Origin of the sequence: Paraburkholderia sp. NPDC080076 (assembly GCF_050281145.1) — a bacterium.
Lineage (GTDB): Bacteria > Pseudomonadota > Gammaproteobacteria > Burkholderiales > Burkholderiaceae > Paraburkholderia.
Window position 1 is genome coordinate 170,160 of the sequence record NZ_JBNNWQ010000003.1, and the last position, 114,953, is coordinate 285,112.

96 protein-coding genes and 1 pseudogene (1 of these 97 only partly in view) are annotated in these 114,953 nt (G+C 63.5%); 44 read left to right on the forward strand and 53 right to left on the reverse strand.

The window, feature by feature from the left end:
* Positions 1-45 precede the first annotated feature (45 nt).
* The 5 genes from ACQKRQ_RS13070 to tssH form a co-directional block, all read right to left on the reverse strand.
* A complete protein-coding gene (locus tag ACQKRQ_RS13070; RefSeq protein ID WP_427477365.1) occupies positions 46-531 on the reverse strand; it encodes a DUF3828 domain-containing protein in 486 nt (161 codons plus the stop codon).
* Positions 531-932, reverse strand: a complete 402-nt coding sequence (locus tag ACQKRQ_RS13075) for a hypothetical protein (protein WP_132374335.1) — start codon at positions 930-932, stop codon at positions 531-533. The genes ACQKRQ_RS13070 and ACQKRQ_RS13075 overlap by 1 nt, the downstream gene beginning before the upstream one ends.
* Before the next feature lie 131 nt (positions 933-1,063).
* On the reverse strand, positions 1,064-2,557 hold the full coding sequence (gene tssC / locus ACQKRQ_RS13080; protein ID WP_427477367.1) for a type VI secretion system contractile sheath large subunit: 1,494 nt from the start codon (positions 2,555-2,557) through the stop codon (positions 1,064-1,066).
* A gap of 33 nt (positions 2,558-2,590) precedes the next feature.
* On the reverse strand, positions 2,591-3,139 hold the full coding sequence (tssB, locus tag ACQKRQ_RS13085; RefSeq protein ID WP_427477369.1) for a type VI secretion system contractile sheath small subunit: 549 nt from the start codon (positions 3,137-3,139) through the stop codon (positions 2,591-2,593).
* Between the two features lie 38 nt (positions 3,140-3,177).
* On the reverse strand, positions 3,178-5,925 hold the full coding sequence (tssH, locus tag ACQKRQ_RS13090) for a type VI secretion system ATPase TssH (protein ID WP_427477371.1): 2,748 nt from the start codon (positions 5,923-5,925) through the stop codon (positions 3,178-3,180).
* A 564-nt stretch (positions 5,926-6,489) separates the two neighbouring features.
* Between tssH and ACQKRQ_RS13095 the strand changes: the two genes are divergently transcribed.
* The 7 genes from ACQKRQ_RS13095 (at position 6,490) to ACQKRQ_RS13125 (ending at position 13,346) form a co-directional block, all read left to right on the forward strand.
* On the forward strand, positions 6,490-7,149 hold the full coding sequence (locus ACQKRQ_RS13095; RefSeq protein ID WP_427477373.1) for a TagK domain-containing protein: 660 nt from the start codon (positions 6,490-6,492) through the stop codon (positions 7,147-7,149).
* Complete coding sequence (locus ACQKRQ_RS13100; protein ID WP_427477375.1) at positions 7,146-8,018, forward strand: type VI secretion system accessory protein TagJ; 873 nt, start codon at positions 7,146-7,148, stop codon at positions 8,016-8,018. The genes ACQKRQ_RS13095 and ACQKRQ_RS13100 overlap by 4 nt, the downstream gene beginning before the upstream one ends.
* Before the next feature lie 16 nt (positions 8,019-8,034).
* Complete coding sequence (tssE, locus tag ACQKRQ_RS13105; RefSeq protein WP_427478316.1) at positions 8,035-8,580, forward strand: type VI secretion system baseplate subunit TssE; 546 nt, start codon at positions 8,035-8,037, stop codon at positions 8,578-8,580.
* A 52-nt stretch (positions 8,581-8,632) separates the two neighbouring features.
* A complete protein-coding gene (gene tssF, locus ACQKRQ_RS13110) occupies positions 8,633-10,522 on the forward strand; it encodes a type VI secretion system baseplate subunit TssF (RefSeq protein WP_427477377.1) in 1,890 nt (629 codons plus the stop codon).
* On the forward strand, positions 10,522-11,598 hold the full coding sequence (gene tssG, locus ACQKRQ_RS13115) for a type VI secretion system baseplate subunit TssG (protein ID WP_427477379.1): 1,077 nt from the start codon (positions 10,522-10,524) through the stop codon (positions 11,596-11,598). Before tssF ends, tssG begins: the two co-directional genes overlap by 1 nt.
* 12 nt (positions 11,599-11,610) lie before the next feature.
* A complete protein-coding gene (locus ACQKRQ_RS13120; protein ID WP_427477381.1) occupies positions 11,611-12,705 on the forward strand; it encodes an ImpA family type VI secretion system protein in 1,095 nt (364 codons plus the stop codon).
* A 383-nt stretch (positions 12,706-13,088) separates the two neighbouring features.
* A complete protein-coding gene (locus ACQKRQ_RS13125; RefSeq protein ID WP_427477382.1) occupies positions 13,089-13,346 on the forward strand; it encodes a helix-turn-helix domain-containing protein in 258 nt (85 codons plus the stop codon).
* A 25-nt stretch (positions 13,347-13,371) separates the two neighbouring features.
* Here the strand turns inward: ACQKRQ_RS13125 and hpaC are convergent, their stop codons facing one another.
* The gene (gene hpaC / locus ACQKRQ_RS13130; RefSeq protein WP_427477384.1) at positions 13,372-13,911 is read right to left on the reverse strand and encodes a 4-hydroxyphenylacetate 3-monooxygenase, reductase component; all 540 of its coding nucleotides are present in this window, start codon (positions 13,909-13,911) and stop codon (positions 13,372-13,374) included.
* Positions 13,912-14,169: 258 nt separating this feature from the next.
* On the opposite strand from hpaC, the gene ACQKRQ_RS13135 reads away from it, so the two are divergent.
* Positions 14,170-14,832, forward strand: coding sequence for a response regulator transcription factor (locus ACQKRQ_RS13135; RefSeq protein ID WP_132374345.1), 663 nt, complete (start codon positions 14,170-14,172; stop codon positions 14,830-14,832).
* 32 nt (positions 14,833-14,864) lie between these two features.
* Here the strand turns inward: ACQKRQ_RS13135 and ACQKRQ_RS13140 are convergent, their stop codons facing one another.
* The 5 genes from ACQKRQ_RS13140 to ACQKRQ_RS13160 form a co-directional block, all read right to left on the reverse strand.
* Positions 14,865-15,608, reverse strand: a complete 744-nt coding sequence (locus ACQKRQ_RS13140) for an SDR family NAD(P)-dependent oxidoreductase (RefSeq protein WP_132374346.1) — start codon at positions 15,606-15,608, stop codon at positions 14,865-14,867.
* Positions 15,609-15,682: 74 nt separating this feature from the next.
* A complete protein-coding gene (locus ACQKRQ_RS13145) occupies positions 15,683-16,807 on the reverse strand; it encodes an amidase (protein ID WP_427477387.1) in 1,125 nt (374 codons plus the stop codon).
* On the reverse strand, positions 16,804-17,319 hold the full coding sequence (locus ACQKRQ_RS13150; RefSeq protein ID WP_427477389.1) for a nuclear transport factor 2 family protein: 516 nt from the start codon (positions 17,317-17,319) through the stop codon (positions 16,804-16,806). Before ACQKRQ_RS13150 ends, ACQKRQ_RS13145 begins: the two co-directional genes overlap by 4 nt.
* A gap of 10 nt (positions 17,320-17,329) precedes the next feature.
* Positions 17,330-17,707: a hypothetical protein gene (locus ACQKRQ_RS13155; RefSeq protein ID WP_132374349.1), complete on the reverse strand. Its 378-nt coding sequence runs from the start codon at positions 17,705-17,707 to the stop codon at positions 17,330-17,332.
* Positions 17,708-17,767: 60 nt separating this feature from the next.
* The gene (locus tag ACQKRQ_RS13160; protein WP_427477391.1) at positions 17,768-18,940 is read right to left on the reverse strand and encodes an acyl-CoA dehydrogenase family protein; all 1,173 of its coding nucleotides are present in this window, start codon (positions 18,938-18,940) and stop codon (positions 17,768-17,770) included.
* 239 nt (positions 18,941-19,179) lie between these two features.
* On the opposite strand from ACQKRQ_RS13160, the gene ACQKRQ_RS13165 reads away from it, so the two are divergent.
* Entirely contained in the window at positions 19,180-20,676 is a 1,497-nt protein-coding gene (locus tag ACQKRQ_RS13165; RefSeq protein WP_427477393.1) for a PAS domain-containing sensor histidine kinase, read from the forward strand.
* Between the two features lie 7 nt (positions 20,677-20,683).
* Here the strand turns inward: ACQKRQ_RS13165 and ACQKRQ_RS13170 are convergent, their stop codons facing one another.
* Genes ACQKRQ_RS13170 through ACQKRQ_RS13185 form a run of 4 tightly spaced genes read right to left on the reverse strand, consistent with a single transcriptional unit; the run spans position 20,684 to position 24,235 of the window.
* Positions 20,684-22,000, reverse strand: a complete 1,317-nt coding sequence (locus ACQKRQ_RS13170) for an MFS transporter (RefSeq protein WP_408176586.1) — start codon at positions 21,998-22,000, stop codon at positions 20,684-20,686.
* Positions 22,001-22,039: 39 nt separating this feature from the next.
* Entirely contained in the window at positions 22,040-22,423 is a 384-nt protein-coding gene (locus tag ACQKRQ_RS13175) for a tautomerase family protein (protein ID WP_132374353.1), read from the reverse strand.
* Positions 22,424-22,454: 31 nt separating this feature from the next.
* Positions 22,455-22,955, reverse strand: coding sequence for an aromatic-ring-hydroxylating dioxygenase subunit beta (locus ACQKRQ_RS13180; protein ID WP_132374354.1), 501 nt, complete (start codon positions 22,953-22,955; stop codon positions 22,455-22,457).
* Positions 22,952-24,235: an aromatic ring-hydroxylating oxygenase subunit alpha gene (locus ACQKRQ_RS13185; RefSeq protein WP_132374355.1), complete on the reverse strand. Its 1,284-nt coding sequence runs from the start codon at positions 24,233-24,235 to the stop codon at positions 22,952-22,954. Before ACQKRQ_RS13185 ends, ACQKRQ_RS13180 begins: the two co-directional genes overlap by 4 nt.
* Positions 24,236-24,339: 104 nt before the next feature.
* Between ACQKRQ_RS13185 and ACQKRQ_RS13190 the strand changes: the two genes are divergently transcribed.
* The gene (locus ACQKRQ_RS13190) at positions 24,340-25,260 is read left to right on the forward strand and encodes a LysR family transcriptional regulator (RefSeq protein WP_132374356.1); all 921 of its coding nucleotides are present in this window, start codon (positions 24,340-24,342) and stop codon (positions 25,258-25,260) included.
* Between the two features lie 13 nt (positions 25,261-25,273).
* Here ACQKRQ_RS13190 and ACQKRQ_RS13195 read toward each other — a convergent pair whose 3' ends face one another.
* Positions 25,274-26,161 (reverse strand): LysR family transcriptional regulator, encoded by an 888-nt coding sequence (locus tag ACQKRQ_RS13195; RefSeq protein WP_132374357.1) that lies wholly within the window; start codon positions 26,159-26,161, stop codon positions 25,274-25,276.
* 103 nt (positions 26,162-26,264) lie between these two features.
* On the opposite strand from ACQKRQ_RS13195, the gene ACQKRQ_RS13200 reads away from it, so the two are divergent.
* The 3 genes from ACQKRQ_RS13200 to catC all read left to right on the forward strand — a co-directional run bounded on the left by ACQKRQ_RS13200 (position 26,265) and on the right by catC (position 28,817).
* Positions 26,265-27,422 carry a muconate/chloromuconate family cycloisomerase gene (locus tag ACQKRQ_RS13200; RefSeq protein WP_427477396.1) on the forward strand — a complete coding sequence of 386 codons (1,158 nt, stop codon included), beginning with the start codon at positions 26,265-26,267 and terminating at the stop codon, positions 27,420-27,422.
* A 55-nt stretch (positions 27,423-27,477) separates the two neighbouring features.
* The gene (catA, locus tag ACQKRQ_RS13205; RefSeq protein ID WP_427477398.1) at positions 27,478-28,386 is read left to right on the forward strand and encodes a catechol 1,2-dioxygenase; all 909 of its coding nucleotides are present in this window, start codon (positions 27,478-27,480) and stop codon (positions 28,384-28,386) included.
* A 140-nt stretch (positions 28,387-28,526) separates the two neighbouring features.
* Positions 28,527-28,817 (forward strand): muconolactone Delta-isomerase, encoded by a 291-nt coding sequence (gene catC / locus ACQKRQ_RS13210; RefSeq protein WP_012433151.1) that lies wholly within the window; start codon positions 28,527-28,529, stop codon positions 28,815-28,817.
* Positions 28,818-28,866: 49 nt separating this feature from the next.
* On the opposite strand, the gene ACQKRQ_RS13215 is transcribed toward catC, so the two are convergent.
* Positions 28,867-29,844 carry a PDR/VanB family oxidoreductase gene (locus ACQKRQ_RS13215; protein ID WP_427477400.1) on the reverse strand — a complete coding sequence of 326 codons (978 nt, stop codon included), beginning with the start codon at positions 29,842-29,844 and terminating at the stop codon, positions 28,867-28,869.
* Positions 29,845-30,006: 162 nt separating this feature from the next.
* Positions 30,007-30,891, reverse strand: coding sequence for a LysR family transcriptional regulator (locus tag ACQKRQ_RS13220; RefSeq protein WP_427477402.1), 885 nt, complete (start codon positions 30,889-30,891; stop codon positions 30,007-30,009).
* A gap of 150 nt (positions 30,892-31,041) precedes the next feature.
* On the opposite strand from ACQKRQ_RS13220, the gene ACQKRQ_RS13225 reads away from it, so the two are divergent.
* A complete protein-coding gene (locus ACQKRQ_RS13225; RefSeq protein ID WP_427477404.1) occupies positions 31,042-31,791 on the forward strand; it encodes a sulfite exporter TauE/SafE family protein in 750 nt (249 codons plus the stop codon).
* A gap of 196 nt (positions 31,792-31,987) precedes the next feature.
* Here the strand turns inward: ACQKRQ_RS13225 and cynS are convergent, their stop codons facing one another.
* Together cynS and ACQKRQ_RS13235 are read right to left on the reverse strand one after the other, a co-directional pair.
* Complete coding sequence (gene cynS, locus ACQKRQ_RS13230) at positions 31,988-32,458, reverse strand: cyanase (protein ID WP_132374363.1); 471 nt, start codon at positions 32,456-32,458, stop codon at positions 31,988-31,990.
* Between the two features lie 27 nt (positions 32,459-32,485).
* Positions 32,486-33,145: a carbonic anhydrase gene (locus tag ACQKRQ_RS13235; protein WP_427477405.1), complete on the reverse strand. Its 660-nt coding sequence runs from the start codon at positions 33,143-33,145 to the stop codon at positions 32,486-32,488.
* Between the two features lie 123 nt (positions 33,146-33,268).
* Between ACQKRQ_RS13235 and cynR the strand changes: the two genes are divergently transcribed.
* Both cynR and ACQKRQ_RS13245 read left to right on the forward strand, forming a co-directional pair.
* Positions 33,269-34,183, forward strand: a complete 915-nt coding sequence (gene cynR / locus ACQKRQ_RS13240) for a transcriptional regulator CynR (RefSeq protein ID WP_408176599.1) — start codon at positions 33,269-33,271, stop codon at positions 34,181-34,183.
* A 308-nt stretch (positions 34,184-34,491) separates the two neighbouring features.
* Complete coding sequence (locus ACQKRQ_RS13245; protein WP_132374366.1) at positions 34,492-35,238, forward strand: glucose 1-dehydrogenase; 747 nt, start codon at positions 34,492-34,494, stop codon at positions 35,236-35,238.
* A 61-nt stretch (positions 35,239-35,299) separates the two neighbouring features.
* Here the strand turns inward: ACQKRQ_RS13245 and ACQKRQ_RS13250 are convergent, their stop codons facing one another.
* Positions 35,300-36,184: a LysR substrate-binding domain-containing protein gene (locus ACQKRQ_RS13250; RefSeq protein ID WP_132374367.1), complete on the reverse strand. Its 885-nt coding sequence runs from the start codon at positions 36,182-36,184 to the stop codon at positions 35,300-35,302.
* A gap of 119 nt (positions 36,185-36,303) precedes the next feature.
* On the opposite strand from ACQKRQ_RS13250, the gene ACQKRQ_RS13255 reads away from it, so the two are divergent.
* Together ACQKRQ_RS13255 and phnX are read left to right on the forward strand one after the other, a co-directional pair.
* On the forward strand, positions 36,304-37,536 hold the full coding sequence (locus ACQKRQ_RS13255; RefSeq protein WP_427477408.1) for a 2-aminoethylphosphonate--pyruvate transaminase: 1,233 nt from the start codon (positions 36,304-36,306) through the stop codon (positions 37,534-37,536).
* Positions 37,537-37,548: 12 nt separating this feature from the next.
* Positions 37,549-38,352: a phosphonoacetaldehyde hydrolase gene (phnX, locus tag ACQKRQ_RS13260; RefSeq protein WP_132374369.1), complete on the forward strand. Its 804-nt coding sequence runs from the start codon at positions 37,549-37,551 to the stop codon at positions 38,350-38,352.
* A gap of 36 nt (positions 38,353-38,388) precedes the next feature.
* On the opposite strand, the gene ACQKRQ_RS13265 is transcribed toward phnX, so the two are convergent.
* On the reverse strand, positions 38,389-39,285 hold the full coding sequence (locus ACQKRQ_RS13265; protein WP_427477410.1) for a LysR substrate-binding domain-containing protein: 897 nt from the start codon (positions 39,283-39,285) through the stop codon (positions 38,389-38,391).
* Between the two features lie 64 nt (positions 39,286-39,349).
* Positions 39,350-40,573: an amidohydrolase family protein gene (locus tag ACQKRQ_RS13270; RefSeq protein WP_427477411.1), complete on the reverse strand. Its 1,224-nt coding sequence runs from the start codon at positions 40,571-40,573 to the stop codon at positions 39,350-39,352.
* 255 nt (positions 40,574-40,828) lie between these two features.
* On the opposite strand from ACQKRQ_RS13270, the gene ACQKRQ_RS13275 reads away from it, so the two are divergent.
* A complete protein-coding gene (locus tag ACQKRQ_RS13275; protein WP_427477413.1) occupies positions 40,829-41,860 on the forward strand; it encodes a sensor domain-containing diguanylate cyclase in 1,032 nt (343 codons plus the stop codon).
* Positions 41,861-41,873: 13 nt separating this feature from the next.
* On the opposite strand, the gene ACQKRQ_RS13280 is transcribed toward ACQKRQ_RS13275, so the two are convergent.
* Positions 41,874-42,782: a LysR family transcriptional regulator gene (locus tag ACQKRQ_RS13280; protein WP_132374372.1), complete on the reverse strand. Its 909-nt coding sequence runs from the start codon at positions 42,780-42,782 to the stop codon at positions 41,874-41,876.
* A 128-nt stretch (positions 42,783-42,910) separates the two neighbouring features.
* Between ACQKRQ_RS13280 and ACQKRQ_RS13285 the strand changes: the two genes are divergently transcribed.
* Positions 42,911-43,693, forward strand: a complete 783-nt coding sequence (locus tag ACQKRQ_RS13285; protein ID WP_427477415.1) for a glucose 1-dehydrogenase — start codon at positions 42,911-42,913, stop codon at positions 43,691-43,693.
* A gap of 214 nt (positions 43,694-43,907) precedes the next feature.
* Positions 43,908-44,288, forward strand: a complete 381-nt coding sequence (locus ACQKRQ_RS13290) for a hypothetical protein (protein WP_427477417.1) — start codon at positions 43,908-43,910, stop codon at positions 44,286-44,288.
* Here ACQKRQ_RS13290 and ACQKRQ_RS13295 read toward each other — a convergent pair.
* The 4 genes from ACQKRQ_RS13295 to ACQKRQ_RS13310 form a co-directional block, all read right to left on the reverse strand.
* Positions 44,285-47,128, reverse strand: coding sequence for an Hsp70 family protein (locus ACQKRQ_RS13295; protein WP_427477419.1), 2,844 nt, complete (start codon positions 47,126-47,128; stop codon positions 44,285-44,287). The two genes, ACQKRQ_RS13290 and ACQKRQ_RS13295, sit on opposite strands and share 4 nt — an antisense overlap.
* Positions 47,125-48,984 carry an Hsp70 family protein gene (locus ACQKRQ_RS13300; protein WP_408176612.1) on the reverse strand — a complete coding sequence of 620 codons (1,860 nt, stop codon included), beginning with the start codon at positions 48,982-48,984 and terminating at the stop codon, positions 47,125-47,127. The genes ACQKRQ_RS13295 and ACQKRQ_RS13300 overlap by 4 nt, the downstream gene beginning before the upstream one ends.
* A complete protein-coding gene (locus tag ACQKRQ_RS13305; protein WP_132374375.1) occupies positions 48,981-49,553 on the reverse strand; it encodes a DUF2760 domain-containing protein in 573 nt (190 codons plus the stop codon). Before ACQKRQ_RS13305 ends, ACQKRQ_RS13300 begins: the two co-directional genes overlap by 4 nt.
* A gap of 307 nt (positions 49,554-49,860) precedes the next feature.
* Entirely contained in the window at positions 49,861-50,757 is an 897-nt protein-coding gene (locus ACQKRQ_RS13310) for a LysR family transcriptional regulator (RefSeq protein WP_408282139.1), read from the reverse strand.
* 133 nt (positions 50,758-50,890) lie between these two features.
* On the opposite strand from ACQKRQ_RS13310, the gene ACQKRQ_RS13315 reads away from it, so the two are divergent.
* Positions 50,891-51,550, forward strand: coding sequence for an NADPH-dependent F420 reductase (locus ACQKRQ_RS13315; RefSeq protein ID WP_427477421.1), 660 nt, complete (start codon positions 50,891-50,893; stop codon positions 51,548-51,550).
* 430 nt (positions 51,551-51,980) lie between these two features.
* Positions 51,981-53,435, forward strand: coding sequence for a sensor histidine kinase (locus ACQKRQ_RS13320; protein ID WP_427477423.1), 1,455 nt, complete (start codon positions 51,981-51,983; stop codon positions 53,433-53,435).
* Between the two features lie 152 nt (positions 53,436-53,587).
* Here ACQKRQ_RS13320 and ACQKRQ_RS13325 read toward each other — a convergent pair whose 3' ends face one another.
* Together ACQKRQ_RS13325 and ACQKRQ_RS13330 are read right to left on the reverse strand one after the other, a co-directional pair.
* On the reverse strand, positions 53,588-53,968 hold the full coding sequence (locus ACQKRQ_RS13325; protein WP_408176617.1) for a response regulator transcription factor: 381 nt from the start codon (positions 53,966-53,968) through the stop codon (positions 53,588-53,590).
* A gap of 405 nt (positions 53,969-54,373) precedes the next feature.
* Positions 54,374-56,602: an SLC26A/SulP transporter family protein gene (locus ACQKRQ_RS13330; RefSeq protein WP_427477426.1), complete on the reverse strand. Its 2,229-nt coding sequence runs from the start codon at positions 56,600-56,602 to the stop codon at positions 54,374-54,376.
* 266 nt (positions 56,603-56,868) lie between these two features.
* On the opposite strand from ACQKRQ_RS13330, the gene ACQKRQ_RS13335 reads away from it, so the two are divergent.
* Positions 56,869-60,162: an adenylate/guanylate cyclase domain-containing protein gene (locus ACQKRQ_RS13335; protein ID WP_427477428.1), complete on the forward strand. Its 3,294-nt coding sequence runs from the start codon at positions 56,869-56,871 to the stop codon at positions 60,160-60,162.
* A 258-nt stretch (positions 60,163-60,420) separates the two neighbouring features.
* Here the strand turns inward: ACQKRQ_RS13335 and ACQKRQ_RS13340 are convergent, their stop codons facing one another.
* From ACQKRQ_RS13340 to ACQKRQ_RS13350, 3 genes are all read right to left on the reverse strand, one after another.
* A complete protein-coding gene (locus ACQKRQ_RS13340) occupies positions 60,421-61,932 on the reverse strand; it encodes a transglycosylase SLT domain-containing protein (protein WP_427477430.1) in 1,512 nt (503 codons plus the stop codon).
* Positions 61,933-62,188: 256 nt separating this feature from the next.
* Positions 62,189-62,764, reverse strand: a complete 576-nt coding sequence (gfa, locus tag ACQKRQ_RS13345) for an S-(hydroxymethyl)glutathione synthase (protein WP_427477432.1) — start codon at positions 62,762-62,764, stop codon at positions 62,189-62,191.
* Between the two features lie 73 nt (positions 62,765-62,837).
* Entirely contained in the window at positions 62,838-63,947 is a 1,110-nt protein-coding gene (locus ACQKRQ_RS13350) for an S-(hydroxymethyl)glutathione dehydrogenase/class III alcohol dehydrogenase (protein WP_427477434.1), read from the reverse strand.
* Positions 63,948-64,242: 295 nt separating this feature from the next.
* On the opposite strand from ACQKRQ_RS13350, the gene ACQKRQ_RS13355 reads away from it, so the two are divergent.
* The 3 genes from ACQKRQ_RS13355 to ACQKRQ_RS13365 all read left to right on the forward strand — a co-directional run bounded on the left by ACQKRQ_RS13355 (position 64,243) and on the right by ACQKRQ_RS13365 (position 67,181).
* On the forward strand, positions 64,243-65,280 hold the full coding sequence (locus tag ACQKRQ_RS13355) for a Rieske 2Fe-2S domain-containing protein (protein ID WP_427477436.1): 1,038 nt from the start codon (positions 64,243-64,245) through the stop codon (positions 65,278-65,280).
* 19 nt (positions 65,281-65,299) lie between these two features.
* A complete protein-coding gene (locus ACQKRQ_RS13360) occupies positions 65,300-66,274 on the forward strand; it encodes a PDR/VanB family oxidoreductase (protein WP_427477437.1) in 975 nt (324 codons plus the stop codon).
* Positions 66,275-66,374: 100 nt separating this feature from the next.
* The gene (locus tag ACQKRQ_RS13365) at positions 66,375-67,181 is read left to right on the forward strand and encodes a transporter substrate-binding domain-containing protein (protein ID WP_427478319.1); all 807 of its coding nucleotides are present in this window, start codon (positions 66,375-66,377) and stop codon (positions 67,179-67,181) included.
* A 98-nt stretch (positions 67,182-67,279) separates the two neighbouring features.
* Here ACQKRQ_RS13365 and hutH read toward each other — a convergent pair whose 3' ends face one another.
* The 3 genes from hutH to ACQKRQ_RS13380 all read right to left on the reverse strand — a co-directional run bounded on the left by hutH (position 67,280) and on the right by ACQKRQ_RS13380 (position 71,193).
* Positions 67,280-68,854: a histidine ammonia-lyase gene (hutH, locus tag ACQKRQ_RS13370; RefSeq protein WP_427477439.1), complete on the reverse strand. Its 1,575-nt coding sequence runs from the start codon at positions 68,852-68,854 to the stop codon at positions 67,280-67,282.
* Between the two features lie 197 nt (positions 68,855-69,051).
* Complete coding sequence (locus tag ACQKRQ_RS13375; RefSeq protein ID WP_427477441.1) at positions 69,052-69,981, reverse strand: LysR substrate-binding domain-containing protein; 930 nt, start codon at positions 69,979-69,981, stop codon at positions 69,052-69,054.
* Positions 69,982-70,296: 315 nt separating this feature from the next.
* The gene (locus ACQKRQ_RS13380) at positions 70,297-71,193 is read right to left on the reverse strand and encodes a fructose bisphosphate aldolase (protein WP_427477443.1); all 897 of its coding nucleotides are present in this window, start codon (positions 71,191-71,193) and stop codon (positions 70,297-70,299) included.
* A gap of 338 nt (positions 71,194-71,531) precedes the next feature.
* Here ACQKRQ_RS13380 and ACQKRQ_RS13385 point away from each other — a divergent pair, with 338 nt between their 5' ends.
* Positions 71,532-71,930 (forward strand): RcnB family protein, encoded by a 399-nt coding sequence (locus ACQKRQ_RS13385; protein ID WP_427477444.1) that lies wholly within the window; start codon positions 71,532-71,534, stop codon positions 71,928-71,930.
* 190 nt (positions 71,931-72,120) lie between these two features.
* Positions 72,121-72,705 (forward strand): TMEM175 family protein, encoded by a 585-nt coding sequence (locus ACQKRQ_RS13390; RefSeq protein ID WP_408176632.1) that lies wholly within the window; start codon positions 72,121-72,123, stop codon positions 72,703-72,705.
* 65 nt (positions 72,706-72,770) lie between these two features.
* On the opposite strand, the gene ACQKRQ_RS13395 is transcribed toward ACQKRQ_RS13390, so the two are convergent.
* The 5 genes from ACQKRQ_RS13395 to ACQKRQ_RS13415 form a co-directional block, all read right to left on the reverse strand.
* Positions 72,771-74,534 carry an MOSC domain-containing protein gene (locus ACQKRQ_RS13395; protein WP_427477446.1) on the reverse strand — a complete coding sequence of 588 codons (1,764 nt, stop codon included), beginning with the start codon at positions 74,532-74,534 and terminating at the stop codon, positions 72,771-72,773.
* 79 nt (positions 74,535-74,613) lie between these two features.
* A complete protein-coding gene (locus ACQKRQ_RS13400) occupies positions 74,614-76,152 on the reverse strand; it encodes an efflux transporter outer membrane subunit (protein ID WP_427477448.1) in 1,539 nt (512 codons plus the stop codon).
* Positions 76,149-77,228, reverse strand: a complete 1,080-nt coding sequence (locus ACQKRQ_RS13405; protein ID WP_408176636.1) for an HlyD family secretion protein — start codon at positions 77,226-77,228, stop codon at positions 76,149-76,151. The genes ACQKRQ_RS13400 and ACQKRQ_RS13405 overlap by 4 nt, the downstream gene beginning before the upstream one ends.
* Before the next feature lie 12 nt (positions 77,229-77,240).
* Positions 77,241-78,866, reverse strand: coding sequence for an MFS transporter (locus ACQKRQ_RS13410; protein WP_427477449.1), 1,626 nt, complete (start codon positions 78,864-78,866; stop codon positions 77,241-77,243).
* 404 nt (positions 78,867-79,270) lie between these two features.
* Positions 79,271-79,945, reverse strand: a complete 675-nt coding sequence (locus tag ACQKRQ_RS13415) for an antibiotic biosynthesis monooxygenase family protein (RefSeq protein ID WP_427477451.1) — start codon at positions 79,943-79,945, stop codon at positions 79,271-79,273.
* Positions 79,946-80,074: 129 nt separating this feature from the next.
* Between ACQKRQ_RS13415 and ACQKRQ_RS13420 the strand changes: the two genes are divergently transcribed.
* Together ACQKRQ_RS13420 and ACQKRQ_RS13425 are read left to right on the forward strand one after the other, a co-directional pair.
* The gene (locus tag ACQKRQ_RS13420) at positions 80,075-80,461 is read left to right on the forward strand and encodes a hypothetical protein (RefSeq protein WP_427477453.1); all 387 of its coding nucleotides are present in this window, start codon (positions 80,075-80,077) and stop codon (positions 80,459-80,461) included.
* Positions 80,428-81,384 (forward strand): LysR family transcriptional regulator, encoded by a 957-nt coding sequence (locus tag ACQKRQ_RS13425; RefSeq protein WP_427477455.1) that lies wholly within the window; start codon positions 80,428-80,430, stop codon positions 81,382-81,384. Before ACQKRQ_RS13420 ends, ACQKRQ_RS13425 begins: the two co-directional genes overlap by 34 nt.
* 60 nt (positions 81,385-81,444) lie before the next feature.
* Here the strand turns inward: ACQKRQ_RS13425 and mug are convergent, their stop codons facing one another.
* Together mug and ACQKRQ_RS13435 are read right to left on the reverse strand one after the other, a co-directional pair.
* Complete coding sequence (mug, locus tag ACQKRQ_RS13430; protein ID WP_132374401.1) at positions 81,445-81,981, reverse strand: G/U mismatch-specific DNA glycosylase; 537 nt, start codon at positions 81,979-81,981, stop codon at positions 81,445-81,447.
* Positions 81,982-82,162: 181 nt separating this feature from the next.
* The gene (locus ACQKRQ_RS13435) at positions 82,163-83,191 is read right to left on the reverse strand and encodes a GlxA family transcriptional regulator (RefSeq protein WP_427477457.1); all 1,029 of its coding nucleotides are present in this window, start codon (positions 83,189-83,191) and stop codon (positions 82,163-82,165) included.
* Between the two features lie 515 nt (positions 83,192-83,706).
* Here ACQKRQ_RS13435 and ACQKRQ_RS13440 point away from each other — a divergent pair.
* The 7 genes from ACQKRQ_RS13440 to ACQKRQ_RS13470 all read left to right on the forward strand — a co-directional run bounded on the left by ACQKRQ_RS13440 (position 83,707) and on the right by ACQKRQ_RS13470 (position 95,799).
* Entirely contained in the window at positions 83,707-86,538 is a 2,832-nt protein-coding gene (locus ACQKRQ_RS13440) for a 2-oxoglutarate dehydrogenase E1 component (protein ID WP_427477459.1), read from the forward strand.
* 398 nt (positions 86,539-86,936) lie between these two features.
* Positions 86,937-88,802: a biosynthetic-type acetolactate synthase large subunit gene (gene ilvB, locus ACQKRQ_RS13445; RefSeq protein WP_427477461.1), complete on the forward strand. Its 1,866-nt coding sequence runs from the start codon at positions 86,937-86,939 to the stop codon at positions 88,800-88,802.
* 83 nt (positions 88,803-88,885) lie between these two features.
* Entirely contained in the window at positions 88,886-89,251 is a 366-nt protein-coding gene (locus ACQKRQ_RS13450; RefSeq protein ID WP_427477462.1) for a hypothetical protein, read from the forward strand.
* 112 nt (positions 89,252-89,363) lie between these two features.
* On the forward strand, positions 89,364-90,665 hold the full coding sequence (locus tag ACQKRQ_RS13455; RefSeq protein WP_427477464.1) for a TolC family protein: 1,302 nt from the start codon (positions 89,364-89,366) through the stop codon (positions 90,663-90,665).
* A gap of 12 nt (positions 90,666-90,677) precedes the next feature.
* On the forward strand, positions 90,678-92,234 hold the full coding sequence (locus tag ACQKRQ_RS13460) for an efflux RND transporter periplasmic adaptor subunit (RefSeq protein ID WP_427477466.1): 1,557 nt from the start codon (positions 90,678-90,680) through the stop codon (positions 92,232-92,234).
* Positions 92,231-95,449, forward strand: coding sequence for an efflux RND transporter permease subunit (locus tag ACQKRQ_RS13465; RefSeq protein ID WP_427477467.1), 3,219 nt, complete (start codon positions 92,231-92,233; stop codon positions 95,447-95,449). The genes ACQKRQ_RS13460 and ACQKRQ_RS13465 overlap by 4 nt, the downstream gene beginning before the upstream one ends.
* The gene (locus tag ACQKRQ_RS13470) at positions 95,446-95,799 is read left to right on the forward strand and encodes a copper-binding protein (protein ID WP_427477468.1); all 354 of its coding nucleotides are present in this window, start codon (positions 95,446-95,448) and stop codon (positions 95,797-95,799) included. The genes ACQKRQ_RS13465 and ACQKRQ_RS13470 overlap by 4 nt, the downstream gene beginning before the upstream one ends.
* Positions 95,800-95,908: 109 nt before the next feature.
* On the opposite strand, the pseudogene ACQKRQ_RS13475 reads toward ACQKRQ_RS13470, so the two are convergent.
* The 7 genes and pseudogenes from ACQKRQ_RS13475 to ACQKRQ_RS13505 all read right to left on the reverse strand — a co-directional run.
* Positions 95,909-96,277, reverse strand: a pseudogene (locus ACQKRQ_RS13475) (mammalian cell entry protein); the annotation flags it as partial.
* Positions 96,278-96,384: 107 nt separating this feature from the next.
* On the reverse strand, positions 96,385-97,350 hold the full coding sequence (locus tag ACQKRQ_RS13480) for a DUF2950 domain-containing protein (protein WP_427477470.1): 966 nt from the start codon (positions 97,348-97,350) through the stop codon (positions 96,385-96,387).
* Between the two features lie 22 nt (positions 97,351-97,372).
* Positions 97,373-98,755, reverse strand: a complete 1,383-nt coding sequence (locus ACQKRQ_RS13485) for a DUF3300 domain-containing protein (protein ID WP_427477471.1) — start codon at positions 98,753-98,755, stop codon at positions 97,373-97,375.
* A gap of 141 nt (positions 98,756-98,896) precedes the next feature.
* A complete protein-coding gene (locus ACQKRQ_RS13490; protein WP_427478321.1) occupies positions 98,897-101,380 on the reverse strand; it encodes a fused MFS/spermidine synthase in 2,484 nt (827 codons plus the stop codon).
* A 249-nt stretch (positions 101,381-101,629) separates the two neighbouring features.
* Complete coding sequence (locus ACQKRQ_RS13495; RefSeq protein ID WP_427477473.1) at positions 101,630-103,312, reverse strand: arylsulfatase; 1,683 nt, start codon at positions 103,310-103,312, stop codon at positions 101,630-101,632.
* Positions 103,313-103,439: 127 nt separating this feature from the next.
* A complete protein-coding gene (locus ACQKRQ_RS13500; protein WP_427477475.1) occupies positions 103,440-104,498 on the reverse strand; it encodes an HAD family hydrolase in 1,059 nt (352 codons plus the stop codon).
* Positions 104,499-104,685: 187 nt separating this feature from the next.
* The gene (locus ACQKRQ_RS13505; RefSeq protein ID WP_427477477.1) at positions 104,686-105,852 is read right to left on the reverse strand and encodes a formylglycine-generating enzyme family protein; all 1,167 of its coding nucleotides are present in this window, start codon (positions 105,850-105,852) and stop codon (positions 104,686-104,688) included.
* Positions 105,853-106,215: 363 nt separating this feature from the next.
* Between ACQKRQ_RS13505 and ACQKRQ_RS13510 the strand changes: the two genes are divergently transcribed.
* From ACQKRQ_RS13510 to ACQKRQ_RS13535, 6 genes are read left to right on the forward strand one after another with little or no spacing between them, the layout of a single operon-like run.
* Positions 106,216-107,175, forward strand: a complete 960-nt coding sequence (locus ACQKRQ_RS13510) for an AAA family ATPase (protein ID WP_427477479.1) — start codon at positions 106,216-106,218, stop codon at positions 107,173-107,175.
* A 16-nt stretch (positions 107,176-107,191) separates the two neighbouring features.
* A complete protein-coding gene (locus tag ACQKRQ_RS13515; protein WP_427477481.1) occupies positions 107,192-108,169 on the forward strand; it encodes a DUF58 domain-containing protein in 978 nt (325 codons plus the stop codon).
* On the forward strand, positions 108,166-108,705 hold the full coding sequence (locus tag ACQKRQ_RS13520; protein WP_427477483.1) for a DUF4381 domain-containing protein: 540 nt from the start codon (positions 108,166-108,168) through the stop codon (positions 108,703-108,705). The genes ACQKRQ_RS13515 and ACQKRQ_RS13520 overlap by 4 nt, the downstream gene beginning before the upstream one ends.
* Positions 108,692-109,738 (forward strand): vWA domain-containing protein, encoded by a 1,047-nt coding sequence (locus ACQKRQ_RS13525; protein WP_427477485.1) that lies wholly within the window; start codon positions 108,692-108,694, stop codon positions 109,736-109,738. The genes ACQKRQ_RS13520 and ACQKRQ_RS13525 overlap by 14 nt, the downstream gene beginning before the upstream one ends.
* Positions 109,728-111,320: a vWA domain-containing protein gene (locus tag ACQKRQ_RS13530; RefSeq protein WP_427477487.1), complete on the forward strand. Its 1,593-nt coding sequence runs from the start codon at positions 109,728-109,730 to the stop codon at positions 111,318-111,320. The genes ACQKRQ_RS13525 and ACQKRQ_RS13530 overlap by 11 nt, the downstream gene beginning before the upstream one ends.
* Positions 111,317-112,657, forward strand: coding sequence for a hypothetical protein (locus tag ACQKRQ_RS13535; RefSeq protein WP_427477489.1), 1,341 nt, complete (start codon positions 111,317-111,319; stop codon positions 112,655-112,657). The genes ACQKRQ_RS13530 and ACQKRQ_RS13535 overlap by 4 nt, the downstream gene beginning before the upstream one ends.
* A gap of 257 nt (positions 112,658-112,914) precedes the next feature.
* Here the strand turns inward: ACQKRQ_RS13535 and ACQKRQ_RS13540 are convergent, their stop codons facing one another.
* The 3 genes in view from ACQKRQ_RS13540 to ACQKRQ_RS13550 are tightly spaced (at most 39 nt apart) and all read right to left on the reverse strand, a layout consistent with a single transcriptional unit that may run on beyond the window.
* Entirely contained in the window at positions 112,915-113,868 is a 954-nt protein-coding gene (locus ACQKRQ_RS13540) for an isocitrate lyase/PEP mutase family protein (protein ID WP_132374409.1), read from the reverse strand.
* A 39-nt stretch (positions 113,869-113,907) separates the two neighbouring features.
* Positions 113,908-114,798 (reverse strand): amidohydrolase family protein, encoded by an 891-nt coding sequence (locus ACQKRQ_RS13545; protein ID WP_427477491.1) that lies wholly within the window; start codon positions 114,796-114,798, stop codon positions 113,908-113,910.
* Positions 114,799-114,823: 25 nt separating this feature from the next.
* Positions 114,824-114,953 carry the end of an isocitrate lyase/PEP mutase family protein gene (locus tag ACQKRQ_RS13550; protein ID WP_342960538.1) on the reverse strand. The gene runs 806 nt beyond the window's last position, so the window shows 130 of its 936 coding nt (coding positions 807-936); its start codon lies beyond the right edge, outside the window; it ends in the stop codon at positions 114,824-114,826.

A 114,953-nucleotide genomic window follows, 5' to 3' on the forward strand; every position in this document is an offset into this window, starting at 1 on the left:
TAAAGCTCCTTGGTGTTAAACATCTACAACCTGGTTTCACAACAACTACCTGACCAAATCAGCAATCTCTGCCTGTAGTGCGTCACGGAGGCTGCGCCGATCATCACTGCCCCTGATATCGTCGATAAGCCATTTGCCACGAACCCACACCAGATCGAGCTCCACCTTGTTCGGTTTCCTGAAGTTCGTAAATGAAACGACGGCCTTTGCTTTTTGGCGCTTCGCCACCGTGACTTCAATGCCGGTCGTCTTCACGTCGAAGTCCTGACAACGGCAAATCGGATCCATGTCCAGATAGCCGGCCTCGCCCTTCAATGCCCGCTGATCTTTCCTGATCAACTGCAGGAGCGATGGCGAGGCAATGGCGTGAGAGCCCGCCGCCTCAATGCGGGGAGGATCGCCGTTGAACGTGTAGGCGCTGTAGACGGTTTGCAGAAACCGCTGCGCTGACGCGGCGCTTTGTGCAAATGCCGGCTGCATGCTCAGAACAGCCCATGCGATCAGCGCCAATACGCAGGCTCGCAATCGCATCACTGTTCTCCCTGCCACCGGTACACCTTGTACGCGGGCTTGTTCTGGCGATAGCCGGGACCGCTCCACATGTCGTTCTGGCGGAAATCGGAAACCCACCGCTGACCGTTGTACATGGTGATATGGCCGGCGATATTGCCGCCTGGGTAAGACTGAATGACGGCGATATCCCCTTTGCGCGGCGTAATGAGGTCACTTGCCGACACCTCGACAAAACCGCGCGTGCGCAGAACGGGGCCGTAGTTCTTCGCCAACTCGACCGCCGGCCCTCGAGGAATGACGATTCCGCCGGCCGCAATCGCTTGCCTGACGTAGGACGCGCATCGGCCAAGGGAGTCCGCATGTGCGTGAGCATTGAGATGCGCTACGGCTGCATCGACATCGTAATTTTCATCGGCCATATCAACGCCTTGAATCGGAAAAAAACGGTAAAGAATCACGAACGACGAGCTGGTCCGTGCCTGGACGCACGGCTGGTTTCGGACAGCAGACATGCCGTGCATTCAGGGGGACCTACTCGCAAACGTATCGATTAAGCCGCTTCCTTGATGGACGGCAGTTTCGCGACGAGACGCAAGGACACCGTCAGGCCTTCGAGCTGGAAGTGCGGGCGCAGGAAGAATTTCGCCTGGTAATAACCGGGGTTGCCTTCCACTTCTTCCACGACGACTTCGGCCGCGGCAAGCGGGCGTCGCGCCTTGGTTTCCTGCGATGAGTTGGCAGGATCCGCGTCGACGTAGTGCATGACCCACTCGTTCAGCCAGCGCTGCATTTCCTCGCGCTCCTTGAACGCGCCGATCTTGTCGCGCACGATGCACTTGAGGTAATGCGCGAAGCGCGAGCAGGCGAACAGATACGGCAGGCGCGCGGACAAATTCGCATTCGCGGTGGCGTCCGCGTCGTGGTATTCGGCCGGTTTCTGCAAGGACTGCGCACCGATGAAAGTGGCGTGATCGGTATTCTTGCGGTGGATCAGCGGGATGAAACCGTTCTTCGACAACTCGGCTTCGCGCCGGTCCGAGATGGCGATCTCGGTCGGGCACTTCATGTCGACGCCGCCGTCGTCGGTGGGGAATGAATGACACGGCAGATTGTCGACCGTACCTCCGGATTCGACGCCGCGGATCAGCGAGCACCAGCCATACAGCTTGAACGAACGATTGATGTTCACACCCATCGCATAGGCCGCGTTGGCCCACGCGTAACGGCGGTGGTCGGAGCCGTTGGTGTCTTCTTCGAAGTCGAATTCGTCAACGGGATTGGTCTTCGCGCCATAGGGCAGGCGGGCGAGGAAACGGGGCATCGCGAGACCGACATAGCGCGCGTCTTCGCTATTGCGCAGCGAGTTCCACGGCGCGTACTCGAGATTCTGAGTGAAGATCTTGGTCAGGTCGCGCGGGTTGGCGAGTTCTTGCCACGATTCCATCTGCAGCACCGAGGGCGACGCGCCGGAGATGAACGGCGTGTGCGCCGCCGCGGCGACTTTGGCGATCGAGCCGAGCAGATCGACGTCAGGCGGCGTATGGTCGAAATAGTAGTCGGCCACCAGGCAGCCATAAGGCTCGCCACCAAGCTGGCCGTACTCTTCTTCATAGATCTGCTTGAAGAGCGGGCTCTGATCCCAGGCGATGCCTTTATAGCGTTTCATCGTGCGGCGCAATTCGTCTTTCGACACGTCCATGAAACGGATCTTCAGACGCTCGTCGGTTTCCGTGTTCGAAACCAGATGGTGTACGCCGCGCCAGGCGGACTCCAGTTTCTGGAAGTCGTCATGATGCAGAATCAGGTTGATCTGCTCGGAAAGCTTGTGATCGATCTGAGCGATGATCGCCTCGATGCTCTTGTAGGCGTCGTCGCTGATCGTGGCCGCTTGCAGCAGCGCCTGTTCGGCGAGCGTCTGCACGGCGTGTTCGACGGCCTCGCGGGCCTGTTCGGTTTTTGGCCTGAATTCCTGGTTGAGCAGTTGGGTAAAGTCGGACTGCGTGTGTACTTCCGCGGTGGCCGCGTGCATTGGTTGTTTTGCCATGTTTTGTCCTCTGAATCTGTTCTGTCCCGTCGATCAGCGGGGCGCGTCCGCGGCATCCGCCACTTCGGTGGCGGCGTTCGAAAGCTGGGGTTTCGGTGTGGCCGCAAGCGATTTCAGCAGCGCCGGATCCTGCAGCAGCCTGTTGACGAGTGATTCCGCGCCGGACTTGCCGTCCATGTACGTTTGCAGATTCGCGAGCTGCGTGCGGGCTTCGAGCAGTTGCCGCAGGGAATCGACCTTGCGGGCGACGGCCGCCGGCGAGAAGTCCTCAATGCTCTCGAAGGTCATATCGACCATCAACTGCCCCTCGCCTGACAGCGTGTTCGGCACCGCGAATGCGACGCGCGGCTTGATCGCCTTCATCCGTTCATCGAAGTTGTCGATATCGATATCGAGGAAACTGCGGTCGGCAACCGGCGGCAGCGGTTCGACGGGCTTGCCGGAGAGGTCCGAAAGCACGCCCATGACAAACGGCAGTTCGACCTTCTTCTCGGAGCCGTAGACTTCGACGTCGTACTCGATCTGCACACGTGGCGCCCGATTGCGCGCGATGAATTTCTGCGAACTACTGGGAACAGACATTGAGGTCTCCGTGGACGGTGGTGATGAGTCGGCAGCGTTTAGTCAACCTGCTCGACGGAAAGGGAAGGTGACATTGCGGCTGCTGATGGCTCGACCAGGGCATGCGCATACGTGCATTGAAAAGTGAGCGCGACGATGGGTGGTGCGCTCGCGTCGACGACGTCGATTTCAATGCGCGTGATGGGCCATTTCGACGAAAATGCGTCGAGCCACAACGCGGACAGACGAGGCAGCACGTGTTGTTCGATGAAGCCGATCAGTACACGAGCCCCGGTTTCGTCGACAAGACATCTGCCGACGATGTAGTCGACCACTTGCTGGTTGTAGGCAAGCGCAATGTCATGGACGCGGGCCATGCGCATGACCACGCGGTCCAGATGCAAGCGCACGATGCGCGCAAGCGATTCACCGGCAAGCGGCCGGTACGGCACCACGGTGACGCGGCCGAGAAATGCCGCGGGAAATGCCTTGAGCAACTCGTGTGTGAGGGCTTCGCGCAGCCCGTCGGCGTCGGGCGAGAGCGGTGCATCGGCACACAGGCTTGTCGTCAGTTCCGAGCCGGCGTTGCTGGTGAGCAGAATCGTCGTGTTGCGGAAATCGATGTAGCGGCCGTCACCATCCTCCATGTAGCCTTTGTCGAAGACCTGGAAGAACATTTCGTGCACGTCGCGATGGGCCTTCTCGATTTCGTCGAGCAAAACCACCGAATAGGGGCGGCGCCGAACGGCCTCAGTGAGCACGCCTCCCTCGCCGTAACCGACATATCCAGGCGGAGCGCCTTTCAGTCCGGAAACGGTATGAGCCTCCTGATACTCGCTCATATTGACGGTGATCAGGTTCTGCTCGCCGCCGTAGAGCGCTTCGGCCAGTGCGAGCGCCGTCTCGGTTTTGCCCACGCCGGACGGCCCCGCGAGCAGGAATACGCCCAGCGGCTTCTTCGGATCCGTTAGCCCGGCGCGTGCGGTTTGCACCCGCTCGCCGATCTGATGCAGTGCATCGCGCTGGCCGATCACTCGCGCCTCGAGCGTGGCCGGCAGCGACTGCACGGCGGCCACTTCGTCGGTGAGCATGCGGCCGACCGGGATGCCTGTCCAATCCGACACAACCTCGGCGACGATCGCTTCGCTCACCTCCGGAAACACCAGCGGTCCATCGCCCTGCAATTCCGTGAGCGCGCGTTCCAGTTCCTTGAGCGGATGAAGCGGTCTGCGCGTATCCATGCCCGTGTCGGGTTGCGACGCACGGGTATCGGCACCGAGCGCATCACGGGCGGCGAGCAAAGCCTGCGCCGCGAGGAGCTGTGCTTTCCAGCGCGCTTCGACGCTCTGCTCGGCGGCGACGAGTTCATCGATGCGACTCTGGGCCGCCTCCAAGGCGCGGCCGGCATCGAGGCCGATACGCGATTCCGCGGCGAGCAACTCGCTTTCGACGCGCGCTGCCCGCACGCGTTGACGCACGTCCTGCAGCTCTCGCGGGGGCGCATGCTGGGAAAGTGCGACACGCGCGCAGGCGGTGTCGAGGAGACTGATTGCCTTGTCCGGCAACTGACGGGAGGGGATATAGCGATGCGACAGGGTCACGGCCGCGCGGATCGCCTGGTCACGCACGACCACGCCGTGATGCCGCGAGAACGTTTCCGCAAGTCCGCGCACCATGTCGATCGCCGCCAGTTCTTCCGGCTCCGGCACTTGCAGAACCTGGAAACGCCGCGTGAGCGCGGGATCCTTTTCAATGTGCCGTTTGTACTCCGCCCAGGTCGTCGCGCCGATCGTGCGAATCGCGCCGCGCGCGAGCGCGGGCTTGAGCAGATTGGCGGCGTCGCCGGTGCCGGCCTGGCCGCCCGCACCGATCAGCGTGTGGATTTCGTCGACGAACAGGATCACGGGGACCGTTGATTTCAGCGCCGCCTCCAGCACGCCTCGCAGACGCGCTTCGAATTCCCCCTTCATGCTTGCGCCTGCGAGCAGTGCGCCCACGTCGAGATTCAGCAAGCGCACGCCCACCAGCTTGGGCGGCACGTCGCCCGCGGCGATGGCGCACGCCAACCCCTCGACAACGGCGGTCTTGCCGACGCCCGCCTCGCCGGTCAGCAAGGGATTGTTTTGCCGGCGGCGCAGCAGCACGTCGATCATGGTGCGAATTTCCAGCTCGCGCCCGACGACCGGGTCGATTTCACCGTTGTGTGCGCGCGCTGTCAGGTCCGTGCAGAACTGTTCGAGCGGCGAGCCCTTTGATACCGCGGAAAGGGCATGCGAGGCTTCACCGGGCACCGCTGGCGAGAAATCGCTGTTGTCGTAAGGTGCGTCAGCGGCTTCGGGCGACCCGTCGATGTATGCAAGAACAGCGTCGTCCAGACCTTCGACAGGTATCTTGCCGAACGCCGGCGAGATGGACAGCAGCACACGCCGCAGCTCAGGCGTCTGTACGAGTGCGGCGACGAGCCACGCGCTACGGATACTTCGGTCGTCGAAACTAAGTGTTGCAAGCACCCACGCGCGTTCGATTGCCAATTCGACGTAATGCGAGAAGTCACTGATCGAACTGGCACCCGCGGGCAGTGCGGCCAGCGCACGCGCCAGATCGCGATCTAGCGTTGCGTGATCGATGCCACAGTGCCGCGCGATCCGATGCAGGTCCGAATCAGGCTGCTGCAGCAGTTGATGGAGCCAATGCACAAGCTCGATATACGGATTGCCGCGCAGCTTGCAGAAGGCCGAGGCGGACTCGATGCTTCTGTACAGCGTGGTTCCAAGCTTGCCGAAAAGCGCCTGACGCGAAATCGCCATGTGGTTTCTCTGAATCGTTGTTCTTGGTTTTGTGCTTTCGACTATTGCCGGACAACGTAATTTCTAATCAGCCTAACGACTATTCAATTTAGTCTGGTCGAATCAAGGTTGTATTCCGAATTTCCCGATATTCTTTGGAATAAGCAAATCGTCTTGACTGTATTAAACACATGGCTTGGATGATTCGTCAATTGACTATTGCCTATAAAACTTGCAACTTATCTAGATTGGGAAATTTCTATTCAATGTTCGGAAAGTTCTTCGTGGTGGATATGTTGTCATTGGTGTTGTGTCTGCATGTCTTTGTTTTTATGGAATAAAAATATATCTCTATATTGCATTTAAATGTTGGTGAGTGTTGTGAGGTCGGGAGCTGTCTAACCTCGATCAAGGTTTTTCGGCGAATGGTGTTTGTCTCAAAAATAAGATCGGTTATCGGAATAAAATTTCATTCGATGGGTAATGGACTAATGCCCGCGAGTTGTGGTTAAAATGCGATCTCTCGCCACTGAGGAAAGGCAGGGGAATCGCATGTGGATAAACAGGCTTATCAGGCGCGACGCCATGGCGCCGACGCGCATTGAACCGGGCGCGGCCGAAACGGAATGCGGACTGCGGGAAGACATGCGCCTCGCCCGCGAGGCCGTCGACGATCCACTGCGTGCCTGTGAAGACGATGCCGAGGACCGCATCGACGAAGACTTGCGTGGCAGTAACGCCATATTCGGACTGATCGGCGGCGCCCTGGCCTCTGAAAATGGCGAATCGCGGCGCGAACGAGACGAGGCAGGTAATGGCGCCGACGATCTGATCGAGACGCTGCATGAGCAGTATCGTCGCGTGCTTGTTGATCCGCAGGCATCGCTTACCGAAGGGTGGGGAGCACAGCCGGCGTTATCGGCGGCACTGCACCCGGCTTTGCCCTACGAGTCGTCAGTGGTTGCCCAGGCGCCGCACAGCGGGTCGATCGAGGCACTCCTGTCCGGCGCGCGCTTCATGGAAGACGTCTTCGGCCCGCTGGCGGCGGCCCATGAAGCTGACCTGGCGGCATCGGAGCCGGTCCCGGAAATCCTGGGTCTTTTTGCGCCGGAGGAATACCTCGCCGCGGCAGCGCGGCGCGCCCGCGCGTTGCCACCTGCGCTTGCGCGGCGCGAGCACCATACGTTGGGTCTTGACAGCCCATTGCCGGCCTCCCATTCATTGACACACGAAGACGCTCGATGACCGCGCAGCTATCCCGCAGCAACCCGACGACCGATCACGGCATGCCGCTCGATGAGCGCATCGCGGCTGCTGAAATGCAGATTCGCACGCGCCCCGCAGCAGCCGAATTTCGCTGGGCGCTGTTCCAGTTGTTATGCGTGACCGGTCATTGGGAGCGCGCAATCGGTCAGCTCCAGGTGTTCGCGCAACTTTGTCCCGAGCAGACTCAGGCCGTTCAGGTGTATCGCGATCTGATTCGCGCCGAGCTCTGGCGCGCGAAAGTCATCGCGGGTCGCGAGCGTCCCGGGTTCGTCTTCCACGCGCCGTCATGGGTCGAGGGGCTCATCGAGGCGTTGCGTCTGAGCGCTGCCGGTCAGATCGACGCCGCCGACCAGGCGCGCTACGCGGCGCTCGATCGCGCGCCGCTCGTCGCCGGTCAAGCGTCGCATTTCGCGTTCGACTGGATCGGCGACAGCGATTCGCGCTTCGGACCAGTCTGCGAAGTGGTGACGGCAGGACGTTACCGGTGGTTGCCGTTTTCAGATCTTGCCGCGTGGAAGGTCGAGCGTCCCGCCACGCTCCTTGATCTCGTCTGGGCACCGTGCACGTGGACGCTGCTCGACGGCACCACGGTGTGCGGCTTCGCGCCGGCGCGTTACCCCGGCGCGGAAGATGTGCACGGGGACAGCGGCGAGCGTGATGCCATCCGACTAGGACGCAAGACGGTGTGGCGGGAATCGGGGGCGACCGGCGTGATCGCCCATGGCCGGAAAACGTGGACAACCAGTGCCGGCGACTTGAGTGTCTTCGAGCTTGCTGGTTGCGAATTCAGTAACGGCGCGAGCAAGCGCGGATCGAATCAGCAGGGCGGCTCAAATGAACAGGCTTAAGCCGGCGTCGAAGCCGATGCGCGGCGACGCGCGGTCGGTTCGTGATGGCGGCACCACGCCTCGGCGTGCGAATGCGCACCTGCTGCCGACCTTGCTCGACCGCCTGCGTGACGATGCCCCGCAGAGGCAGACAGAAGGGCCCAATGAATACGCGGTGACCCGTGCACAGATGCGCGACATCGTGCAGCGCGACCTGGCGTTCCTGCTCAACACGACCAGCATCGAGGACCTGATCGATCGCAAGCGACATCCGCACGCGGCTTCGTCGACTGTGAATTTCGGTGTGCCGGCGCTGGCGGGCGCCTTCACGGCAACGCGCAAGTGGGAAGACATCGAGAAGATCATCCGGACCGCGATTAGCGAATTCGAGCCGCGGCTGATCTCCGATTCGCTCAGCATTGCGCCGCTCGCGGGAGTCGATGCCGACGTTCACTACAACGTGCTGGCATTCGAGATCCGCTGCATGATCCGAATGGATCCTTATCCGCTCGAATTCATGGTGCAGAGTTCGCTCGATCTGGAAACGAGCCAGTTGAACGTCACCGGCATGCGCGCGGGCTGAGCACAGCCCTCCGTTGCGCAAGAGAAGCTTAAAGAACAACGAGAAAACACCGATGGATCCGCGACTGCTCGACTACTACAACCAGGAATTGATCTACATGCGCGAGCTCGCCGGCGAGTTCGCGCAGGCTCATCCGAAGATTGCGCGGCGGCTCGGCATGCAGGCGGGTGAGGTGGCGGACCCATATGTCGAACGTCTGATCGAGTCGTTCTGCTTCATGGCGGCACGCATGCAGATCAAGCTGGATGCCGAGTTTCCGCGTTTCACCGGGCGGCTGCTCGAAGTCATCTACCCGAACTACGTTGCTCCCACGCCTTCGATGGCCGTCGCGCGCCTGTACCCGAGCCCCGTCGAAGGCAATCTTGCCGAAGGTTTCCGCGTTGCACGCGGCACCGCCTTCAAGTCGCGCGTACCTGATGGAGAGCAGACGCCCTGTCAGTTCCGCAGCAGCCAGGACGTGATGCTCTATCCGCTGGAGATTATCGACGCAAGGTTGACCGGCATTCCGCCCGACATTGCCTCGCTCGGCCGCTACGTGCCACCGAACGTGCAGGTACGCGGCGCGCTGCGCCTGAAGTTGCGTACGACTAATGCAGCATCCATGGCCGATCTGCGAGGGCTGGACAGATTGCCTGTGTATCTGGCGGGTGACGAACAGGTTGCTTCACACCTGTTCGAACTGATCCACGCGGCGGGCGTCGCAACGATAACCGGCGTGCCCGGTCAGTTCGGCTTAGCCGGCCGGCCGCTGTCCGTGGTGAGCTCCGACGCGGTGGTTCACGAGGGGCTGGGGCACGACGAGGGCCTGCTGCCGCTCACGTGGTCGAAATTTCACGGGCACAACCTGTTGCATGAATACTTCGCGTGCCCGAGTCGCTTCTATTTCTTTACGCTAACCGGTCTCAAGGAGGGCCTGCGCCGCGTCAACGGCCCGGAAGCGGAAATTGTCCTGCTACTCGACCAGTCACCCGAGCGGCTCGCGAGCCTCGTCGACGCGTCGCGCTTTGCGCTGTTCTGCACGCCGGTCATCAACCTGTTCCGTAAGCACACCGACCAGATCGAACTGTCGGAAGGCGACACCGAGTTCCGCATCGTGCCGGCGCGGCTTCATCCACTCGACTATGAGGTGTTTGCCGTTGAAAAGCTGTCCGGGCAGGTCACGACGACGTCCGCCGAGCGCGAATTCCGGCCGCTATTTCAAACGTTGAACAACGACGAAGGAAATTACGGACGGTATTTCTCGACGCGCCGCGAGCGCCGGCTGATTTCGGACTCGGCGCGCCGCTACGGTACACGAACACCGTACATCGGCACGGAGATGTTTGTGTCGCTGGTCGATCAGCATGAGGCGCCCTACAGCGAGGAAATCCGCTACCTGTCGGTCGATGCGTGGGTTACCAACCGCGATCTGCCAAACCTTGTGCCGCGTGACGGCGTCAACGATCTTGCGGTAGCCGACGCCGATGCGGTGGCGAGCACCGGCTTGATTCGCGCCCCCAGTGTGCCGAGAGCGCCCTACGCGGAGCGCGAGATGGCCTGGCGGCTGATCCGTCAACTGAATTTCAACTATTTGCCCCTTGACGATCTCGATCACCGCGAGGGCGGGCAGGGCCTGCGTGACCTGTTGCGTCTGTTCCTGGCAGCCGACGACACCGAGCACCGACGTCAGGTCGAAAGCCTCGTCGGCGTGAAGACACGGCCGGTGGCGAGGAAACTTCCGGGCGGTGGCCCGCTGGTGTTCGGACGTGGCATCGAGTGCGCGCTGACCGTCGACGAAACTGGCTTCTCGGGCACCAGCCCCTATCTGTTCGGCCTGATTCTCGAGCACTATCTGACGCGACACGTGTCGGTCAACAGCTTCACGCAGACCGAACTGCATTCGATGCAGCGCGGCCGCGTGGCGAACTGGCCCGTGCGCATGGGCACGCGTGGGATCGTCTGATGGACCGGGCCCTGCTTAAGGCGATCGTGCGCGATGCAGCGCTTTCGCCGGAGTTGATCGAACGCCTGCGGGCCGAGCCGTGGCGCTACGGCTTCCTGACGCTGCTGCGTCGCATCGGCGCCGATCCGCGAATCGATCCGGTCGGCACGGCGCAACGCCCGCAGGCGGAACCGTTTCGTCTCGGGCAGCAGCCGAGCCTGACCTTCGCCCCGCGCGAAATTGCGAGCGTCGGGCAGGCGAACAGAAGACTGAAAGTGCGCCTCTTCAGTCTGGGGATGCTCGGGCCGAACGGGCCGCTGCCGATCCACGTAACGGAGATTGCGCGCGAACGTGAGGAAAGCCGACGCGATACCACGTTGGTCAATTTCCTCGACATCTTCCACCACCGCTACCTGACGCTGCTGTACCGCGCATGGGCGTCCGCCCAGGCCGCGGCGGGACTCGATCGACCCGGCAACGAGCGATTCTCGTTCTACGTTGCGAGCCTTACCGGCCAGGATGTCCGCGAGATCGATCACGGGCCGCTGCCTGCGCATGCGCGCCTGTCGGCCGCGCCGCATCTCGTGCGCGAGGCGCGCAATCCGGATGGCCTGCGCGCCACGCTTGCGCACTACTTCGGCGTGCCAGTGGCCATCGAGGAATTTGCATTTCACTGGTTCGACGTGGATCCGAGCGAACACAGCCGTCTCGGCTGGCCTGGCTCGCCGTCGACCATGTGCGACGGCGCGACGCTCGGTGAACAGATTCCCGATCGTCAGCACAAATTCCGCATTGTCGTCGGGCCGGTCGACCTCGACGAATACCTGCGCTTTACCCCGCAGGGTGCGGATTTGCCGCGACTGATTGAATGGGTCAGGACGTTCGTCGGCAATGAGTTCAACTGGGAACTGGAACTGCGCATCCGGCCGCAAAGTGCGCCGCCTGCTGTCATGGGCGGCCCGCAGCAGCTCGGATGGTCCGGGTGGCTGGGACGTTCAGCGTCTGAAGAGCGGATTACCGGTATGCGTTTCGAGCCGGAACGGTATGTAAAGGAATTCAAGCGCGATGCCGTGGATGTGGCGCAACCGCGCGGGTGATGAAGGTAGACGATGAGCAATAACAGAAAACAGCCGCCGCAGAAATCGACGCCGGCCAAGGGGCCAGCGCTTCACGACTGGATGATGCCGGTGGATGACAGCGCTCCTTGCGGGGCCGACCTCGAATACGATCCGGAATTCGTGGTGCTTTCGGCGAAAGTGGCCACAAGGATTGAGGCACAGTACGGCGACTTCGTGGGTTCTCCGGACCCGGTCAACTGGAGCGATGTCGATCGCGACTGCCGGCGCCTGATGATGCGCAGCAAAGACATGCGCCTCGCGGTCCTCTTTACGCGGTGCCGCACGCGCCTTGCGGGTGCCGCAGGCCTTGCCGAAGGCACCGGATTGCTCGCTGCATGGCTGGCCGCGTTTCCCGACGTGATTCACCCGCAACCGGGCGTCGACACAGATCGTGATGCCGCGCTGGAAATTCGCATGAATGCCTTGCAGACCTTGGCCGATACAGACGGTCTGCTATCGGACGTGCGCGAGATCGCGCTGACGAAGTCGACGGCGGCACGCCTGCAGGTGCGCGACGTTGAACGCGCCTTTGCTCAACCGCGTCCGAGCGATGCGCTTGCGCCCGAGTCGGTGATGCGGCAACTCGATGATCTACGCGTGCAACAACCAGCGGCGCTGGCGGGATTCGATGAGGCGCTGGCGAGCGTCGCCGCGATCGACGCGTGGAGCCGCGAACACCTGAATCTCTACGCCGCGGACTTGTCAGCGCTTACCCGGTTGCTGCGGCATCTGAGCGCCGGGGAAGCGCGATCGGAAAGCGCTCACCCGGCGATCGTCGCGGCCGACGCGCAGGCTATGGACGAAGTCACGAATGCCGCGTCGGGCGATTCGTTACCCGCGAACGAAGAGAGAACAGCATCGCCTGTCGCTGCCGCCGTCAATCGCCGCTTGGACGGGACACCGGCGGATCGTCAAGCCGCGCTCGAACTAGTCCGGGCAGCTCGTCAGTGGTTCGAACAGCATGAGCCGAGCAGTCCCATTCCAGTGCTGCTGCGGCGCGCGGAACGATTCGTCGGCAAACGCTATGCGGAGGTGGTCCTGGCGATTCCGGCCGAGTTGCTCGTGCAATGGGACAACGAAACATGATGTGCGCTGGTGAGAAACACAACCGAAAGATGCCTTGCATCAGCCCGATCAGTGACGGCAAAAGCGAACCCCGATCCATGCGCAACCGTCGCTTCCAGCATCTTTGGAACGTAGATCGTTTATGACCAAGCATGCGCATGTCCATCGTCAGGTTAAGCACGGCAAGCAGGGTTGGGTGGCAAGAGACCCGTTGATCGTACCGATCGCGTCGCGAGACGCGTTGCGCAAAGCGATAGAGCTCGAAGGCATTTCACCGACCGAATTCAGTGACCTGCTCTGGATCACGGCGCAGGAATCGGCGGGGGTGGTGAATGCTCACAACCCGGCGTCGACGGAGCGGGGTCTGTTCGAGTTGCTGCGTGCCCAGTATGGCCTCAATCCGAATGGCGAAAACGCCCGTGGAATACAACCAGTTGCGCGCTTTAGTGGCCATTGCCCCGCACGGCAGCATCCGCGCCGCGGCCAAGACGGCGTGCCTGTCCCAACCCGCGTTGACCAAGGCGATCCGCGAACTCGAACAGGAATTGGGCGTGCCGCTCGTGACACGCAGCGCGCGCGGCGCGCAACTCGACTGTTTCGTCGAAGCCGTCACGTCAGCGCCGCTTTTTCAATTCGACACCGATCGCGCGGACGTCGCATGAGCAGTCCACGTGCCGCGATCATGCATCAATGCGATGCCGCACGTTTGATGCGATGGAAGTTACGGTCGAAGTAGATCAAGCCATCGCCATCGCTTCGTACGCTAATGCGTGTGGTCTTCACGAACATCACCGAGTGCGAGCCGACTTCCTTCAGGTCGACGATCTCGCCTTGCAAACTCGCCAGCGCGTCGCGCAAGACCGGCACGCCGTGCATGCCTTCGTCCCAGATGGGCCAGCCAAAGCGTTCTTCCATCGGCACCTGGGTCATGCCCGCGAAGTGGCGCGCGAGCAGTTCGTGCTCGCCTGGCAGCACGTTGATGCAAACATGCCGGTTGCTTTGGAAGGTCGCGTGCATGGCGCTCGACCGGTTCAGGCAGACGAGCAGGGTAGGCGGCGTATCGGTGACCGAGCACACGGCGCTCGCGGTGACGCCGCATCGTCCATGCGGGCCGGCAGTCGTGATGACGTTCACGGCGGCGCTGAGGTGCGCCATGGCTTGACGGAATTGCTGTTTCGCGTCCATGTGAGCTTCGGCGTCGGGAGTCGCGTGTTGGGTCGGCGTCATCGTTCGGGTTCCTGGGGCTGATGTCGTTTGATTGGATTTAAGCGTAAGCAATCCCCGAAAAAAATGAAATCCGCGCGAGCGGTAGCCGGGCAGCCGTGTTTCCTGGTCCGTCTAAAGTTTTCCCCAATGCATCGCCGAATGTTGGGCTAAGAGCCAAAAGTAATCGCCGTTTCAGGGTAACTATCGCTTTGCAGCGCTTTTTCCGCTAGTTATGATGGACCACGTAATATGCTTCGAATCGCATCTAAAACTACCCCCATGCCCCAGCCTTCGCAGTCCGCCACACCCCTCGCACCGATCGTGTACATCGTCGACGACGACAGCGGCATGCGCACGTCGCTTGCGTGGCTGCTCGAATCGGTTGGCGTGAAGTCGGCGGGTTTTCCGAATGCCGGCGAGTTTCTCGGCGCGTTCGATCCGGACGTGCCCGCCTGTCTCGTGCTCGACGTGCGCATGCCCGAGCAAAGCGGCTTCGACGTGCAAGCGGAATTGAATCGTCGCGGCGCCACGTTGCCGATCATTTTCGTCAGCGGCCACGGCGATATTCCGATGTCGGTGCGCGCGTTGCAAAACGGCGCGATCGATTTCGTCGAGAAACCGTATAACTCGCAGCAGATGCTCGACCGCGTGCAAAGTGCGCTGAAGCTCGCCGCTCAACGTCACGTGGCCGCCCAGAAGCAGCGCGAGTTGCGCAAGCGGATCGAGTCGCTGACCGCGCGTGAAAAAGAGGTATTGCGCGGCGTGATCGACGGCAAGGGCAGCAAGCGCATTGCCAGCGATCTGTCGATCAGCGTGAAGACCGTCGACGTGCATCGCGCGAGCATCAAGGACAAACTCGGCGCGGCCTCGATCGCGATGCTGGTGCGCGAGGTGATGGCGGTGTGGGATCAGGATGCGGACACAGGCGGCATGCAGCGTTGAAGCATGCCGCGCTGGTGTGCACGCCCATCGGCTTAGCGCATGAACAGGCCGCCGTTCACATCCCAGCACGCGCCATTCGCGAAGTAAGCATTTTCCGCGGCAAGCATCACGGCTACATCGGCGACATAGTCCGCTGAACCTAGACGTCCGGCTGGAATGTTCGCGATCACTGCCTTCAGTTTGTCGGGGGCCACGCTTTCATGCACGATCGGCAGATCCATCGGTCCGGGCGAAATGGCGTTGACGGTCACGCCCGCAGCGCCGAGATCGCGCGCGAAGACCTTGGTGAGCGTGATCACACCGCCTTTCGCGGCCGCATAATGCGCGCCGGTAGCCGAGCCACCGTTCTGTCCCGCGAGCGACGCGATGTTGACGATACGGCCCGTGCCCGCGTCGGCGAAATGCTGGCCGAACACCTGGCAGCCGAACAACACGCTGCGCAAGTTCACGTTGATGACCTGATCGAATTGCTCGGCGGTAATGTCCATCACGGACACGACTTTCGAGGCGCCCGCGTTGTTGACCAACGCGTCGACGCGGCCCCAGCGCTGCAGGATCGCGTCGCGCGCCGCGATGAACGCGGCTTTCGCGGTCACGTCGAGATTCAGCGCGAAAGCCATGGAACCGTCGGCGCTCAGATCGCGCGCGAGAGCTTGCGCGGCATCGAACGCGATATCACCGATGGCAACCGCGTAACCCGCCGCATGAAAGCGCGTCGCGATCGCGGCGCCCAGGCCGCGCGCCGCGCCGGTGACTAGAACGACTCTTTTCTGCATTGCATCCACTCCACTTCGCTTCACTTCGAAAAATCGGCCGCCGTTCGAACGGCCAGAGGCATGACTCAAGCGAGTCAAGCGGCGAAGGCGGCCTCGAAACGCGCCGCGATCGCGCACACCTGCTCGTCCTGACCCTTGCGTCCGACGATCTGCAGACCTGCCTTGAGCGGCGAACCGCCGATCGGCAGCGGCAAACTCAGCGCAGGATGGCCACTCAGATTGAACGGCCGGATCAGCGACGACATCGCGATCACCGACTTGCCGCTGCGCGCTTCGTCGAGCGTGATCGGCAGGGCGGGCAGCGTGGGCAGAATCAGCACGTCGACATTGCTTAAAGCGTGATCGACTGCCGCGGTGAAGTCGCGGCGCACCTGTTCGGCCGCATCGAGTTGCGCGGCGGTGGTGTTGGCCGCGGCGCGCAGGCGCGCGTCGAGATCCGCGCCGAGCTTGCCACTGGCCACCAGATGACCGAACGCGCGCGAAGTCTCGGCATTGATGACCGCGACGCCCGCGTCGAAGGCGGCGGCGAGGCCGGCGAGCGGCAGCGCGTGCGCGGTGCAGCCGGCTTGATCGGCGGCGCGTGTCACGGCTTCGAGGATCTCGGGCGCGGCGTCGGCCTGCACGATGCCGACTTTGCACGCGCCTTGCCACGCGTGCGCGGCGTTCGCATCGAAGTTAGCGGCGATGGCCTGCATCGCGGCAACGAGCATGCGCATGTCACGTGCAAACGGTCCAACGCAATCGAGCGTGGACTCTCGCGGCGTCACGCCGAGTCGCGACACGCGCCCGAAGGTGGGCTTCAAACCGATCACGCCGCAACATGCGGCGGGGCCGCGAATCGAGCCGCCGGTGTCGGTGCCGAGCGCGGCGTCGGCGAGCTTCAGTCCGACTGCCGCCGCCGATCCGCTCGACGATCCGCCCGGAATGCGCGCCGCGTCCTGCGGATTCTGCGGCGTGCCGGTGTAGTCGTTGATGCCGGTCATGCCGAACGCCAGCTCATGCATGTTCGCTTTGCCGACGATGTGCCAGCCGGCCGCGAGCAATCGTTCGACGACTTCGGCATGCTTTTGCGCGGGCGGCGTGTCGGCCAGTGCGCGGCTCGCGGCGGTGGTGGCGTAACCGGCGATATCGATCGTGTCCTTGATCGCGATGCTCGGGCCGGTGCCGCCTAACGACAGCGTGTGGATAAACTCGTTCATGGGTGCGGTTTCCTTGCATTGACTTGCCACGGCGCGTCGAACAGGCGCTCCGTGCGAAAGTGCGTGATGAGCCAGTCGCGGCCGTTGCCGGCAGGCGCGAAATCCACTTCCAGGCGCGCCGAGATCAGTTCGGCTTGCGCATCGACATAGCCAGACGCTTGCAGCATGATCCAGCGGCCTGTCGCGCTCGCGCCTTGCACGTCGATGGTTTCCGACGTGAGGAAGTGCACGTTCACCGAGAAATGCGGCGAGGGCGGCAGGTAGCGCGTGAGCATCGCGAGAATTTCAGCGTGGCCCGTCAGGCGGCCGAACTTGTTCGCGTACTGTGGGCCGATGCCTTCCCAGATCGCGTCGGTGGAGAACAGCGCCGCGAGCGTCTCGCCTTCGAGCGCGCCGGACGGCACATCGCATAGCGCCATATAGCGCGCCATCGTGCGGCGCACGGCCGATTCGGCTTCGAGCGCGGCGAGGCGTTCGGTCAATATGGCAAGCGTATCCTGGTTCGCGTTCATTGCGGCACGCTCAAGCGGCGTTGGCATGTTGCGGCGGCACTTGCAGCGCACGTCCGACACGTGCTTCGATCTTGCCGTAGCGCCACAGGTTGTACTCGCCCACCGGCGTGGTGCGATACAGATTGCACACGGCTACGGTGGTGTCGAAATCGCGCACGTCGGCCATGATATAGAAGGTCCAAGGCGAGTTGTCGGCATGGCCTACCGTGAGGCGGTCGTCGTCCATGATGCCGAGCACCTTGACGCCTTCCATCGCTTCGATCGCGGCCAGCATCTTGCCGTAAGCCTGCCAGACTTCGCCGATCTGTTCGCGCGGCAAGTCGAAGAAATTCTGCGTGACGCCGCAGCAGAACAGAACACGCAGCGGCAGCGTTGAAGTATCGGACATGAGGTGTTGTTCCTTTCAATCGTAGTGATGTGGGTGGATCGTGATCGATCAGAAAATGGCTTACAGGTAGCCCGGAATCGGCGGCACGCCCACGAACACCGCGCCGGCGCCGTCGTAGTTGCCTTCGCCGAGAAACGCGTGCTGCGTTACGACCATCGAGTCGCGCAACAGGCGCTGCAACGGATGCGAGCGATAAATCGCCATCGTGCCGCCGAGCCGGTAAGCGCGCTGCACGACATCGGCGCCTTCGCGGGCGATCTGCGTCGCCGAGAGGCGCAGTAGGCTCACCTGATCGGCGGTGACGGGATTGCCGGCGAGGATCGATTGCCACACTTCATTGGTCGTGTCGTAGAAAAATGCACGCGCCGAGCGCAGTTGTGCCTCCGCTTTCGCGAGTTCGATGCGGTAGTAAGCGCGGTCGGCGAGTTGCGGCGCGCCGGTCGTGGTCTTGCGACCGCCGGCCATGTGGTTGGCGACGTCGAGCGCGGCGCGCGCGAGCCCGAGGTTGACCACGGCGAGCACTTGCGCGGCGTAGGCGATAGTCGGGTAGCGATACAGCGGTTCGTCCACGCAGGGTTCGCCGCCGCGTACGAAGGTCCAATCGTCGGCGACGAACTGGTCGGCAACGCGCAGATCGTGGCTGCCGGTGCCCTGCATGCCGACCACGTCCCAGTTTTCGACGATCTCCACCTGATGCGGACGGAACACGGCCGTACGCGGTTTGCCGCCGGTGCCAGGGGCGCCAGCGCCGATGCCCACGCCGAGCCAGTCCGCGCCTTTGCAGCCGCTCGCGAACTTCCACGTGCCGTTCACACGCCAGCCGCCTTCCGCGGGCTGCGCCGGTTGCACCGGAAAGAGACCGCCCGCGAACACCTGATCGGGGCCGTCGGCGTAGATTTCCGCCTGGGTGTGCAGCGGTAGCGCCGCCAGGTAGACATTGGCCGAGCCGAAGCTCGCAACCCACGCCGCCGAGCCATCCGCTACCGCGATGCGCTCGATCATGTCGAGAAACGCGGCCGGCGCGAGCGCGTCGCCGCCGAAACGTCGCGGCGTGGCAGCGCGATAGATGCCCGCGCGCTTGAGCTTGGTGATCACGTCGCGCGGCACATGCGAGAGACGGTCGAACTCGTCGCGGCGCGCGGCGATCTCGGCGATCACTTCGTCGAGCGTCAAACGGGCGGCATTCGATGGGCTCGATTGATCGGCAGCAACGGCGGTGGCGGTGTCGGACATGATGGGGTTTCTCCTTGATTCGTTATTGGCTCGAACTCGCGGCGCGTTGGTGCTCGACATGACGCGCCGTGCAGGTTCAGACCAGTCTAGAAATGCAAAAAGAACGCTTCAATTGGGACGCGGGCCTCAGTTTTAGGTAACGCTCCGGGTTCATCTAAAGAAATCTTCAGACGCGCAATGCGCGCACTGGTGTTATGTTTCTGCCCATACGTGATCGAACCTGTGTGCCGTACCACCCGATGAATTTCCCCGCCGAAGAAGACTTCCACCGCCTGCTCGACGCGCTCACGCTGTGCGTGCTGCTGCACGACGCCGACACCAAGGCGATCGTGTGGGCCAATCGCGCGGCCTGCGAGGCGCTCGGCTTTACGCTCGCCGAATTGTTGCCGCTCAAGGCGAAGGACATGACGCGTCCGGTGCCGAAGTACCGCCGCGAGATTGGCGTCGGCGCGATGGATCGTTCGATCACCGAAGGCCCGCAGGTGTACGAGTGGTGTTACCGCTCGCGCACCGGTGCCGACATGTTGTCCGAAGCGATCGCCACTTACGTGCCACTGCGTGAGCGCGCGGTGGTGATGGTGCAGTTCCGCGATATCAGCGCCGAAGACACACTCAAGCAAACGCTGCGCCGCTACGAATCGCGGCTGCGCGAATTCATGCAGGATCTCGGCGAAGGCGTCGCGGTGCTGACGCCCACGGGCGAAGTGGAGTTCGTCAGCGAATCCGGCCGGCGCGTGCTCGGCCTGGAAGAGGGCGCGCCGATGGGGGACGTGCTCGACTATTGCAGTGAGCCAGACCGCAAGCGTCTGCTGGACCAGCTTGCCGACGCACCGCGGATTCAACCGTCGGCGCCGCAGCGTTACCGCATCACGCGTCGCGACGGTACGGCGGGCTGGCTGCGCATTACGTGCCGGCGTATCGAGATCGAAAACGACCTGAATGGGCGGCTGCTGCACTTTCGCGACGTGACGGACGAAGTCGCCGTCGAAGAAGCGCGGCGCAACGAAGCGCGTTTGCTCGAATATGCGGGGCGTTACAACGCGATGGGGGAAATGGCGACAGCGATCGCCCATGAACTGAGCCAGCCGCTTGCCGCCGTGCGCAACTTTATCGAAGGCGCGATCCGGCGGCTCGCGCAACCCGCTTCGATCGACGACGCCGTGTGGGGCCTGCGCAGCGCCGATCGTCAGGCGGAACATGCGGCGTTGATTATCAAGAGCGTGCGCGATTACATCGTCAAGCGCGAGCCGAGCGAGACGCATGCGGACCTGCGCGAGGTGCTTGCGGATGTGGCGTACTTCATCGAACTGCGTGCTCGCGAGGCGAGTGTGACGCTCAAGATCGAGCAGGCCCCGGAGCCGCTGCCTGTTTATATCGAGCGCGTGTTGATCGGGCAGGTGGTGTTGAATCTGGCCTTCAACGCGATCGAAGCGCTTGGAGAAGGGGCCAGCGAAGGCACGGCAGCGCGGCGTCGAGAGCTTCGCCTCGTCACGCACCTGCGCGGCAAGTACGCGATCGCCCAGGTGATCGATAACGGCCCAGGCGTTCCCGCCGATGCACACGGCCGGCTCTTCGACGGCTTCTCTTCGTCGAAAGCGGGTGGCAATGGCATCGGGCTTTCGCTGTGCAAGAACATCGTCACGCGGCACGGCGGCGAGATCTGGGCGAAACCGGCGCAGCAAGGCGGGCTCGAATGCAGCTTCTCGCTTCCTCTCGTCGCCGCGCCGCCCGGCTGATCGCAGCTCAATCATGCGTGGTGCTGGTGTTGCGGGGAATCGTCACGAGCGTGAGCGCGGTGATCACGCCGAAGCCGATCAGCATCAGCGCGACCGGCCACGGCGCGCGCACTTTCGCATACAGCGCGGTGGCGACGAGCGGCGCGAGTCCGCCGGAAAAGACCGAAGCGATTTCGTGACCGAGTGCCATGCCCGAATAACGCACTTCCGTGGGAAACAGTTCGCCCATCAATGCGGGTTGCGTGCCGATCATCGCCGCGTGGCAGAACGGCAGTCCGAGCACGAGCGACAGGAACACGAGCATCGGCTGATGCGTGTCGATCAGCCAGAACGCGGGAAACGCGATCACCACCAGGCCGAGCGCGCCGATCATATACACCGGCCGCCGCCCGATCACATCCGACAGACGCCCCCACAACACGATCGTCACGAGTTCGAGCAGCATGGCGACCATCACGCCGCCGAGCATCACCGAAACCGGCACGCCGATCGTCTTGCCGTACACCAGCACGAACGAAAGAAAGATATACGTCCCGCCGTTTTCGGCGACGCGCAGCCCCATCGCCTGCAAGACCTGCTTCGGATGATTGCGCAGCACCGTCAGCACCGGCATATGCTTCGGTTTGGCGGCCGTGAAGTCACGGCTTTCCGGCAGGCGCCGGCGAATGTACACGCCGACGCCGAAGATCAGCACGCTGGCAAGAAACGGCACGCGCCAGCCCCACGACATGAAGCTTTCGACCGGCAAGCGCTGCACCAGATAGAACGCGGCCGCCGACAACACGAAGCCACCCGCCACGCCCAACTGGCTGAACGCCGCATAGTAGCCGCGACGATTGGCCGGCGCGCTCTCGCTGATAAGCAGCACGCCGCCGCCCCATTCGCCGCCGGATGCGATGCCTTGCACGACCCGCAGACACACGAGCGCGGCAGGCGCGAGAAAGCCGACTTGCGAGAATGTGGGCAACAGGCCGATGCCGAAGGTCGCCACGCCCATCATCATCAGCGTGATGACGAGCGCGCGTTTGCGGCCGTGCCGGTCGCCGATATGGCCGAATACGATGCCGCCCAGCGGGCGCGCGAGGAAACCGATTGCAAAGCCCGCGAATGCGGCGAGCGTGCCCAGCAGCGGGTCGCCATGCAGCGGGAAGAACAGCGGTCCGAAGATCAGTGCGGCGGCGGTGCCGTATAGGAAAAAGTCGTACCACTCTAGCGCGTTGCCGAGCACGGAGGCGACGATGATCCGCCGCAATGTTCGCGAGGTGGCCGGTGCCGCGGATGCAGGAGGCGCTCCGGCCGTGGGAGAAAACGTGTCGTTTTGCATCGTCGTGCTCGCTGTTCGCGGTGGTTAATGGGGAAGGCGTTAACGCCCGAGTGATTTCGCGGTCTGGCCACCAATGCCGAAATCGGTATTCGGAATGTCCTTGATCATCACGCGGGCGGCGGCGAGCGGCGTGTCGAGCACGTCCGCGCCGGTTTTGCTGAGCGCGGCGATCAAGGCTTCTTTTTGCGCGGGCGTGCGGCCGGCGATGAGGATCGCCACGATGGTGAGAAGCGGTGCCCGAGTGTTCGCATTGCTCGCGCCACCCAAGCCGAAATCGTGCGGCGGCAATTCACTCAGCAGAATCCGCACCGATTCGGCGGGTGCGCCGATTGCAGTGACCGTAGCCTGCGTGAGACCCGCGATCAACTGCGCCTTGCGCGCCACTTCGTAACCTTCCGGCAAAAAAACTTCTAATGTGGGCATCGCTGCGCTCGTAGTTTCAAAGGCCAGGAGATCAGAGCAGGAAGCCGATCGCGCTCAACGCTTCGGTCGAATCGATCAGCCGGATCACCTTCTGCACGATGCGCGGCTCGCCGCTCGCGAAACTGATGCGATGCGTGAGGTCCGCGGCGAACAGCGTCGACTTGCCGCGTTTATAGGCAACGATGACTTGCGCCGAATTCACCGTGACCTCATCGCTGGCGTCGCTCGTGAGTGTGAATCGCGACACGGTGCGCACCGTGCGGGCGGCGTCGCTCGCCGAGGCCGAATAGCCGGACGTCATGCGTTGCACGCGTTTTTCGCGCATGTCCTGATCGTCGTATGCGTAGTTCAGCGTGGCGGCGAAGTCGGTGGTGTCGTGATCGATCGGCACCACGTAGAAGCCCGCCGGGTCCCACAGCGTGAGCCACTCGCGATAGTCCTTGCGATCCAGCAGTTCGGCTTCGCGCCAGATCAGTTCGATCGCACCGGCAAATGTCTTCTGCGAAAACAGCGTATTTCTGTCGTCCATCATGCTTGCTCCATCATCGTGCGCCATTGCGCGTACGCTTCGCGCATGCCGGTTTCGTCGGTGGCGTGGGCGGTTTTTTCACCGTTTGGCGCTGTGCTCTCGCGATTCAAGCCGCGGTTCACGAGAATCGGCAGATCGGGGCCCGCCTGCGAGCCGCGCTGCACCCGCTCCCACGCTTCGGCGTCATCGGGGCTGCCGAAACCGAACGGGCCCTGGAAGTGTTCGTGAATGCGCAGACGCACGCGGTTCGCTTCCTCGGGGCCGCCGTCCATGGCGAGCGCGACGTGGCGGATCTCGGTCTCGTTCGCTGAAATAGGCCGCAGCACGCGGAAAAAGGCCATCGACAGCGCGAGGTTTGGAAACAGGTTCAGATTGAAGCCGACGCCCATCAGTGAGCGTACGATGCGGCGCACTTCTTCCGGCGTGTGGTCCTTCGCGAGCGAGGCGGCGAGTTCTTCGAAGCGTTCGGGAATTGGCGCGCCGTCGTCCTTGTCGAGATCGACGATCTCCGGCACCAGCACGGCGAGGCTGTGGCCGTTGCCGAGCGAGCGGCAGAAGGCTTCGTCGCTGGTCATGAAACTCGTGATCGCGGCGGCGGTTTCGTCGTCGATCGACTTCATCCAGGACTTGTGGACTACCGGGAAGTGATACAGGTCGGTGGTGTTCTCGAGCTGGATCTTCCAGTTGCCGTTGAAGCGGAAGCGATGCTCGCCGTTAGCCTTGATCGGATAGCCCGCGCCTTGCTTCATGAACAGATCGATCCACGGCTTGGCACCGCCGAGGAAATCTTCGAGCGGCTCGATGTCCTGATTGAAGCTCGCGAAGATCAGGCCTTGATAGATGCCCACGCGCAGACTGGCGAGCGGCAGTTCGGTCTTGTCGACCACGCCTTCGTAACCGTCGCCGTATGGCAATGCGCGCAATGCGCCGTCGAGGCCATAGGTCCAACTGTGATATGGGCACGTGAAGCCTTTGGCGTTGCCCTTGTGCTGTTCGCAGACGGTCGCGCCGCGGTGACGGCAGCGGTTCTGCAGGACGTTGACTGCGCCGCTCTTGTCGCGCACCACGATCACCGGCTGACGGCCGATCGTGGTGGTGCGGAAGTCGCCCGGATTCGGCAGCTCGCTTTCGTGCGCGACCCAGATCCACGTCTTGTAGAAAATGCGCTCGAGTTCCGCTTCGAAGACAGCCGGGTCGTAGTACAGCGACGGGGCCACGCGATCGGACTGCGCGCGCTGATATAACGCGCTCGTGTCGACGGTCTGATATGAGGATTCGCTCATGGCTGTGTAGGTGGGGTGGTCGATGAAGCGCAGTCTCGCCGACTCGTTGATATGCGTCAAATTGATCTAAAATGAAATATAAAATCAACCGCATGGATATCTCGATGAACTCGCTGGACCACGTCGACCTCAATTTGCTGCGCGTTTTTCAGGCGATCGTCGAAGAACGCAGCCTCACCCGCGCGGGCGAGCGGCTGGCGCTGTCGCAACCCGCCATCAGCTATTCGCTGGGGCGTTTGCGCACGCTGTTCGACGATCCGCTGTTCATCCGCACGCGGGCCGGCATGCAGCCCACGCCGATCGCGCTGGAACTGTCCACTATCGTGTCCCGCGCGCTCGATACGGTGCGCGAAGCGCTGCGTTACGCGGAGCATTTCGACCCGGCGGTGAGCACGCGCACGTTCCGGCTATCGCTCTCGGACGCGGGCGAACTGGCCTATCTGCCGCCGATCTGCGAGGCTTTGCACCGGCAGGCGCCGCGTGTGAGATTGCGCATCGAGCCGTTGCCGGTCGAGGAAATGGAAGACGCACTGCGCGCGAGCCGGCTCGATTTCGCCATCGGCAATCTGCCCACGCTGACCGCGCGTACACGGCATCAGGCGCTGTTCGAAGAGACGTACGTGTGTATGACGAGGAAGCGCCGCGGCCTGCCGCGCACGAAGGACCTGAGCCTGAAGGCGTTTCTGGATGCGTCGCACGTGCAGATCAGCTCGGTCGAGCACAGCCACCATGCGCTCGACGACGAATTCCGCGCGCAAGGCGTCGGGCGTCATATTGCGCTGGAACTACCGCATTTCGTGGCGTTGCCGAGTGTGCTGGCCGTCACGGATTTGTTCGCCACGCTGCCGCGGCGTCTCGCGCATATTTTCAATCGCGACGGCGGCTTTCAGATCTATGAGTTGCCCGTGACCTTGCCGATCGCGGCGGTTACGATGCACTGGCACGAGCATTTCGATCAGGACGAGGGCAACGTGTGGCTGCGCAACCTGATGGGGGATATCGTGCGGCGCTTCGACGAGAAGTGACTGCCGGGCCGCGTCAGGCCCGTTTGAACAGGTCCCGTGCGATCGAACACAGCAGTGTGGTGGTCGGCGATTCATCCTGCTGACGCCGGCTCATGATGATTGGCGAAGCGATATTGGCCGCCGGAATGGGCCGGTAGACCACGCCGTGCGCGCGCAGACCTTCCACGCTTTCCGGCACGAGGCACACGCCCACTTGCGCCGCCACCAGACCCAAAGCGGTCTGCAATTCCCGCACTTCGTGGATCGCTTTCGGCTCCAGCGCATGGTCGTGCATGGCCGATAGCTGCTGGTCGGCATAGCTCGGGCGCGGCGTGCTCGGGTAGACGATCAGGGTTTCCTGCGCGAGGGCTGCGAGCGTCAGCGGCTTCTTCTGCCGGGCGAGCGGATGGTCTTGCGGCAGCGCGGCAATCATTCTTTCCTCTAGAAGGACTTCGCGCGCGAGTTGCGCATCGTCAAAACGCAGGCGGCCGAAGCCCACGTCGATACGGCCGCCCTTGAGCGCCGCGAGTTGTTCGATCGTGAACATCTCGATCAGCGACAGTTCGATATGCGGCGCCGCCTCGCGAAACGCGCGGATCACGGCGGGCAGCGCGCCGTACAGCGTCGACGGCACGAAGCCGATCACGACGCGCTCGGCCAGTTGCGCGAGGCGCCGCGTGAGCGGGGCGAGTTCGTCCGCTTCGTCGACGAGGCGCTTGGCCTGCGTATAGAAAATCCGCCCGGCTTCGGTCAGTCGCAGCGGCCGCGAACCGCGCTCGAACAGCGCCAGCCCGACGCTTTCCTCGATCTGCTGGATCTGGCGGCTAAGCGGCGGCTGCGTCATATGCAGGCGATGGGCGGCCCGCGTGATGTTCATCTCTTCCGCGACCGCGATGAAGTAGCGGAGTTGGCGTAGTTCCATGCATACCCCTACGGTATGGAAGTAGTCGGAATCGGTGTTGGACTGCTTCGCGGGTTGTTTCTACTATTGGGGCTCCCGGTCAAGCAGTTCAGGAGGGCAACGAATGATAGCAACACCCGTGAAGATCGAGAGCGTGGAGACGATTCTCGTCGACGTACCGACGATCCGTCCGCATCGCCTCTCGGTCGCAACGATGAATTGCCAGACACTGGTGCTGGTGCGCATCCGTTGCGCGGACGGCTTGGTCGGCGTGGGCGAGGGCACCACGATCGGCGGCCTCGCTTATGGCGAGGAAAGCCCGGAAAGTATCAAGGCCAACATCGACACCTATTTCGCGCCCCTGCTCAAAGGGTTGGACGCGACGCGTCCGGGCGCCGCGATGGCGAAACTGCGCGAGCTGTTTCAGGGCAACCGTTTTGCGAAATCCGCGCTGGAAACGGCTTTGTTCGATGCGCAGGCACAACGCCTCGGCGTGCCGCTGTCGGAGTTGTTCGGCGGCCGCGTGCGCGATTCCGTGGAGGTGGCGTGGACGCTCGCGAGCGGCGACACGCAGCGCGATATCGACGAAGCCGAGCAGGTGTATGAAACGAAGCGTCATCGCGTGTTCAAGCTGAAGATCGGCACGCGTGCGGTCGCCGAGGACGTGGCGCATGTCGTCGCGATCAGAAAAGCATTGGAAGGACGCGGCGAAGTGCGCGTCGATGTGAACCAGGCGTGGAGCGAATCGGAGGCGATCTGGGCCGCGCGGCGTTTTGCCGATGCGGGCGTGACGCTGATCGAGCAGCCCATCGCGGCCGAGAATCGCGCGGGCCTCAAGCGTCTGACCGACCTCGCTCAGGTGCCGATCATGGCCGACGAAGCACTGCACGGCCCGGCCGATGCGTTCGCCGTCGCCAGCGCGCGCGCCGCCGATGTATTCGCCGTGAAGATCGCGCAATCGGGCGGCCTCGTGGGCGCGGCGCACGTGGCGGCCATCGCGTCGGCCGCGAATATCGACCTGTATGGCGGCACGATGCTCGAAGGCGCGGTCGGCACGATCGCCTCGGCGCAACTCTTCAGCACCTTCGGCGAGTTGAAGTGGGGCACGGAACTGTTCGGCCCCTTGCTGCTGACCGAAGAGATCCTCATCAAACCGCTGCGCTACGAGAATTTCGCGCTGCATCTGCCTCAAGGTCCGGGTCTTGGCATCACGCTCGACTGGGACAAGATCGACCGCCTGCGGCGCGATACGCGCAAAGGCGCCAGCGTCACTACGAACTGAAGCACTGAAGGCTCATCCGTTAGCCATCCAGAACATCAATCGAAGGAGATACCCCATGAACAAGCAAGCTATCGACGCGCTGCTCAATAAAATCAACGACAGCGCCACCAGCGAAGGCAATCCGCGCACCAAGCAGATCGTCAACCGGATCGTGCAGGACCTGTTCTATACGATCGAAGACCTCGACGTGCAGCCCGCCGAATTCTGGACCGCGCTGAACTATCTCGGCGACGCCGGCAAGAGCGGTGAACTCGGTCTGCTGGCCGCGGGTCTGGGTTTCGAGCATTTTCTCGATCTGCGTCTGGATGAAGCGGAGGCGAAGGCCGGCATTGAAGGCGGCACGCCGCGCACGATCGAAGGCCCGTTGTATGTGGCCGGCGCGCCGGTCTCCGATGGGCATGCGCGCCTCGACGACGGCACCGATCCGGGCCAGACGCTGATCATGCGCGGCCGCGTGCTGGGCGAAGACGGCAAGCCGCTCGCTCACGCGCTCGTCGAAGTGTGGCACGCGAACCATCTCGGCAACTACTCGTACTTCGATAAATCGCAGCCGGCCTTCAATCTGCGCCGCTCGATCCGTACCGACGCCGAAGGCAAATACAGCTTCCGCAGCGTCGTGCCGGTCGGCTATAGCGTGCCGCCGCAAGGCCAGACGCAACTGTTGCTCGATCAACTCGGCCGTCATGGGCATCGTCCGGCGCATATTCACTTCTTCGTTTCCGCGCCAGGTTTTCGCAAGCTGACCACGCAGATCAACATCGACGGCGATCCGTATCTGTGGGACGACTTCGCGTTCGCCACGCGCGACGGCCTCGTGCCGGCGGTCAAGCAGGCTGAAGGCGCCGAAGGCAAACCGTATGGCGTGGAGGGTAATTTCGCGCTGATCGATTTCGACTTCACGCTGTTCAAGGAGCGCGACAATCTGCCGGACGCCGAAGTGGAGCGTCTGCGCGCTGAAGCCTGATGCCGCTTTCGCAGGGCTGAAACCGGGCACCTGAGAGAAAACGCCCGGACATATCGCACGAATCTGTCGGCCCTGGTTGCGCGGCGCGATTGGCCGGGCCGCCAGGGCTTTTTTGTTACCGATCAGAGAGGAGAGCAAGCATGCTGTTTCACGTTGAGATGACCGTCCACCTGCCGGCCGATATGGATGCCGAACGCGCCGCGCGCCTGAAGGCCGATGAGAAGGCGATGTCGCAAAGGCTTCAACAGGAGGGCGTGTGGCGGCATCTGTGGCGCATTGCCGGCCGCTACGCAAATATCAGCGTGTTCGACGTGGAGAGCCCCGCGCATCTGCATGACGTGCTGAGCCAGTTGCCGCTGTTTCCGTATATGGATGTGGAAGTGCGCGCGCTGTGCCGGCATGCGTCGTCGATTCGCGACGACGACCGGTAAGACGAGGCGGTTGTGAAAGGTGCTGCGAACGCAGCACCTTGTTGATGCTTTAGAGATCCAGCACCAGAACCGGCGACGCGGCGCGTGAAATGCAGCAGCAGATCACCTTGCCGCTCGCGCGTTCCGCTTTGCTCAGGCAATGGTCACGATGCTCGGGCGTGCCACTCACCACGTCGACCATGCACGTGCCGCACACGCCTTCACCGCACGACGTATCCACTTCGATGCCGATCGACGCCAGCGCCGCGACGATGGTCGTGTCCTTGTCCACGCGCACGGTCGCGCCGCTGCTCGCGATCTGCACGTCGAAGGTATCGAGCGTGACCGATTCGGAGTTCGTGGTTGAAGCCGGCTCAGCGGCAAAGCGTTCGAGATGAATCGCTTCCGACGCGACATGCGTTTCGCCGATCGCCACCACACGTTCCATGAAAGGCGCCGGCCCGCAGGTGTAAACGTGCGTGCCTTCGCGCGCATTCACAAAACAATCGCCGAGCACCGCATCGAGTTGCTCGCGCGCGACGCCGAAGTGGAGCTTCACATAATCGCTGAACGGCGCGCGTGAGAGCAGCGGCAAGAACGCCGCGTGCTCCGCGCTACGCGCGAAATAGTGCAACACGAAGCGCTGCTGCTGCTTGAGCAGACGGTACGCCATGCTCAGGAGCGGCGTGACGCCAATGCCGGCGGCGATCAGAATATGTTCTTCGGCGCCCGGCGCGAGTTGGAACAGATTGCGCGGCACGCCGATGGTCAATTTGCTGCCGACCGTGACATCCTCATGCAGCGAACGCGAGCCGCCGCGCGACGTGTCTTCGCGCTTCACGGCGAACAAATGCGCGTCCCGCTGATCCGGGTCGCCGCACAACGAATACTGCCGCGTGACGCCGGACGGTCCGGTGACGTCGATGTGCGCGCCGGGTTCGTAGTGATCGAACGGTTGCCCGTCCAGGCGCGAGACGCTGAACGAGCGCACGCCATGCGCTTCGTCGCGAACGCTATCGACGCGCACGTTGAAGGTGGTTCTTTCCATGATCTTGCCGGCAAAAGAGAGGCGGACGGCGCATGCAGCGAGCCGCATGCGGTTGTGCGTCAAGGATAGGAAACCGCGCTAAATCAGGCAAATCGATTAAAAATGGTTAGTCAGATAAATTAGACTGATAATGCTGCGGCGCAGACGCACCAGGCCGTAGCTTCAAATCCCGGCCAGATGCCGCACCAACGCCTTTTCCGGTCGCGGCATTGCGTTCAGGTCGCGCATGCAGATCAGCAACTGGCGCGCGGCCCAGCTATCGGTCAGCTCGATCGTGCGGATGCCGGGCGTGCCGCGATAGCGCTTCGCCGCGGTGGCCGGCACGATTCCCACGCCGGCGCCTTGTTCGACCATGCAGCAGATGGCGTCGAACGTCCGCACGTGGGTGCGGAAGCTGAGCGGCTGCCCGGCCAGCAGCGCGCGCTCGCCGAGGTAGGCCTGCAACGCGCTGTCCGCGCTCAGTCCGATGAACTCCCTGTCCGCCACTTCCGCGAGCGTGGTGCGGCGGCGGGTGGCGAGCGCGTCGTCGCGGCTCGTGATCAACACGAGTTTGTCGATGGCGAAGGGGAAGGTCTGCAACGCGCCATGTTCGACCGCATCGGAAATGATGCCGATTTCAGCCGCGCCGCTCAGCACCGCCTTGACCGTTTCGCTGCTTTGACGCTCCTTCAAGTCGATCTGCACATTGGGGTGATCGCGCAGAAAGAGGCCGATCGTGGAGGGCAGGAACTCGGTGATGGCCGCCGTGTTGGTCCACAGGCGTATGCAGGCTTTGCGGCCTTCCTGATGCTCGCCCAGTTCGCCTTGCATTCTTTCGATCTGCCCGAGTACGAGCCGCGCGTGATGCGCGAGCGTGTCGCCCGTCGGCGTGGATTCGACGCCGCGTCGGCCGCGTTCGAGCAGCGGCATGCCGAGCGCGTCTTCCATGCCGCGCAGCCGCGCGCTCGCCGACGGCAGCGACATGTTCGCGCGCGCGGCGCCGTGAGTGATGCTGCCGGTTTCGAGGATATGCAGAAACAGGCGTAGATCGATGAGATCGAAGCGCATGGAGGAACGGGTTGTTGTTCGGTTGTGGGCGAGGCTCAGCCTGTGGTCACAGCCTTAGCCCCAGCCTAAGTCACAGTAAGTATCTTACGCATTGTGGCCGTCCTCGCGGCGATTGAAAATTGCCGACATCACTTCAATAACAACATTCCGATGATCTCTTCGTTTGCAATGCGTGCGGGCGTGGTCGCCGCGACTTTCGTGGTCGCCGGCTTCGTCAAGGGGGTGACCGGCATGGGACTGCCGACCGTCGCCATGGGTGTGCTCGGCACGCTGATGCTGCCGGCGCAGGCTGCCGCGATGCTGCTGTTGCCGTCGTTCGTGACGAACGTCTGGCAACTTTTCGCGGGTCCGAGCGTGCGGGCGCTCCTCAAACGCTTGTGGCCGATGATGCTGGGCATCGTCGCCGGAACGGTCGCGGCCGCGTCGTTCATTGCGGGCGGGGGCGGCGAGTGGGCCGTGGTCGGACTCGGCGCCGCGTTGACGCTCTACGCCGTGGCCGGTTTGCTGGCGTGGCGCTTTTCAGTGCCGGCGCGGCACGAGCGCTGGTTGTCGCCGGCAATCGGCGCGGTGACGGGCGTCGTCACAGGCGGCACTGGCGTGTTTGTCGTGCCGGCAGTACCGTATCTGCAGGGGCTGGCATTGAAGAAAGAAGATCTGGTGCAGGCGCTCGGCTTGTCGTTCACGGTGTCGACCATCGCTCTGGCGATCGGACTTACCAGAGAGCACGCGGTTGCCGCCGGCGATCTGCGCGAATCGCTCTTCGCCGTGGTCCCGGCGCTGCTCGGCATGTGGATCGGACAGCGCGTGCGTGGACGCATTAGCGCGCAAACGTTCAGGCGCTGGTTCTTTATCTGCCTTCTCGGACTGGGCATTCAATTGATGGCGCGCGCATTCGTTTAATCAGGCAGTAGTGAAAGCGAACGTGGAAGGAGCAAATCGTGTGGCCCATTATTCTGGATACGCTCGGCGCGCTGGCAGTGCTGGCCAGCGTGGCCGCGCAGATCATGTTGCTGCGTAAGTGCTGAATTCACTGCGTCGTAAGCGGTGGCAGTGCCATTCATGGAGCCGTTCTCACCAGAACGGCTCCACGCCCCCCTCAGAACGGTTTGGTCGGCAGATACTTGCCGTCCAGCGTGATGACGGCACGGTGACCGCCTTCTGGATCGTCGACTTTCTTGATGTCGAGCTTGAAGTTGATCGCGCTGATGATGCCGTCGCCGAACTGCTCGTGAACCAGCGCCTTCAGCGTCGAACCGTAGATCTGCACCATCTCGTAGAAGCGGTAGATGGTCGGATCGGTCGGCACGCCGCCCGGAATGCTGCCGCGTAGCGGGATGGTTTGCAGCAGACGCACCGCATCTTCGCCGAGTTCGAGTTTGTCGGCCACGACCTTGGCGGCGTTGGCCGGCAGCGGATGCTGGCCGAGCAACGCGGCGGTGACGAATGCAAGACTCAGACCCGTGCCTTCGTTGATCTGCTCGAACGTCAGATTCTTGCGAACCTTTGCGTCGATGATCGCGTCGGTCAGGGCTTCACGCGGGGCCTGGCTGTATTGGGATTGCGTCATGATGAATTTCCTCGAGGGTAAGTAAAGTCAGGCCGCGACGTCGAGTCGAGCCGGGGTGGCACATGCATGCGGATGTTCCGCGAGAGAAACGAAGCGGTTCGTCGAACCGTCGAGCGTATCGATCGAGCCGGTTTCGATGTCGTACACCCAGCCGTGCAGCGCCAGACGTCCCTGTTCGAGGGCGAGCCGCACGGAAGGATGGGTCTTGATGTTCGCGAGTTGCGCGATCACGTTTTCACGGACCATCGAGTCGACCCGGTCGCGTTCGCTTTTGTGCTCGCGCGCCTCGTTGACGATTTTCGCGGAATCCGCGTAATGGAGCCAGTTGCGCACGGCAGGCATATGGTCCATGCATTTGCAGGTCGCGATGGCCGTCATCGCGCCGCAGTCGGAATGACCGCAGATCACCACATCGGTGACGCCGAGCGCGGCGACCGCGTACTCGACCGTGGCGGTCACGCCGCCCGGCTCCGGGCCGTACGACGGCACGATATTGCCCGCGTTGCGGATCACGAACAGATCACCGGGCTCGCGCTGCGTAACGAGTTCCGGCACCAGCCGGCTGTCCGAGCACGAAATGAACAAGGTACTCGGGTGCTGGCTCGTGGCCAGCTTCCTGAACAACTCGGAGCGCTGCGGAAAGGCGTCGCGCTGAAACTTCAGGAAGCCGTCGATGATGTCTTGCATGGTTCGCTCCATCGGGGTGTGGGTTGGGAATCGATGGATGAAGAATGCGCCGATCAAACTATAGCGTCCAAGACTGGTCTATTATTCTCTCGATAGGGAAGACCAATAGTTCGAGAGGACATCATGCTGCTCAGGCACATCCGATATTTTCTTGCAGTCGCCGAGCACCGCAATTTCACGCGCGCGGCCGAGGCGCTGCACGTGTCGCAGCCGACGCTGTCGCAACAGATCCGGCAACTGGAAGACACGTTGCGGGTGCAATTGCTCGACCGGTCCGGCCGCACGATCCAGCTGACCGACGCCGGCACGGCCTATGTGCACTACGCGCAGCGCGCGCTGCAGGACCTGGAGGCGGGCAAGCGGGCGATTCACGACGTACAGGAGTTGAGCCGCGGTTCGCTGCGTCTCGCGATGACGCCGACATTCACCGCCTACCTGATCGGCCCGCTTCTGGAGAAGTACAACCGCCGCTATCCGAACATCACGCTGAACATCCTCGAAATGCCGCAGGACCGGATGGAGGCGTTGCTGAACGAAGATGCGCTCGACATCGGCATCGCATTCGACGAGACGCACACACCCGACATCGAGACGCAGACGCTATTCGTCGAAGCACTGGCGATGGTGGTCGGCAACGCGCACCCGTATGCGAAGCGTCGTTCCGCGTTGAAGCTAAGTCAATTTGAAAACGAAGCGCTCGTGCTGCTTAACGAAGAGTTCGCAACGCGTCAGTACATCGATCGATATTGCAGACAGCACGGCATTTCGCCGCGCATCGCGATGGAGGTGAACTCGATTGGCGCGGTCGTTCAGATCGTGCGCCGCAGTGCGCTCGCCACGCTGCTGCCGGCCGCGATCGCGCGCGAGCATAGCGATCTGTTTCTCGTGCAGTTGGAGCCGGCTCTGCCGCAGCGTACGGCTGCGCTGCTATTGCGCAAGGGCGCGTATCGGAACGCGGCAACGCGGGCCTTCATTGAGCTCGCGCTCGAAGAGCGTGCGGCTGAAACAGGTGGGCGGCGCGCAAAGGCTGTTTTGTGAAACGCTGACGGTTTGAACCGCCTACACTGACAGGGGAGAGCCCTGTTCGGTCTTATGTGCGCGCTTACTCGCGATCCCCCATTCGCGCTGGGCGGGTGACGCCGCCACTCGCATCAAGCCTTCGAGCTATCCGCGTCACCTGTCGTCCGATTGTTCGGCTCAACCGACGTATCTATTCGCCTTCAGCCGCTTTATCCCTACGGCCGACGTGCCTACATTGTCACCAGTGTCAGCGCCAGTGCATTTCCACCGCAGCCCGCGAATCTTCGCGACAGCGTCGGCGCCAATCCCATTTAAAGGAATCGATCATGAGCAAACTCACAGGTAAAGTTGCTGTCGTAACCGGTGCATCGAAAGGTATCGGCGCGGCGATCGCCAAGGCATTGGCGGCGCAAGGCGCTTCAGTGGTGGTGAACTATTCGTCGAGCAAGGCGGGCGCGGACGGCGTGGTCGAAGCGATTACCGCCGCCGGTGGCAAGGCCGTGGCCGTTGCAGGCGACGTGTCGAAAGCGGCGGACGCGCAAGGCATCATCGATACGGCTGTGGAAACGTATGGCCGTCTCGACATTCTCGTCAACAACTCGGGCGTGTATGAATTCTCGCCGATCGAAGAGATCACCGAAGAGCATTTCCACAAGCACTTCAACGTGAACGTGCTGGGTCTGCTACTGACCACGCAGGCAGCGGTCAAGCATCTCGGCGAAGGCGGCAGCATCGTCAATATCAGTTCGGTGGTGAGCCGCATCACGCCGCCGGGCAGCGCGGTCTATACCGCCACCAAGGGCGCCGTCGACGGTATTACGGGGGTGCTTGCACGTGAGCTCGGCCCGCGCAAGATCCGCGTCAATTCGGTGAATCCGGGCATGGTTGCAACCGAAGGCACGCATAGCGGCGGCATCATCGGTTCCGACTTTGAAACGTGGGCCGTCAGCACGACGCCGCTCGGCCGTATCGGCCAGCCTGACGATATCGCCGATGTCGTCGCCTTCCTCGCCTCCGACGACGCGCGCTGGCTGACGGGCGAAAGCCTGATCGCGAGCGGTGGATCGCGTTAAGCGGATTGGCGCGAAGAACGAAAGCCGCCCGCAGGCGTCGCCTGCCGGGCGGCTTTTCGTTTTATCCAGCCGGCGTAGCAGGCGCAGGCTTGGTCAACTCCACCGCGAACAACGCGTCCAGCAGATGCGATCCCGGCCGCTCGGCGAGCCGCGTCAGCGATTCGATCATCCGCACCTGACAGTCCTGTAGCGGAATCATTCTGATCCGCCGCGATTCGTTGAATTCCGCGCGCGCGATCACGCCCACGCCCATGCCTTGCGCGACCGCTTCTTCGAGCGCCTCGCGGCCGTCCACGTACATCACCGGTTCCACCTGCAGCGATTCGCGCACCAGTTCGATCTCCAGCAACTGCTGCGTAACGGATTGCGACTCGCGGAAAATCATCGGCTGCTGCACCAGTTCGGTGTAGCTCAGCTTGCGTTTCTTCGCCACCGGATAGCTCGCGGGCACCATCGCGACCAGGGGATCGCGCCGCAACACACGCGCCTCGAGGCGGCTGTGCACTTGCGGCGCGGCGGTAATGGCCGCGTCGACGGCGCTCGAGAGCACGCGCTGCATGCAGTCCGCGGCGTTGGCGATGGACAGCGTCACGACGATGCCCGGATGCAGCTTGCGAAATGCGCTGATCAACGCGACCGCCAGATCGGGCGCGTCCGCGGCCAGCGACAGCGAGCCGGATTCGAGCCCGCCCGCCGATTCGAGCAGTTGCCGCGCGTCGCGCTCGCAACTGAGCATCTGCCGCGTCACGCTGAAGAGGCGCAGACCGAGTTCGGTAGTCTCGACGCCGCGCGGCCCGCGTTCGAACAGTTTGACGCCGTAATCCTGCTCAAGCCGCCGCACATGATCCGATACGGCCGGCTGCGTGAGCGAGAGCGCCTGCGCCGCTTTGGAAAACCCGCCATGTTCCGCGACCGCATGAAACGCCCGCAATTGCGCGTATTGCACGTGTGCCTCGCCGAGCTATAAGTTATTGCGATACCTACATCGATTATATCGATTTTACCGATGCCGCGCGTTTCTGTACTGTGTGAGCCACCGAAACAGCGATATCGGAGATTCCGACCATGGACAGCGTGATCGACCGCTCCCCAGCCGTGAACGCCGCAAGTTCTTCCACCGTGACGTGCGCGGCACCGGCCAAAGGCGAGCCGTACCTGTTGACGCCCGGGCCGCTCACCACGGCGTTCTCGACCAAGGAGGCGATGCTGCGCGACTGGGGTTCGTGGGACGGCGATTTCCGCGCGATGACCGCGCTGCTGCGCAACAGCCTGCTGGAGATCGCCGGCGACACCGCCGGCGAATACGACTGCGTGCCGTTGCAAGGCAGCGGCAGCTATTGCGTCGAAGCAATGCTCGGCAGTCTGATTCCGCGCGACGGCCACGCGCTCGTGCTGGCCAACGGCGCGTACGGCAAGCGCATTGCGACCACGCTCGGCTATCTCGGCCGCGCCTGCACGGTGCTCGACAAGGGCGATTACCTGCCGCCGCGCGGCGCGGAAGTGGAGCGCACGCTGGACGCCGATCCGGGCATCACGCACGTGGTCGCCGTGCATTGCGAGACCAGTTCGGGGATTCTCAATCCCATCGAGGAAATCGCCGCCGCCACCGCGAGGAAGGGCCGCAAGCTGCTGATCGATTCGATGAGCGCCTTCGGCGCAGTGCCGCTCGACGTGCGCGAGATTGTCTGCGAGGCCTTCGTGTCGTCGGCGAATAAGTGTATCGAGGGCGTGCCTGGTTTTGGTTTCGTGATCGCCCGCAAGAGCGCGTTGCTGGAGGCGAAGGGCCGCAGTCACTCGCTCTCGCTCGACGTCTACGACCAGTGGGACGTGATGAACCGCACCGGCCAGTGGCGGTTCACGCCGCCCACGCACACCGTGGCCGCGTTTATCGAGGCGCTGCGTCTGCACAAACTCGAAGGCGGCCAGCCCGGACGTCTCGCGCGCTACGCGAACAATCGCAACGTGCTGGTGGCCGGCATGCACGAACTCGGCTTCGAGCCGCTGCTGAACGCACGCTGGCGCTCGCCGATCATCGTGACGTTTTTCGCGCCGGCGCATCCGTCGTTCAAGTTCGAGCGCTTCTATGAATTGATGAAGGAGCAGGGCTTCATCATCTATCCGGGCAAGTTGACGGTGGTGGACAGCTTCCGTATCGGCTGCATCGGCCAGGTGGATGAGCACGTGATGCGCCGCGTCGTCGAAGCGTGCGGCAACTCGCTGCGGACGATGGGCGTCGAGCACGCCGCCCCGCCGGCGGCTGCGATCGAAGAACGCAAGACATTGGCCGACGCGGCCTGAGGAACGAAGTCAATGAAACACGTAAAAGCAGTGATTTTCGATTGGGCCGGCACGGTGGTCGATTACGGTTCGTTGGCACCAATGGGTGCCTTCGTCGAGACATTCGAGCAATTCGGCGTGTCGATCACGATCGATGAAGCGCGCGGCCCGATGGGCATGGCCAAGCGCCCGCATATCGCGGCGCTGATGGCGTTGCCGCGCGTCGCGCAAGCCTGGGCCGACAAATACGGGCACGCGCCGGGCGAAGCGGATATCGACGCCGTGTACGACGTATTCGTGCCGAAGAACATCGCGGTGGCGGCGAGCTACAGCTCGGTGATTCCGGGCGTGGCCGAGGTGGCGAGCGCGCTGCGCGGCGACGACATCCGGATCGGCACGACCACCGGCTATACGCGCGAGATCATGGCCGAGATCCTGCCGGGCGCGGCGGCGCAGGGTTTCTCGCCGGACAGCATCGTGTGCACCGGCGATACGCCGGAAGGGCGGCCGTCGCCGTACATGATCTACAAGACGTTGCCGGAACTGGGCGTCTGGCGCGCGAAGGATGCGATCAAGGTCGACGACACCGAGGTCGGCATCGAAGAAGGCATCAACGGCGGCACGTGGGCGGTCGGAGTCGCGGTGAGCGGCAATGCTTTCGGCATGGCCGAAGACGACGTCAAGGCGTTGGCGCCGGATGAGTTCGCATGGCGTCGCAAGGCGGCGATCGAGAAGCTGCAGGCGGCGGGCGCGCATTATGTGATCGACAGCGTCGCGGATCTGATGCCGGTGGTGTACGACATCGAGGCGCGCCTCGCGCGCGGCGAGCGGCCTTGATCAGCAGAGAGGCCTCAGACGCCTCTCTCTAACGAATTACTCGAAAAATCCCACCGCCAGATCGATAAACTCCCGGATCTTGCGCGGCACGAACTCGCGGCTCGGGTACACGAGCGAGACCGCCACGTCGCCGTTGAGCACGGCGTGGTCGTCCAGAATCCGCACCAGCGTGCCCGCGCGCAATTCATCGTTGACCATCTCCAGCGGCAGCAGCGCGATGCCCATCGCGCCGAGCGCCGCCTGTTTCTGCATGATCATGCTGTTGACCGTGAACGACGCATCGAGCGCGATGCTCTCTTCGCCACCGTCCCCCTTGCTGAACACCCAGGTCTGCGGGCTCGTATCGAGCGGCGCGGTGATCACCCGATGCCGCGCGAGGTCGGCGGGCGTCTTCGGATGACCCGCCTGGGCGAGGTAAGCGGCCGACGCCACCGGCACCGCGTGCGAATTGATCAGGCGGCGCACCACCAGCGACTCTGAGCGGATCATGTGCTCGGTCACGATGCCGACGTCGAAACCCCCTTCGAGCAGGTCGACACGTTTTTCCGTGAGCGTGACCCGCAGATTCACATGCGGAAACTTGGCCTGATACTCCGCGAACAGCGGCGTGAGGCGAAATAGCGAAAAGCTGCCCAGCGCCACGATGCGCAGATCGCCCGCGACTTCTTTCGAGGCGGTGGTCGCGCGCGATTCGACTTCTTCGAGTTCCGCCATCAGGAGGCGGCAACCGTCGGCATACTCCGCGCCCGCTTCGGTCAGCACCACCTTGCGCGTGGTGCGCTGGAACAGGCGAATGCCGAGATGCTTTTCAAGGCTCGACACGTGGCGCGTCACCACCGAGGTCGAGACGCTGAGTTGCTCCGCGGCCTGCGCGAAGCTGCCCGCGTCGGCGACCTTGACGAACGCCTGCATGGCCTGAAAGAGATTGATCATGTGAATGCGAAATACGTTGTAGCGAGTGACGTGGCGCGTGCGCGCAGCCGCGCCGCCGTCGTGTTCAATTCAGGGATTCGGGCGCCGCGCCGTGGCGTGCGACGATCTGGCCGTTGGCCACCACGAGCTTGCGAGGCGGCCGCGCGACGAGCGCATGTGCGAGCGTGTCGGCATCGACCAGCACGAGGTCGGCGCGCGCGCCGGCGTGCAGGCCGTAGTCCGTGAACCCGCAGGCGCGCGCGGCCGTGCTGCTCACGCAGTCGAAGGCGAGCGCGAGGTCGTCGTCGCGGCGCAGGCCGTAGCGCATCGCGATCAGCATCGCGCGCTCCAGCATGTCCGGCGAGCCGTAAGGCGTCCACGTGTCGCGAATGCCGTCGTTGCCGCCGAATAGCGTGACGCCTTTTTCAAGGCAGGCTTTGAGCGGCGGCACCGGCGTCGAGGCGGGCGCGGTGGTCAGCAGCGCAACGCGCAGATCGGCGAGGCGCTCGAGCAACGCGTCGCGTTCGCGCTCGGGCAGCGCGCCCAGACAGAACGCGTGACTGACCACCACCTGGCCTTGCATGCCGAGCGCGGCGACGCGGTCGAGCAGAAGGCCGAGCGTGAAAGCGCCGATTTCGCCGGGCTCGTGCAGGTGAATGTCGATCGGTTTGTGGTGACGGTCCGCGAGCCCGAACGTCACATCCAGCGAAGCCACCGGATCGCCGTCGATCAACGCCGGATCGAGCGCGCCGAGTACATCGGCGCCCGCGTTCAACGCGCCGTCGAGCAATGCATCCGTACCCGCGCGACCAAGCAGCCCCGATTGCGGAAACGCGACGATCTGCATGTCGAGCACGTCGCGCAGCGCGTCGCGCGTGGCAAGCACACCTTCCAGATGACGCAGGCCTGCGTCGGTGTCGATATCGACGTGCGTGCGCAGGCGCGTCGTGCCCGCCTGCAGAAACGCGCGCGCGAGTGCGAGCGACTGCGCGCCCGCGTCATGGCCGCTTTCGGCGCGCCAGCGTCGTTCGTTTTCGATGCGGTCGGTCAGCTTCGGCCCGACCTCGTTGCGATACCAGCGCATGCCCCAGTTGGTTTTGTCCAGATGCGTATGGCCTTCGACGAAACCCGGCAGCAGCAACGCGCCCGCGCCGTCCTCGAGCGTCACGCCGGGCTCGCGCGACAGACCCGCGCCGATTGCGGCGATGCGGCCGTCGGCGATCGAGACGTCGACCTGGGTGCCGTCGGCGAGGCGGACGTTGGTGATGAGCGAGGCGCTCGTCGGGCGGTGTTGGGCGGTTGTCGTCATGAGAACAGGTCGGCGGCGTCGCGTGCTTGAACAAAGCGCGGCGAAGGTGTGGGCAATTGTCTGTTGAAAAGGACGTGCCGCCTGTTTTTTGAGCAAACGCGGGCGGCGCGTGACCGGCGGGTGAATTGTACTTCCTGGCGCCCCACGCCGATCCGCACGGCCGGCTCTGGCTTGCGCGCGGACAAGCTTCACGGCCGCTCAAGTTTCGCGTGCTGGTGCCGTTGACACGAGCTAATTACATTCTGGAACCCAGCCGTGCAACTCGCCTTCAGTAACGACCGTCTGTCCAGCCGCATGCAGTTCGATTCGTCCGCCGCCGGCGAACCCGAGGTGGAATCGTCGGTCATCGAATGGCTGTTGCACGACGATCAGGTGATGCGCGAATGCTTCACCCACGCAGCCGAAATTCTCAAGAGCGTGACCGGCGCGGCGATCACCGCGATCACGCTGCTCGACGAGGAGTACCAGCATTACCGCGCCGAGGTCGGCATGGCGATGCCGCTCGTCACGCGTGCCCGCTCGCTCGCCGACTATGCCGTGCGCGACGAGGAGCTGTTCGTCATCGAAGATGCGCACGACGACGCGCGTTTCGGCGAATGCATGCTGGTGCAGCGGCATCCCTTCGTGCGCTTCTATGCGGCGATTGCGTTGCGCGCGCCCAATGGCGAGATCGTCGGCGCGTTGTGCGCGATGGACCCGTCGCCCGGCCGGCTCGACGCGGGGCAGCGCGGCGTGTTCTACCACCTGCGCGCAATGATCGAGAACGATCTGAAGATGCGCACGGCCACCGCGATCGATCCGCTGACACAGCTGTACAACCGCCGTTTCCTGCTGGAGAGCATCACGCGCCGCTGGAAAGAGGCGCAGGACGGCGACGTGATGGGTTCGGTCGTGGTCGACGTGGACTGGTTCAAGCAGTACAACGACACCTATGGCCACCAGGCGGGCGATCAATGCCTGCGCAAAGTAGCCTCGGTGATGCAGGCGGCGGCCGATGGCGAACGCGTCATCGTCGGGCGCATGGGCGGCGAGGAGTTCGGCCTGCTGGTGTTGCAAGCGGAGCACGCAGCGCTCGAAGACACGCTCGACACGCTGCGCCAGGGCGTGGTGGATCTGGCGATCGAGCATCGCGCGTCGCCGCTCGGCAGGGTGACGGTAAGCGTGGGCGCGTCGTTGACGCGCATTAGCGAAACGTCACGGCCGGCGCATCGCGAGGGTTTCGCGAGCGCGGACCGGGCGCTGTATCGATCGAAACATGGCGGTCGAAACCAGGTGACGATGGCGTAGACCGCCTCTGCGTTCAGGGAGTCTCGTGCAGCGCGCCGAGCTGGCTCACCCAGTCGGCGAACACGCGAAGTTTGGTGCTGTAACGGCGGCTCGGCGGATAGGCGAGATAAACCTGCAGCGGCTCGGGCCGCCAGTCCGTCAGGATCGGCACGAGATCGCCGCGCTCCACGGCCGGCCGCACCATGAAATCCAACGTATGAACAATGCCGAGTCCCGCGAGCGCGGTGGCCAGATGCGCATTGCTCTCGCTCACCATGACTGTATTGCGGACGTTGTCGAGCACGAGAGGCTCGCCGTCCTTGAGGAAATGCAAGGGCTGCACGAATCCGCTGCTCGCCGAAAAATAACCGACCACCGCATGCCGGTCATCGACGATCTGACGCGGGTGCAAGGGCGCGCCATGTTCGGCCAGATACGCCGGGCTCGCGCAAGTCGTCCAGCGTAGCGAGCCGATGGCGTGTGTCACCAAAGCGGGGTCATCCGCCGTGCTGCGAATCGCGCAGTCGATGTTCTCCGCGATCAGATCGGCGGTACGGTCCGTCACGCTCAAGCGCACCTGAAGGTCCGGGTAGCGCGCGCAAAATTCCGGGAGCGCGGGAATCAGAATGCCGCTCGCGGTCGAGCCGCCGGTATCGACCCGCAGCACGCCGCGCGGACTTGCGCGGTCGCGACCCAAGGTCGCCTCGATATCGTCGAGTTCGCTCAGCAGGTGCCGCGTGCGTTCGTAATACGCCGTGCCGTCCGTCGTGACATTGACGCTGCGCGTGCTGCGTTCGAGCAGTTTCACGCCCAGGTGATCTTCGAGCGACTTGACCCACTTGCTGACTGTCGCGTTGGGCATCTGCAGCGACTGCGCCGCACGGCCGAAGCCACCGGTTTCCACCACCCGCGCAAAGATGCGGATGGCCTGCAAGTGATCCATGTGGGCTCCCTTCGACTAGATTATCCACAGTCGTGAATAAAGAAACCACAGGATACATATTTATCTCCGTGTGTGCATGAAATAAGCTGGGCGTCATGGTCAACCGACCTCACACACAGGAGCAGTTCATGAATCAATCCACACTCGAAAACGTCAATCCCCGCAAACACGCCGGCAAGATCGTGCTGGTGACCGGCGGCAGCAGCGGCATCGGCCTTGCCGCCGCAACGCGTTTCGCTCAGGAAGGCGCGACCGTCTACATCACCGGCCGGCGTCAGGCGGAACTCGACGAAGCGGTGGAGCGCATCGGCCACGGCGCGGTCGCGATTCGCGCGGACATCTCGTCAGCCGCCGACCTCGAGCGGATGTTCAGTACGCTGCAGGCCGCCCACGACCGGCTCGACATTCTGTTCGCGAATGCGGGCGGCGGCGAGTTTTCGCCGCTCGGCGCGATTACCGAGGCGCAGTTCGACAAGTACTTCGGCATCAACGTCAAAGGCACGCTGTTCACGGTGCAGAATGCCTTGCCGTTGATGCGGCCAGGCAGCGCGATCGTCATCACGGGTTCGATCGCCGGAAGCAAGGGTATGCCGGCCTTCAGCGTGTATGCCGCGACCAAGGCCGCGCTGCGTTCATTCGCCCGCACATGGGCGACCGATCTGAAGGGCCGCGGAATTCGCGTCAATGTGGTGGCGCCGGGCGTAGTGGTCACGCCGGCCTACAAATCCGAACTCGGTATGAGCGACGAGCAGATCGACGCCTTCAGCCGGCAGGCCAGCGAGACCACGCCGCTTGGCCGCGTCGGCGAACCGGACGAGATCGCCAAGGCCGTCTCGTTCCTCGCTTCCGACGACGCGAGCTTCATCACGGGGATCGAAATGGCTGTCGACGGCGGTATGGCTCAGGTGTAGTACTACCAGGCAATCGTCGAGTCGTCATACGAAAGGCCGGTTTTTCCGGCCTTTTTTGCATGTGAAGAGGCAACGCGCCACGCGCATTCAGAAAAACATACCGATACGCATCAAGCGAATCGGTGGCGTGTATCCAATCAATGCGTCCGCGTAGCGTTTATCCGTCACGCATAAGGTTCTCTTAAGGTTCAACTGCTCAGATAGAAGGAGATGGTTGCGTCAGGCCGAAGCACAAGAACGCTTGGTCTCGCCGGCAGATGAGAGCTGCTGGTTGTACGCGCAACGAAAAAGACAACCGAGAAAAACAACGATGCGTAACGGACGAAAATCCGCTCGAGAGACAGAGAAGGCACTCTGCAGAACCACTTACATGATGGAGTTGGCGCGCGGCAGTTCGTACATTGCCAGCACGTTGACGCCGGCGACGCAACAGGCCGCCATCGCCGAAGTCTTGAACGAATTTCGCGCGCAGCACGGCGCTGACAGACTGCTCATATTCCGCGACCTGCTCGCGGAGAGCCTCAAGAATCGCAAGGACACGCTCGCGGCGGAAGCCGTACTGAGTTTCGATCTGCCCAAGTCGCGCGAGCCTTAATTCGCGATCAGCTTCAGTCCCGCCGGCAGCGACTCGCCGAACACGCGGCCTTCGTCGGCGTTATCGAGCTCGACGCTCTCGCTCACCATGGTGATCCACGCGCGCGGCGCGTTGGCCGCTTCGAGCCGGCGCACTACCGCAAGACGCAAGTCTTCGGGCAAGTCGCGCGAGCGGTCGCCGGTCATGCGAGCGATCTGAACGGCGGCAAACGCGGCAGGATCGACCTTCTTCCAGTCGAGCGCGAGGATTGCGTTAAGCCATGCTTCGGCAATCTCAGGCGGCACGACGCTATGCGCGCTGCCGTAAAACGGCCGCCGTGCGCCGATACGGCCGACCGCCCACCAGCTCTGATGATTTTCAGCGGGTTTCTTCAGACGCGTCAGCACCGATTCGCCGAGCTCGATCTTGCGCTCGACGGGAATCCGTTCGAGCGATGCGCTTAGCCGAACCATGTCGGTGAAGCCGGTTTTCGCCACGTCGAACGGCAGCTTGTGGCGCGATTGCGCGGCGCCTTGCAGATACGCCATCGCGTCGAGCACGCGCAATTGCGCGCTCTCGTCGAGTCCGCCGGCGGCGCGGCGCCAGAGCGTCCACCATTCCGACCAGACCTGGCTCTCGTTGACGTACTGGATGCCGTCGTCGAAGAGCGACCAGAGTTGTGCGACGCGCCATTCGTCGAGTGGATAACCGAAGCCCGGCCGCACGCAATAGCCGGCCAGATTCAGCCACAGGCGCTCGTGATCCGCCGAGCGGCGCCGACGTCGCGCGCGTTCCCACAGCGCGCCGAACAGTTCGCGCAGCAACGCGCTGTTCCAGCTTTCGCGCGAGCCTAGCAGTTGTTCGAGTTGCGAGCGCAGGCGCTTGACTTCTTTGGGATCGACCTTCTGCGCGCGCGAGCCGAAGCAACGGTCGATGTGTTCGATCGCCTGGTCGAGCGCCGGATGGCGGGCCGGTGCGGCGTCGCCCGCCAGCTTCACTTGCGCGCCTTCACGGCGCAACTGGAATTCGAGCAGCCAGCGCTGCGCGGGATTGTCGAGTTCGATGCAGTGGACTTCGAGCGTGCCCACTTCGGTCAGTGAGGTCGCGATCTGCACCGCGCTCTCGCGCGCGCTGCTCGCGCCGCGCGGCTGCACGATGGTCGCGATCGGCGGCAAGCGGACAAAGTCGCCGCCGGCGAGATCGCTCAACTCGCCTGGTTGATACACCGTATCCGCGCTCGACGACACGAGGTGAAACCGCACCGGATGCCCGAGCCGCAGCGCGAAGGTGCGATCCGCGATCAGGATCTCGTGGCCTTCTTCTGTGCCGCGCGGCAGCAGACAGATGCCGCGTTGCACGGGCTCGGCATCTTGCTTGCCGTCGCCGGTCTCATCGAGCACGAGGAAGTAACTGCGCGGCGCGCCGCCGCCGATTTTCGGCGCGTTGCCCGCGCGCGCGAGGGAATAGGCGACCGCGCCGCGTGCCACGGCGACATCGGGGTTGTCGTTGTGCAGCACGTTCAGCGCTTCGCCGCGCCACGTGCCTAAGGTGCTGGCCAGACGCTGCGTGAGCGCTTCGGCTCGAAACACGCCGCCGTTCAAGAGCAGTGTGTCGGGCACGGGCAACGCGTCTTCGTCTGGTGAACCTGATGACCCGGCGCCCAGCGCTTTACGCGACTGCGCGGCGAAGCGGCTTAGAAACGCCGCGATATGACGCGTGACCGCGGCATCGGTCGCATAGGGCAGGCCGAATTCGACGATCGCGCCACGCGGTCTGCCCGGCCGTTCGTGCGAAGCCACCGCCGGAAAGAAGCCGTCGACGATGATCCGCTCGACTTCCTCGCGCGTGACCTGCGCCGTGCGTGCGCCGCCGATCAGCTTCGAGCCCGCGCCGAGCAGGGTGATCGAGGTGGAGTCGGGCGCCTGCGGGCCGAGCAACTGTTCCTTGGCATTGCGGCAACGCTCGACCAGTTGCGACAGGCTTGCCGCCGACAGGCGCGTGCGTTCGCCCGCCTGGTTCGCGCCCGGCAGCCGTGCTTCCACCAGATGCGCGAGCGCCAGATCCATGTTGTCGCCGCCAAGCATCAGATGATTGCCCACGCCGATTCGCGTGAGCTGTGGCTCGCCGTCGCGCAGGCTGACTTCGATCAGCGTGAGGTCGGTGGTGCCGCCGCCGACGTCGCAGATCAGGACGAGCCGCGTGTCCGCGAGCTCGCTTGCCAGCCGCTCGCGATGATGAAACAGCCAGTCGTAGAACGCCGCTTGCGGTTCTTCCAGCAGCTTCAGGTTGTGCAGGCCGGCCATGCGGGCGGCTTCCACGGTGAGCGCTCGCGCGCCTTCGTCGAAAGACGCCGGCACCGTGAGCACCACGTCCTGGCGTTCGAGCGGCGCGTCCGGAAAACGCTGGTTCCAGGCCGCGCGCACGTGCGCCAGATAGCTCGCGCTGGCTTCGACCGGCGAGACTTTGCGGACGTCGTCGGCGGCGCCCCACGGCAGGATCGGCGCGGTGCGATCCACCGACGCATGCGAGAGCCAGCTCTTCGCGCTCGATACCAATCGGCCGGGCACCTGAGCGCCCAGCACACGCGCGAGCCGGCCGATCACGACCGGCTGCGCGTTCGCTTGCGCGGTGGTCTGATTCGCACTGGACCACGGCAATTGCAGATCGCCGGGGTTCAGTTCGCCTTGCGCCGCGTGATAGCGCACCGAGGGCAGAAGCGGCCGCGCGGCCACTTCGCCGGGACTCACCAGTTGCTCGATCTCGAAGACGCTGATCGACTGCGATCCCGCCTCCGCATAGGCGAGCACCGTGTTGCTGGTGCCGAGATCGATACCGACGCTGTACCGCTTCATCTCATTCATGCATTCGCGTTGCCGCGCACGTCGAACTCGACTTTCCAGCGCTCGTCGGTGCCACGCGGCACGGCTTCGAGTTCGAGCGTGCCGGCCTCGGTGACGCGCGCATGCAACTTCACCGGCACGACTTCACCGGCAGTGCGGCCGGCGGCGGGCAGCGTCGCCTGAATCTCTTCGAGTTCCTGCAATTCCTCGGGGCCCCAGAAATCGAGCAGCGTGCCGACCTGATCCTGACGACGCACCGACGACCCGAAGAAACGGAAGTGCACCGGCTCGCCGACCACCAGCCCGAATTCCTGCGCGGGCAGTTCGGCATCGGTGCCTTCCTCCATCCCGAACGGCGCCACGCATAGCGCCTGGATGGGCGGCTCGAGACCGGGCACGGCGGGCATCGCCGATTCGATCGCGATGTAGTACGCGCGTGCCGTGCCGCCGCGAATCCGCACGCCGCGGCCGCGTCGCACGTAACCGTAATAGGCCGCGCCGCGCGCCACGGCGAGATCGAGATCGGCGCCTTCGAGCAGCCGTGCCGGCGCCGCGCCTTCCGCGGCGAGCCAGTTGTTGAGCGTGCTCATGATGCGTTCGACCAGCAGCGGCGACTTGAACACGCCGCCGTTGAACAGCACCGCCGTCGGATGCAGGAAGCTCGCATTCTCCGCAGCCGCGATGCCGCTCACGCCTGCGAGTTCAGCCAGCGCGCCGACTTGACGGCCGAGGAACGCCGCCAGATGCCGTGTAATGCCCGCGTCCTGCGCATACGGCAGGCCGAGCTGCGTCAGACCGGCACGCGCGCGGCTCACCGGACGCGCGGCGCTGTCCACCTGCGGGAAGAAGCCTTCGAGGATCGTCTGGGTCAGTTCGGCGCGCGTGAGCTCGGTGCGGATCGAGCCGCCGATCAGTTTCGAGCCGCGGCTCGGTACGACGAGCGGCACGGTGTCGGTGGCCGGATCGCTGAGCAGCGTTTCCTTGGCGGAGCGGCATGCATAGGTGAGCGCGCGCAGTTGCCACGCGTCGGCCTGGGTGCCTTGTGCCGCCAGCTTGCGCGCGACCACGTGCGCGAGCGCGAGGTCCATGTTGTCGCCGCCGAGCAGAATGTGTTCGCCGACCGCCACGCGATGCAGTTCGAGATTGCCTTCGCGCTCGATCACGGCGATCAGCGAGAGGTCGGTCGTGCCGCCGCCCACATCCACCACGAGGATGATGTCGCCGACCTTGACCTGCTTGCGCCAGTCGCCGCCGCTCTTCTGGATCCAGCTATACAGCGCCGCTTGCGGTTCTTCCAGCAGCGTCATGCGGCCGAAGCCGGCGGCCTCGGCGGCTTCGGCGGTCAGCTCGCGCGCGGCCGGATCGAACGATGCCGGGATCGTCACCGTGATGTCCTGCTCGCTGAACGGCGCGTCCGGATGCGCGTGGTCCCAGGCTTCGCGCAAATGCGTCAGATAACGCACCGAGCTTTCGAGCGGCGAGACGCGCGCGACTTCAGGCGGCGCGTCGTTCGGCAAGATCGCCGCGCGCCGGTCGACGCCTGGATGGCACAGCCAGCTCTTCGCGCTCGACACCAGCCGGATCGGCGTGGCCGCGCCGCGGCTGCGGGCAAATTCACCGACCGCGAATTCGCGCTGGCCGGTCCACGGCAAATAGAGGTCGCCCGAGGCGAGTTCGTCCGGATGCGGCAGATAGAGGAACGAGGGCAGCAGATCGAGGTTGTCGATCGCGCCGGGACCCGTGAGCTGCGCGATCGGCAGCACGCCTTGCGAGGTCTTTTCGCCGTCGCTGGCGGTGGTATCCACGTAGGACAGCGCGCAGTGCGTGGTGCCGAGGTCGATGCCGATGGCGTAGCGTGATTGACGTGCGTCGCTCATAGCTCCACCTCGGCCGGTGCGATCACTTTCGCGTTGTGGCTATCCGCGAGTTTCGGCAGACGCACTTCTTCGACGCGCCAGCCGCGATGGCTGATGCTGCCGTTAAACGGCGCCTTACCGACGACATTGCCGGTCAGGCGGATCGAAGCGGCGTCGAAACCTTCGGCCAGCGTGACGCGGCTGCCTTCGGCTTCGTCGCGCACCGGGCGGATCGTGAAGTGCTCGCGCAGCGTCGCGCGGCAACCGTCGTGCACGAGGCGCGCCGCCGCGCCGATGTCGGCATCGCTGTAGCTCTTGATGTCTTCCTCGACGAAATCGATGAAGCGCGCGTCACGTTGCAGCAGGCCGAGCAGTTGCAACGCGGCGTCGGGGCTCGCTTCCTTCAGCACGGGCGCCGGCTGTGGTGCGGGTGCCGGAGCGGGAGCCGGGGCGGGCGCGGCGCTGGCGGTCACGCCGCCGTCACGCAAACGCAAGACCCCGGCGGCGAATTCGCCATCGCCGAGAATGCGGAAGAACGTGCCCACGGCCAGGGAAATCCTGCCGAGGAAGGATGGGTTCGAATCGGTCATAAATGCTCCTGAGGTGCTCTGTTAAAGGACGAGCTGTCCTGGCTGCGCCGCACGCGATTGGCCGCCAAGCCGCGCAGGGCTTGGGCGGGCCGTCGTCGTGCGAGTTTGCGAAGGCCGGCGGCGTGCGTGCCGCCGGCATCTGATTTGGCCGGATGCGCGGCGCGGCTTGCGCGCGCAAAACCCGTATTTTGCCTTGTGGCGCGCCCGAAGCGGGCAAAGCCGGCCATTCTAGCGGGCAATGCGGCGAGATTGGCGGGTTGTCACGGGCGTGTGGCAAGCATTTGCTTGCGGCTCTTTTGCGCGTTGTTCACGCGTTGTGCGGGCCGAATTCGGCCACGACCTGGTCGATGAACGCGCGTAGTTTCGGCGTGACGCGGCTGGCGGGGAATACCAGATGCATCGGCCGCGCGGTGGCCTCATAGCCGGACAGCAAGCGCACGAGGCGGCCGGCCGCGAGTTCGTCCCTGACCGCCACTTCGGGTGCGAGCATCACGCCGCCGCCGTTGAGCGCGGCGGCCAGCAGCGCCTTCACGTCATTGGCCTCGAAGCGGCCGGCAATCGGCACCACGTGCTCGCCCTGAGCGTCGGCGAAACGCCATGCGGTGTCGGCCGGCATGCTCGTATAGAGGAAGCTCAGACACTCGTGCGCCGTCAGTTCTTGCGGCGTGCGCGGTTCGCCGCGTTCCGCCAGATAGCCGGGCGACGCACAGGCGACCAGGCGGTAAGGCATCAACGGCCGCGCGATCAGCGACGAATCCGACAGCGCGCCGAGGCGGATCGCAGCCTCGTAACCCTCGTCGATCAGATCGACGAAGCGGTCGGTCAGCGTCAACTCGACCCGCACCTGAGGATGCGCTTTCAGATAGCGCGTGATCATCGGCGCGAGACAGCAGGCGCCGAACGTGACAGGCGCGGTAATACGCAAGCGTCCGCGTGGCGACGCCGACAGTTCCTGGGCCACCGACTCGGCCGCCGCGGCGTCGGCCAGCAGCGCCTTGCAGCGCTCGTAGAAGATCTGGCCGATTTCGGTGAGGCTCTGGCGGCGCGTGGTGCGGTTCAGCAGACGGGCGCCGACGCGCTCTTCGAGCGTGCTGACATGCTTGCCGGCCATTTGCGACGAGATGCCGAACGCGAGCGCCGCCGCGGCGAACGAGCCGCTGTCCGCCGTTTTGACGAAGATCGCCATGCTGGTCAGCCGATCCATGATTCCCCACTCCTGATTTCGACAGCCGTCGAATTGTGGACATTTATTCCGTTGAAGTTTTGAATCATAGTGGTTCTCACCGTCGGGCGGGTGCTCGGCGGAGTGATTCTCGGACATGCATGGAGTGTGAAACATGAAGATAGGCATTCTCGGCGCGGGCTTTATCGGCCGCGCGATGGCGACTCTGGCGAAGCAGAACGGTCACGAAGTCATGATCAGCAATTCCCGCGACCCGCGGACGCTGATCAGCACGGCTGCGGCGATAGGGTGCGCGCTCGGTACGGCGCAACAGGCGGCGTCGTTCGGCGAGGTGGTGGTGGTCGCCGTGCCGTTCGGCAACATCGACGCGCTGCCGGCAGCGGAGCTGGAGGGCAAGATCGTGATCGACACGTGCAATCACTATCCCGAGCGCGACGGCCGGATCGAGGCGCTCGACAGTCACGCCACGACCACCAGCCAGATGCTTGCCGCCGCCTTGCCTGGCGCTCGCGTGGTGAAAGCCTTCAACGCGATTCTGGCGAGGGATCTCGAAACCGATGGCTCAGCGCCTCATACGCCGAAGCGCCGCGCGCTGCCATTTGCCGGTGACGACGAGCACGCCAAACGCGTCGTGAGCGGGTTGCTGGATCAGTTCGGTTTCGATCCCGTCGATGCCGGCGCGCTGGCGGACAGTTGGCGCTTCGAGCGCGCCAAGCCGGTGTATTGCATTCCGTTCGACCGCGCCGGCATGCTGGAGGGATTGGCCACGGCACAGCGGGATGTGGAGTTGCCGCATGGATCGTGGCGGCATTGATTGCCGTTCTCGCCGATTGCTTTGGAAACTGGAGCGTCGGTGTGAATCGCGGCGCGCATACCATGGACCGCGTAGCTGTCCTCGCGCGTGTCGTCGCTGGCCTTGCGCCCCTGGCGTTGTTGGCCGCTGATATCGCGCGCACTGCAAGAGCCCGTCACGCCGGATCTCGCCCCGCGACCCGAGCCATCTTCAAGCGCGGATAGCAATGCGGCGCAGAAAGATCGGATCGAAATACGCGCGAGAGCAGAGCGCCGGCGCGCCAGTGCCAGGCACGGCAACGCTCCGCTTGTAAGGAGATAGTCAACATTCCTATACTTAACTCGCTTGCCTGGTTTTTTCCCAGCCGGGAGATGCCGGGAGAGATGCGCAAGCGTGAGTCGCCCACGCTGCACACCAGTGTGCCGATCAAACGCATCGAGCTGGAGCCGGGATGACAGACGAAAGGCGCTCGCCGCGCAAGACCACCGTCACACTCGCTGTCGCGACCGCCGCGCTGGCGGCGGTCATCTTCATCGCCGATACGGCCACGCTGCTCGACATCGCCGTCGCGACGCTCTATGTGGTCGTCGTGCTGATCGCCGCGCGCTTTTGCAAGCCGCGAAACGTCGTGCTTGTCGGACTCGGCTGCGTGGCGCTCACGGTCTTGAGCTGGGCGCTCGCGCCGCCCGCCCGCCCGAGCGTGGAGACCCTCATCAACGAGTTCATCAGCATCGTGACGATCGGCGTCGTGACGGCCCTGGCCTTGCACGCGCAGCAAACGGTATCGACGCTGCGCAATCAGGCGAATCTCCTCGACCTGACGCACGACCCCATCTTCTCGCGCGACATGGACGGCAAGATCCTCTACTGGAATCGCGGCGCCGAGGAGTTGTATGGATTCAAGGGCGCCGAGGCGCTCGGCGCTGTCGCGCCCACGCTCCTGCAAACGACGTTCGTCACGCCGCTCGAGCAGATCATGACCAGGCTGCTGCGCGAAGGCCGCTGGGAGGGCGAGCTCATCAACCGCAAGGCGGACGGCACGTCCGTCGTCGTAACGAGCCGCTGGTCGCTCCAGCGCGACAATGCCGCACAACCCGCGCTGATCCTGGAAACCAACATCGACATCAGCGAACGCAAGCGGATGGAGGAGGCGCTGCAGCAGGCACAGTCCGATCTCGCGCGACTGAACCGCGTCCTGGTGGTCGGCGAAATGACCGCGTCGATCGCCCATGAGGTCAATCAGCCGATCGCCGCCGTCGTCACGAGTGCGAACGCGGGCCTGCGCTGGCTCGATGCCCGGCCGCCGGTGCTCGAGGAAGTCCGGCAGGCGCTCACGCGCATCGAGAAGGACGCCAACCGGGCCCGCGAGGTGGTGAGCCGCGTACGCGCGCTCGTCAAGAAGGTACCGCCACGCATCGAGCACTGGGATCTCAACGAAGCTGTCGGCGAAGTCGTGGCGCTGACGCGCCCCGAATTGCTGCGCAACGGCGTCGGCTTGCGCAACGATCTTTCGGATGACGTCCGCCTCGTCAAGGGTGACCGTGTGCAGTTGCAACAGGTGCTGATGAACCTGATCGTCAACGCCATCGAAGCGATGACCGGCGTGCACGGCAGGCCGCGCGAGCTGACGATCAGCACAGCCAGGGCCGACCCGGACACTGCCATGGTCGAGGTACGCGACACGGGCACCGGTATCGACCCCGGCCACCTCAACCGCCTGTTCCAGTCGTTCTATACGACGAAGGCCGAGGGCATGGGCATGGGCCTCGCAATCAGCCGGTCCATCGTCGAGACGCACGGCGGCAGGCTCGAAGCCGCGCCGAACGAGCCGCACGGCGCCGTCTTCCGCTTCACGCTGCCGACCAGGAAGAACGCGCAGGCGAGCACGGAGGTGCTGCGCTCGTAGCGAGCGCGGTCTGATCGCAGGGTGAACCGGGCCATCTCACGGGGGCACGCGGCGTAGAGCCACGTCGTCACCAGGCGCCGTCACGAGTCTCGCGAACGCCTCACGTCACGCTCACCGCCCGAGACGCAAGCTGCGACGGCGACGGATTTCGATCATGGCGTGCCGAGCACACGCGTCAGATGGCGCTCGAGCGTGGCGGCGTCGGGCGGCTTTTCGAGCAGGGCCAAGGCGCCGGTCGCGGCCACCCGCGCGCGCAGCGCATCGGAGGGAAAGGCTGTCATGAGGAGCGTCGGCGGCGCAGCGCCGAGCGCGAGCAGGTGCTCGAACATCTCAATGCCCGACATGCCGGGCATGCGCACATCGGAAATCAGGCACCCCGTCCCGGCGGTGCCCGCCGGCGGCATCGACTGCAGGTATGCCTCGGCCGAATCGAAGGTACGCGTCGGCCACCCCAGCGAGTGCACCAGGCTTTCGGTGGCGAGGCGGGCAGACTCGTCGTCGTCGACAATCGAAACAAGCTGGAGAGGACCCATAGGGACCGCCTGGTGTGAGGCGTTCTCGATAGCGAAGAGCGCCAGCGTCCAGGATGAACGCTTCACTGGGAAGCGTAGTGCCAAGACGGCCGGATTCCCATGATACGAACGTATGGACCGGCACAGCGGCAACCGCCTTCGGAGTCACCGGACAAGCGCGGTTTCTGCGCCGTTGCTGAGCCGATGGTCTGGCGCTCTGGAGCGGGCAGCGCAGTCCGTCGGGGTCTTCGCCAGAATCATGTCTGGCGGTGGGCATTCAAGCGTCACGTACCATCGGATAGCGGACTCTCGCCGCTTAAGCAGCTTCTCATATCATCGCTACACGCCTCGCTATACACGCCGACCGCGCGTCGGTCGCCTCCGAAGCGCCACGGCAATTACCCGAACACCGTCCCCGCCCACCGCTCAATAGGCCGCGCGCAGAGCCTCGGTGGCGAGGGTGAGCCGCGACGCGATGACCTTCACCAGAAAGCGATGAAACTGCTGCGCGGCTGCGGGGTTGTCTTGCTCGAGCGCAACGAGCGCGGCCAGCGACAGCCTGCGCACGCGCGTCGGCACCTCGGCGAACACGTCCGCGCTGCGCGGCTGCTGCGTGTACACGGCCATTTCGCCGACGACCGTGCCCGGGCCGGAAGCGCGCAGCCTCACCGACCGCCCGTTGCCGAGCGGCAGCGAAACCGCGACCCGCCCGCGCTCGATGATGTAGAGTGCGTCGCCCGGCTCCCCGCGACGAAACAGCGGCTGGCCGGCTAGCAACTCATGCACTTCGAGATAGGTGGACAGGGTGTCCAGCGCGCTGGCCGTGAAATGCCGCGCGAGCATCGCGTGGAGGTCGTCACCGCGTTTCGGCGCCAGCGCGTTTGAGGCGAGCAGTTGGTCTTCGACCCATTCCAGGCCCGCATCGAGCGTGTCGAATTCACGAATCCGCAGATTGAGCGTGCCGGTTTTAGTCAGCAGATCGCGCGAGTGCGGCGGCAGCGCGGTCAAGATCAAGTCTGCGTGGGTCGCCGCGCAGAGCTGCCGCAGTTTGACGAAGCTGATCGATACCGACGCGTCTATGCCTTGGGTCGACGCGAAGTCGAGCACGACGAATCGGACCGACGCCGGTTCGCGCGCGGCGAGCCGCTCGCGTATGCGGTGGAGAATCGAGTTGGCCGTGCCGAAGAAGAGAAATCCTTGCAGGCACATTCCGCACACCTGTGCGCCGAGTCCGCACAGCGATTCGGTCTCCTCGATGTTGCGCTCGACATTCGATGTCCGGGTGAGCAGGTCGAATTCCATGCGTATGCAACTAACCCGCCCGTAGAGCAGCGTGAACATCACGCAGGCGGCGACGACGCCCGCGACCACGCCGATGATCACGCCCCAGGCCGCGATCGTGCCGAGTATGACGGGCACGAGCAGGTACTCGTACCAATTGAGCTTCGCATAGGCGCCGACAAGCCACTGCACGAGGAGGCGCAGCCCCATGAAAAGCTGGAGGCCGACGAGCACCGGCACGGGAAAGAGCGCGACGAGACCGGGCGACGCGGCAAGCACGACGAGGCACGCGAGCGACGCGAACACGCCCGCCAGCCGGCTCGTCGCGCCAACGCGCGCGTTGAGCATCGAGCGATTGAACGACTGGTAGCCGACCATTCCGCCCAGAAGCCCGCTCGCGAGATTGGCGAGGCCCGCGGCCCGCATCTCGCGATTGAGATCGACTTCCTCGCCCGTCGCCGCGCCGATTGCCGTCGAATTCATCAGGATCGTGACAGCCGAGACCGACGTGACGATGAGGCTCTCCGGAAGGTGTGCGGCGATCGCCGACCAGTCGATGCCACCCTGCGCGAGCTGCGCTGTCAGGTGCAGCTCCGGAAGCCCCGAGAGCCGCAGCGCCACGCGCGGCAGCAGCAGCCCCATGCCGCGCGCTTCGTCGATCGAGAGGCCCGCAGCGCGCAGCAGGACGTAGAAGAGGACGATCCCGAAGGCGAGCGTAAGCGGCAGCGCCGCGACGTGCTTCCAGGTGCGCATCAGGATGGTGGCCAGCACCCCTACGACGAGCGCGGGGAGCCACGCGAGCCAGTGAAGATGCGTCAACAGCACGAGCGTCTGCCATTGCAGGGACTCGCCCGTCAGCACGCGGAACGCGCCGGCGAGGAGCAGATAGCCCGTGCCGGCGAGGAAGCCGCCGAGGACCGGGTAAGGCAGGAACTGCAGCGAGCGGCTGCGCTTTGACGAACCGATCGCGTAGAGCACGATGCCGGTCACGAGTGAACAGAGCGCGATCGCGATCAGCACGGTCAGCAGGAGGGTCTGCGGGGAGCCGCCGTCCGCGCGCACGCTGCTCGCGACGCCTGCCGCCACACCCGCGAGAAACGCCGCCGCATTGCTGTCGGGGCCGCCGATGTTCAGTCGCATCGAGCTCGTCAGGGAAATCACCAGCGCCGTGACGACACAGCTGACGAGCGCGGTGGGCACGCCGAGCATCGCGTAGCGGGCGAGATCGGCGCTGAAGATCATCGTGCCGAGGCTCATCGCGTAGCACAGCATGACGAGCGCGGATATCGCCCCGGCCGCCAGATCGCCGGGCAGCCCCGCGACGCGCGAGCGTGGCGGGACGTCGGAGATGGAAACGGTCTTGCCCGGCTTCACGTGAATTCCCGGTGGAATGCGGAGGCGCGATAGGGAGCCGTCCAGTATCCGTCCTCGATCGAAAGCGTGTCAAACGCCATACGAGGGCCGTGGCGGACGCCTACACTGGGTATTCATCGGCACGATCCCCGACAGGCTCGGGGCCATTCGCATCGGCAAGCGGCGCGCGCTTTTCGTCTGCGCTTTGAGCCCATGGGAAGGAACCGTAAGCGGACCCGGGCGGCAGAGCGGCGCGCGCCGCCCGGCATTGCATGCAGGCGGCGAACATGGATATCGAGCAATGGCTGCACGTCCTGGGACTTGAGCAGTACGCGCTAGCGTTCGCGGCAAACGACATCGATCTGTCGCTGCTCGCGCAGCTGACCGATGGCGACCTGAAGGAGCTCGGGGTGCAGTCGCTCGGCCACCGCAAACGCATCCTCGCCGCCGCCGCGCGGGACTCGGCGACCGCGGCCCAGCCGGCGGCGCGGGCGCCCTTCGCCGTGGACACCCCCGCGGACGAACGCAGGCAGGTCACGATCCTCTTTGCCGATCTCTGCGGCTTCACGGCGCTGTCGCGCACGCTCGATCCGGAGGAACTGCGCGCACTGATCGGCCGCTACACGGCGCTCGTCGACGGCATCGTGCTCGCCTATGGCGGCACGACCGACAGGCACATCGGCGATGCGGTGATGGCGCTGTTCGGCGCTCCCCGCGCGCACGAGACGGACACGCTGCGCGCGGCCCGCGCGGCGCTCGACATCCATGACGCGTTGACCCAGTTGAGCGCGCAAGCGGGGCGGACGTTGCAGGCACATGTCGGCATTGCGAGCGGCGAGGTGGTCGCGGGCGCGCTAGGCTGCGTCGACGCGCGGGACTACACCGTGACCGGCAATCCGGTGAACCTGGCCGCGCGGCTCCAGATCGCGGCGGCGGCCGGTGAGACCTGGCTTTCCGATGACGTGGCGCGCGCGCTCGGCGATGCCGTTGTCTGCGACGCGATCGGTGAGCAGCGGTTCAAGGGCATCGATACGCCGGTGCGGGCATGGCGGCTGCGTGCCATCGCGAGCGAATCGGCGAAGGCGAGTCAGAGCCTTTTCGTCGGACGCCAGGCGGAGCTCGAACAGTTTCACGGTATCGTCCACGCGTGCGTCGCGAGGCGGGCCGGCCACGTGGTCCTGGTGCGCGGCGAAGCGGGCATCGGCAAGACGCGCCTCGTCGACGAGATGCGCCGCTACGCGCAGTCGCAGGGCTTCGCGATCCATCGGGGCCTCGTGCTCGACTTCGGCGTGGGCAAGGGGCAGGACCCCGTGCACGCGATCGTCGGCAGCCTGCTCGGCCTGCCGGCCGGCGCATCGAGCGACGCGCGCCAGGCCGCCGCCGCGCGTCTCGCCGCTGAGGGCGTCGTCAAGGCCGAGCAGCTAGCGTTTCTCCACGATCTCCTCGATCTTCCGCTCGCGGGCGAATGGCGAGCCCTCTACGACGCGATGGACCACGGCGCGCGCAAGCGCGGCAAGCAGGCGCTTGCTGCAAGACTGACCGAGGACGCGTGCAGGCAAGCGGCGACGCTGATCGTCGTCGAGGACCTGCATTGGGCTGACCCCGAAGTGCTCGACTATTTCGCGGCCTTCGCCTCGGGCATCGCGAACGGCCCGGGCCTCCTCGTGACGACCTCGCGCGTGGAAGGCGATCCGATCGATGCGGCGTGGCGCGCGCGCTGCCGTGACACCCCGTTCGCGACGATCGATCTCGGACCGCTGCGAAAGGACGAGGCCCTGAGCCTCGCGGGCAACTTCATCGACGCGACGCAGCGTGTCGCGCGCGCCTGCATCGAGCGCGCGGGCGGCAACCCGCTGTTTCTCGAGCAGCTATTGCGCAACGCGGAGGAGGGCGGCGGCAGCGCCGTGCCCGCCTCGATCCGCAGCCTCGTGCTCGCGCGGATGGACCGGCTCGCGCCACACGACCGCCTGGCCTTCCAGGCGGCCGCCGTGATCGGCCAGCGTTTCGACATCGCGTTGCTGCGGCGGCTCATCGACGATCCCGGCTACGTCTGCGACGGCCTGCTCGCCAATGCGCTCGTCCTGCCGGAGGGCGAAGACTTCCTGTTCGCCCATGCGCTGATTCAGGAGAGCGCGTACTCGACGCTGCTGCGCGCGCGCCGGCGCGAGCTGCACCGCTGCGCGGCCGACTGGTTCGCGCACGGCGACTCCACGCTGCACGCCCAGCATCTCGACCGCGCCGAGGACGAACACGCGCCGCGCGCCTATCTGGACGCCGCGGGCGCGCAGCGCACGGCCCACCTGGTCGAGGCCGCGCTGCGCCTCGCCGAGCGGGGCCTCGAGATCGCGCAGACAGATGCGGACCGGCACGCCCTGAGCTGTTGCAAGGGCGAGCTCCAGCGCGACCTCGGCGACATCGCGGGATCGACCGCTACCTATCGCGCCGCGCTGGCGGCCGCCCCCGACGACGCGAGTCTGTGCCGCTGTCAGCTCGGGCTTGCGGAAGGCCTGCGCGTGAGCGAAGGTCTCGACGAAGCGCTACACCTGCTCGCGGCCGCGCAGCGGATCGCGGAGCGCGACGACCGGGTGGCCGAGCTCGCGAGCCTTCACCATCTGCGCGGCAACATCCTCTTTCCGCTCGGGAAAATCGATGCCTGCAGCGCCGAGCACGAACGCGGGCTCGCCTATGCGCGGCGCCTCGGCTTGCCGGAGGCGGAGGCCCGCGCGCTCGGCGGCCTCGCCGATGCCGCGTACGCGCAGGGGCGGATGCAGACCGCGTTCCGCCATTTCAGCGATTGCGTGGCGTTGAGCCGCGAGCACGGGTTCGGCCGCATCGAAGTCGCCAATCGTTCGATGCAGGGCTTCAGCCGCATCTATCTGAACGACGCGCGGCAGGCGCGCGAAGACGCCGTTGCCGCCGCGCGCGCCGCCGAGCTGATCGGGCAGCCGCGCGCGCAATTGCTGGGCGAGACGCTCGGCGTATTCGCCTGTTACGAGCTAGGCGATGTGCAGGCTGCGCGGTTTCATCTGGAGCAGGAAATGCGGGTGATCCGGCAGTTGGGCGCGCGCCGATTCGAAGCGCAGAACCTGGAAATGCAGGCACGCGTATGGCTGGACGATGGATGCCGCGGCGAAGCGGTGAAAGCGCTTCGCGAGGCGCTCGCGATCTCGCGCGAAGTCGGCACGCAGTTCTGCGGGCCGAAGGTCCTGGGCGCTCTTGCCCGTGCGGTCGACCAGAACGACGAGCGTGCGCGGCTGCTGGCGGAAGGCGAGAATCTCCTGCGCCTCGGCGCGGTCGGCCACAACCACCTCTGGTTCTACCGCGACGCCATCGAAGCGATGCTGTCGGCCCGCGATCCGGCCGGCGTGCTGCTCTACGTGACGGCATTAGAGGACTACACGCGGCGCGAACCGCTGCCTTGGGCCGAGCTGTTCGCGGCGCGCGGCCGCGTGCTCGCGCGCACCCTGCGGGAGCACGCGGACGAAGCCGTGCGAAGCGAGCTCGGGCGCGTGCGAACCGAGGTGCTGCAGGCTGGCTTTCGGCACTACGTTGCCGCGGTCGATGCCGCGCTCGCCGCTTGAGGCGAGCGTCACGCCAGCGCCGCGTGTCTATCCGTCCTGCCGATCGAGGTCGCGCGGTTGCATGTCGGCCGGGGTCGAAGTGAGGCCTGAGCAGATGTCGAACTTCAGGCCTGGCGTTGCAACCCTGCAAGAAGTGATGGCCGCGCTCGGCATCAGCGCAACATATGTCGGCGACCTGGACGGTCAAGACGCGGCCATGTACGTCATTCGCGCGCGGGGCGATCGGGCATTCGGACGTCGGCTGCGCACCGGCAACGATCAACCGCCGGGACGCATGTTGCGAATCGCCTTGTCGCGCGTTTGCTGCGCATCGACGATCAAGCGGTATGCGGCGTAATACTTGTAGATGTTGCGTACATACGTCGTGGTTTCGATGCCGATCTTCTCCGCGACTACGATCTCGACGTTATTGAACCACTTGTCCCGATCCAGTCCACGTGCGGTGGCTTCCGCGCGCATCCTGGCAATATTGGCGGCCCCCGCGTTATAACTCGCGAACGCAAACAATGCACGATTGGTGTCATCGAAGTGCGCGTCCTGAAAGTAGCGTGTCATCAGCCGATCCATGTATTTGGTGCCCGCATGGATGTTTGATTCGGTTACACCAATGTTTCCGACTGCCATTTCCTTGCCTGTTCCCGGCATCAACTGCATGACGCCGACCGCGCCAACGTGACTGCGCGCCGACTGGTTCAGCTGCGATTCCTGGTAGCCCTGGGCGGCCAGCATCAGAGGATCGAAGCCATACTGCTTGCCATACTTCTCGAAGAGGGTCAGTGTTTCTTCGAAACGCTTGCGCTCCGCAGCACCTGAAGCATCAGTGACCTGCTTGATACGCTTCATGAACTGTGCGAGCCGATAGTCGATGACACCCTGCTTTTTGGCGAACTCGTTATAGAAATCGGTCGCCGCAGCCTGCAACTGCGGGCTGTTCTTCCTGATCGCCCAACCGACATAGCCTTCGCTGCGTACCACCAGATCCTCCCTGACCTTGATTTTGGGCAGAACCTGGGCCCATATCTTTGCTTTCCAGTCGTCGACCACCACGATGCCGAGCATCCCCGCATTTAGCATTTCGAGTATGTCCTCATCTTCGAGTGCGTCGGGCAGCAGCGTGATCTGCATGACCGGCTTGCCTCCTTTCCTGAACCGGTCGTTGAGCGCGGTCAGACTCTCGTAGTAACTCGTCACCTTGCGTACATACACCTGCTTTCCCGCGAGGTCGTCCAGCGTGGCGATAGCCGGAGCGCGAGGACCGGTCACGATCAGTTCGCGGACCGGCTTGCGGTCACGCGGCGCAACAAAGTCGACAAGCTTGCGTCGTTCATCGGTCGCCGTCAGGTTGCCCGCCGAGATATCGCCCAAACCGGCCCGCAGGTTCGTCAGAAGTTTGTCCCGGGTTGTCGGAATCAGAAAGACCGTGACCGGGCGTTTGCCGAGCCGGCTGGCGTAGCGGGTGTTGACGTAACGTTCGAAGTCTCGTGCGAGTTCAGCGGTCAACCCGCGTTCTCGACCTTTGTCGGCGAAGTACAGCGTCCGGCTGTACGGCACGAGAAAGCGGATCATGCGGCGCTCGAGCATCGCGTCGAAGTCGCCGGTCCACGGTTTGACCGCGAGGTTCAACCGGCGGGCTTTCGCGACAGCGGCCGGGGGCGATGATGCGGGTGCGGCAGCGGACGCACTCTGTCCCGGCTCGGCTCGCGCCGGCGACAACGACGAGAGCACCGAGATCCCAACCAGCAGGGCGGCAAGAAAACGAAGTCCCGTCATGGCGTACCCTTCCCATGCGAACGATTGCCCGGAAAACGTATGACATTTTGCGTCGGCGTATTCGCGGTACTGTCGCAGCAAATCGCTACGGAGCTTCGACTGGCGATCGCGGTTGCACGCCCCCTGAGCCCGTGCATCGGATGCGGGGCGGGACAGCTAAAGGCTGCCACATATACCGCATAGCTGCCACGCTATCCGCTCCATTGCGAATCCTGTGGACGGGCGGATCGGTACGGACGAGCCGCCCTGAGTTGCACTACTTCAGCACACCAGTGCGCCTGGCGATATGCGTGGACATCGCGTCCATCAACGGCGGGTTGAGCGCGTCGTACGGTGGGAGTCCGAGCTCAGTGAGCCGTGCGCGCACATCCTCCATCTGTTCCGGTTTCGCGCCGCCAGCTTCGATTACCGACGAGACGAAGGCCGCAAAGCGCGGCTCTTCCCAGCCGCTTTCATCGGAGAGTTCGACGTGAATGAAGTCGAGACCGTAGAACGGATGGTCACGGTTTTCTATCCGGCCATACATGTGCGCTCCGCACGCCTTGCAGGCATGACGTTGGATGGCCGCTTTCTCGTCGACGATCTGAAGCTTCTCGGCATGAGCGGTGACCGTGACCTTGTCGCGCGGCACCACGCCTATCATTGCGAAAGCTGCGCCAGCCGGTTTCCAGCATTTCGTGCAGCCGCAAATGTGGTTGTGCGCGACGTTACTCTCTACCCGGACTTCGACTTTGTCGCTCGGGCATTGGCAGTGGAGCGTGCCGCCGGTGAAGCCGGGGGTGCCCTTCTTGACGCCGGCGTCCACTGACGGGTGTATTGTCAAGGTACTCATTCTGTCACCTCCAATGTTTCTGAATGAAAATCGGCGCGATGAAGTTGCACCGAAGACGGCGCACAGTCGTGTCCTAGTAGTTGATCACCGTGCGAATCGATTTGCCGTCGTGCATCAGATCGAATGCTTCGTTAATCTGATCAAGCGGCAATCTGTGCGTGACGAACGGGGCAAGCTGAATATCGCCTCGCATGGCGTCTTCCACCATGCCCGGCAGTTGTGAGCGGCCCTTCACGCCACCAAATGCTGTGCCTTTCCATGTGCGGCCCGTCACCAGTTGGAACGGGCGTGTCGAGATTTCCTGACCGGCCCCCGCAACACCTATGACGACGGACTGTCCCCAGCCGCGGTGTGCGCACTCGAGCGCCGCACGCATGATATTGACGTTGCCGATGCATTCGAATGAATGGTCGACGCCCCAACCGGTCATCTCGACGATGACCTGCTCGATCGGCTTTTCATGGTCTTTCGGATTCACGCAATCCGTGGCGCCGAAGACTTTCGCCAGCTCGAACTTCGAAGGGTTGGTGTCGATTGCGATGATCCGGCCGGCCTTGGCCTGGCGAGCCCCCTGAATGACAGCGAGCCCGATGCCGCCGAGTCCGAACACGGCGACGCTGTCGCCAGGCTGCACCTTCGCGGTATTGTGCACGGCGCCGATACCCGTTGTGACGCCGCAACCCAGCAGGCAGACCTGTTCGTGATTCGCAGCCGGATTGATCTTTGCAACGGAGACTTCGGCGACCACGGTGTACTCGCTGAACGTCGAGCAACCCATGTAGTGATAGATCGGCTGGCCGTTGTAGGAGAAGCGGGTGGTACCGTCCGGCATCACGCCTTTGCCTTGGGTGGCGCGTACGGCGACGCACAGGTTTGTCTTGCCCGACTTGCAGAACAGGCATTCGCCGCACTCCGCGGTGTAAAGCGGGATCACGTGGTCGCCGGGCTGGACCGACGTGACGCCTTCGCCGATTTCCACGACAACGCCTGCGCCTTCATGGCCGAGCACGCAGGGGAACAGGCCTTCGGGGTCGTCGCCCGAGAGCGTGAAGGCGTCCGTGTGGCATACGCCCGTATGGGAGATCTTTACCAGCACTTCGCCTTTCTTCGGCGGCGCAACATCGATCTCGACGATTTCCAGGGGTTGTCCTGGACCGAATGCAACTGCAGCACGTGATTTCATGACTGGTCCCTTAGTGACTTGCGCGACAAAATTTGTATAGACAAGTCTGCACAATTAAAACATCTGCCGCAAGCGGTTTTGATCCGGAAGCGGTCAATCCTCGGGAAACTCCTTACATATTAAGAGTACTTAGCATCATGCCGGGAAGCGTTGCACGAAGCGAATTGAAGTGCCCTCGCGAGTGTCTTTAGAAAAACTAAGCCTCGGCTGTAGTTCAAATCGTTTGATGATCTGCTGCTGTTGTTCCTATTCTTTGCCCACTGGACGATTGATTGAACACGAAAGGGGGCAGGGAATGTATTTGCGGAACGCGTGGTATGTCGCTGCCTGGAGCGACGAGATCGAAGACAAGCCGGTGAGGCGAATCATTCTGGAGGAGCCGGTCGTACTCTATCGCGGTTTGGAGCATGCGGTGATCGCGCTTGAAGATGCGTGCCCGCATCGCAAGCTGCCTCTTTCGATGGGCGAGGTGACGGGCGACAACCTGCGCTGTGGTTATCACGGACTGGAGTTCAGTCCCGACGGCGTTTGCGTGCATGCACCAGGTCTTGCGAGGATTCCACCGAAGGCCTGCGTGAGACGCTATCCGGTAGCCGAACGCTACGGATTGGTCTGGATCTGGACGGGCAACCCCGAGCTGGCTGATCCGGACGAAATACTGACCGTTGCGCACTACGACGATCCGGCGTGGGGCATCAATCTCGGTCCTGCGATGGACGTCAACTGCGGCTATCAGTACATGACGGATAACCTGCTCGATCCGTCTCACGTCACGTATGTCCACAAGACTTCGCTGGGTAACGTCGCCACCGCGGATGTACCAGTCAGGATGACGGTCCTCGATAACGGCGTGCTCGCCTCGCGGTGGATGCTGGATTGCGAACTCGCGCCGTTCTTCCGCCCGTATGTGAACTTCGCCGGACACGCCGACCGGCTGCAGCATTATGAAGTGCGCTATCCGTCGCACGCGATTATTCGCGACATCATTGCACCGGCGAATTCTGGCGCGCCGCAGGGGCAATTGCATCCGGACGTGTTCCTCCTCGACTCATATAACTTCGTTACGCCGGTGACCGGGCATACCTGTCGCTACTTCTGGTTTCAGGTGCGCAACTTCCGGCCCGATTGCGCAGTGACAGACCGCGCGCTCACCGACGATTTCATCAGCGCATTCGATGAGGATCTGGTCGTGCTGTCCGCGGTCGATGACGGCATGACGAACAAGCGAACGCCTAATACGGACATTGAAACCGACGCTGCGCCGCTGCGTTTTCGCCGCATGCTGCAAAAGATGATCGAAGCCGAACATGCGCCGCAACAGGTCGTTTCGTGACTTCCCTGGAGATACTGCGATGAGCGCCGGTACAGATACGATTGAAGTGCGCATCATTGACGTCAGCGCGGCGGCTGACGACATCCGTGTGTTCCGGCTAGCCCGTACAGACGGTGCGGCGTTGCCGGCGTACGCGCCCGGCTCGCATATCGATGTTCATCTTCCGAATGGACGGGTGCGCCAGTACTCGTTGTGCGGCGCCGACGCCAGCGCACCGGAGTACCGCATCGCCGTCAAACGCGAACCCGCGTCCCGCGGCGGATCCGCATGGCTGCATAGCGCCGCGCAGGTCGGCACGCGCATGCGAATCGGGACGCCGCGCAACGCGTTTGCCTTGAGCGACACGGCAGATCAGCACCTTTTGATTGCCGGCGGAATCGGCGTCACGCCGATTCTCTCGATGGCCTACGCGCTCGCGGCATCGCAAAAGCGGTACACGCTCGCCTATTTTGCTCGCAGCGACGCGTCTGTCGTATTCCGTACGGAGTTCGGACGATTACCTCTTGCGGACCACGCTCGTATCCACGTCGGCCTATCGCCAGCCGCGACTCGCGAGTGTATTGCCGGTCTGCTGTCAGCCGCGTTGCCCAACACGCATCTCTATGTTTGCGGACCGCCCGCCTTCATGGAGATGACGGTAGGCCTTGCCCGCGACATGCTGGGCGAACCGTTCGTGCATCAGGAGTCGTTCGGCCCTGCGGTGCCGGTTGCCGGCGACGAACGCGAGTTTTCGGTACGGCTCGAAGGCAGGAGCGACGCAATACCCGTCCCGCCAGGCAAGACCGTGCTGGCGTCTCTGCGCGAGGCGGGATTCGACCTGCCATCGTCGTGCGAAGTGGGCGTGTGCGGGACTTGCATGATGCGCGTTCTCGCGGGCGAGCCCGATCATCGCGACACCTATCTGACCGATGACGAACGCGCGGCCGGGACGTGCTTCCTGCCGTGCGTATCGAGGTCGAATTCATCCGTGTTGGTGCTTGACGAGTTGGCGTGAGCGGCACGGGTATTTGCATTCAAATCCATAGGCAGGGAGACTTCAAATGAACCTCAGTCGTCGGGACGTTGTAAAGGCAGTGGCTTGCGCGGCGTCCGTCATGGCCGTCGCGTTTTCTTCAACCAGCTACGCGAAGGAGTGGAAGACCGTCACCATTGCCCTCGAGGGCAGCTATGAACCGTGGAATCTGACACGTCCGGACGGCACGCTGGATGGCTTCGAACCGGAGCTTGTGAAAAATCTCTGCACGCGTATGCGCGTCCAGTGCAAACTGATCGCGCAAGACTGGGACGGGTTGATTCCCGGGTTGAACTCCGGCAAATTCGACGTGATCATGGATGCCCTGTCGATCAGTGACGAACGTAAGAAGGCGATCACCTTTTCAAAGCCATATGCAAATACGCCAGCCGCTTTTGTCTCGGTCGGGTCGGGCGTGCTGCCGAAGCTGCCGCCGGGCGCCGTACCCATCAAGCTGACCGGCAATCCGGCAGTTGACAGGCCGGCCGTCGACCTGCTGCGCGTCAGCTTGAAGGGCAAATCGATCGGGATCGTCACGGGGACGGTCTATAGCAAATTCATCAACGAGAACTTCAAGGATATTGCGAGCATTCGCGAATACAAGAACGCTCCGGAACACGACATCGATCTGATCGCGGGACGTATCGACGTGGCGTTCGACGACGCATCCTACTATGCGTCCGCCTTGTCGAAACCCGCCAACGCGACGTTGGGATTCACCGGTCCGAAGATCGGCGGTCCAATCTGGGGGGACGGTGAAGCGCTCGGTTTGCGCAAAGCCGACACGGACCTGAAAGCCATGTTCGATCAGGCAATTGCCGCGGCGCTTGCTGACGGGACGGTGCACACGCTCAGTCAGAAGTGGTTCAAAACGGACGTCACGCCCTGAACCTGAATTTATGGTCGAGACGCAGTTTGGCTTGACTGGTTTTTAACGAGCCGTCGATATCCCTGGAATCGACGGCTCGTTTGCCATTAGTGGAGCAGTTATTCGTGCAGTGCGCCGGTGATGTTCTCGACGACGCTCAGCAGATCGCCCCGCGTGACCAGTTCGTGAATGTGCACCATGTCCGGGTGGAAGAAGCGATCGTCCTCCACCTTGGGCACCTTCTGCCTGATCCGGGCGTAGACCGCTGCCGTGGCAGGCGAGGCGTCTGCCGGGTCGAAGAAATCCAGAGCCTGGGTCGCCACCATCAGTTCGATCGCGAGGACATGCTGGAGTTTCTGCGACGTCTCGTAAGCCTTGCGCGCGGCAAGATACGCAAAGCTCACGGGGTCTTCCTGATTGCCGCTCGTCGAGACGCTATCCACGCTCGCAGGATGAGACAGGATACGCATTTCTCCGAGCAGGCCCGCGGCGGTGTACTGAACGATCATGTAGCCGCTATTCAGACCGGGGCGCGGCGCGAGGAACGCCGGCAGTTCGCTGAAGTGCGGGTTCACCAGCCGGTCGGTCCGGCGTTCGGAGATTTTGGCGAGATTGGTCATCGCGATGCAGAGGAGGTCGCTCGCGATGCCAACGAACGTGCCATCGAAATTCGCGCCTGAAATGGCGAGGCCGTCGCCCTCGTGGGGATAGATGACGGGGTTGTCGCCGCAAGAACCGACCTCGTCGAGAATGGCCTCGCGCGCATCATTGATGGCTCGCTTCGAGGCGCCATGGACTTGCGCCATGGCGCGCAGACTGTAGGTATCCTGCAAGCGGTAATCGACAAAGCGTTCGGTCAATGCGCTGCCGGCGAGAATTCGTCGCAGATTGTCGGCCGCGTTGGACTGGTCCCGGTGTTTCTTGACCGAGTGGTAGCGCGCGTCGAGCGAGCGTGTTGTGCCCTTGAGCGGCTGCAGGGACATGGCAGCGGCAATGTCGGCGACCTTGGACGCTTCCAGCGCGTTATGCAGCGCGAGCATGCCGATTGCGGTCACCGAGGTCGTGCCGTTGACCAGCGCGAGCCCCTCCTTGCAACGCAGGGTATGAGGTTTCAGGCCGGCTTTCTGCAGCGCTTCCAGACCGCTCATCCGTTCATCGCCATAGGTTGCCTCGCCTTCGCCAATCAGGACGAGGGCCATGTGCGCTTCGGGTCCGAGGTAGCCGACCGAGCCGTCACCAGGCGCTACCGGCGTGATGCCGTGATTGAGCAATTCCGCAATCTGCTGCAGTAAGTCGAGCGTGACACCGGAATAGCCTTTTCCAAGGCTGTTCAGGATCATGAGCTGAGTCGCGCGGACGACCTCGTGCGGCAGCGGGGCGCCCACCGAGACCGCGTGCGAGCGCACGATATTGCGTTGCAGATCTTCGGCCTCTTCCGGCCGGATCACGCGGGTGGAGTTGTCGCCGAATCCGGTAGTGACGCCGTAGACGAGGCGATTTTCCTCGAGAAACCGTTCGACCAGCATGCGCGAGCGCGACACGCGCTCGCAATATTTCTGCGAGAAGCGGACCTTCGCACCATGTTTTGCGACCGCGATAAATTCCTCGATCGATATGTCGTCATCGCCGAGCAGCACTTCGCTAATGTGCTTTGGGCGAGCCCGCAGGCTATCGTGCCCTGTGTTCATGTTCATGCGTGATCCCTATGATTTGGCTGGTTAGCTGAAACCATGCGGCAGGCACGCAGCGGCAAACAGCGATGACTGATGCGCATGGATTCGCTTTCGAGCATAGGGTGGCGCATAGACGCCGACAAACCATTTAATCTGCGGAGCCTCTATAGTTTTTCTAAAACACGAGCGGTGCGCTCGGGGTCCGGAATGATGAAGGGTCAACCAAATATCGCGTTAATGTCGCGTTGCGTCTGCGCGGCTTCCTCGGTCAGCCAGTCGAGGAATTGCCGTGCGTCCGGCGCCTCGAGCGCGCCGGATTGCCACACCAGGTAGTACGGATACGGCATGGGCAGCGAGATCCTGAAGGGTGCGATCAGCAGTCCCTGCGTCAGGCTATCGGCAGTGAAAAGTCCCTGACCGAGCGACACGCCTCTGCCGCGCAGCGTCGCATCGACGGCCATGCCCGAAAGCGAGTAGGTCAACGGAGCCAGTGTGTCTGGCACAGGGACGCCGGCTGCGCGCAACCAGTCGCCCCAGGTCGGCGGCGACCTCTCGTTCCAGCCCCACTCGACATGGACAAGCGGGTAGTGCAGCAAATCCGCGGGCTGCTCGATCGGGTGGTCCGCCCGCAGCAGTGACGGCGAGCACACCGGTGTCACCCGGTCGGTGAACAGGAGGCGGTAGTGGGCTCCGTCCGCGGGCGGCGTTCCGTACGTCATACGGACATCCCAATTGCTTTCGCCGCGCTTCGGCTCGCGATCCGTGGCCTCCACGTGGACGCGCACGCCGGGTGATAGCGTGTGCCACTTATCCAGCCGCGACGCAAACCAATGCGTTGCAACCGAAGGGAACGTGCTGAGTGTCAGGTGAGGACCATGCTGCGCCGCTTCCAGGGCCGTGTGCGCGGCATGAAAGCATTCGAAGCCGCGGGCCACGTGCTCGTGGTAGAGCTGGCCGAGCGCGGTGGGGCGCAGGCCGGTGCTTTCGCGGTCGAACAGCGCGACGCCGAGGAATTCTTCGAGTTGGCGGATCTGTTGACTGACTGCTCCGGGCGTCACGTGCAGTGATTCGGCGGCGGCGACGACATTCTTGTTGCGAACCACGGCATCGAATGCCTGGAGGGCGCGCAGCGGCGGCAAACGGTTCATCTTCGGGGTTCCGGAACTGGCGGCACGCTGGCCATCCGGAGCGGACGCCAGCGCCCCGATATTAGTGTAAAAAGACGGTCCGAAGCTGCTCGCCAAAATAAGCAGGATGCAGCGTTCGCCGTGTCGCGGCGAGAGGCCGAAGTTGGATCGATAGCGGTGGTTGGGCCATGGCGCGCTTTACGCGAATGTGCGAGGAAGAATTCGAGGAGCATCAGGCCGCGCGCTTTGTCCGGCCATGAAGCCGGACAAAGCAGCCCGTTCCCGTTCGGCGAACCAGGGCCTCGATTCGCCAGGCGCGGTCTCCTGAAAGCCGCTTCAAACCTTGACGACGGAGGCCTGATAGATCTCGTCGACGGATTTCTCGAGCGTCGTGTTGAATTCACTGTCGCTCATCGATGCCTTGAGCTCGTTGATCAAAGCCCGTGAGAAGCTGGCGATCATGCCGTGATTCGACGCGAGCCGTTTGCACGCGTCGGCTCGCGTGTAGCCGCCGGAAAGCGCGACTACACGTGCGACACGCGGATGCTCGATCAGCGGACGATAGAAGTCCGCTACGTCCGGTATGGTCAGCTTGAGCATCACTTGACGGCTATCCGGCAACGCATCGAGGCCTTTGGTCAGTTCCGCGAGGAGGGTGGCTTCCGCCCCCGGCTTGTCCGGACTCTTGATCGAAATCTCGGGCTCGAGGATCGGCATGAGACCGTGCGCGTCGATCTGAGCGGCCAACTCGAACTGTTGCCTGGCAATCGCAGCGATCCCGGCTGGCGAATTCTGGTTGATGACCGAGCGCATCTTGGTGCCGCAGATACCGAGCTTCGCGGCCCTGGCGAGCAGATCGTCCAGGCCGGGAATCGGCTTCATCAACTGGACACCGTCGGCTTCGGCTTCCAGGCCCTTATCGACCTTCAGGAACGGCACGACGCCGCGCTCCTCCCACAGGAAGGTCGGAACGGGTTTCCCCTGCGCCTGTCCGTCCATGGTCGCTTCGAACAGGATGGCCCCGATGATCTTCTCCCCCGTAAAGGCGGGTGCCGTGATGATGCGCACGCGCATCTCGTGTATCAGCTTGAACATCTCGGCGTCATTGCTGTAGGCGCTCTCCGGAATGCCATAAAGCCGCAATGCGCCAGGGGTCGAGCCGCCGCTCTGGTCCAGGGCGGCAAAAAATCCCTGTTTCTCACAAACTTGCGCCAGCATCTTCTCATCAGCCACGATCGTCTCCCTCTTCACGGTGGAATATCAAACCAGCATTTCTGGTCGCGACACGTTGCGTTCAATACGTTCAGTGTGACGATGTTAATGCAAATGTGGGACTCGTTGAAAAAACGGTCGCCGGCGTCGGCTATTGAGGCTTGTGTCGTTTTTATTACGCGTGACGCCCAAACACTATTTAACATACACTTACATCGCATTTTGCCAGGCTTGCCGTCGCACGCGGCGCGGCTGGGGAGCAGGCCCATGGCCGCTCAATAGCCAGTCTGTCAGACGCCCCTTCGCGCACCAAACCGCGTGTTGAACCGATCTCCCGCCATCCTCTCTGGGACACAGACATGAAGTCGAGAATCATCGCACCGCTTTTGATCGCTTCGTTACTTGGCACGTCGGTGGCCGCTTTCGCGCAGCCGCACCACGATGACCACGGCAATGGCCCGTCTTCGCACAACAAGCCAAACCCTGGTCACGGGGCTCCACATGGAAAGGGTCACGGGCGTGCTCCGCACGACGCGTCGCGCGGAGGTCCCGGTGGTCCCATTCCTCATAACGACTGGCACAAGGGCGAGCGGCTTCCGGCGGAGTACCGCGATCATAATTACGTCGTCGACGACTGGCACGGGCATGGACTGCAAGCGCCGCCGCGCGGGTATCAGTGGGTGGGCGTGAACGGGGACTACGTACTCGCTGCCATCGCGACAGGGGTCATCGCCAACGTTCTGCTTTCCGGGCACTAAGCGGCCGGATCGATATCGATCGATGCTCCGAACCGCTGGACGTTGGTCGTTCTGCGAATATGAGGACCGTGCCCGCCCTGGCGGCCACGGTCCTGCTTATGTCGCATGTTTTGGTTTGTATGCTGTCTTGACTGCCCGAGCGCGGCCGTTGCTGTTGAAATGACTTCTTGCTTATCCCAGGGAGCCCGCCATGCGTGAAGCAAAAGCAACCGCCGAACGTCTAGCTGCTTTTTCAGACGGCGTCTTCGCAGTGATCGTGACCATCATGGTGCTGGAGCTCAAGGCACCGGAGGAGCATTCGTTCTCGGCGCTGTTGCCTCTATGGCCGATCGCCCTCAGCTACGCGGTGAGCTATCTTTTCGTCGCGATCATCTGGATCAATCACCATCACCTGATGCGGTTCGTCGGTCCGCCGACGCTGGGCATGATATGGGTCAACTTCGTTCATCTCTTCCTGGTCTCGCTGTTGCCGTTTGCGACCGCGTGGGTAGCAACGACCCAGCTCGCGTCGTCGTCCGTGATGTTTTACGCAGGTCTGTTTATATGTATCGACGCGGCGTACAACGTTTTCGAACATCAGGTATTGACTCAGGCGGATGCCAGCATGGTGTCCGCGCGTATGCGGCGTACAGCGAGATACCGATCGCTGATCGTCCTTGCGGGGTTCACGTCAGCCATGCTGGTTGCGATCGTCGCCCCGCGCGTCGGCTTCGGTCTGATATGCGTGGCGTTGACGCTGCACTTGCGGCCGGATCTCTCCGAGTTCAGGCCGTGACCGATCTTCAAGGGCAGCGCTCGTGAAAAAGCTGTTCGCCTCGAAAGAGGCGGACAGGTTCGTGCTCACAAATCAATGACGACGTCACCAGCCGGCTGGGAACAGCAGACCAGCACGTTCCCTTGCGCGGGCATGTCGAGCGGCTCGGGACTATAGTTCACCGTCCCCGAAACCAGTCCGCTTTCACAGTTGTGACAAACACCGGTTCGACACGACCATCGAACCGGCACGTCACACGCTTCGGCCAGCTCCAGAATGTTCGGATACAGCGCCGCATTCCAGTGCGCCGCGACGCCGCTGCGGGCAAATGAAACGAGCGGCCCGGTGTCGGCATCCTCGGTCGGCTGGTGCGGCGCGCGCGCCGAAGTGCCGACGATACCCGGTGTCAAAGTCTCACCGCCGCTAAAGATTTCAGCGTGAATCCGTTCCGGCGCGACGCTCAGCGCAGCGAGCACCATTTTCATGTCCGCCATGAAGCGCGTCGGGCCGCAGAGGTAGAAATCCGCGCCTTGCGGCACGCCTGCCTCGTCGAGCGCTGTCCGCGAGAGGTGGCCGAGCGCATCGAAATTCTCGCCGATGCGCTCGCTCGCATCCGGCCGGCTGTAGCAGACATAGCTGCGCCCGTACGTCAGTTTGTGCACCAGAGCGCGGGCTTCGTCCGCGAACGCATGGTGTTGCCGGTCGCGAGCGCCGTGAAGCCACCACACCTGCCGCGTCGAGCCCGCCGCGGCCAGCGCATGCAGCATGGCAAGAACCGGCGTCACGCCGATTCCCGCGCTGAGAAGCACAAGCGGACCGTCTCCGGGCTGCAGAACAAAGGCGCCGCGCGGCGCGCTGACGTCGATTGCATCGCCTATACGGACGTGCGCTTGCAGGTAGGTTCCCGCTGCCCCATGCGGCTCGACCTTGACGCTGATCCGATAGCGCTCGGTCGATGCTTCGCCCGAAAGCGAGTAGCTGCGAAAGAGTGGCGGGCCGCCGGCGGGCCGTGGCAGACGCAACACCACGTACTGACCGGGCAGCGCCGTTTGCAGCGGTTGACCGTTCGCGCTTTGCAACGTCAGCGAGAGCACATCGGCGCACGCCGGTTCAATCGCCGTCACCGTGAGTGGCCGAAACCCGGGGGCAACCGGATGCGCGGCAGCGGCGGGTGCAAGGCCTGCATTCCCGCTCGCTGCACCCCTTGTCTGGTCGCGCAACAGCGCCTCGAACGACCCACGCCAGCCGGGCGACAGTGCCTCGATGCGCAAGGCCTGCTCCAGCCGATCGCGCGGATGATGAGGGGAATACAGGAGCGCGTTGATCTCGGCGACGCTCATGCGCTCTATTGCCTCGCCGACTTTCACGATGTCGTCGCCGGCGCCGACGGCACCCTCCTGCAGGACGCGCAAATAGAAACCTGGCCGTCCGCTGGATGTCAGCAACGCAGGCATGCGGGGCTCGTTCGTCCGAATGCCGACGCGATAGCAGGTCACGCGAGGTTGCGTCACCTCGAACAAGGCCGTGCCGATCCGATAGCGGTCGCCGATGCACACGTCGGAGTCCGGCATGCCTTCGATCGTGAAGTTCTCGCCGAACTGTCCGTAGACGAAGTCGCTACGCTTCAGTTGCGCCTGCCAATGGCGATAGGACTCGATCTGGTAGACGAACACGGCTCGCTGCTCGCCGCCGTGCCCAGCCAGATCACCCTGACCGTCGCCGGTCAGATTCAGGCGGCCGGCCCAACAACGCGCGTGCGCCGGCTCCTTCCAGATTCCCGTGTGGACCGTGCGGCCTTTCCAGTCAATGTCGCGCGGTAGTCCGACATTCACCGAGAGCAATCGAGCCATGCTTCCTCCTGAATCACGAGAGCGCGCCTACAACGTCAGCTCATGGTCAGCGCACAATCACACGCAATAGCATGCCACGTCAATGTGGACTGTCCTGTCTGGCATACGTTGACTCCCACCCGCCGCCGAGCACCTTGCACAACGTGATGAGGTTCGCGTCGGCGTCGGCCTTGCTTTGTTCGAGGTTGCTCTGCGCATCGAGCAACTGTTTCTGCACGTTCAGCACGTCGAGAAAATCGACCGCACCGGCCTTGTACCTTTGCCGCGCAATCGACAGCGCACGCTGGTTCAGGCTCACGACCGTTTTCAGGCGATCACGCCGCCGCTGTTCCGCGTCATAGACGACGAGCGCATCGTCCACCTCGCGCCATGCCTGAAGCACGGTGTGCTTGTAGACAATCGCCGCCTCCTGCTGCTGTGCCTCGCGCAGATGAAGCGTGCCCTTGAGGCGTCCGCCTTCGAAGATAGGCAGCGTGATCGACGGTCCCACGACAAACTGCCCGGACGCCCAGTCGGCGAGATTCGAGAGCTGCAGGCTCTGGAACCCGGCGCTACCGTTCAGCGAGATGCGTGGATAGAAGTCGGCCTTCGCCATGCCGATCGTCGCGGTGGCCGCGTGCAGTTGAGCCTCCGCTTTCCTGATGTCGGGTCTGCGCTGCACCAGTTCCGACGGCACGCCAATGGGCACCTGATCAGGCAGTGCCGGTACATCGTGCGGCTCGGCGAGCATCTGTCTTAATGCGCCAGGTTCCTTCGCCAGTAGCACGCCAATCGCATTGATGGTGGTCTCGTTGCGCGATTCGAGCGTCGGGATCAGGCTTTCGATCGACTCCGCCTGGGCCATCGCGTTGGCTACATCCAGCTCCGTGGTGACGCCTTCATGCACCCGCGTTTGCGTGAGCTTCGTGGCGTCGTGCGCGATCTCCAGGTTCTGTTTCGCGATCTGCAGCAGCGCTTGCGTGTCGCGCAACTGGATGTAGTCGCGGGCGAGTTCGGCGCGGGCGGACAACAGGATCGCGTTGCGGTCCTCGTACGATGCATCGGCGAGCGCCGAAGCGGCCTCGACACCGCGTCGGGCGCGACCCCAGAAATCGAGCTCCCATGATGCATCGAAGCCGAACTGGTAGAGATCGTAAGCGGGCGAGCCTTTGGCGCCCGGCAATGGCGCCACGCCAAGCGGTGCGCTGCCCGATGCCGACTGCGGCTGACTTCCCGTCGGGGTGACGCCAAGCAGCGACAGGATGCCGTTCGGACTTCCGCGCTCGCGGTTATAGGAGGCGGCGCCGGCCAGCGTCGGATATTCTTCGGCACCGGCAATGCGCTGTTCCGCCCGGCTTTGCCGCAGGCGCGCCGACGCGGCCGCGACGTCGAGATTCGCATCGCTCAGCTGGTTCTCCAGCGAGTCCAGCACGGGATCGTTGAAGAGCGTCCACCATTGCGGACTGAATTCGGATTCGACCGCTTTGCTCGAAGCCTGCGCGGTCTGGGTGCGGTTGAACACGTCGGGCGTGGCCGTCTGCGGACGTTCGAAGTTCGGGCCGACCAGGCAGCCCGTGAGCAGGGAGCTCAGCAGCAACGCGAGCGCCGGTGTGCGGAGGGAGAAGTCGCTCGCATTCATTTCGCGTCCGCTCCCGCGATGCGCATATCGGCACGCTTGCCGACGGCGACCTCCGTTTCGACGGACAGGCCCACGCTCAAAGCGGACGCGGCCTGTTGTCCGTGGTCGATCGTGATCTTGACCGGCACGCGCTGGACGACCTTCGTGAAGTTGCCCGTTGCGTTATCGGGCGCGATAGGCGCGAAGCTCACACCTGTGGCGGGGGCAAGACTATCGACGTGTCCCCGGATCACTTCGCCCGGAAAACTGTCGACCTTGATCCGAACAGCGTCGCCGGGCCGCATCCGGGCGAGCTGGTTTTCCTGGAAGTTGGCGACGATATAGGCGTCCGACAGCGGCACGATCGCGAGCAGCGGCGCGCCGGTCGTCACGAATGCGCCGACCCGTGCCGAACGCCGTCCAACCTTGCCGTCGACGGGCGCGCGGATCTCCGTATACGACAGGTTGAGCTTCGCCTGTTCGAGCGCGGCTTCGGCGTGCGCCAAAGCGCCGGCCGCCTTGTCGCGCTGGGTCTTCAACACGTCGAGGTTCTGCTCGGTCGCCACGAGTGCGGCCCGGTTGCGGGCCTGCTGCGCGAGTTCCTCGGCCAGCGCGCTCGCGGCGTGCTGCTGCTCCTGCGTCGTGCCCGCGCCGGTTTCCGAGAGATTGCGGTAGCGCGAGGCGTTCGCGCGCGCAAACTCGAGCGTCGCGTCATCCGCGCGAAGCGTGGCACGCGCCTGATCGACGAGCGCGGGCTGCCGCGCAATCTCGGCCTCGTAGTTCGCGACCGATGCCTTCGCCGCCGCCACGTCCGCCTGTGCACTCATCAGTGCGGCGTGGAAGTCGCGGTCGTCGATGCGTACCAGCAGTTGCCCGGCTTTCACCTGCTGGTTGTCTTCGACGAGCACCTCGGAAAGCTGGCCCGCGACACGCGGCGCGACCAGCGTGAAATCGGCCGTCACATAGGCATCATTGGTGGTCTCGCTGGTCGAGCCGGTGAATAGCCAAAGGCAGGCCGCCAGTACAGCGACGCCGAGTATGAGCACATACGCGGCAAGACGGATCGTTCTGGGAGGAAATCGGGTAGCGGATGACATAGATAGCGGCGCTTAGCGGGAAGAGGGCGGCGTTGTGCTCCAGGGCGGATAAACGCGCACGGGTAACACCGGAATAACGAAAAGGAAGGCGACGGCGATACCGGCCATCACGCGATAGAGATCCGCCGATGTCAGCACGACGGCCTGCTCGTGAATCCGGTGCGCGAGTTCGCCGATGCTGTGAGCCGCATCGATGCTCTGGCTCGTGACCAGCGCGTTGTTGCCCAGGTGGTCCACCAGCATGCTCGAATGGAAATGCTCGCGTGCCGTACCGAGCCCATCGATGAGACCGGTTGCCGCTGCGGCGGTAAATGTTTTGAGTGTGTTGAACATGGCCGAGGCAAACGGACCTTCCGTTGGGGGCAGGCCGGTCGTGACGCCCATCAGGATGCCCATGATCACCATGGGCTGAGCAACGATCTCCAGCGACTGAAGCCAGTAAAAGTTCTCGCGAATCCACTCGGAGGTCATGAAGCTCCCCAGAAAACACGTGGTGGCGATCAGGCAAAGTCCAATGGCCATGACCCAGCGGTGGTCGACCTGCCGGAGATTGAGCAACGCGGCGGTCGCGGGCAGCGCAATCAGTAGCGGAATGGCGACGAGCAACGACAGCGGCGCGGTTTGCAGCGGCCGGTAGCCGTGAATCTGCGCGAGATACTGGCCGGGTATGGCGGCGACGCCCACCAGCAGGATCACCGCGCCGACCAGTGTGAGAAGCCCGTGCGCGAAGTTCCGGCGGGCAAGCAGTTGCAGTTTGAAAAACGGCAGCGGATGAAACCACTCGTTGACAAGGAATGCCACGAACAACAGCGTCCCGCCGCAAAACATCGTGGAGATAAACGTCGAATTCAGCCAGTCAAGCCGATCGCCCTGCAGCAGGCCGATGACGAGCATGGCGATGGCGGGATAGCCGAGCAGGAATCCGGTCCAGTTGAATGAACGGAACCGTTCGAGTCTGGTTGGATCGGCTGGAAGCCCCTTGTAGATCGCCACGCAGCTCACGAGGCCAAGCGGCACGATTTGCCAGAAGGCCATTTGCCAGCCGACATATTCGGTCCACAACGCGGCGAGCGGCGTGCCGAGCGCCGGTCCGAAGGTCGCCGTGAGTGCGTAGCCCGCGAGTCCATATAACTTGACCCTCGGGGGCAGGTAACGCAGCGCGACGATGATCAGCATCGGCGGCAGACATCCGCCTGCGACGCCCTGCAGCGCACGCAACACATAGAGCGTCAGCAGGTTCGGCGCGAAGGGACACAGAAATCCAAGCAACATCACGGCCAGCACCGCGCCGATCGTGAATCGCTTCAGCGTGAACGTCACGCCGAACCACGGCGCGAACACCATCGTGGCCACGTTCGTCGCCTCGAAGAGCGCGGTCAGCCAGGTTCCATCGTCTCGTCCGATCGAGAACGCGCCGCGGATATCAGCGAGCGCCACCGCGGTGACCTGTTCGTTCAGTATGGCCAGCAGCGACGCCAGCAGCATTCCGATCAGGCCGATAGCGAGGCGCAGGGGCAACTCGGCTTCGGTGGGTGTCTGCTGCGCAGGAGTCCCTGTCTGGGGCACAGAGACCGGCGTCGACGATGGCGCGAGCTTCGCTTCTCCTGTTCCAGTTATCGATGGGTTGGCGCTGTTCATAGGGGTCCGGCTACCAGTGTTTAATGGGGCATTCCGTCGGAAAATCTTCCTGCCATGCCCGGTGTTCGCGAAGATCCAGCCGGCTCGCTACCGTATTGCCGCCGCGCGATGGGTTTATGAATTCTAGGAGGCGGCCCGGCTTTCTTAAAGCTGACACATGTTGCGTATCTGGCCATTTCGTGCACGAATCTGGCCAATGTCATTGTCGCTCCCGGGACAAGGTGCGAACCGCCGGCAATGAATCTTTTCCATTCGGTCAACAGAACAAATTTCACCGACATGGGGCGGCGAGAGCAGCCGTCTTGTTGTAGCGACCGTGAATGGCGCGAATGCGGAAGCGGCATATCATTGCCCCACTGGCCGCCGCCTCGTTTCAGAAATGCCGAATTCGCACGGCGTCCGGCTTACGCCTTGGGCTGCGCCTCGGCAAAGTATTGAGGCGCCTCGCGGCGATCGAACATTCCGTACTCCCGGACAACGCGGATGTGCCGCAGGCGCACGAACTTCGGCAGCGTCGTATTGCGCTCGAAGGCTTCAGCGGCCGCGAGGTCTTCCCACGTTGCCACCGCGATGACGTCGCCGGGTGTCATCAACGCGTCGAATGCGTCCCAGGCGACGAGACCGGGCGCCTTCGTATCGAGTCCCAGCGATTGCGCAACCGCGTCCGCGCTCACCAGCTTGACCCAATCCGGTGCGTACGTGGCATCGAGTAGCGTTATCGCCTTGCCTACTCCCGTTTCGGTGCTGTCGAGCCGTTGCTCGATCAACGTCTGCCCGGCAGGTACGCACGTATCCGCGACGGTCTGGCCAATGCGCAAGCGGTAGTCGGCAAAGACGCGATCGCGCGCCGCCTGCTGCACCTTGTGATGGTTCGTCGTCACTCGCCAGCGTATCAGCGACTTCTCATCGCGCCAGCTCGATAGCGAAAGCAGCCATCCCTCGCGTGTCAGACTTGCGTAGCGGGTATTGTCGACGAAACCATCGATCGCATCGAGCTCCGGGCGCAGCATCTTGGCCATGCCGAGATAGGCGTCGAATTGTTCGGATAACGGATTGACTTCGAGCATTGCAGAAAACATGGATTCCTTCGTCTGGTTGAGGATGCCTGGTCATGTGGCGGGACAGGTAACCGCAGCGATGCAGTCGGTTCATCACCATGTGACCGTCGCGCGATGGGTCATTTGATTGTCGGAGATGGAGAGGGCTTCTTGAAGCCTCATCAGGCCGCATATTGGGCCATTCCATGCGCGAATTTTGCCAGGCTGGCTCATCACGGATCACAGAGGCGAAGCGCCGATCCGGAAACGGTCATTTTCCGTTTGGCTAACAAACAAAATCCCACTGAGATGGGATATCGCGAAGGCAACTTCCTTTGTTCGTTGAAAGAGCGCGAAATCGGCCATTCGTGGTCTTCTTCGAGTCAGCCGCGGAAAGAGAGCGTCACCATGCAGGACATGACGCTTACTATTGCCGCATCTTCCTGGCGCCTGATGACGCCGCGTCCCCGTGAGGAGGGCGTGATCTATTGGCAGGCTGAAAACACATTCAAGTTGGAATCAAGATGGACAGATTACGTGAGATGGAGGTTTTCGTAGCCATCGTCGACCGAGGCAGTTTTACCAGCGCGTCGGAGAAACTCGGAATGTCGGCGCCTGCGGTCTCGCGGGCGCTCAACTCGCTCGAAGCCCGCTTGGGCGCGCAACTGCTGGCGCGAACAACCCGTTCAGTCCGACCGACAGAGGCAGGCATGTCGTACCTCGATGCCTGCCGCAAGGTGTTGGATGCCGTCACGGACGCAGAAGCCGATGTCGCGGCTTGCCAGGACAACCCGGTAGGCACACTGACCATTTCTGCTCCGGTGCTGTTTGGCCAGCGATTCATCGCTCCGCTAATCGATGCGTATGCCCAGCGTTATCCTGACGTCAGCATCAACGCGGTGTATGTCGATCGCACCACGCGACTTCTGGAGGAGGGCGTGGATATCGCCATCCGGATAGGCCACCTGGGGGATTCTTCGATATATGCCATTCCGTTGGGTTTTGTACGGCGTCGAACCTACGCGGCCCCGGCTTATCTCGCGGCGCATGGAGAACCCGTTCATCCCAGGGAGCTTGCCGATCACCATTGCGTGTCCCTCACGGGAGTGACGAACCCTCTCGAATGGACGTTTTATGAAAACGGCTTGAGGCTATCGGTCCGCGTTCAGCCACGAATGATCGTCAACCTGGCGCCGGCGGCCGTTATGGCAGCCGTCGACCGTGTGGGAATAACGCAATTGTTTTCCTACCAGGGGGCGTCCGAGGTACTCAATGGAACGTTGCTGCCAATCTTGACGGCATTCGAGCCCGAGTCGACGCCGGTCAACTTGCTGCATGTGGAGCGGCGAGGCGCAAGCGGTAAGATTCGAGCCTTCGTGGAGTTCGTCACCGAGACGTTGCGCAGAAACGTGCATCTTCAACACATGGAAACCGCGGTGACGATGAATGGGACCTCTGGAATCTTGAGTCCGGTCAAATAGGGCATGCTGATGGGGCAAGCCGGATCGCGCGGGCTAGTCCACGCGGCGAATTCTTTAAGCTCAAGCCGAACCGGCCGGCGCGACTGCAAGACGAAGTTCCCGATAGGCGGTCACCAGCGCATCGAGGCTGAAAGTCCGGTTCAGGCCACTGGGATTGGGCAGCACCCATGCGCGAGCGCCGCCGAATGTGGCCGGTTGCAGTCCCCACTGAATGTCGCGGCTGCCCGACATTGCGCTGAGCGCCATCTTTCCGAGGAAGGCAACGCATCGCGGCGCATATCCTTCAATCTTCCGTTCGAACTCCGTCGCGGCCGCTTTGAATTCCCACTGCGATAGCTGATCCGCTCGTGCGGTCGGACGCGAGACCACCGTGGTGAGACCACAACCATACTGCAGGAGCGTGTGGTCGTCTTCGGGACCAAGCTGTTCGGGAGTAAAACCCGCCAGATGAACGGTCCGCCAGAACCGGTTGCCTCTGCCGGCAAAGTGGCGGCCGCTCGACGCCGCGCGGACGCCCGGATTGATGCCGCAAAATACAACGGATAAACCCGGCTCAAGCAGATCAGGAAGAGATTGAAGTGAATCGGAGCGAGTCACGGATGGGTGTAGGCCTATTCAACATGTACATTCGAGGCGCCGAGTGGCAACAACAGGCTACCTCGAAGACACCACGAGCGCAGTTTGAACCACCCCGCCACGACGGACAAGCGGCAAGAACGTCGATTTCAGGTCAAATGTGTTCCGATTCTTGCCAGCCCAACCTGGGTGGACCCGAGAGCTAATCGACAGTTTCCAGTTCTGCTGTTTCGACTTGCTCCTCGACCTCGCCAGATGCCCACTGCTGCTTGCCTACCGTGCCGCGGAATCGTTGGCGATACTGTCTGGGCGTAACGTTGAGCCGTCGGAAGAAAGTGGTTCGCATATGCGTGGCGCTATGAAAGCCACAATTGAACGCCACGGTCTTCAGAGGCGCATCGGTCTCCTCAAGCAGCTTCCTCGCGGTGTCGACGCGAACCTGCTCGACAAACGCGGACGGCGTCACCTTGGCATACTTCGCGAATAGCCTCGAGAACGTACGGCGGCTGACTGAAACAGCGCTGGCAAGCTGTTCGATCGACAACGCGTCGGTAATGTGCTCGGTCACATACCGGAGCACCTTGCCGACGATCGGATCCTGGTCCTTCCGTACTCCGACGTAAGGACTGTATTGAGACTGTCCGCCTTCTCGCTGGATGTAGACCACCAGGCGTTTCGCAACCCGCACCGCCAGTTCGTGCCCCCAGTCTTCCGCGACCAGCGAAAGACACAGGTCTATGCCCGCCGTCACACCGGCAGAAGTAAAGAGGCGTCCGTCGCGAATGAAGATCCGGTCCGGCTGCACGCGTGCCTGAGGGAACTCGTCAGCGAGGCGATCCGCATCTGCCCAGTGGGTCGTCACGTCCTTGCCGTCGAGCAGCCCGGCGTGCGCGAGCACGAATGCGCCGTTGCAAACGGAACCGAAGCGGGTCGCGCCGCGCGCCTGGTCTTGCAACCACTTCAGAAACTCGGGCCGCGGCTCGGCATTGGGCAACCGCGGTCCGCCTGCTACCAGCAGCAAGTCGAATGGCGTGTCGAAGTCCGCATAGCTATAGGGAATCGCGAGTTGCATTCCGTTCGAGCACGACACGGTGCCGGCCTCGTTACCCAGCAGAAACACCTCATACTTCTGGTGTTCAGGGAGAAATGTGTTGGCTTCCGCGAATACGTCCAGAGGGCCCGCAACATCCAGCGCCTGCACATCATCGAATACAACAATGGCGACTTTCATGTCGTGACCCTCGTTCCTCGTTGCCGGACTTCATGTCCGCTGGACCCACTATAAGAGCGAAGCGCCACGGGATAAATGCGTCGCGCCGAAAATCACTTATTACACGAAGTGCTGGTATGCAAGCCGGGAAATACTGGTAGAGCGGCACGCAGACACGTTCGTTGGCCGTCGCAAGGGCGGAGTCAGGAGAGCGCGGTTCATTGCGGCGCCCCTCATGACCCTGTTCGCAGCCGACGCGCGGGGCAACGCGGGCTACGTGGCCCAAATCTCACCTCTATTGGCCCGCGACGGCGCCAACGATGCACACGGTCGCCGTGCCGACTACCTATGCTTTATCTCATCAATGCGGCTGGGATCTTAAAGCTCGGGCGCACCAGAGAATCTGTCGTCGGCGAAATGGTCGTCCGTCCTTAGCCCCTGGTTGCACGCCGGACTGGCCACGATGAGGCTACAGCCGCCTCAACCCATGTCACGGTCGAAGTTCAGACCGGACGCGAATCGAGGACAGATTCATCATGCTGATGGAAAAAATTCAAAGCTCTTTCCTGTTCGGGGGAAACGCCCCCTATGTCGAGGAGCAGTACGAACTCTACCTGGCTGACCCGGCATCGGTCGCGGATGAGTGGCGCGCATATTTCGATGCGTTGCGCGAAACCCCCGCCATCGACGGCAGCGACCGCGACGACGAACCGCACGCGCCTGTCGTTTCCACCTTTGTCGAGCTGGGCAAGCGCGCGCGCGCCACGGAGACGACGCTCGATGACGGACTCGCAATCGCCAGAAAGCAGGTGGCGGTGCAGTCGTTGATTGCCGCGTTCCGCATGGTCGGCACGCGCAAGGCGAAACTCGACCCGCTGCTGTGGACTCCGCCGCAGGCCTCCGTCGAACTCACGCCGGCGTTCTACGGCTTGTCGGCGGCAGACATGTCCACGCGATTCAGCACGGCCGACACGTTTCTTTTCGACGAAGACGCAACGCTGCGCGAGATCGTCGCGGCGCTCGAACAGACCTATTGCGGCACACTCGGCGCCGAATTCATGCACCTGAGCGATGCCGGCGAGCGGCGTTGGTGGCAAATGCAACTCGAGTCGACACGCGCGAGGCCTTCGTTTTCGGTAGCGGAGAAAAAACGGTTCCTCGAACGCCTGACGGCTGCTGAAGGACTGGAGAAGTACCTGCACACGCGCTATGTCGGGCAAAAACGCTTCTCGCTGGAAGGCGGCGAATCGTTGATCGTGTTGCTGGACGAGCTGGTTCGCTATGGCGCATCGAAGAAGGTCGGCACGGTGGTGATGGGCATGGCGCATCGCGGGCGTCTGAATGTGCTGGTGAACATTGCCGGCAAGCCTTTGCGCGCGCTCTTCGACGAGTTCGAGGGCAAGAGCGGCGACCCTCTGCCGGCCGGCGACGTCAAGTACCACAAGGGCTATAGCGGTGTCACGCAGACGGCCGACGGGCCTGTCGATGTCGTGCTTGCATTCAATCCCTCGCACCTGGAAATCGTCAACCCGGTCGTGCAAGGCATGGCGCGCGCCAAAGGCGAGACCTCGGGCACGGGCGACGGGAGCGACGTGTTGCCCGTCGAGATTCACGGTGACGCGGCGATGTCCGGGCAAGGCGTCGTGATGGAGACGTTGAGCCTGACGTACACCCGAGGACACGGCACGGGCGGAACGGTCCACGTGGTCGTCAACAATCAGATCGGCTTTACGACTTCGGATCCGCGCGATACACGCTCGTCGTTCTACTGCACGGACATCGCGAAGATGATCGAGGCGCCGGTTTTGCACGTCAACGCCGACGACCCGGAAGCGGTGGCCATGGCGGTGCGCCTCGCGCTCGACTATCGCACGGCGTTCAGGCGCAGCGTGGTGATCGATCTTGTCTGTTTCCGCAAGCACGGGCATCAGGAACAGGACACGCCCGCCATCACGCAGCCGCTCATGTACCGCGCGATTACCAGCCACCCTGGCGTGAGGACCGTGTACGCGCAACAGTTGATCAGGGAAGGCGTAGTGACGCCGGATCAGGTCAAGGACACCCTCGACGCACATCGAGACAGTCTCGAACACGCGCGAGAAGCCGAAGCGCCCGGCGTATCTGTACAGCCAGCCGAAATACCCACTTGGCCGAAGTTTCTCGAGGACTATGCCGGTCCGGTCCAGTATGGTCCTCCATTGCCCGCTCAGGTGCGCGCGTTGGCGCAACAGATCTCGACCATCCCGGACGGATTCGAAATCCATCCGCTGGTCGGCAAGATGATCGCCGCGCGCCGCGAGATGGCCGCGGGGAGAAAGCCGGTCGATTGGGGCATGGGCGAGCACCTGGCATTCGCCTCGTTGCTCGACGCCGGGATCGATGTCCGCTTGAGTGGGCAGGACAGCGCGAGGGGCACGTTCAATCACCGCCACGCCGTTCTGCACAATCAGACACGCACGAGCCGGTCGGAGGGCGTGTACATCCCGCTCGATCATATCGACGGCGCAAGCGGTCGATTTACGGTGACGAACTCCATTCTGTCGGAGGCGGCCGTGCTGGCCTTCGAGTATGGCTACTCGACGGTCAACCGCAATGCGCTCGTCGTGTGGGAGGCGCAGTTCGGGGACTTCGCGAATGGTGCGCAGGTTGTGATCGATCAGTTCATCGCAGCGGGCGCCGCAAAGTGGGGACAACTCAGCGGCTTGACCCTGTTCCTGCCGCACGGGCAGGACGGGCAGGGACCGGAACACGCGTCGGCGAGACTCGAGCGATATCTGCAGCTTTGCGCGCAGGACAACATGCGGGTCACCCAACCGACCACGCCCGCGCAACTGTTCCATTTGCTGCGGATGCAAGCGGCTGTGTTCGATCGCCGGCCGCTCATCGTGATGACGCCCAAGTCGCTGTTGCGTCATCCGGAAGCGGTCAGCACGCTCGACGAGCTGGCCACGGGTGCGTTCCGCGAGATCCTGGTGGACACGCAGGTCGAGCCGTCGCGGGTGTCGAATGTGGAGCGCGTCATCGTGTCTTCGGGCAAGGTCTACTTCGACCTGCTCGAACAGCGCCGCACGTCGGGTGTTGACGATACGCCGCTCATCCGCGTCGAACAGCTGTATCCGTTTCCGTCCAGGCAACTCGCCGCGGAGTTTGCGCGTTATCCGAATCTGAAGACCGTGGTCTGGTGTCAGGAGGAGTCGCGCAACCAGGGGGCATGGAGCTTCGTCGAACCGCAGTTGCGTGAGATCCTGCCTTCGGGTGCGCAATTGCAGTATGCGGGACCGGCGGCTTCCGCGTCGACCGCGCCCGGTTATCACGCGGTACATGCGGCGAGACAGGCTGCGCTTATCTCAAGTGCGTTCGCGAAATAATGGCTTGTGCATCTCGCGGTGATACCGCGCGCGGACCTTCAGTCGCTCGGGACGTGGATAAGCGGCCCGAGCGGCGACCGTTCGCATGCAACCGAAAAAGATCTGCGGACGGCGGGTCATCGCAATGGCTCAAATGCGATCTATCTTGGCCCATATACAAGCGCTTTTATGCGTGTGCGCAGCCTCAATCATTGTCAGAATGAATAAAACCGTTTCTCACGATTCTTCCAGACGCACATCAAAAAAGTGCTGGATGGGCTGCGCTTCGTACGGAGAACCCGTCGGAGCAATCGCCCATTAGCTGGTAAGGAACATACGCTGTTCTCGAGTTGGAAGAGAAATCGTCCTTAGATTTTGGCCGCTGATGTTGTCAGCGCCCGTTTCCATGCGAGTCAGCCATGACCCAAAACCCAAACGCTGCTTTAAACGCTCTCCTGAAGCCGCCGGCTACCGGCGAATCGATGTCGGGTGCCGACATCATCCTGCGCGTGCTCAGCGAACAGGGTGTCGATACCGTATTCGGCTATAGCGGCGGCGCAATTTTGCCGACGTACGATGCCGTCTTTCGTTTCAACGAAATGCACGCGCAAACTCCCGAGCGCCAGATCAAACTCGTCGTACCCGCCAATGAACAGGCCGCCGGCTTCATGGCCGCGGGTTATGCGCGCGCGAGCGGCAAGGTCGGCGTATTCATGGTGACGTCAGGCCCTGGGGCGACGAACGCGGTGACGCCGATCGCCGACTGCAACGGCGATTCGATCCCTGTCGTCCTCATATGCGGACAGGTGCCTCGTGCCATGATCGGCACCGATGCTTTCCAGGAGGCGCCCGTTTTCAACATCATGTCGGCGTGCGCAAAGCAGGTGTTTCTGGTGACCGACCCGGCAAAGCTGGAGCAGACGCTGCGGACCGCATTCGAAGTCGCTCGCACCGGCCGTCCAGGCCCGGTTGTCGTGGATGTGCCCAAGGACATCCAGAACTGGAGCGGCGTCTATCACGGGCACGGTACGCTGGAGTTTCGAGGCTACTCCGACCGTCTTCGCATGGTGGCAAAAGGCGCTCGTCTCGAAGAGGACAAGCGCACCGAATTCTTCGATCTGCTGGCGCGCAGCAAACGGCCGTTGCTGTATGCCGGCGGCGGCATTATCACGGCCGGCGCAACGGCCGAGTTGCGCCAGTTTGCACAGCGCTTCGGGATCCCCGTGGTGACCACACTGATGGGTCTCGGCGCGATATCCGTGAAACACGAACTGGGGCTCGGCATGCTGGGCATGCACGGCGCGGCCTGTGCGAACTACGCGGTGGAAGATTGTGACTTCCTGATCGCGGTAGGCGCCCGATTCGATGACCGGGTCGCCGGTGGCCGCCCTGACGCATTCGCGCCCAGAGCGCGGTATGTCGCGCATATCGACATCGACGAGGCGGAAATCAACAAGGTGAAACGGGCGCACTGGACGCACGTAGGCGACGCGAAGGATACCCTGCTGTCACTGATGAAGCATGGTCCAGCCGCGCAACCGCCGTTGGACTGGCTCGACCGAATCAAGGAACTGAAACGGGTCTACGGTATGAACTACGACCGCAATAGCCCGGCAATTCAGCCGCAGTTCGTAGTCGAAAAGCTCAGTGAAATTACCGGCGGGCGAGCCATCGTCACCACAGGCGTCGGTCAGCATCAGATGTGGGCTGCGCAATTTTTCGACTTCGTCGAACCGCGCAGCTTCCTGACTTCGGGCAGTATGGGGACCATGGGTTTCGGGCTGCCCGCGGCGATCGGCGCTCAACTGGCGCGACCTGATGCGCTTGTCATCGACATCGATGGTGACGGCAGCATCCGCATGAATATTGGCGACCTGGAGACGGCAACCACCTACGGCGTGCCTGTCAAAGTACTGCTGCTCAACAATCTCGGTGACGGGATGATCCGGCAATGGCAGCGTCTCTTTTACGAGGGGCGCTTGTGTGTGAGCGACAAGTCGCTTCATCGCAAGGATTTCGTCATGGCAGCTCGGGCCGACGGGTTTGAGTTTGCCGGTCGCGTCGACGCAATCAGCGAACTCGAAGGCCAACTCAGGGCCTTCATAGAATTCGACGGACCGGCTTTCCTCGAAGTGATGGTCGACGAGAATGCCGATGTCTTTCCGATGGTCGGACCGGGGCAAAGCTACGCGAATATGATCACCGGGCCGTTCATTCCGTCCCGGGTCGAGTCGGAAACCAAAGGGAAGGGCACGGAGCGTCAAGCGGCTGCGGATATGTTCTAAGCAACTTCGTGTTGATTCACGCGCTCTTACGCGTACGCCATTGACAGCGTGACAATGCCGATGGCTGCGCTATACTTGCGGCGATGAAAATCCTGCGGACACTTCTCGTCTTGCTGCTGTGTGTGATGCTGCCCCTCAGTGGGCTGGCAGCAAGCGGCACGACCGGAGCGTGTCCCATGGAATCCGCCATGACCGGCGACACCGCCGCCATGTCGGCTGATATGCCCGGCTGCGATTCGGCAAGCCCCATGTCCAGTGAACACGCCAAGTCGAAGGTATCGCTGTGCAAGGTGAGCGCCCAGTGTCAGATGGGCAGCCTCTATCACCCCGTTTCTTCTCCCACCGTGACTCGACCCGCCGGGTCGTTTGTTCCCGTCAGCTTCCACTACGCACAGTCGCTCTCCATCCGCGAGCCGGATGGCCTCTGGCGTCCACCGCAGTCCCTCTAACTCCATCGTTCTGGTTCGCCGCTTTTACGCGGTGATGTCGTCCCGTTTCGGGATGTGAGTTCGTGTGTCCGCTCGCGCGGCTACACACGGCTCGACCATTCGAGGTTAGACCATGCTTTCCTTCATCGGCACGCCGGCATCCCGGCGCGCCTGGGCTAGCTCATGCGCCGTCTTCCTTGCGTTCGGCCTGCTGGCTGGCCGCGCGGCGCATGCCCAAGACGCGGGCTTGACGCTCGACGAGGCACTTCAAATAGCCACTAGTCGCTCGTCCTCGATCCAGGCTGCGCAAGCCTCGGTTCGGGGAAGTTCGGACGTGGTTGTCAAAGCCGGGCAACTGCCCAATCCCACGCTGAATCTGAGTGTCCAGGACCTGCCTGTCAATGGACCCAATGCGTTCACGATCGGGCAGGACAATTTCACGATGCGTGGCATCGGCATCCAGCAGGAGTGGGTTTCTCCTGCAAAGCGCCGGCTGCAAACAACGCTGGCCGATCGTGCCGTGGAGCGCGACAAATCGACGTACCTCGAAAAGGTCGCGGAGGTTCGTCAGCAAGTGGCGATGGCCTGGCTCAATGCCATCTACGCAAAGAAGGCCGTCGCGCTGAGTCAGGCGCTGGTCGACCATCTGAGTCAGGAGCTCGCCGTAAAACAGGCGTCGTACCGTGGCGCAAAAGGGGCGGCGATCGATATCGCCCAGGCGAGCCTGACGCTTGGCAATGCGCGTGATGAACTGATCTGCGCCCAGCAGGACGAGAGGACCGCGTTGATCACGCTGTCGCGCTGGACGGGAGCGGGCAATGTGCTCGAAGTGGGCGGCACGCCGCCGGCACTCCAGTCACACGTATCGGGTTTAAGCGTCGAGCAGCTTGCTCAGGTTCAGCCTTCGTTGATCGCGGCCCGCGCAGCCATTTCGCTGGCCGATGCCGACACGGACGTTACCCGAAGCAACCGAAGCCCGAACTGGACCTGGGGGCTGACCTACTTCAAGAGCGGTGGCAAGTTCCCGGACTACGTGTCGGTCGGTGTTTCCATCCCGTTGCCGATCCATCGCGGGAACGTCGAAGACCGCGACGTCGAGCAAAAGTCCGAAATGGGCACGCAGGCGCGGCTCGTTTATGAAGACACCGAGCGGCAGGTGGTCGCGGATATCCAGAGTCTGACGGCAAAGCTCGCCAGTGGGCGGGGGCGTCTGGCCAACGCCAGACAAACCGTTCTTCCCGCGGCCGAACAAAAAGTGCAACTGGCCAATGCCGCTTACCGGTCGGGTATCGGCACGCTCTCCGATGCGTTGGACGCGAGACACACACAGCTCGAAGCGGACCTTCAGGTGTTGAATCTTGAACGGGACGTTTCCCTCGCCTGGGCGCAGCTCGAATACCAGGTTTTGCCGCCCGACCTGACCTCCGCCCAGTAAAGAGAAAAAAACATGAACCAGAAACTGATCGTACGCGCCGTGGCGGCAGTGTTCACTGCCGCTGCGCTTGTAGGCGCCGGCTATGTGGCCGGCAGCCATCGTGCCGCAACGGGTACACCCATGGCGTCAGCCACAGCCGCGACTCCATCCGCAGCCGGAGACAAGATCGACCCGAAAACTGGCCGCAACGTGCTCTATTGGCACGATCCGATGGTGCCGAACCAGCACTTCGACAAGCCCGGCAAATCACCCTTCATGAACATGGAGCTTCAGCCCGTCTTCGCGGACGAAGGGAGTTCCAGCGGTATCAAGGTCGACTCGACGCTACAACAGAATCTCGGCATCCGATACGCGATGGTGGTCCGGCAGGACGCCTCTGAAAGTTTCGATGCGATCGGAACCACCCAGTTCGATGAGTCGATGGCCGATGTCGTCCAGTTGCGGGTGACGGGTTATATCGATCACCTGTACGCGAGCGCGCCGATGCAACGTGTCGTGAAGGGCGCGCCGATTGCGTCGCTCTTCGTGCCCGACTGGTTGGCGCCTCAGGAAGAGTATCTGGCGCTCAAACGCGGGGGCATGGATGCCGGCCTGCTTGCCGCCGCACGTGCGCGCATGCGGGCGCTGTCGATTCCGGACGGGCTGATTGCCAGCCTCGAGCGAACCGGAAAAGCGCAGACCCATGTCACGCTATTCGCCCAGCAAGCCGGCGTGCTGACGGAGCTCAATGTTCGCGATGGTGCGATGGTGTCGCCTGGACAAACGCTCGCCAAGATCGCGGGGCTGTCGAAGCTGTGGCTGATCGTTGAGATACCCGAGTCGCTCGCATTGCAGGTGCGGCCCGGCATGATGGTCGATGCGACGTTCGCCGGCGACGCTTCGCAACACTTTAGCGGCCACATCCGTGAAATCCTGCCGGGCATCAGTCCGGACAGCCGGACGCTGCAGGCGCGCCTCGAAATCGACAACGCGGGACTGAAGCTGACCCCCGGGATGCTGATGCGCGCACGGGTCAGTGGAGCGAAACCGGTCTCGCGGCTGCTTGTGCCGTCTGAAGCGGTCATCACGACCGGCAAGCGCTCGATCGTCATTGTCAGGAATAGCGATGGCCGGTTGCAGCCTGTCCAGGTTGTGATCGGCCACGATAGCGGCGACGGCACCGAGGTCACGAGCGGGCTGACCGAAGGCCAACAGGTCGTCGCGTCGGGCCAGTTCCTGATCGACTCCGAAGCAAGCCTGAGGTCCGTGCTGCCGAAACTCGAAGGAAGCGCGGCACCGGCGGCGTCGGCCTCGACTTCCTCTCCTGCTCCTGCTCCTGCCTCCGCGCCCGCTGCCGCGCAAACCTACGAAACGACCGGCAGGGTCGAAAAAGTCACCAGCAGCGACATCACGTTCTCACATCAACCCGTGCCGGCGCTAGGCTGGGGTGCGATGACCATGACCTTCGGCAAGCCGTCTCCGACGGCCTTTCCGGACGTCAAGGTCGGCGAGTCCGTGCATTTCGTCTTCAAGCCGTCCGACGACGGCTACCAGTTGACGCAGGTCGAACCGGCCGGAGGCGCGAAATGATTGCACGCGTCATTCGCTGGTCGATTTACAACCGGTTCCTCGTGCTGCTCGCGACAGTGCTCGTCACCGCATGGGGCGTTTATTCGCTGACTCAAACGCCGGTCGACGCACTGCCGGATCTGTCCGACACGCAGGTCATCATCAAGGCATCGTATCCCGGCAAGGCGCCGCAAGTCGTCGAAGACCAGGTGACGTATCCGCTCACGACGACCCTGCTGGGGGTGCCGGGCGCCACCACCATCCGCGCCTATTCGTCGTTCGGGGACGCGTTCGTCTACGTGCTATTCGATGACAGGACGGACCCGTATTGGGCCCGCTCGCGCGTGCTCGAATATCTCAACCAGGTGCAGAGCCGTTTGCCGCAGGGCGCGACTGTCTCACTCGGGCCCGATGCCACGGGCGTTGGCTGGGTCTACGAGTACGCACTGGTCGACCGCACCGGCAAACACGACCTTGGCCAGCTTCGCGCCTTGAACGACTGGTTTCTGAAGTTCGAGTTGAAATCGGTACCGGACGTTTCGGAGGTCGCCAGCATCGGCGGCATGGTGCGGCAATACCAGGTCGTTCTGGATCCGGACAAGCTGCGTGCCTACGGCATCACGCAGGCTAGCGTCGCGGATGCCATCGGCAAGGCGAACCAGGAATCCGGTGGTTCCGTGGTCGAACTGGCCGAGTCCGAGTACATGGTCAGATCGTCGGGATATCTGCGCTCGCTCGACGATTTCCGCCACATCGTGCTGCGCACGAACAGCACTGGAACTCCCGTCTTGCTTGGCGACGTCGCACGCATTCAGATCGGACCTGAAATGCGCCGCGGCATTGCCGAACTGAACGGTGAAGGCGAAGTGGCCGGCGGTGTGATCGTGATGCGCTCAGGCAAGAATGCGCTGACGACCATCGACGCGGTCAAGGCCAGGCTCGCCGGCCTGAAGCAGTCTCTGCCGCCGGGCGTCGAGATCGTGACGACCTATGACCGCTCGCAGCTCATCGAGCGCGCAGTCGACAACCTCAGGGACAAGCTCATCGAGGAGTTCGTCATCGTCGGCGTGGTCTGCGCGGTGTTCCTGTTCCACTTGCGTAGCGCGTTCGTTGCGATCCTGTCGCTGCCGCTCGGCGTGTTAACCGCATTTATCGTGATGCGCTACCAGGGCGTCAACGCGAACCTGATGTCATTGGGCGGCATTGCGATCGCGATTGGCGCGATGATCGACGCAGCGATCGTGATGATCGAGAACGCCCACAAGCATCTGGAGGCGTACGACCACACGCACCCCGATACGCCGATCACGACTGCCCGGCGGTGGGAGTTGATCGCACAGTCGGCCGCCGAAGTCGGCCCGGCGCTGTTCTTTTCGCTGCTGATCATCACGCTGTCGTTCATTCCGGTGTTTTCGCTCGAAGGCCAGGAAGGGAAGCTGTTTGCGCCATTGGCGTTCACGAAGACCTACACCATTGCCGCTGCCGCCGGCTTGTCCGTCACGCTCGTGCCCGTGCTGATGGGCTACCTGATCCGTGGCCGGATTCCGCATGAGAACGCCAATCCGATCAACCGTGTGTTGATCCGGCTTTATCGTCCCGTGCTCGAAGCGACGCTGCACCGGCCGTGGATCGCAATCGGGCTGGCAGTGCTGGCGCTTGCCATCACGTTGATTCCCGTGTCGCGGCTCGGCGGCGAATTCATGCCGCCGCTCGACGAAGGGGATCTGCTTTACATGCCGACCGCGTTGCCCGGCATCTCCGCGGACAAAGCCGCCGAACTTCTCCAGCAGACGGATCGCCTCATCAAGACGGTTCCGGAAGTGAAAAGCGTATTCGGCAAATCGGGACGCGCCGACACGGCGACCGATCCCGCGCCGTTCGAGATGTTCGAGACCACTATCCAGTTCAAGCCGCGCAGCGAATGGCGGCCTGGGATGACACCCGAGAAGCTGGTGGATGAACTCGACGCGCGGGTGAAGATTCCGGGGCTGTCGAATGTTTGGGTGCCGCCGATTCGCAATCGCCTGGACATGCTGTCGACCGGGATCAAGACGCCCGTCGGAGTGAAAATCTCCGGCGCGGACCTGGGGCAGATCGACAAGATCGCCACGCAGGTCGAGTCCGTCCTGAAGAACGTGCCGGGCGTCACGTCGGCGTTGGCCGAACGCCTGAACGGCGGTCATTACATCGACGTCGATATCGACCGGCTCGCGGCCGCCCGCTATGGACTGTCCGTGACGGACATCCAGTCCATCGTGTCGACTGCGGTGGGCGGCGATAACGTCGGCGAGGTGATCGCGGGCCGTGAACGCTTTCCGATCAACATCCGCTATCCGCGGGAGATCAGGGACTCCGTCGACAACCTGCGCCAGTTGCCGGTCGTCACGGATCGCGGCGCGCAGATCACGTTGGGCGATGTGGCGACGATCAGGATTTCGGATGGACCGCCAATGATCCGTAGCGAGAACGCCCGGCTATCAGGCTACGTCTACGTCGACATTCGCGATACGGATTTGCAATCGGCGGTGAAAGCGATGCAGGTCGCGGTTGCGCGGCATGTTGTCCTGCCGCCCGGCTATTCGATCGCCTGGTCGGGTCAGTTCGAGTATCTGGAGCGGGCGGCCGCGAAGCTGCGAACGGTGATTCCGGTAACGCTCGCGGTCATTTTTGTGCTGCTGTTCCTGACGTTCAACTCGGCGGCCGATGCCTTATTGCTGATGTCGACGGTGCCATTTGCGCTGGTCGGCGGGTTCTGGTTGATCTGGCTTCTCGGGCACGCGGTCTCCGTTGCGACGGCGGTGGGATTCATCGCGTTGTCGGGCGTGGCGGCTGAATTCGGTGTCGTGATGCTGCTTTACCTGAAGGGCGCGCTTAACCACCGCCTCGACGCGGGCGAGCCCTTTACCGAGGCGACCCTGGTCGACGCCATCCGCGAAGGCGCGGTTTTGCGTGTGCGACCCAAGGCGATGACGGTCGCGGTTGTCCTGGCGGGCCTCATCCCGATCATGCTGGGCCATGGCTCCGGCTCCGAAGTCATGCAGCGCATCGCCGCGCCGATGGTTGGCGGCATGGTGACCGCGCCGCTCCTGTCCATGCTCATCATTCCCGCCGCCTGGCTGTTGCTGCAACGCCGCCGCGTTGCGCGCATGAAAGCCACCACGCAAGAAGCGCTGCAATCCCACGTAGCACCCACTGGCACGCTTGTGCCGCAAACTCACTCTGGAGAAAACCAATGAAGAAGTTGATCACTTTGACGGCTGCGTTCTGCACCGGTCTTACGCTCGCCGGCGTGGCGATAGCGGCGGACGACATGGCCGGCATGAAAATGGCCAACGGCGCGATGGATGCCGGGACACCGAACAACGCAGCGCTCACCGATGCGGTCATCAAAAAGGTGGATCCGTCCACCGGCATGGTGACGCTTCAGCACGGCGAGCTGAAGAACATCGGCATGTCGGCGATGACCATGGCCTACAAGGCCAAGGATGCGGCGATGGTCAAACAGGCCAAGGCGGGCGAGAAGATCAAGGTTCGCGTTGAAAACGTAGATGGCACGCTGACCATCGTGAAGCTTATGAAACAGTAACGGTTCGCGGTTGCGCAGCGATGCGTCGGCGCCTTGTCCACTCGCAAACGCATTGCTGTGTCAGTGCCGACGCCGGGCCGTTGGCTGATGGAGGAGGGCCATGAGGAAGTCACGGCTTGTCTCCAGGTTTGCCGCGCACGAGCGACTCCGGATGGCGCTCCAGATAGTCGGCCAACGCGTTCAGCGATTGCAGCGTGCGGGTCAATTCCTGCAGCGCCTGGTGCACGTCCGACTGCAACGGCGAATCCTGCTGCAAAGTCGCCTCGGCCGAGCCGAAGGTCTGCCGCGCGGCAGCGAGCGTATCGCGCGCCTGCGGCACGACTTCGTTGTTCAGCCGATTGAACAGCGCGTCGGCGTTTTTCAGCGACGTGTTCAGATTCGAGCCGATCTGATCGAACGGAATCCGGTCGAGCTTCTTCGCGATGTCGGCCACCTGGGTCTGCAGCGCGTCGAGCGTGTTCGGAATGGTCGGCAGCTGCGCGGCTCGGGCGCGGATCGAACTGTATCGGCATGCTCAACGCTGGTTCGGCGCGCGGCCCACCGGGCGCCACACGCGGCGTGGCGCCGGCGGTGCCCATGTCAGGCTCAAGGCTGCACGGCCTCCCACGACGAGTCCGGGTCGAACGATTTGAGCGCAGCCGCGACACGCGCCGACTGTGGGCCGAGGTTCTTCTGATAGATCTGCCCGTCCTGATTGACGATGAAGCTCATCACGCCCGTCTTGCCATATTCGGCGGGCCACGCGACGACGCCGTAGCCTTTGGTCATCGTGCCGTTCTCGACGTAGTTCTGGCTACCGCCTTTGGCATGCGCCCCTTGCGCGGTCAGGATGCGGAAGTGATAGCCGTAGTAACCCTCTTTCGACACGGACTGGGTGTGCGGCATAGCTGCGGCGAGCGGGCCGAGCGGGCTGTCTTTTTCACCCGGCGCGCTGGGCCAGTACAAGCCGTCGTGCTGGCCCGGTGTGCTGACAATGCGTTGCGCGTAATGCTGGGTCGACGCCTGATATTCGCCTTGCGCATCGCGAATGGCGAGCGATATCAGCATGGCCGCGTTCTCGTTGCGGCCGATGCGGCGCGTCGCGATCTCATCGCGGGCGACAGCGAGATCGAAGCGCCAGCCTTTGGACGTCTGCACAAGCGGAATCGGCAACGTCCAGCCGCTGGTGCCGACCGACAGCTGCTTGCTCGCATGACCGTCGGGCAGCGCCGGACCGTCGACGATCTGGTGTCCCTCCGACCACGCGCCGAGAAAGTCGTAGATGTCCTGTTCGCCGATGTTCTGGGTCGGAATGAAGCGGGTGAAGTCCTTGCCGAGCACGTGCTGCATGGCGGGGTGGTCGTTGCTGGCGAGCGCGTCGACAAACGCGTTGACAGCGGCCTCGGGTGTCGGATACACGGCTTGTGCATGCGCCGCGGACGCACCGAACAGAAGCGCGGCAAGCGCGAGCGCGATCCCGGCGCGGCGTGGGTTGAGCGCGAGAGCAAAGGTGGGCGCAAAGGCGTCGGCAAGACGTGCGGCGGAAGTGTGGAACATGCGGATGCAAATCATGAGCGGCTCCTGTGAGATCGGTTCAACGTTGCCGGCCGAAGTGACGCTGACCGCCGCCACCCGCGCCCAGACCGCCGCCGTGCGGCTGTCCGCCGCCGTGCGGCTGTCCGCCGCCGCCCGCGCCGAAACCGCCACCGCGTTGTTGTCCACCGCCGCCCGCGCCCAACCCGCCGCCGGCGCGCTCGCCACTACCTCCCGCTCCCAGATTGCCGCTACGTTGCTGACCGCCGCCGTTTGCGCCCAGGCCGCCGCCGCGGTTGCTCGCCTGCGCCTGCCGGCTGGCTTGCCCGCGCTGCATGTCCCGCTGCGCGTCGCCGCCATTGCCCGCGCCGCGTAACGCGTTGTCGCGGTTCACGTTCTGCGCGCTGTCGCGAATGTTGCCGGTCGTGTTGCCGCCTTGATGGATGCCCTGCACGCGCTGACTGGCTGTTCCGCCCATGTTCTGGCCGGTGCGGTTCTGCAAGGTCTGCTGCGCCTGCGCACGCGACGCCGCCGTCGCCGATGTATCGCGCCCGCGATACGCATCGCGTTGCTGGCTGCTCACGTTGGCCGTGGTATTGCGGTTGAAAGTCGAATTACGGTTCCAGTTGGTCGTGCTGCTATTCACGTTGAGCTGTCGATTCACATTGATGTTGTTGTACTGATTGACGTTGATGTTGACGCTGTGATTGTTCCAGTTGACGTTGCTCCACAGCGAACTGGTGATCGCGACGCCGACGCCGAACGCGAGACCCGCGGCAAGGCCGCTGGCCACGGCATAGCCCGGCGGGGGCGGCACATACACTGGCGGATAGGCCGGATAGGGCCACGCGCCGTAGACGACCGTGGGGTTGTACGTCGGCACATAGACGACCTGCGGGTTGACCGGCACGATCTGGATCGTGCTCTGCTCGACCACCACTTTCTGCTGCGGGTTGGTCTTCAGGTTGCCGGCCTGCTGTGCCTGTTTGCGCAGGCGTTGCACGGAGTCCATCACGTCGTTCGGCTGCGCGAGGAAGGCGTTGCCGAGTTGCGTGACCCAGTCGGGTTTCGACGCCATGGTGGCCAGCACCTGGGGAAATGCCACCAGCGATTGCACACTCGGGTCCCACGGTTCCGCCGCGACCGCCTTCACGGCGTCGTCGCCCTGGAGGTTCGGATTGGCTTTCGACCATGCCGCCGCCGCCGGCACGTCCTGCGGAAAGGTCGAGGCCATCAGCACCTGCGCGAGGAGCGCGTCGGGGTAGAGCGCGATCGGCGCGGTCAGCGAATCCAGCTGCTGGTTCGAGATTTTCGCCGGGGTTTGCGCCGGGGTTTGCCCATAAGCGGCCGGTGCGACTTCGAGGAAAAGCGGCGAGCCGGCCAGTACGGTCAATGCGGCTAGAAGAATTCGCGGTCCTCTCTGGTATGCCCTGGAGCGTTTCACGTTCAGCTCTCCCTTGTTTGGAAGTTGTGTGTGGCGCAGTGGTGCGGTGCGTGAGACGTCGACGCCGTGACCGCGCCTCTGAGCGGCCGGTCACTTGAGACGGGTTCGATCACCGGCGCAGTGGACGGAGCGGCTCCAACGTTACTGCTCATCGCCGACGAACCAGCGGAAATAGGGATTATCCGGCCGTGCATGCAACGCATCGGCAATGTCGCGAGACCACGCCCCACGCTCGCCGCGGTACGCGTCGAGACCCGCCGCATAGAAACTTCGCAGCGCGTCGCGTTCCGCGTTCAGCGTCGCGCGAAAAGTCTCATCGGCATGAAGTAGCGGCGGCTCGCTACGCAGCGCGAGCAGATGCGTGAACGTGTCCGCGAAACTGTCGCGCCGCACCCACGCCGCGTATTCGATACGCGGCCGGTCATCGGTGACGGGCGGGGCATCCGCGGTGTAATAGGCGAGGCCGGCGCGATCGGTGATCCACGTCGCGAGCAGCGCCGCCGGCGACGCCACGCCCACCTCGCGCAATGCCTTGGCCACTTGAGGCTGCGCAAAGCGCGACGCGATACGCGGCACATCCAGTTCGATCGGCTGCATCGAGCCGATCAGCATCATCTCGTGCAACTCGGTGGTCCACAGCGTGGCGTACGGAAACACCTGGATGAAACTCTGGACCAGCGAGCGCGTATCTTCTTCGTTCTGTGTCGGCAGAGGCAGCCATTGCGCGACGATGCCGCCCGTCTGCAGACGCGAGGCTGCCAGCCGGTAGAAGTCCGACGAGTACAGATTGACTACGCCGGCCGCTGAAGGAGGCGGCGGTTCGAGCGTGATCAGGTCGTAGTGTTCGCTGCTGCGCAGGAGTTCGCGCCGTCCGTCGCGCAGCCGGATATCGATGCGCGGGTCCGTGCTCATGCCGTAGTTGCCCTTGAACTGCGGCGCCGCGCGCACGACCGCCGGCAGCAGTTCGGCGACCACGCGCTGGTCGAGGCCAGGCCACGTGAGCAGCGCGCCGCCCGTGATGCCCGTGCCGAGTCCGATGACGAGCGCGCTGCGCGGCGTGTCGCGGTGAATCAGCAGCGGCAGCAGCGCTTGCAGGCGCATGTAGCGCAATGACGTCATCGCATCGCCGGAGTTCGAGACGCCTTGAATGTAGAGGCGCCGGAACTGTTTCTGGCCCGCGCCTTGTCCAATCACGGCGACGGTACCGCCCGCGCTCTCCTCGTAGGAGATCAGATTGCCGCCGCGCGCATCGGCAAGCAGAGTGGCGAGCCGGTCCGACGGTGTCAGCAGCACGGCGCACAGCGCGGCCGCGGCCAACGCCGGCACGCTCCAGCGCGCACCGCGCCGCACGCCCCGGCCGCGCCACACGGCGACACCGCCCAGCGCGCTGGCGAGGACGGCCAGCACCGCGAGCGCATGCACCAGCCCGAGCGCCGGCACGAGCACGAAGCCGGCGAGCAGCGTGCCGGCGATGCCGCCCGCGGTATTCAGCGCCACCACTGCGCCGACATCGCGTCCGGTGTGCCGCGCATCCACGCTCATGCGCAGCGCGAACGGAAAGGCCGCGCCCAGCAATAGCGTCGGTACGAAGACGATGCACGCGGCCGCGACCGCGAAGCTCGCGCACATGGCGGCGAGCAGGTTGCCGGTGGCGGAAAACGCCGCCGCGCGTGCAAGGCTTTGCCATTGCAGCAGCCAGCCGCCGAGCGCGGCGACTTCCAGCAACGCGACAAGTCCGGCCGCCACGATCAGCAGCGCGAACATGCCCCACGGATCGCGCGTGCGGTCGACGCGGCGCGAGGCGAACGCGCTGCCGAGCGTGAGTCCGAGCAGATAAGTGGCGAGCACGATCGCAAAGGCGAAACCGCGGGTGCTGACGAACTGCACGATCACTTGCGACCACACCACCTCGTAACCCAGCGCGATACCGCCCGCGAGTGCATAGAGGGTGATGGCGAGGCGTGCGCCGGGCTTGTCATTTGCTGAGGCGTCGTCATCATCATCGGAAGAGGCCGTGTCGAGCGGTCGCAATTTCACAGGAGTACGCGCGGAGCCGGTACGGCTTATCAGCAGCGCGACCAACGCGGCCACCGCGTTCAGGCCGGCCGCGGCGAACGCGCTGCCCCGCACCCCAAGCGACGGAATCAACACGAACGCGCAAACGAGTGTGCCCGCGATCGCGCCGCCCGTATTAGCCGCATAGAGGCGTGCGCCAGCGCGGCCCAACTGCGTCGCGCGCGGACCCAGGGCGCGCATCAGCACCGGCAGCGTGCCGCCCATCAACACGGCAGGCAGGCCGACCAGCGCGAACGGCAACGCCCACGCCAGTGGTCCGGCGCGCTCCTGCAACCAGGCGAACGGCGCGGCCGCGTGCGCCAGCGCGAGTGTGCTGCCCACCGCCAGCACCAGCGCGCCGCCTTCCAGCGCGGCGTAGAACAGCAAAGGCCGCGACACGCGATCGGCAAGCCGGCCGAGCAACCAGCCGCCCAACGCGAGACCCGCAAAAAATGCACTGACGCCGGTCGTGACCGCCTGCACGTCGACGCCCACGACGAGCGCCAATTGCTTGATCCACAGCACCTGGTAAATCAGCGACGCCGCGCCCGATGCAAACAGCAGCAGCATCGGCCAGGCGATGGACAACGTGGGCGCAGCGGCGGGATCCGGCGAGTCCTGTTCGAGCGGGCCGCTTCGTTCGGAGGCCCGCGCTTGCGCGCGTGCCTGTGCGCGGCGCTCACGACGCGAGCTTCTGGCGTGATGGGTCAGCGTGTGCGTCATTGATTGAATGGTGTTGAAGCGGCGCGAGACATGCGCCGCTCAGGTGATGCGTTGCGCGCGCCGTTGGAGGGTGCGCGCGCAACGCAGAGGGCAGAGCTACTCCAGTCCGCGCTTCTTGAACGACTCGTCGATCTTCTTGTCCACCTGCCGCCGCGCGCCGTCGACGCTGAAGCTCGCGGGCCGCTGGCTCGGCGGATAGTTGACGAAAGTCTGCAGGAACAGCGACGCCTTCATCGTGGCAATGCCGTTCAGGTAGACGTTCTTTGTCACCCAGTCGTTGTACTGATCCGAGGTGATGTCCGCCCGTTCATAAGGATCCATGCGCAGGTTGAACAGCTTGGGCAGCCGCAAGCAGACCAGCGGATCCTGCCAGATGTTCAGATTGCCCTTCGCGCGCTGCTCGCAGAACACCGCTTTCCAGGCGTTGCCGTCCTGATCCCAGCGCATCGCCACCAGATCGCCGTCGTCGTCGAAATAGTAGAACTCGGTGCGTGGGTCCTTGGTGGTCTGTCCGGTCAGGAACGGCAACTGGTTATAGCCGTCGAGGTGGTTCTTGAAACTCGCGCCGCCCGCCTTGGGCGCCCAGCCTTTCAATAGCCGGTCCTTCACGGCGCCGTCGCCGGCCGCGGCGAGCAGCGTCGGGAACCAGTCGAGTCCCGAGATCATCTCGTTGGAGGTTTCGCCGGCCTTGATATGGCCCGGCCAGCGGATCATCGCGGGCACACGGAACGCGCCTTCCCAGTTGGAGTCCTTCTCGCTGCGGAACGGCGTGGTCGCCGCGTCCGGCCACGAGAACTGATTCGGCCCGTTGTCGGTCGTGTAGATGACGATGGTGTTGTTGGCGATCTTCAGATCGTCCAGCAGCTTCAGCAGTTTGCCGACGTCCTGATCGTGCTCCCACATGCCGTCGGCGTATTCGTTGCCGGGCATGCCGCTCTTGCCTCTGAACTCGGGCCGCACGTGCGTGAAGACGTGCATGCGCGTGTAGTTCATCCAGACGAAGAAGGGCGTGCCGTTCTTGACCTGCTTGCGGATGAATTCTTCCGCGTGCGCGCCGGTTTCGTCGTCGATGGTCTCCATGCGTTTGGCTGTGAGCGGGCCGGTGTCCTGAACCTTGCCGTCCGAGGTGCTGTGAATCACCCCGCGCGGTGAAAAGTTCTTTACGTATGGGTCGTTCTTGTCTTTCGGCCAGTAAGGACGCTCGGGTTCTTCCTCGGCGTTCAGGTGGTACAGGTTGCCGTAGAACTCGTCGAAGCCGTGATTGGTCGGCAGGTACTCGTTCTTGTCGCCGAGGTGGTTCTTGCCGAACTGGCCGGTGGCGTAACCGAGCGGCTTGAGCGCCTGCGCGATCGTCATGTCGCCTTTTTGCAGGCCGACCGGCGCGCCCGGTGCGCCGACCTTCGAGAGCCCGGTGCGCAATGGAACCTGTCCCGTGATGAACGACGAGCGGCCCGCCGTGCAGCTATTTTCAGCGTAGTAGTCGGTAAAGATCATGCCTTCGCTGGCAATGCGGTCGATGTTCGGCGTCTTGTAGCCGACCACGCCGCGCGAGTAGGCGCTGATGTTCGTCTGGCCGATGTCATCGCCGAAAATCACGAGGATGTTCGGTTTCGGCGCGGATTTGGCGGCCGGTTGAGGGGCGCTCGTCGCAGCGGGCTTGGCCGCGGGTTGCGTCTGTGCGGGTGCGTTGATCGATGGAAGGATCAACACACCGAACACGGCAAGGGCAAGCACGGTCGCCCCCAACGCGTAACGTCCTTTTTTCAGCACTTTTGTCATTGTGTCGCTCCGATGGAGTTGACGCTTATCTGCCCGCTATTCGCCCGTCATGCCTTGCTTCGCGTGACGGGGTTGCCCCTCGTCGGCCGCCGCCCGCTTGCGGCCTGCGCTCGCCGCTTCGCGCGGCTTACTGCTTCGGCGCCGGAAACACCGTTTGCCAGTCGTCTTTCATGCTGACCACCGTCCAGCCGTCGGCAACCGCTTCGTCCCACGCCTTGTCGAGCTTGCCGACTTTCGACGCACGGTCGTACGCGAACTCGCGCGCGGCGTCGTCGTGATGCAGCAGCAACGCGAGATGCCGTCCGGGACCGCTCGCGGTGTACTGCAGCATCTGCAGATCGCCGTCAGAATTACCGAACGCGAGGATCGGCTTGCGGCCGATGTTGCGATAGATGCCGACGGGTTTGCCGGCACCGTCGTCGACGAAATCGATTTTCGGCTGTCGTACGAGAGCCGGCTGGCCGTTGAGCATCTCGTACTGGACCGCCTGACTGGAGCCGATGATCTGCTCGGGCGGAATGCCGTAAACCTTCTCGGCCCAAACCCGCATGAATTCGATCGTGCCACCCGAAACGATGAAGGTCTTGAAGCCGTTGGCGCGCAGATAGGCGAGCAATTCAAGTTGCGGCTGATATACGAGCTCCGTATACGGCCGGCTGAATTTTGGATGTCGCGCGCTGTCGAGCCACGCGCGGATCGTTTTGTCGTAAGCGTCGACGGTCATGCCGCTATTGGCGACTCCGATTAGTTGCAGCAACGCCTTCTGCTGGTTCGCGAGCGCGCCGTAGTCCTTCGCGACGAGCGCCTTGAATGCCGGATTGTCTTTCCACTCGGGATGCTGCGGCGCGACCGCCTTCACCTGTGCGACCATGAAGACCAACTGGAAATACAGCGGCTGTTCGCTCCACAGCGTGCCGTCGTTGTCGAACACGGCGATGCGATCCGCGGGCGGCACGTACGTCGGCGAGCCTTCGCGGGTGACATCGGCGACGAAGGACTGGATGGTCTGTTTGGCCTTCGTGTCGCGCCACGAAGGCAACGCGGCGGCAGGCTGGTTCGCCTGCGGCTGGGCGGGCGTGACGGCGTCGTGCTGCGCGGCGCAACCGGCAAGACTCAGTGCGACGCAGGCAGCCCGGAGCAGGCGCAGCGCACGGCTTGACCACACAGGCTGACGGCACAGTTGCATCCGGACTCCAGTTCGATTGGAACAACAAGTTGAACCGACGAGTTGAACCGACGAGTTGAACCAACACTCGCGACGCGCGCCAACACCTCGCGGAGGCGCGAAACAGCGCTTAAAAGCAAAACGCGCAGCAAATAAAGAGCAATCAGGCAGCAGTCGATTGGCGCTCAGGCAGCCGTTGGACGCACGGCTACCCGCCGGCGATGCCAGGCGCGCCCGCGGCTCTCGCCGAGGCCTGACGCGCGCCGGCTTCTTTCCAGGTGTCTTCGTCCATCACGAGGCGAAAGCCGAGATGCGACATGCTGTTGTAGGGATCGGTGCCGCGTCTTGCACTGGGCCGGTAGCTCAGGCAGTAGGTTTCATTGCACAGGAACGAACCGCCGCGTGTCACGCGCTTGGGCGCGTCGACGGGCACGCCCTGGTCGGCGGGATCCCACGAGTCGCGCGGACCCACGGGGTTGTCGATCGCGCTGGTGCTCACCGCTTCGCGTCGGAATTGGTCCGCGCGATACCAGTCGGCCACCCATTGCCAGGCGTTGCCGGTCATGTCGGAGAGGCCGTAGCCGTTGGCCGGGAACGTGCCCACCGGGCTCGTGCCGAGCGCGCCGCCCGCTTTCGGATTGACGACCGGGAACGACTGCGCCTGCTGGCCTTGCCACACGTTGGCCATCTGTTTGCCGTCAGGGGAGAACTGCTCGCCCCATGCGTACGTCGCCTGTTCGAGTCCGCCGCGCGCGGCGAATTCCCATTCGGCTTCGGTCGGCAGACGCTTGCCGGCCCACTTCGCATAAGCCTGCGCATCCTCGTAGGAAACCTGAACGACAGGGTGGTCGTCTTTACCGATGATGTTGCTGTCAGGTCCGGTCGGATGACGCCAGTTGGCGCCAGGCACATAGCGCCACCACTGCGAGTAATCATCCAGCGGCACCGGACGATTGGTGCCGACGAACACCATCGCGCCCGCCACCATCGCGCTGTCGGGCGGACGCGGCGTGCCGGGCGGCAACTGCACTTTCAGGGTGTCCCAATCGGGCTTTTTCTCGGCGGTGGTGACGTAGCCGGTGGCCTCGACGAAGCGGCGGAACTCGGCGTTCGTGACGTGATGCCGGTCCATCCAGAAGCCGTGCACCTTGACCTTGTGCGCGGGACGCTCGTTCGGCTGGGCCTGTTTGGCGTCGCTGCCCATGAGGAACTGACCGCCGGGCACCCAGGCCATGCCGAGCGGGCCGTGCGTGCCGTCGCCGAGGACAATTTGTGGATGAGCGGCAGCGTGCGGCGTGAAGGCCCAACTGACAGCGGCTCCGACACATGCGGGAAGCATGACGAGCAGGGTGCCCCACAGCAACAGTTTGCGCATGCGCGAGGCACGCGTTGCTGTTGCGGCGGCCGTTCCGTTCGAGCGGGACGGCCCGGCTGGCACTCGATCTCTTGCACTCGTCATCTTTTCTCTCACGCAGTGAAACGGCCGGGTCGTCGTACGTGACGGTCGACTCTCTATTTCAAGCTTCAGGACAAGCTTAGCGATACAGAATAAGGATGTTGCACTCGTGCAAACGAGCCAGTTGGAGAGTAGCAATTTTTTTCTAATATTTCATAATTTTTTTTAAACAAGTTGGAAGCTTTGACGAATACGCAGAGGTGCATTACCGTGTCTGCGGCAAGCATGGCATCCGGGTCGTCCAATCAGATATTACATAAATGACTTGAGAGAGAAAGCACGATGCGCGAGACCGTTCTGCAGTTTGAAGCGAGCGTGAATGAGGCGGTCGTGGGCCAGCAGGCCGTGGTTCGGCAGGTGTTGATCGCGTTGCTGGCGGACGGTCACGTATTGCTGGAAAGCCTGCCGGGTCTGGCCAAAACGCGCACGGTCAAGGCCATTGCCACGCGGCTCGCGGCCACCATGAGCCGTATTCAGTTCACGCCCGATCTGTTGCCTTCGGACATCACTGGCGCGGAAACGCTGTTGCAATCCGGTACCGAACGCACGCTCAGTTTTCAACCCGGACCGATTTTCGGCAATCTGATTCTCGCCGACGAAATCAATCGCGCACCGGCCAAGGTTCAATCCGCATTGCTCGAAGCAATGGAAGAGCGGCAAATCTCAGTGGCGGGAAAAACACACCTGATGTCCGCGTTGTTTCTCGTGATGGCGACGCAGAATCCGATTGAACAGGAAGGCACTTATCCATTGCCTGAAGCGCAAATGGATCGTTTTCTTCTCAAAGTGCTGATCGACTATCCGTCGCCCGATAGCGAAGTCGCCATGCTGCGGCTGTTGCGGCATGAGAGCAATGCGCCCGCCGAGGCGCCGACGGTGCTGTCGCAGGACGTCATTTTCGCGGTGCGCGAAGAAATCCGCCAGATTGCCGTGGCTCCCGCGATCGACGACTATATCGTGTCGATCGTCAACGCGACGCGTCACGGCGCGCAACTCGACGCGGACCTCGGCAAGTGGATCGAAGTCGGCGCGAGCCCGCGCGGCGCGATCGGACTCGACCGCGCGAGCCGTGTTCAGGCCTGGCTGCAGGCGCGCAGTTTCGTTACGCCCGACGACGTGCGCGCCGTCATGCATCCCGTACTGCGGCATCGCCTGATCCTTTCTTACGATGCCAACGCGGACAGTATCAGCGCCGACCGGGTGATCGACCGTCTGGTGGAAAAGGTGGCGGTGCCGGCCTGATCCGGCTGTCGTTTCAATGCTAAGGAGTGGCGTGGCCGTGCCGTCCTCAACTGACATCGGCAGCGTATATGTCGACGCCGCGCATCTGGCGAAGCTCGAATTCCAGGCGCGGGGCCTGAGTTTCGTCGCGCCCGCGCCGGTGTCGAGCGTGCTGTCCGGGGCGCACGCGTCGCGACTGCGCGGACGCGGCCTGAACTTCGAAGAGATTCGCGGCTATCTGCCGGGCGACGATGTCCGTCATATCGACTGGAAGGCGTCGTTGCGGCTCGGCAAGCCGCAGGTTCGCACTTACACCGAGGAGCGCGACCGGCCGCTTCTGGTGGTGGTCGATCAGCGCATGAGCATGTTTTTCGGCTCGCATCGCGCGTTCAAATCCGTGGTGGCCGCTGAAGCCGCCGCGCTTGCCGTGTGGATGGGATTCGCCGCGGGCGACCGCGTCGGCGGCGTGCTGTTCAACGACAGCCGGCTCACGCGCATCAAGCCGCTGCGCAGCCGCGTTCGCATCAAGACGTTGTTCGGCGCGCTCGCCGCGATGAACGGCGCACTGCACGCCGAAAGCGAGACCCGAACCGCTTACGATCAACTCGACGCCGCGCTAGAAGGCGTGCTTCAACTGGCGGGACACGACTATCTGATCTGCGTGATCAGCGATTTCGCCGGCGCGGGCGAGCGCACGCGCCGGCTGCTGCGGCAACTCGCGGCGCATAACGACGTGGTCGCTGCAATGATCTTCGATCCGCTGTGGCAGCAGATGCCGGGCCACCGCGCGCTCGTTGTCAGCGAAGGGCGTTTGCAGGTCGAATTGCGCGTCGAACAGGAGCGCGTGCGCCGGCCGTTGTCGAGCCTGTTCAGCGGCCGCACGGCCGAAGTGGCCGAATTGCTGCGCACGAGCGGCGTGCCGTTGATGGCGCTCTCCACCGACGAACCGGCCGTCGATCAGGTGCGGCGTCTGTTCGGCGAACGCGCGCGGCCTGCTGGCGGGAGCGGCATATGAGCGATACGTCCGGGATCGTGTCGGCGGTGGCGGATAAGTCGTCGCAACTGCAGAGCTTGCAGGAGTTGCCGCTACCCACACCGGTATCGTACGCACCCCAAACAATCGGCTGGGTGTTCGTCACGGCCATGTTGATCGCGCTCGTGTTGCTGGGAGTATGGGCGGCCTGGCGTCGCTATAGGCGCCAGAGATACAGGCGCAATGCCTTGCAGGAACTGGCCGGAATCGAGGCGAACCTCGCGACGGGTCAGGCGGACCCGCTGCAACGCGCGGCCATGCTCGCCGCGATACCGCGGCTGTTGAAACGCACGTCGCTCGAAGTGGCACCGCGCGAACAGGTGGCGGCGTTGACTGGCGACGCGTGGCTCGCTTTTCTCCAACGCACGCGCGGGCGCTTCGACGCGCAAACCGGTCCGCTGCTCACGCTCGCGAGTTATGCGCCGCCGGAACAGGTCGCGCGTCTTTCGCAGGACGACGCGGCCGCGCTGATCCGGCATGCACGCGACTGGATCGAGCATCATCATGTGGAAGTTTGACTTTCCGTGGATGTTCGCGCTGCTGCCGCTGCCCCTACTCGTGTGGTGGCTGGTGCCGGCTTATCGCACCACGGCCATGGCCGTGCGCGTGCCGTTCTTTCATGAAATGGCGCAGGCCGCCGGCGAGAAGCCGGCGCCCGGCGGCGTGCGTTTGCGCCGGCACTGGCTGCTGCGTTTGCTGATGCCCGTGCTGTGGGTGCTGCTCGTGATCGGGGCGGCGAAGCCGGTGTTCGTCGAGCCGCCGGTCGTGCGCGACGAACCGGCGCGCGACCTGATGCTGGCGATCGATCTGTCGGGATCGATGGCCACGCGCGACTTCGTCGATCCGGCCGGTGAGCGCATGGACCGGCTGAGCGCCGTCAAGCGCGTGGTCGCCGACTTCGTGGCGAAGCGCAAGGGCGACCGTATTGGCCTCGTGGTGTTCGGCGACGCGGCCTATCCGCAGGCGCCGCTCACGCTCGATCACGACAGCGTGCGGATTCTGCTGGATCAGATGCAGATCGGCATGGCGGGTCCGCGCACGGCGATCGGCGACGCGATCGGATTGACCGTCAAGCTGATGGCTGGTTCGCATGCGCAGGAGAAGGTGCTGATCCTGCTCACCGACGGCAACGACACCAGCAGCGCGATCCCACCGGAGCGGGCGGCCGAGATCGCGAAACAGCACAAGCTGGTGGTGCACACGGTGGGCATCGGCGATCCAGACACGACCGGTGAAGACCACGTCGATCTCGATGTGTTGAAGCGCATCGCGGACATCACCGGCGGCCGCTCGTTCCGCGCCTTGGGTCAGGAAAAGGATCTGGCTGATGTCTACACGACGCTCGACAAACTGACGCCTGAGAAAATCAAACGGGAGATCTACCGGCCGCAGCGCGATTATTTCTGGGTGCCGGTCGCGGCGGGCTTGTCGATTCTGGCGCTTTATCACGTGCTGGCTTTGTTGATCGCGTGGTTGCGCGCACCTCGGCGAGCGCGGGGCGTGCAGGGCGTGGAAAGTGTGCCGGTGAGCGAGGCTCGGCATGGAAATTGATCTGACCGCGTTCCATTTCCTGCGGTCGGCGTGGCTGCTGTTGCTGATTCCGGCGTTCGGCCTGCCGTTCGTCTGGCTGCGTCGCAACGACGTGCGCGCGCGCTGGCGTGGTGTGATCGCGCCGCAATTGCTGGAGCATCTGATCGTCGGCGACGCGAAACGCCGCGTGATTCAGCCGGTTCATACGCTGGCGCTGCTGCTCGGCATCGGCGCGATTGCGGCGGCGGGGCCGACGTGGCAGCAGGAACACCCGCCGTTCAATCAGGACAAGGCGCCGCTCGTCGTCGTGCTCGAACTCGCGCATTCGATGGATGCCACCGACATCGCGCCGACCCGTCTCGAACGCGCGAAGCAGAAGGTGCTCGATCTCGCGAGAGCGCGCAAGGGCGCGCGAACGGGGCTCGTCGTGTTCGCATCGACGGGCCATCTCGTCGTGCCGCCGACCGAAGATCCGGCGATGCTCGAACTCTACGTGCCCGCGCTTTCACCGGCGCTGATGCCGCGCGACGGCAAGAACGCGACCGCCGGTCTCCACGTCGCCGAGCGTCTGCTCGCGAACGACCCGGCCGCGGGCACGATCGTCTTCATGAGCGACGGTTTCGATGCAAACAGCGCGGACGCCTTCGTGCGAAAGGCGAAATCGCTGCGGCATCAACTACTCTGGCTCGCAGTCGGCACGGAGCACGGCGGTCCGATCCGCGCCCCCGACGGCATGATCCAGATGGATGCCGAAGGCCATCCGCTGCTGGGCACATTCGACGCCGATGCGATCCGCACTGTCGCGCGCGATGCCGACATTCCGCTCGCGAGCATGCGTGCCGATGACGACGACGTGGCGTGGGTCCAGCATCGCGCGCAGGCCTATCTCGCACAGGCGGAGGAGACCAGGATCGAGCCGCGCTGGAAGGAGAGCGGCTACTGGCTCGTGTTGCCGTTGCTGCTGCTCGCGCTATGGAGTTTCCGGCGCGGCTGGACCGTCAAGTGGCTGCCCGTCGTGCTGCTTTCGCTCGCCTTCAGCGCGTTGCCGCGACAAGCGCAAGCGGCGCAATGGCAGTGGCTCGATCTATTCGCGACGCACGACCAGCAAGGGCGCTGGAATCTCGACCACGGCAACTACAAGGCGGCTGCGGAACGTTTCGACGATCCGATGTGGAAAGGACGTGCGCAATATCTGGCGGGAGATTACGCCGGCGCGCTCGAAACTTTCTCGCGGCTCAAGACGGCGCAGTCGTATTTCTATATCGGCAATACGCTCGCGCATCTCGACGATTACGCGGGCGCAATCAAGGCCTACGACAACGCGCTCAAACTGCAACCCAAGCTCGCGCAGGCGACGGCCAATCGTGCGTACATGCAGACGCTGCTGGCGAGAGACAAACAGAACGAGGCCGACCCCGAGGAAGAGCAGCCCGACCAGGTGCAGGTCGATAAGAAGAAGGGCCGTGGCACGACCGCTGTGATCGAAGCGGCGCCACAGCCGAGCGAGGATGCGTGGATGCGCAACCTGAACACGTCGCCCGCCGTGTTCCTGCAGCAGCGCTTCGAACAGGAATCCGCGGCGAAGACGGGGGGCACGCCATGAAGCGATTTCTATTCGGCGTCGCGCTGCTGGTTTCCTCGCTGGCATCGGGACTCGCCACGGCCGATCCCGCGCCGCGCATCATGGCGCGCGCGCATCTCGAACCGGCCGGTCCGGTCGTGGCGGGAAGCGAGGTCAAGCTGGTTGTCGATGTGCTGACGACCACGTGGTTCACCGAGGCGCCGAACTGGCCGTTGTTCACGATCCCCGACGCGATCGTGAATCTGCCCGACGAGCAGGCCGACAATCTGTCCGAAGACATCGACGGCACGCGCTGGTTCGGCGTGAGCCGCGCGTACCGGATCGCGCCGCAGGCGGGCAAGACCTTCGAGATTGCGCCGCTGACCATTACCGTCTATCCCGGCGGCGTGACAGGACCGGCGCAGGTGACGACGCCCGCGTTGAAACTCACCGCAACTTTGCCGCCAGGCGCTGAAGGCATGACCACCTTTTTCGCCGCGCCCAAACTCACCGTCGAACAGAAAATCGAACCGGCGCCGGGGCATCTCGCCGTCGGCGGGCCGCTCACGCGCACGATTACCCAGCGCGCCGCGGGCACCGAGTCGATGCTGATTCCGCCCGCGATACTCGCCGACGTGGCCGGCCTCAAGCGCTACGCGAAACCCGCGGCGACGCGCAACATCGTCGAGGACCGCGCCGGACTGGTCGCCGGCGAGCGGACCGACAGCGCGAGCTACGTCGCCGATCGCAAGGGCAACTACAATCTGCCGCCCGTGACGATCGAATGGTGGAACACGACGACGCGGCGCAAGGAAAAGATCGTCTTGCCGGCGGTGCGTTTCTCGGCCGCCGCGGTACGGGAAAAGCCGCTATTCGAGCTACCCGTCGACGCCATGCGTGAAGGCATGCCGCATCGAATCGTCGTGATTCATGCGCGGCAGGTCATTGTCGGCTGTGCCGTCGTGCTGGGCATGATCCTGTTGATTGCCCTGCGTGCACGTGTCGGGTCTTTCGTGCGGCGTAGCGAACGTGTGGTGAGTCAAGCGCGAAAGCGCTGGCTGGCAAGCGACGCGCTTGCCTGGCGCAAGCTCGCAATGGCCGCGCGCAAGGGCGAGTGGCGGCGGACCATTCCGGCCTTGTATGCGTGGATGGATAGAGGAGGCGACTTCGGTCGTCCCGCGCGCTTCGAGAACATCGATGCGACCGGCGATCAGGATGCCGCGAGTTTGATCGCCGCGGTCGAATCGAACTATGCGGGCGACGATGCACGGCGTCGTCCTCGATGGAAAGAGATCGGCGCGGTTCTACGCCGGAGTGCAAATCGGGCGAGGACGAAGCGCAAGGGCGACACCTTGCCAGGACCGCTGAACCGATATTAGGATTTGCCGAACGCGCACCCTCGACTCCGAACCGCCAGCGCCTATGGGTCACGACGCAGAACGAAAGATGGCATCGACTGCCCGCGTCCTTTCCTCCATCGCAGACCTGCTATATCAAATGGTTGCAGTGGCGGCGCGACGGCCTCATGTCGAGGATTGCCGAGGAACTGGGCTTGAAGGAAGTTTTATCGACGGACGAGGAAGCGGGCAGCGAGTCAGCCTCGTCCGGTTCGCGAAGCCGCGTGCGTGCTGAAAGCCTAACGTTTCTCCCGCACCACGTAGTTCGCCGCGCTCGATCCGTATTTGCGCTCGATATCCTCGGGTAGCAGAAATTCCGTTTCGAGTTTGTCGATCATCGGATAGCCCATCAGGTCGGTAATATCGTCGATGCCCACCAGCAGATCGGGCCGGTCGTGCACCGTGCCGTTCTGCGCGCCGTCGCGAAACAGTTCGAGCGCGCGCATCATGCCCATGATCGCGGCCGCCGGCAACATCCGCGCGACGGTGACGCGTTTTACGCCGAGTTCCTGCAAACGGCGCACGGGGATCAGCGGCGTGGTGGGCCGCGAGCGAATGCCGAAGCCCATGTTGATGCTGACGGGCGCGTTGACGCCGTCGACGAATTTTTTGATCTGCTCTTCCGATGCGATCGCGTCGGGATAGACCATGTCCGCGCCGGCGGCCACATACAGTTTCGCGCGTTCGATCGCGGCATCGATACCTTCGACGGCGATCGCATCCGTGCGCGCATTGATCACGAAGCCGGAATCGGATTTCGCCTTCACCGCGGCTTCGATCTTCTTGGCCATTTCCCGCGCGTCGATCACTTCCTTGCCGCGCATGTGGCCGCAACGCTTCGGGCTGACCTGATCCTCGATATTCACGCCGACCACGCCGGCTTCCTCGAACAACTGCACGGTGTGATACACCGACACCGGATTGCCATAGCCGGTGTCCGCATCGGCCATCAGCGGCAGCGAGACGGAACGCGCCAGCCAGTGGCAAGCGTCGACATTTTCCGTGAGCGTCATGATGCCGATGTCTGGCTGGCTCAGGCGCGAGTTGGCCAGCCCCGCGCCGGTCGTCGAGGCCGCCTTGAAACCCATTTTCTCGATCACTCTCGCGCTGTAGCCGTCGTAGACGCCCGGTGAAATGATGATTTCGCCGGAATTCAGAAGCGCTCGCATCTGCTGGATTTTCGTGCTGCCCATATGCCACTCTCCACGTTTGGAAAACGCGCGGCTATACGGCTATTCGAAGCCGTATAGCCGCGCGGGATTGATGCCGAGAATCATGTCGCGGGTGCCGCCCTCGGGCGCCCACTCGCCGACGAGGCCGAGCAGCACGCTCATGTTGGGCATCACGCCGTGATAGGACGAGTGCGGCCAGTCGCTGCCCCACACCAGCCGGTCAGGCCGCGCTGCCACGAGTGCTTTGGCGAACGGCAGCACGGCGGCATAGGGGGAAATGTCGTCGCCGAGGCGAAACGGCGCGGATAGTTTGACCCAGCATCGGCCGCTTTCCATGAGCGTCAGCAGCGCTTTGAAACCCGGCTGATCGAGGCCGTCCTGAACGACAATGCGCGCGAAATGATCGAGCACGACAGGCACCGGCAAACGCGCGAGGCGAGGGCCGATCTCCGGGAGGTCACGCGCATCGAGATGCAATTGCACGTGCCAGCCGAACGGCGCCACGCGCCTTGCCATTGCGTCCAGATCGTCGAGACCCGAGCGCGTATGCAGACGCACGCCGCGGAATCCGGCAGCGTCGAGACGCCGCAACTCCGCGTCGCTCACGTCCGGTTTCAATTGCGCAATGCCGCGCCATGCGCCGGACGATGTGTTGAGCACGTCGAGTGTGATCCGATTGTCGTCATAGACAGTCGGCTGGACGATCACCGCGCGCGTGACGCCGAGCTTCGCGAGCAGTGCGCGATATTCGTCGAGGCCGACCGGCGCGGGCGTATAGCGCCGCTTATCGCGGTACGGATACCGTTCAGGCGGCCCATAGATATGCGCATGACAATCGCATGCGCCCGGCGGCAAGACGAACGGTAGCGCAACCGGCGAGGCATCCGGCGATTGGCAGACCGGTGGTTCATCCGTTAAAGCATGTTGACGATCTTTTGCCGAATCGGTCATATAAGCTCCGCGCCAGGGTTGGTGGTCACGGCCGTTTTTCGTACGCGGCATGCTCGTATTTCTGCTGATATTGTTCCGGTGTCAGATAGCGCTGTTCGATGCGTTCGAGCTCCGCGATCCCGACCAGATCGTTGAGTTCCTCGAACGACACGACG

Excerpts from the sequence above, each read along its gene's own strand:
- ACQKRQ_RS13270 (WP_427477411.1), bottom strand. The coding sequence starts at position 40,573 with ATGACGACAACCGCCCAACACCGCCCGACGAGCGCCTCGCTCATCACC.
- ACQKRQ_RS13510 (WP_427477479.1), top strand. The coding sequence starts at position 106,216 with ATGCGCGAGACCGTTCTGCAGTTTGAAGCGAGCGTGAATGAGGCGGTC.
- ACQKRQ_RS13190 (WP_132374356.1), top strand. The coding sequence starts at position 24,340 with ATGAACTCGCTGGACCACGTCGACCTCAATTTGCTGCGCGTTTTTCAG.
- ACQKRQ_RS13265 (WP_427477410.1), bottom strand. The coding sequence starts at position 39,285 with ATGATCAATCTCTTTCAGGCCATGCAGGCGTTCGTCAAGGTCGCCGAC.
- ACQKRQ_RS13125 (WP_427477382.1), top strand. The coding sequence starts at position 13,089 with ATGGCGAAAACGCCCGTGGAATACAACCAGTTGCGCGCTTTAGTGGCC.
- tssF (WP_427477377.1), top strand. The coding sequence starts at position 8,633 with ATGGATCCGCGACTGCTCGACTACTACAACCAGGAATTGATCTACATG.
- ACQKRQ_RS13295 (WP_427477419.1), bottom strand. The coding sequence starts at position 47,128 with ATGAATGAGATGAAGCGGTACAGCGTCGGTATCGATCTCGGCACCAGC.
- ACQKRQ_RS13405 (WP_408176636.1), bottom strand. The coding sequence starts at position 77,228 with ATGTCATCCGCTACCCGATTTCCTCCCAGAACGATCCGTCTTGCCGCG.
- ACQKRQ_RS13075 (WP_132374335.1), bottom strand. The coding sequence starts at position 932 with ATGGCCGATGAAAATTACGATGTCGATGCAGCCGTAGCGCATCTCAAT.
- ACQKRQ_RS13480 (WP_427477470.1), bottom strand. The coding sequence starts at position 97,350 with ATGATTTGCATCCGCATGTTCCACACTTCCGCCGCACGTCTTGCCGAC.
- ACQKRQ_RS13310 (WP_408282139.1), bottom strand. The coding sequence starts at position 50,757 with ATGGATCGGCTGACCAGCATGGCGATCTTCGTCAAAACGGCGGACAGC.
- ACQKRQ_RS13465 (WP_427477467.1), top strand. The coding sequence starts at position 92,231 with ATGATTGCACGCGTCATTCGCTGGTCGATTTACAACCGGTTCCTCGTG.
- ACQKRQ_RS13360 (WP_427477437.1), top strand. The coding sequence starts at position 65,300 with ATGAGCGCCGGTACAGATACGATTGAAGTGCGCATCATTGACGTCAGC.
- ACQKRQ_RS13200 (WP_427477396.1), top strand. The coding sequence starts at position 26,265 with ATGATAGCAACACCCGTGAAGATCGAGAGCGTGGAGACGATTCTCGTC.
- ACQKRQ_RS13490 (WP_427478321.1), bottom strand. The coding sequence starts at position 101,380 with ATGCTGCTGCTGTTTGCATCGGGCGCGGCGTCGCTGATTTACCAGGTG.
- ACQKRQ_RS13325 (WP_408176617.1), bottom strand. The coding sequence starts at position 53,968 with ATGGGTCCTCTCCAGCTTGTTTCGATTGTCGACGACGACGAGTCTGCC.
- ACQKRQ_RS13505 (WP_427477477.1), bottom strand. The coding sequence starts at position 105,852 with ATGCGCAAACTGTTGCTGTGGGGCACCCTGCTCGTCATGCTTCCCGCA.
- ACQKRQ_RS13320 (WP_427477423.1), top strand. The coding sequence starts at position 51,981 with ATGACAGACGAAAGGCGCTCGCCGCGCAAGACCACCGTCACACTCGCT.
- ACQKRQ_RS13540 (WP_132374409.1), bottom strand. The coding sequence starts at position 113,868 with ATGGGCAGCACGAAAATCCAGCAGATGCGAGCGCTTCTGAATTCCGGC.
- ACQKRQ_RS13165 (WP_427477393.1), top strand. The coding sequence starts at position 19,180 with ATGAATTTCCCCGCCGAAGAAGACTTCCACCGCCTGCTCGACGCGCTC.
- ACQKRQ_RS13355 (WP_427477436.1), top strand. The coding sequence starts at position 64,243 with ATGTATTTGCGGAACGCGTGGTATGTCGCTGCCTGGAGCGACGAGATC.
- ACQKRQ_RS13520 (WP_427477483.1), top strand. The coding sequence starts at position 108,166 with ATGAGCGATACGTCCGGGATCGTGTCGGCGGTGGCGGATAAGTCGTCG.
- ACQKRQ_RS13150 (WP_427477389.1), bottom strand. The coding sequence starts at position 17,319 with ATGAACGCGAACCAGGATACGCTTGCCATATTGACCGAACGCCTCGCC.
- tssC (WP_427477367.1), bottom strand. The coding sequence starts at position 2,557 with ATGGCAAAACAACCAATGCACGCGGCCACCGCGGAAGTACACACGCAG.
- ACQKRQ_RS13100 (WP_427477375.1), top strand. The coding sequence starts at position 7,146 with ATGACCGCGCAGCTATCCCGCAGCAACCCGACGACCGATCACGGCATG.
- ACQKRQ_RS13140 (WP_132374346.1), bottom strand. The coding sequence starts at position 15,608 with ATGCAGAAAAGAGTCGTTCTAGTCACCGGCGCGGCGCGCGGCCTGGGC.
- ACQKRQ_RS13400 (WP_427477448.1), bottom strand. The coding sequence starts at position 76,152 with ATGAATGCGAGCGACTTCTCCCTCCGCACACCGGCGCTCGCGTTGCTG.
- ACQKRQ_RS13395 (WP_427477446.1), bottom strand. The coding sequence starts at position 74,534 with ATGGCTCGATTGCTCTCGGTGAATGTCGGACTACCGCGCGACATTGAC.
- hutH (WP_427477439.1), bottom strand. The coding sequence starts at position 68,854 with ATGAACATGAACACAGGGCACGATAGCCTGCGGGCTCGCCCAAAGCAC.
- gfa (WP_427477432.1), bottom strand. The coding sequence starts at position 62,764 with ATGAGTACCTTGACAATACACCCGTCAGTGGACGCCGGCGTCAAGAAG.
- ACQKRQ_RS13300 (WP_408176612.1), bottom strand. The coding sequence starts at position 48,984 with ATGAGCGACGCACGTCAATCACGCTACGCCATCGGCATCGACCTCGGC.
- ACQKRQ_RS13175 (WP_132374353.1), bottom strand. The coding sequence starts at position 22,423 with ATGCCCACATTAGAAGTTTTTTTGCCGGAAGGTTACGAAGTGGCGCGC.
- ACQKRQ_RS13120 (WP_427477381.1), top strand. The coding sequence starts at position 11,611 with ATGAGCAATAACAGAAAACAGCCGCCGCAGAAATCGACGCCGGCCAAG.
- ACQKRQ_RS13525 (WP_427477485.1), top strand. The coding sequence starts at position 108,692 with ATGTGGAAGTTTGACTTTCCGTGGATGTTCGCGCTGCTGCCGCTGCCC.
- ACQKRQ_RS13470 (WP_427477468.1), top strand. The coding sequence starts at position 95,446 with ATGAAGAAGTTGATCACTTTGACGGCTGCGTTCTGCACCGGTCTTACG.
- ACQKRQ_RS13195 (WP_132374357.1), bottom strand. The coding sequence starts at position 26,161 with ATGGAACTACGCCAACTCCGCTACTTCATCGCGGTCGCGGAAGAGATG.
- ACQKRQ_RS13215 (WP_427477400.1), bottom strand. The coding sequence starts at position 29,844 with ATGGAAAGAACCACCTTCAACGTGCGCGTCGATAGCGTTCGCGACGAA.
- ACQKRQ_RS13450 (WP_427477462.1), top strand. The coding sequence starts at position 88,886 with ATGAAAATCCTGCGGACACTTCTCGTCTTGCTGCTGTGTGTGATGCTG.
- hpaC (WP_427477384.1), bottom strand. The coding sequence starts at position 13,911 with ATGACGCCGACCCAACACGCGACTCCCGACGCCGAAGCTCACATGGAC.
- ACQKRQ_RS13095 (WP_427477373.1), top strand. The coding sequence starts at position 6,490 with ATGGCGCCGACGCGCATTGAACCGGGCGCGGCCGAAACGGAATGCGGA.
- ACQKRQ_RS13545 (WP_427477491.1), bottom strand. The coding sequence starts at position 114,798 with ATGACCGATTCGGCAAAAGATCGTCAACATGCTTTAACGGATGAACCA.
- ACQKRQ_RS13070 (WP_427477365.1), bottom strand. The coding sequence starts at position 531 with ATGCGATTGCGAGCCTGCGTATTGGCGCTGATCGCATGGGCTGTTCTG.
- ACQKRQ_RS13415 (WP_427477451.1), bottom strand. The coding sequence starts at position 79,945 with ATGTTTTCTGCAATGCTCGAAGTCAATCCGTTATCCGAACAATTCGAC.
- ACQKRQ_RS13335 (WP_427477428.1), top strand. The coding sequence starts at position 56,869 with ATGGATATCGAGCAATGGCTGCACGTCCTGGGACTTGAGCAGTACGCG.
- ACQKRQ_RS13435 (WP_427477457.1), bottom strand. The coding sequence starts at position 83,191 with ATGAAAGTCGCCATTGTTGTATTCGATGATGTGCAGGCGCTGGATGTT.
- ACQKRQ_RS13245 (WP_132374366.1), top strand. The coding sequence starts at position 34,492 with ATGAGCAAACTCACAGGTAAAGTTGCTGTCGTAACCGGTGCATCGAAA.
- catC (WP_012433151.1), top strand. The coding sequence starts at position 28,527 with ATGCTGTTTCACGTTGAGATGACCGTCCACCTGCCGGCCGATATGGAT.
- ACQKRQ_RS13455 (WP_427477464.1), top strand. The coding sequence starts at position 89,364 with ATGCTTTCCTTCATCGGCACGCCGGCATCCCGGCGCGCCTGGGCTAGC.
- cynR (WP_408176599.1), top strand. The coding sequence starts at position 33,269 with ATGCTGCTCAGGCACATCCGATATTTTCTTGCAGTCGCCGAGCACCGC.
- tssB (WP_427477369.1), bottom strand. The coding sequence starts at position 3,139 with ATGTCTGTTCCCAGTAGTTCGCAGAAATTCATCGCGCGCAATCGGGCG.
- ACQKRQ_RS13375 (WP_427477441.1), bottom strand. The coding sequence starts at position 69,981 with ATGAACCGTTTGCCGCCGCTGCGCGCCCTCCAGGCATTCGATGCCGTG.
- ACQKRQ_RS13285 (WP_427477415.1), top strand. The coding sequence starts at position 42,911 with ATGAATCAATCCACACTCGAAAACGTCAATCCCCGCAAACACGCCGGC.
- ACQKRQ_RS13280 (WP_132374372.1), bottom strand. The coding sequence starts at position 42,782 with ATGGATCACTTGCAGGCCATCCGCATCTTTGCGCGGGTGGTGGAAACC.
- ACQKRQ_RS13235 (WP_427477405.1), bottom strand. The coding sequence starts at position 33,145 with ATGCAAGACATCATCGACGGCTTCCTGAAGTTTCAGCGCGACGCCTTT.
- ACQKRQ_RS13425 (WP_427477455.1), top strand. The coding sequence starts at position 80,428 with ATGGACAGATTACGTGAGATGGAGGTTTTCGTAGCCATCGTCGACCGA.
- ACQKRQ_RS13220 (WP_427477402.1), bottom strand. The coding sequence starts at position 30,891 with ATGCGCTTCGATCTCATCGATCTACGCCTGTTTCTGCATATCCTCGAA.
- ACQKRQ_RS13500 (WP_427477475.1), bottom strand. The coding sequence starts at position 104,498 with ATGCAACTGTGCCGTCAGCCTGTGTGGTCAAGCCGTGCGCTGCGCCTG.
- ACQKRQ_RS13255 (WP_427477408.1), top strand. The coding sequence starts at position 36,304 with ATGGACAGCGTGATCGACCGCTCCCCAGCCGTGAACGCCGCAAGTTCT.
- ACQKRQ_RS13160 (WP_427477391.1), bottom strand. The coding sequence starts at position 18,940 with ATGTCCGACACCGCCACCGCCGTTGCTGCCGATCAATCGAGCCCATCG.
- ACQKRQ_RS13530 (WP_427477487.1), top strand. The coding sequence starts at position 109,728 with ATGGAAATTGATCTGACCGCGTTCCATTTCCTGCGGTCGGCGTGGCTG.
- ACQKRQ_RS13155 (WP_132374349.1), bottom strand. The coding sequence starts at position 17,707 with ATGTCCGATACTTCAACGCTGCCGCTGCGTGTTCTGTTCTGCTGCGGC.
- ACQKRQ_RS13225 (WP_427477404.1), top strand. The coding sequence starts at position 31,042 with ATGATCTCTTCGTTTGCAATGCGTGCGGGCGTGGTCGCCGCGACTTTC.
- phnX (WP_132374369.1), top strand. The coding sequence starts at position 37,549 with ATGAAACACGTAAAAGCAGTGATTTTCGATTGGGCCGGCACGGTGGTC.
- tssH (WP_427477371.1), bottom strand. The coding sequence starts at position 5,925 with ATGGCGATTTCGCGTCAGGCGCTTTTCGGCAAGCTTGGAACCACGCTG.
- ACQKRQ_RS13305 (WP_132374375.1), bottom strand. The coding sequence starts at position 49,553 with ATGACCGATTCGAACCCATCCTTCCTCGGCAGGATTTCCCTGGCCGTG.
- ACQKRQ_RS13170 (WP_408176586.1), bottom strand. The coding sequence starts at position 22,000 with ATGCAAAACGACACGTTTTCTCCCACGGCCGGAGCGCCTCCTGCATCC.
- cynS (WP_132374363.1), bottom strand. The coding sequence starts at position 32,458 with ATGACGCAATCCCAATACAGCCAGGCCCCGCGTGAAGCCCTGACCGAC.
- tssG (WP_427477379.1), top strand. The coding sequence starts at position 10,522 with ATGGACCGGGCCCTGCTTAAGGCGATCGTGCGCGATGCAGCGCTTTCG.
- catA (WP_427477398.1), top strand. The coding sequence starts at position 27,478 with ATGAACAAGCAAGCTATCGACGCGCTGCTCAATAAAATCAACGACAGC.
- ACQKRQ_RS13410 (WP_427477449.1), bottom strand. The coding sequence starts at position 78,866 with ATGAACAGCGCCAACCCATCGATAACTGGAACAGGAGAAGCGAAGCTC.
- ACQKRQ_RS13135 (WP_132374345.1), top strand. The coding sequence starts at position 14,170 with ATGCCCCAGCCTTCGCAGTCCGCCACACCCCTCGCACCGATCGTGTAC.
- ACQKRQ_RS13440 (WP_427477459.1), top strand. The coding sequence starts at position 83,707 with ATGCTGATGGAAAAAATTCAAAGCTCTTTCCTGTTCGGGGGAAACGCC.
- ACQKRQ_RS13385 (WP_427477444.1), top strand. The coding sequence starts at position 71,532 with ATGAAGTCGAGAATCATCGCACCGCTTTTGATCGCTTCGTTACTTGGC.
- ACQKRQ_RS13145 (WP_427477387.1), bottom strand. The coding sequence starts at position 16,807 with ATGAACGAGTTTATCCACACGCTGTCGTTAGGCGGCACCGGCCCGAGC.
- ACQKRQ_RS13495 (WP_427477473.1), bottom strand. The coding sequence starts at position 103,312 with ATGACAAAAGTGCTGAAAAAAGGACGTTACGCGTTGGGGGCGACCGTG.
- ACQKRQ_RS13515 (WP_427477481.1), top strand. The coding sequence starts at position 107,192 with ATGCTAAGGAGTGGCGTGGCCGTGCCGTCCTCAACTGACATCGGCAGC.
- ACQKRQ_RS13185 (WP_132374355.1), bottom strand. The coding sequence starts at position 24,235 with ATGAGCGAATCCTCATATCAGACCGTCGACACGAGCGCGTTATATCAG.
- ACQKRQ_RS13340 (WP_427477430.1), bottom strand. The coding sequence starts at position 61,932 with ATGACGGGACTTCGTTTTCTTGCCGCCCTGCTGGTTGGGATCTCGGTG.
- ACQKRQ_RS13390 (WP_408176632.1), top strand. The coding sequence starts at position 72,121 with ATGCGTGAAGCAAAAGCAACCGCCGAACGTCTAGCTGCTTTTTCAGAC.
- ilvB (WP_427477461.1), top strand. The coding sequence starts at position 86,937 with ATGACCCAAAACCCAAACGCTGCTTTAAACGCTCTCCTGAAGCCGCCG.
- ACQKRQ_RS13350 (WP_427477434.1), bottom strand. The coding sequence starts at position 63,947 with ATGAAATCACGTGCTGCAGTTGCATTCGGTCCAGGACAACCCCTGGAA.
- ACQKRQ_RS13365 (WP_427478319.1), top strand. The coding sequence starts at position 66,375 with ATGGCCGTCGCGTTTTCTTCAACCAGCTACGCGAAGGAGTGGAAGACC.
- tssE (WP_427478316.1), top strand. The coding sequence starts at position 8,035 with ATGCGCGGCGACGCGCGGTCGGTTCGTGATGGCGGCACCACGCCTCGG.
- ACQKRQ_RS13315 (WP_427477421.1), top strand. The coding sequence starts at position 50,891 with ATGAAGATAGGCATTCTCGGCGCGGGCTTTATCGGCCGCGCGATGGCG.
- ACQKRQ_RS13535 (WP_427477489.1), top strand. The coding sequence starts at position 111,317 with ATGAAGCGATTTCTATTCGGCGTCGCGCTGCTGGTTTCCTCGCTGGCA.
- ACQKRQ_RS13460 (WP_427477466.1), top strand. The coding sequence starts at position 90,678 with ATGAACCAGAAACTGATCGTACGCGCCGTGGCGGCAGTGTTCACTGCC.
- ACQKRQ_RS13180 (WP_132374354.1), bottom strand. The coding sequence starts at position 22,955 with ATGATGGACGACAGAAATACGCTGTTTTCGCAGAAGACATTTGCCGGT.